The organism is Microbacterium pratiae (genome assembly GCF_047302165.1).
Lineage (GTDB): Bacteria > Actinomycetota > Actinomycetes > Actinomycetales > Microbacteriaceae > Microbacterium.
This window is the reverse complement of record NZ_CP154843.1, coordinates 3,223,880-3,337,572: the sequence shown is the minus strand read 5'-3', so window position 1 is coordinate 3,337,572 and position 113,693 is coordinate 3,223,880. Positions and strand designations below refer to the sequence as shown.

104 protein-coding genes, 1 pseudogene and 1 riboswitch (2 of these 106 running past the window's edge) are annotated in these 113,693 nt (G+C 70.6%); of the genes and pseudogenes, 52 read left to right on the top strand and 53 right to left on the bottom strand.

Annotation, left to right across the window (positions count from 1 at the left end; all coding sequences use genetic code 11):
* The 18 genes from AA0Y20_RS15875 to AA0Y20_RS15790 form a co-directional block, all read left to right on the top strand.
* Positions 1–1,125, top strand: the 3' portion of a protein-coding gene (locus AA0Y20_RS15875) for a DUF6350 family protein (protein ID WP_412936209.1). Its footprint begins 162 nt before the window's first position; only the last 1,125 of its 1,287 coding nucleotides appear in the window; the start codon falls outside the window, past its left edge; its stop codon occupies positions 1,123–1,125.
* A 4-nt stretch (positions 1,126–1,129) separates the two neighbouring features.
* A complete protein-coding gene (purN, locus tag AA0Y20_RS15870; RefSeq protein ID WP_412936207.1) occupies positions 1,130–1,744 on the top strand; it encodes a phosphoribosylglycinamide formyltransferase in 615 nt (204 codons plus the stop codon).
* Positions 1,745–1,783: 39 nt separating this feature from the next.
* On the top strand, positions 1,784–3,388 hold the full coding sequence (gene purH, locus AA0Y20_RS15865) for a bifunctional phosphoribosylaminoimidazolecarboxamide formyltransferase/IMP cyclohydrolase (protein ID WP_412936204.1): 1,605 nt from the start codon (positions 1,784–1,786) through the stop codon (positions 3,386–3,388).
* A 115-nt stretch (positions 3,389–3,503) separates the two neighbouring features.
* Positions 3,504–4,955, top strand: coding sequence for an RDD family protein (locus AA0Y20_RS15860; protein ID WP_412936202.1), 1,452 nt, complete (start codon positions 3,504–3,506; stop codon positions 4,953–4,955).
* Positions 4,956–4,997: 42 nt separating this feature from the next.
* Complete coding sequence (locus AA0Y20_RS15855) at positions 4,998–9,575, top strand: FtsK/SpoIIIE domain-containing protein (protein WP_412936200.1); 4,578 nt, start codon at positions 4,998–5,000, stop codon at positions 9,573–9,575.
* Between the two features lie 80 nt (positions 9,576–9,655).
* Positions 9,656–10,006: a hypothetical protein gene (locus AA0Y20_RS15850; protein WP_412936198.1), complete on the top strand. Its 351-nt coding sequence runs from the start codon at positions 9,656–9,658 to the stop codon at positions 10,004–10,006.
* 354 nt (positions 10,007–10,360) lie between these two features.
* Positions 10,361–10,648 (top strand): WXG100 family type VII secretion target, encoded by a 288-nt coding sequence (locus tag AA0Y20_RS15845; RefSeq protein ID WP_112617469.1) that lies wholly within the window; start codon positions 10,361–10,363, stop codon positions 10,646–10,648.
* 64 nt (positions 10,649–10,712) lie between these two features.
* Positions 10,713–11,015 carry a hypothetical protein gene (locus tag AA0Y20_RS15840; protein WP_412936195.1) on the top strand — a complete coding sequence of 101 codons (303 nt, stop codon included), beginning with the start codon at positions 10,713–10,715 and terminating at the stop codon, positions 11,013–11,015.
* Positions 11,012–12,139 carry a hypothetical protein gene (locus AA0Y20_RS15835; RefSeq protein WP_412936192.1) on the top strand — a complete coding sequence of 376 codons (1,128 nt, stop codon included), beginning with the start codon at positions 11,012–11,014 and terminating at the stop codon, positions 12,137–12,139. The genes AA0Y20_RS15840 and AA0Y20_RS15835 overlap by 4 nt, the downstream gene beginning before the upstream one ends.
* A complete protein-coding gene (locus tag AA0Y20_RS15830; protein ID WP_412936190.1) occupies positions 12,139–12,780 on the top strand; it encodes a hypothetical protein in 642 nt (213 codons plus the stop codon). Before AA0Y20_RS15835 ends, AA0Y20_RS15830 begins: the two co-directional genes overlap by 1 nt.
* A gap of 10 nt (positions 12,781–12,790) precedes the next feature.
* Positions 12,791–13,465 carry a hypothetical protein gene (locus tag AA0Y20_RS15825; RefSeq protein ID WP_412936188.1) on the top strand — a complete coding sequence of 225 codons (675 nt, stop codon included), beginning with the start codon at positions 12,791–12,793 and terminating at the stop codon, positions 13,463–13,465.
* A 33-nt stretch (positions 13,466–13,498) separates the two neighbouring features.
* A complete protein-coding gene (locus AA0Y20_RS15820; RefSeq protein WP_412936186.1) occupies positions 13,499–13,984 on the top strand; it encodes a hypothetical protein in 486 nt (161 codons plus the stop codon).
* A 155-nt stretch (positions 13,985–14,139) separates the two neighbouring features.
* Entirely contained in the window at positions 14,140–14,427 is a 288-nt protein-coding gene (locus AA0Y20_RS15815; protein WP_274264290.1) for a WXG100 family type VII secretion target, read from the top strand.
* Between the two features lie 87 nt (positions 14,428–14,514).
* Entirely contained in the window at positions 14,515–14,853 is a 339-nt protein-coding gene (locus AA0Y20_RS15810) for a hypothetical protein (RefSeq protein ID WP_412936185.1), read from the top strand.
* A gap of 13 nt (positions 14,854–14,866) precedes the next feature.
* Complete coding sequence (locus AA0Y20_RS15805) at positions 14,867–16,123, top strand: hypothetical protein (RefSeq protein WP_412936183.1); 1,257 nt, start codon at positions 14,867–14,869, stop codon at positions 16,121–16,123.
* The gene (locus tag AA0Y20_RS15800; RefSeq protein ID WP_412936181.1) at positions 16,120–16,746 is read left to right on the top strand and encodes a hypothetical protein; all 627 of its coding nucleotides are present in this window, start codon (positions 16,120–16,122) and stop codon (positions 16,744–16,746) included. Before AA0Y20_RS15805 ends, AA0Y20_RS15800 begins: the two co-directional genes overlap by 4 nt.
* On the top strand, positions 16,743–17,552 hold the full coding sequence (locus AA0Y20_RS15795) for a hypothetical protein (protein ID WP_412936179.1): 810 nt from the start codon (positions 16,743–16,745) through the stop codon (positions 17,550–17,552). The genes AA0Y20_RS15800 and AA0Y20_RS15795 overlap by 4 nt, the downstream gene beginning before the upstream one ends.
* Before the next feature lie 13 nt (positions 17,553–17,565).
* Positions 17,566–18,231, top strand: coding sequence for a hypothetical protein (locus tag AA0Y20_RS15790; RefSeq protein WP_412936176.1), 666 nt, complete (start codon positions 17,566–17,568; stop codon positions 18,229–18,231).
* Positions 18,232–18,273: 42 nt separating this feature from the next.
* On the opposite strand, the gene AA0Y20_RS15785 is transcribed toward AA0Y20_RS15790, so the two are convergent.
* Positions 18,274–19,701 (bottom strand): dihydrolipoyl dehydrogenase family protein, encoded by a 1,428-nt coding sequence (locus AA0Y20_RS15785; RefSeq protein WP_412936174.1) that lies wholly within the window; start codon positions 19,699–19,701, stop codon positions 18,274–18,276.
* A 474-nt stretch (positions 19,702–20,175) separates the two neighbouring features.
* On the opposite strand from AA0Y20_RS15785, the gene AA0Y20_RS15780 reads away from it, so the two are divergent.
* The 7 genes from AA0Y20_RS15780 to AA0Y20_RS15750 all read left to right on the top strand — a co-directional run bounded on the left by AA0Y20_RS15780 (position 20,176) and on the right by AA0Y20_RS15750 (position 29,071).
* On the top strand, positions 20,176–20,469 hold the full coding sequence (locus tag AA0Y20_RS15780; RefSeq protein ID WP_112617461.1) for a hypothetical protein: 294 nt from the start codon (positions 20,176–20,178) through the stop codon (positions 20,467–20,469).
* The gene (locus tag AA0Y20_RS15775) at positions 20,466–22,169 is read left to right on the top strand and encodes an alpha/beta hydrolase (protein WP_412936172.1); all 1,704 of its coding nucleotides are present in this window, start codon (positions 20,466–20,468) and stop codon (positions 22,167–22,169) included. The genes AA0Y20_RS15780 and AA0Y20_RS15775 overlap by 4 nt, the downstream gene beginning before the upstream one ends.
* A 27-nt stretch (positions 22,170–22,196) precedes the next feature.
* Positions 22,197–22,871: a hypothetical protein gene (locus AA0Y20_RS15770; RefSeq protein WP_413331772.1), complete on the top strand. Its 675-nt coding sequence runs from the start codon at positions 22,197–22,199 to the stop codon at positions 22,869–22,871.
* Positions 22,872–23,056: 185 nt separating this feature from the next.
* Entirely contained in the window at positions 23,057–24,556 is a 1,500-nt protein-coding gene (locus AA0Y20_RS15765) for a DNA-3-methyladenine glycosylase 2 family protein (RefSeq protein WP_412936168.1), read from the top strand.
* Positions 24,553–25,107 (top strand): methylated-DNA--[protein]-cysteine S-methyltransferase, encoded by a 555-nt coding sequence (locus AA0Y20_RS15760; RefSeq protein ID WP_412936166.1) that lies wholly within the window; start codon positions 24,553–24,555, stop codon positions 25,105–25,107. Before AA0Y20_RS15765 ends, AA0Y20_RS15760 begins: the two co-directional genes overlap by 4 nt.
* Before the next feature lie 305 nt (positions 25,108–25,412).
* Positions 25,413–27,263 (top strand): ABC transporter ATP-binding protein, encoded by a 1,851-nt coding sequence (locus AA0Y20_RS15755; RefSeq protein WP_412936164.1) that lies wholly within the window; start codon positions 25,413–25,415, stop codon positions 27,261–27,263.
* On the top strand, positions 27,260–29,071 hold the full coding sequence (locus tag AA0Y20_RS15750) for an ABC transporter ATP-binding protein (protein WP_412936163.1): 1,812 nt from the start codon (positions 27,260–27,262) through the stop codon (positions 29,069–29,071). Before AA0Y20_RS15755 ends, AA0Y20_RS15750 begins: the two co-directional genes overlap by 4 nt.
* An 83-nt stretch (positions 29,072–29,154) precedes the next feature.
* On the opposite strand, the gene AA0Y20_RS15745 is transcribed toward AA0Y20_RS15750, so the two are convergent.
* Both AA0Y20_RS15745 and AA0Y20_RS15740 read right to left on the bottom strand, forming a co-directional pair.
* Positions 29,155–30,081: an N-acetylglucosamine kinase gene (locus AA0Y20_RS15745; protein ID WP_412936161.1), complete on the bottom strand. Its 927-nt coding sequence runs from the start codon at positions 30,079–30,081 to the stop codon at positions 29,155–29,157.
* The gene (locus AA0Y20_RS15740; protein ID WP_412936159.1) at positions 30,078–31,058 is read right to left on the bottom strand and encodes an acetylxylan esterase; all 981 of its coding nucleotides are present in this window, start codon (positions 31,056–31,058) and stop codon (positions 30,078–30,080) included. Before AA0Y20_RS15740 ends, AA0Y20_RS15745 begins: the two co-directional genes overlap by 4 nt.
* A gap of 115 nt (positions 31,059–31,173) precedes the next feature.
* Between AA0Y20_RS15740 and AA0Y20_RS15735 the strand changes: the two genes are divergently transcribed.
* Entirely contained in the window at positions 31,174–33,390 is a 2,217-nt protein-coding gene (locus AA0Y20_RS15735) for an NADP-dependent isocitrate dehydrogenase (RefSeq protein ID WP_412936156.1), read from the top strand.
* 75 nt (positions 33,391–33,465) lie between these two features.
* Here the strand turns inward: AA0Y20_RS15735 and AA0Y20_RS15730 are convergent, their stop codons facing one another.
* The 3 genes from AA0Y20_RS15730 to AA0Y20_RS15720 all read right to left on the bottom strand — a co-directional run bounded on the left by AA0Y20_RS15730 (position 33,466) and on the right by AA0Y20_RS15720 (position 35,997).
* The gene (locus AA0Y20_RS15730; protein ID WP_094260231.1) at positions 33,466–33,918 is read right to left on the bottom strand and encodes a GNAT family N-acetyltransferase; all 453 of its coding nucleotides are present in this window, start codon (positions 33,916–33,918) and stop codon (positions 33,466–33,468) included.
* A gap of 78 nt (positions 33,919–33,996) precedes the next feature.
* Positions 33,997–35,436 (bottom strand): L,D-transpeptidase family protein, encoded by a 1,440-nt coding sequence (locus tag AA0Y20_RS15725; protein ID WP_412936153.1) that lies wholly within the window; start codon positions 35,434–35,436, stop codon positions 33,997–33,999.
* A gap of 123 nt (positions 35,437–35,559) precedes the next feature.
* Positions 35,560–35,997 carry a hypothetical protein gene (locus AA0Y20_RS15720; RefSeq protein WP_412936152.1) on the bottom strand — a complete coding sequence of 146 codons (438 nt, stop codon included), beginning with the start codon at positions 35,995–35,997 and terminating at the stop codon, positions 35,560–35,562.
* Between the two features lie 172 nt (positions 35,998–36,169).
* Here AA0Y20_RS15720 and AA0Y20_RS15715 point away from each other — a divergent pair, with 172 nt between their 5' ends.
* From AA0Y20_RS15715 to AA0Y20_RS15695, 5 genes are all read left to right on the top strand, one after another.
* A complete protein-coding gene (locus AA0Y20_RS15715; protein WP_412936149.1) occupies positions 36,170–37,318 on the top strand; it encodes an ROK family transcriptional regulator in 1,149 nt (382 codons plus the stop codon).
* Between the two features lie 111 nt (positions 37,319–37,429).
* Positions 37,430–38,689: an extracellular solute-binding protein gene (locus AA0Y20_RS15710; protein WP_412936147.1), complete on the top strand. Its 1,260-nt coding sequence runs from the start codon at positions 37,430–37,432 to the stop codon at positions 38,687–38,689.
* Positions 38,690–38,753: 64 nt separating this feature from the next.
* Positions 38,754–39,734 (top strand): carbohydrate ABC transporter permease, encoded by a 981-nt coding sequence (locus AA0Y20_RS15705; protein ID WP_412936145.1) that lies wholly within the window; start codon positions 38,754–38,756, stop codon positions 39,732–39,734.
* Positions 39,731–40,696 carry a carbohydrate ABC transporter permease gene (locus AA0Y20_RS15700; protein ID WP_412936143.1) on the top strand — a complete coding sequence of 322 codons (966 nt, stop codon included), beginning with the start codon at positions 39,731–39,733 and terminating at the stop codon, positions 40,694–40,696. Before AA0Y20_RS15705 ends, AA0Y20_RS15700 begins: the two co-directional genes overlap by 4 nt.
* Positions 40,693–41,769, top strand: coding sequence for an ROK family protein (locus AA0Y20_RS15695; protein WP_412936141.1), 1,077 nt, complete (start codon positions 40,693–40,695; stop codon positions 41,767–41,769). The genes AA0Y20_RS15700 and AA0Y20_RS15695 overlap by 4 nt, the downstream gene beginning before the upstream one ends.
* On the opposite strand, the pseudogene AA0Y20_RS15690 reads toward AA0Y20_RS15695, so the two are convergent.
* The 5 genes and pseudogenes from AA0Y20_RS15690 to AA0Y20_RS15670 form a co-directional block, all read right to left on the bottom strand.
* Positions 41,667–41,930: pseudogene (locus AA0Y20_RS15690) on the bottom strand (NUDIX hydrolase); the annotation flags it as partial. The gene AA0Y20_RS15695 and the pseudogene AA0Y20_RS15690 sit on opposite strands and share 103 nt — an antisense overlap.
* A 44-nt stretch (positions 41,931–41,974) precedes the next feature.
* Entirely contained in the window at positions 41,975–43,342 is a 1,368-nt protein-coding gene (locus AA0Y20_RS15685; RefSeq protein ID WP_412936139.1) for an FAD-binding oxidoreductase, read from the bottom strand.
* Positions 43,339–43,737 carry a YrdB family protein gene (locus AA0Y20_RS15680; RefSeq protein WP_412936136.1) on the bottom strand — a complete coding sequence of 133 codons (399 nt, stop codon included), beginning with the start codon at positions 43,735–43,737 and terminating at the stop codon, positions 43,339–43,341. The genes AA0Y20_RS15685 and AA0Y20_RS15680 overlap by 4 nt, the downstream gene beginning before the upstream one ends.
* Positions 43,738–43,799: 62 nt before the next feature.
* Positions 43,800–44,960, bottom strand: a complete 1,161-nt coding sequence (nagA, locus tag AA0Y20_RS15675) for an N-acetylglucosamine-6-phosphate deacetylase (RefSeq protein ID WP_412936134.1) — start codon at positions 44,958–44,960, stop codon at positions 43,800–43,802.
* Positions 44,948–46,471: a family 20 glycosylhydrolase gene (locus AA0Y20_RS15670; RefSeq protein WP_412936132.1), complete on the bottom strand. Its 1,524-nt coding sequence runs from the start codon at positions 46,469–46,471 to the stop codon at positions 44,948–44,950. The genes nagA and AA0Y20_RS15670 overlap by 13 nt, the downstream gene beginning before the upstream one ends.
* Before the next feature lie 72 nt (positions 46,472–46,543).
* A riboswitch (ZMP/ZTP riboswitch) is annotated at positions 46,544–46,627 on the top strand.
* A gap of 40 nt (positions 46,628–46,667) precedes the next feature.
* Here AA0Y20_RS15670 and glyA point away from each other — a divergent pair.
* Together glyA and AA0Y20_RS15660 are read left to right on the top strand one after the other, a co-directional pair.
* Complete coding sequence (gene glyA / locus AA0Y20_RS15665) at positions 46,668–47,942, top strand: serine hydroxymethyltransferase (protein ID WP_412936130.1); 1,275 nt, start codon at positions 46,668–46,670, stop codon at positions 47,940–47,942.
* A gap of 116 nt (positions 47,943–48,058) precedes the next feature.
* Positions 48,059–48,940 (top strand): bifunctional methylenetetrahydrofolate dehydrogenase/methenyltetrahydrofolate cyclohydrolase, encoded by an 882-nt coding sequence (locus tag AA0Y20_RS15660; RefSeq protein ID WP_412936128.1) that lies wholly within the window; start codon positions 48,059–48,061, stop codon positions 48,938–48,940.
* Between the two features lie 87 nt (positions 48,941–49,027).
* On the opposite strand, the gene AA0Y20_RS15655 is transcribed toward AA0Y20_RS15660, so the two are convergent.
* Genes AA0Y20_RS15655 through AA0Y20_RS15645 form a run of 3 tightly spaced genes read right to left on the bottom strand, consistent with a single transcriptional unit; the run spans position 49,028 to position 51,509 of the window.
* Positions 49,028–49,783, bottom strand: coding sequence for an amino acid ABC transporter ATP-binding protein (locus AA0Y20_RS15655; RefSeq protein WP_412939667.1), 756 nt, complete (start codon positions 49,781–49,783; stop codon positions 49,028–49,030).
* Positions 49,784–49,788: 5 nt separating this feature from the next.
* A complete protein-coding gene (locus tag AA0Y20_RS15650) occupies positions 49,789–50,634 on the bottom strand; it encodes an amino acid ABC transporter permease (RefSeq protein WP_412936126.1) in 846 nt (281 codons plus the stop codon).
* Between the two features lie 20 nt (positions 50,635–50,654).
* The gene (locus tag AA0Y20_RS15645; RefSeq protein ID WP_412936124.1) at positions 50,655–51,509 is read right to left on the bottom strand and encodes an ABC transporter substrate-binding protein; all 855 of its coding nucleotides are present in this window, start codon (positions 51,507–51,509) and stop codon (positions 50,655–50,657) included.
* A 237-nt stretch (positions 51,510–51,746) separates the two neighbouring features.
* Here AA0Y20_RS15645 and AA0Y20_RS15640 point away from each other — a divergent pair, with 237 nt between their 5' ends.
* A complete protein-coding gene (locus AA0Y20_RS15640) occupies positions 51,747–52,874 on the top strand; it encodes a winged helix DNA-binding domain-containing protein (protein ID WP_412936121.1) in 1,128 nt (375 codons plus the stop codon).
* 136 nt (positions 52,875–53,010) lie between these two features.
* Here the strand turns inward: AA0Y20_RS15640 and AA0Y20_RS15635 are convergent, their stop codons facing one another.
* A complete protein-coding gene (locus AA0Y20_RS15635) occupies positions 53,011–54,453 on the bottom strand; it encodes a helix-turn-helix domain-containing protein (RefSeq protein ID WP_412936119.1) in 1,443 nt (480 codons plus the stop codon).
* Positions 54,454–54,571: 118 nt separating this feature from the next.
* Here AA0Y20_RS15635 and AA0Y20_RS15630 point away from each other — a divergent pair, with 118 nt between their 5' ends.
* Entirely contained in the window at positions 54,572–56,470 is a 1,899-nt protein-coding gene (locus AA0Y20_RS15630; protein ID WP_412936117.1) for a phosphoenolpyruvate carboxykinase (GTP), read from the top strand.
* 99 nt (positions 56,471–56,569) lie between these two features.
* Here AA0Y20_RS15630 and AA0Y20_RS15625 read toward each other — a convergent pair whose 3' ends face one another.
* Positions 56,570–58,495, bottom strand: coding sequence for an ABC transporter ATP-binding protein (locus AA0Y20_RS15625; protein WP_412936115.1), 1,926 nt, complete (start codon positions 58,493–58,495; stop codon positions 56,570–56,572).
* Positions 58,496–58,590: 95 nt separating this feature from the next.
* Here AA0Y20_RS15625 and AA0Y20_RS15620 point away from each other — a divergent pair, with 95 nt between their 5' ends.
* Positions 58,591–59,127 (top strand): hypothetical protein, encoded by a 537-nt coding sequence (locus tag AA0Y20_RS15620; protein ID WP_412936112.1) that lies wholly within the window; start codon positions 58,591–58,593, stop codon positions 59,125–59,127.
* Between the two features lie 4 nt (positions 59,128–59,131).
* On the opposite strand, the gene rraA is transcribed toward AA0Y20_RS15620, so the two are convergent.
* From rraA to AA0Y20_RS15595, 5 genes are read right to left on the bottom strand one after another with little or no spacing between them, the layout of a single operon-like run.
* Complete coding sequence (gene rraA / locus AA0Y20_RS15615) at positions 59,132–59,599, bottom strand: ribonuclease E activity regulator RraA (protein WP_412936110.1); 468 nt, start codon at positions 59,597–59,599, stop codon at positions 59,132–59,134.
* Between the two features lie 34 nt (positions 59,600–59,633).
* Positions 59,634–60,485 (bottom strand): sulfurtransferase, encoded by an 852-nt coding sequence (locus AA0Y20_RS15610; RefSeq protein ID WP_412936108.1) that lies wholly within the window; start codon positions 60,483–60,485, stop codon positions 59,634–59,636.
* Between the two features lie 59 nt (positions 60,486–60,544).
* The gene (locus AA0Y20_RS15605) at positions 60,545–60,928 is read right to left on the bottom strand and encodes a RidA family protein (RefSeq protein WP_412936105.1); all 384 of its coding nucleotides are present in this window, start codon (positions 60,926–60,928) and stop codon (positions 60,545–60,547) included.
* 49 nt (positions 60,929–60,977) lie between these two features.
* Positions 60,978–62,570 carry an N-acyl-D-amino-acid deacylase family protein gene (locus tag AA0Y20_RS15600; protein WP_412936103.1) on the bottom strand — a complete coding sequence of 531 codons (1,593 nt, stop codon included), beginning with the start codon at positions 62,568–62,570 and terminating at the stop codon, positions 60,978–60,980.
* Positions 62,567–63,946, bottom strand: coding sequence for an MFS transporter (locus AA0Y20_RS15595; RefSeq protein WP_412936101.1), 1,380 nt, complete (start codon positions 63,944–63,946; stop codon positions 62,567–62,569). The genes AA0Y20_RS15600 and AA0Y20_RS15595 overlap by 4 nt, the downstream gene beginning before the upstream one ends.
* 184 nt (positions 63,947–64,130) lie before the next feature.
* On the opposite strand from AA0Y20_RS15595, the gene AA0Y20_RS15590 reads away from it, so the two are divergent.
* Positions 64,131–64,814: a transcriptional regulator gene (locus AA0Y20_RS15590; protein WP_412936099.1), complete on the top strand. Its 684-nt coding sequence runs from the start codon at positions 64,131–64,133 to the stop codon at positions 64,812–64,814.
* 48 nt (positions 64,815–64,862) lie between these two features.
* Here the strand turns inward: AA0Y20_RS15590 and AA0Y20_RS15585 are convergent, their stop codons facing one another.
* Genes AA0Y20_RS15585 through AA0Y20_RS15575 form a run of 3 tightly spaced genes read right to left on the bottom strand, consistent with a single transcriptional unit; the run spans position 64,863 to position 67,635 of the window.
* On the bottom strand, positions 64,863–66,083 hold the full coding sequence (locus tag AA0Y20_RS15585; RefSeq protein ID WP_412936096.1) for an amino acid deaminase: 1,221 nt from the start codon (positions 66,081–66,083) through the stop codon (positions 64,863–64,865).
* Entirely contained in the window at positions 66,080–66,700 is a 621-nt protein-coding gene (locus tag AA0Y20_RS15580; protein WP_412936094.1) for a bifunctional 4-hydroxy-2-oxoglutarate aldolase/2-dehydro-3-deoxy-phosphogluconate aldolase, read from the bottom strand. The genes AA0Y20_RS15585 and AA0Y20_RS15580 overlap by 4 nt, the downstream gene beginning before the upstream one ends.
* On the bottom strand, positions 66,697–67,635 hold the full coding sequence (locus tag AA0Y20_RS15575) for a sugar kinase (protein ID WP_412936091.1): 939 nt from the start codon (positions 67,633–67,635) through the stop codon (positions 66,697–66,699). The genes AA0Y20_RS15580 and AA0Y20_RS15575 overlap by 4 nt, the downstream gene beginning before the upstream one ends.
* Positions 67,636–67,749: 114 nt before the next feature.
* Between AA0Y20_RS15575 and AA0Y20_RS15570 the strand changes: the two genes are divergently transcribed.
* The 3 genes from AA0Y20_RS15570 to AA0Y20_RS15560 are packed head-to-tail and all read left to right on the top strand — an operon-like array spanning position 67,750 to position 70,372.
* Positions 67,750–68,691, top strand: a complete 942-nt coding sequence (locus tag AA0Y20_RS15570) for an ABC transporter ATP-binding protein (RefSeq protein WP_412936089.1) — start codon at positions 67,750–67,752, stop codon at positions 68,689–68,691.
* The gene (locus tag AA0Y20_RS15565) at positions 68,688–69,548 is read left to right on the top strand and encodes an ABC transporter permease (protein ID WP_412936086.1); all 861 of its coding nucleotides are present in this window, start codon (positions 68,688–68,690) and stop codon (positions 69,546–69,548) included. Before AA0Y20_RS15570 ends, AA0Y20_RS15565 begins: the two co-directional genes overlap by 4 nt.
* Complete coding sequence (locus AA0Y20_RS15560) at positions 69,545–70,372, top strand: ABC transporter permease (RefSeq protein ID WP_412936083.1); 828 nt, start codon at positions 69,545–69,547, stop codon at positions 70,370–70,372. Before AA0Y20_RS15565 ends, AA0Y20_RS15560 begins: the two co-directional genes overlap by 4 nt.
* Before the next feature lie 99 nt (positions 70,373–70,471).
* On the opposite strand, the gene AA0Y20_RS15555 is transcribed toward AA0Y20_RS15560, so the two are convergent.
* The 8 genes from AA0Y20_RS15555 to AA0Y20_RS15520 all read right to left on the bottom strand — a co-directional run bounded on the left by AA0Y20_RS15555 (position 70,472) and on the right by AA0Y20_RS15520 (position 77,820).
* Positions 70,472–71,914 (bottom strand): MFS transporter, encoded by a 1,443-nt coding sequence (locus tag AA0Y20_RS15555; RefSeq protein WP_412936081.1) that lies wholly within the window; start codon positions 71,912–71,914, stop codon positions 70,472–70,474.
* A 221-nt stretch (positions 71,915–72,135) separates the two neighbouring features.
* Positions 72,136–72,486, bottom strand: coding sequence for a Fe-S protein (locus tag AA0Y20_RS15550; protein WP_412936079.1), 351 nt, complete (start codon positions 72,484–72,486; stop codon positions 72,136–72,138).
* A 41-nt stretch (positions 72,487–72,527) separates the two neighbouring features.
* Positions 72,528–73,001: a 6,7-dimethyl-8-ribityllumazine synthase gene (gene ribH / locus AA0Y20_RS15545; protein WP_412936077.1), complete on the bottom strand. Its 474-nt coding sequence runs from the start codon at positions 72,999–73,001 to the stop codon at positions 72,528–72,530.
* Positions 72,998–74,323 (bottom strand): GTP cyclohydrolase II, encoded by a 1,326-nt coding sequence (gene ribA, locus AA0Y20_RS15540; protein WP_412936075.1) that lies wholly within the window; start codon positions 74,321–74,323, stop codon positions 72,998–73,000. Before ribA ends, ribH begins: the two co-directional genes overlap by 4 nt.
* Positions 74,320–74,952 carry a riboflavin synthase gene (locus tag AA0Y20_RS15535; RefSeq protein ID WP_412936072.1) on the bottom strand — a complete coding sequence of 211 codons (633 nt, stop codon included), beginning with the start codon at positions 74,950–74,952 and terminating at the stop codon, positions 74,320–74,322. The genes ribA and AA0Y20_RS15535 overlap by 4 nt, the downstream gene beginning before the upstream one ends.
* Positions 74,952–76,034, bottom strand: a complete 1,083-nt coding sequence (ribD, locus tag AA0Y20_RS15530) for a bifunctional diaminohydroxyphosphoribosylaminopyrimidine deaminase/5-amino-6-(5-phosphoribosylamino)uracil reductase RibD (RefSeq protein WP_412936070.1) — start codon at positions 76,032–76,034, stop codon at positions 74,952–74,954. Before ribD ends, AA0Y20_RS15535 begins: the two co-directional genes overlap by 1 nt.
* Before the next feature lie 296 nt (positions 76,035–76,330).
* Positions 76,331–77,194: an Fpg/Nei family DNA glycosylase gene (locus AA0Y20_RS15525; protein ID WP_412936067.1), complete on the bottom strand. Its 864-nt coding sequence runs from the start codon at positions 77,192–77,194 to the stop codon at positions 76,331–76,333.
* 62 nt (positions 77,195–77,256) lie between these two features.
* Entirely contained in the window at positions 77,257–77,820 is a 564-nt protein-coding gene (locus tag AA0Y20_RS15520; protein ID WP_412936066.1) for a GNAT family N-acetyltransferase, read from the bottom strand.
* A gap of 413 nt (positions 77,821–78,233) precedes the next feature.
* Between AA0Y20_RS15520 and AA0Y20_RS15515 the strand changes: the two genes are divergently transcribed.
* Positions 78,234–79,115 (top strand): endonuclease domain-containing protein, encoded by an 882-nt coding sequence (locus AA0Y20_RS15515; RefSeq protein WP_412936064.1) that lies wholly within the window; start codon positions 78,234–78,236, stop codon positions 79,113–79,115.
* Positions 79,116–79,552: 437 nt separating this feature from the next.
* Here the strand turns inward: AA0Y20_RS15515 and AA0Y20_RS15510 are convergent, their stop codons facing one another.
* From AA0Y20_RS15510 to sdhC, 8 genes are read right to left on the bottom strand one after another with little or no spacing between them, the layout of a single operon-like run.
* The gene (locus tag AA0Y20_RS15510) at positions 79,553–80,107 is read right to left on the bottom strand and encodes a hypothetical protein (RefSeq protein ID WP_412936062.1); all 555 of its coding nucleotides are present in this window, start codon (positions 80,105–80,107) and stop codon (positions 79,553–79,555) included.
* The gene (gene trpS, locus AA0Y20_RS15505; RefSeq protein ID WP_412936059.1) at positions 80,100–81,104 is read right to left on the bottom strand and encodes a tryptophan--tRNA ligase; all 1,005 of its coding nucleotides are present in this window, start codon (positions 81,102–81,104) and stop codon (positions 80,100–80,102) included. The genes AA0Y20_RS15510 and trpS overlap by 8 nt, the downstream gene beginning before the upstream one ends.
* 44 nt (positions 81,105–81,148) lie before the next feature.
* Positions 81,149–81,988, bottom strand: coding sequence for an exodeoxyribonuclease III (locus AA0Y20_RS15500; protein ID WP_412936057.1), 840 nt, complete (start codon positions 81,986–81,988; stop codon positions 81,149–81,151).
* Between the two features lie 33 nt (positions 81,989–82,021).
* Positions 82,022–83,182, bottom strand: a complete 1,161-nt coding sequence (locus AA0Y20_RS15495) for a YihY/virulence factor BrkB family protein (protein WP_412936054.1) — start codon at positions 83,180–83,182, stop codon at positions 82,022–82,024.
* 58 nt (positions 83,183–83,240) lie between these two features.
* Positions 83,241–84,011 carry a succinate dehydrogenase iron-sulfur subunit gene (locus tag AA0Y20_RS15490; RefSeq protein ID WP_412936051.1) on the bottom strand — a complete coding sequence of 257 codons (771 nt, stop codon included), beginning with the start codon at positions 84,009–84,011 and terminating at the stop codon, positions 83,241–83,243.
* Entirely contained in the window at positions 84,011–85,837 is a 1,827-nt protein-coding gene (gene sdhA / locus AA0Y20_RS15485) for a succinate dehydrogenase flavoprotein subunit (RefSeq protein ID WP_412936048.1), read from the bottom strand. Before sdhA ends, AA0Y20_RS15490 begins: the two co-directional genes overlap by 1 nt.
* Before the next feature lie 46 nt (positions 85,838–85,883).
* On the bottom strand, positions 85,884–86,327 hold the full coding sequence (locus AA0Y20_RS15480; protein WP_023955540.1) for a succinate dehydrogenase hydrophobic membrane anchor subunit: 444 nt from the start codon (positions 86,325–86,327) through the stop codon (positions 85,884–85,886).
* Positions 86,327–86,761 carry a succinate dehydrogenase, cytochrome b556 subunit gene (sdhC, locus tag AA0Y20_RS15475; protein ID WP_120264653.1) on the bottom strand — a complete coding sequence of 145 codons (435 nt, stop codon included), beginning with the start codon at positions 86,759–86,761 and terminating at the stop codon, positions 86,327–86,329. The genes AA0Y20_RS15480 and sdhC overlap by 1 nt, the downstream gene beginning before the upstream one ends.
* Positions 86,762–86,950: 189 nt before the next feature.
* Between sdhC and AA0Y20_RS15470 the strand changes: the two genes are divergently transcribed.
* From AA0Y20_RS15470 to AA0Y20_RS15430, 9 genes are all read left to right on the top strand, one after another.
* Complete coding sequence (locus AA0Y20_RS15470) at positions 86,951–88,066, top strand: mannose-1-phosphate guanylyltransferase (RefSeq protein WP_412936045.1); 1,116 nt, start codon at positions 86,951–86,953, stop codon at positions 88,064–88,066.
* 127 nt (positions 88,067–88,193) lie between these two features.
* Entirely contained in the window at positions 88,194–89,306 is a 1,113-nt protein-coding gene (locus AA0Y20_RS15465; RefSeq protein WP_412936043.1) for a BMP family lipoprotein, read from the top strand.
* Positions 89,307–89,391: 85 nt separating this feature from the next.
* Complete coding sequence (locus tag AA0Y20_RS15460) at positions 89,392–90,906, top strand: ABC transporter ATP-binding protein (RefSeq protein WP_412936041.1); 1,515 nt, start codon at positions 89,392–89,394, stop codon at positions 90,904–90,906.
* The gene (locus AA0Y20_RS15455; protein WP_412936038.1) at positions 90,903–92,243 is read left to right on the top strand and encodes an ABC transporter permease; all 1,341 of its coding nucleotides are present in this window, start codon (positions 90,903–90,905) and stop codon (positions 92,241–92,243) included. Before AA0Y20_RS15460 ends, AA0Y20_RS15455 begins: the two co-directional genes overlap by 4 nt.
* On the top strand, positions 92,243–93,520 hold the full coding sequence (locus AA0Y20_RS15450; protein WP_412936036.1) for an ABC transporter permease: 1,278 nt from the start codon (positions 92,243–92,245) through the stop codon (positions 93,518–93,520). The genes AA0Y20_RS15455 and AA0Y20_RS15450 overlap by 1 nt, the downstream gene beginning before the upstream one ends.
* 8 nt (positions 93,521–93,528) lie before the next feature.
* Positions 93,529–93,930, top strand: a complete 402-nt coding sequence (locus tag AA0Y20_RS15445) for a cytidine deaminase (protein ID WP_023955526.1) — start codon at positions 93,529–93,531, stop codon at positions 93,928–93,930.
* On the top strand, positions 93,927–95,237 hold the full coding sequence (locus AA0Y20_RS15440) for a thymidine phosphorylase (RefSeq protein WP_412936033.1): 1,311 nt from the start codon (positions 93,927–93,929) through the stop codon (positions 95,235–95,237). Before AA0Y20_RS15445 ends, AA0Y20_RS15440 begins: the two co-directional genes overlap by 4 nt.
* Positions 95,238–95,324: 87 nt before the next feature.
* The gene (locus AA0Y20_RS15435) at positions 95,325–96,440 is read left to right on the top strand and encodes an adenosine deaminase (RefSeq protein ID WP_412936030.1); all 1,116 of its coding nucleotides are present in this window, start codon (positions 95,325–95,327) and stop codon (positions 96,438–96,440) included.
* A gap of 167 nt (positions 96,441–96,607) precedes the next feature.
* On the top strand, positions 96,608–97,516 hold the full coding sequence (locus AA0Y20_RS15430) for a hypothetical protein (RefSeq protein ID WP_412936029.1): 909 nt from the start codon (positions 96,608–96,610) through the stop codon (positions 97,514–97,516).
* 85 nt (positions 97,517–97,601) lie between these two features.
* Here AA0Y20_RS15430 and AA0Y20_RS15425 read toward each other — a convergent pair whose 3' ends face one another.
* From AA0Y20_RS15425 to AA0Y20_RS15395, 7 genes are all read right to left on the bottom strand, one after another.
* Positions 97,602–98,405, bottom strand: coding sequence for an alpha/beta hydrolase (locus AA0Y20_RS15425; protein ID WP_412936027.1), 804 nt, complete (start codon positions 98,403–98,405; stop codon positions 97,602–97,604).
* On the bottom strand, positions 98,402–99,580 hold the full coding sequence (locus AA0Y20_RS15420) for a mannitol-1-phosphate 5-dehydrogenase (protein ID WP_412936025.1): 1,179 nt from the start codon (positions 99,578–99,580) through the stop codon (positions 98,402–98,404). Before AA0Y20_RS15420 ends, AA0Y20_RS15425 begins: the two co-directional genes overlap by 4 nt.
* The gene (locus AA0Y20_RS15415) at positions 99,577–100,014 is read right to left on the bottom strand and encodes a PTS sugar transporter subunit IIA (protein WP_412936023.1); all 438 of its coding nucleotides are present in this window, start codon (positions 100,012–100,014) and stop codon (positions 99,577–99,579) included. The genes AA0Y20_RS15420 and AA0Y20_RS15415 overlap by 4 nt, the downstream gene beginning before the upstream one ends.
* Before the next feature lie 86 nt (positions 100,015–100,100).
* Positions 100,101–101,750 (bottom strand): PTS mannitol transporter subunit IICB, encoded by a 1,650-nt coding sequence (locus AA0Y20_RS15410; RefSeq protein WP_412936021.1) that lies wholly within the window; start codon positions 101,748–101,750, stop codon positions 100,101–100,103.
* 40 nt (positions 101,751–101,790) lie between these two features.
* Positions 101,791–103,446, bottom strand: a complete 1,656-nt coding sequence (gene ptsP / locus AA0Y20_RS15405; RefSeq protein ID WP_412936018.1) for a phosphoenolpyruvate--protein phosphotransferase — start codon at positions 103,444–103,446, stop codon at positions 101,791–101,793.
* Between the two features lie 50 nt (positions 103,447–103,496).
* Positions 103,497–103,769: an HPr family phosphocarrier protein gene (locus AA0Y20_RS15400; protein ID WP_412936015.1), complete on the bottom strand. Its 273-nt coding sequence runs from the start codon at positions 103,767–103,769 to the stop codon at positions 103,497–103,499.
* A complete protein-coding gene (locus AA0Y20_RS15395; protein ID WP_412936013.1) occupies positions 103,766–104,119 on the bottom strand; it encodes a PTS sugar transporter subunit IIB in 354 nt (117 codons plus the stop codon). The genes AA0Y20_RS15400 and AA0Y20_RS15395 overlap by 4 nt, the downstream gene beginning before the upstream one ends.
* 107 nt (positions 104,120–104,226) lie before the next feature.
* On the opposite strand from AA0Y20_RS15395, the gene AA0Y20_RS15390 reads away from it, so the two are divergent.
* A complete protein-coding gene (locus tag AA0Y20_RS15390) occupies positions 104,227–106,146 on the top strand; it encodes a BglG family transcription antiterminator (protein WP_412936011.1) in 1,920 nt (639 codons plus the stop codon).
* A gap of 10 nt (positions 106,147–106,156) precedes the next feature.
* On the opposite strand, the gene AA0Y20_RS15385 is transcribed toward AA0Y20_RS15390, so the two are convergent.
* The 3 genes from AA0Y20_RS15385 to AA0Y20_RS15375 form a co-directional block, all read right to left on the bottom strand.
* Positions 106,157–106,726, bottom strand: coding sequence for a GNAT family N-acetyltransferase (locus tag AA0Y20_RS15385; protein WP_412936009.1), 570 nt, complete (start codon positions 106,724–106,726; stop codon positions 106,157–106,159).
* A 138-nt stretch (positions 106,727–106,864) separates the two neighbouring features.
* Positions 106,865–108,538 carry a phospho-sugar mutase gene (locus tag AA0Y20_RS15380; protein WP_412939665.1) on the bottom strand — a complete coding sequence of 558 codons (1,674 nt, stop codon included), beginning with the start codon at positions 108,536–108,538 and terminating at the stop codon, positions 106,865–106,867.
* A gap of 53 nt (positions 108,539–108,591) precedes the next feature.
* A complete protein-coding gene (locus AA0Y20_RS15375; protein ID WP_412936007.1) occupies positions 108,592–109,425 on the bottom strand; it encodes a purine-nucleoside phosphorylase in 834 nt (277 codons plus the stop codon).
* Between the two features lie 68 nt (positions 109,426–109,493).
* Here AA0Y20_RS15375 and AA0Y20_RS15370 point away from each other — a divergent pair, with 68 nt between their 5' ends.
* A complete protein-coding gene (locus AA0Y20_RS15370; RefSeq protein WP_412936004.1) occupies positions 109,494–110,957 on the top strand; it encodes an NAD(P)H-quinone dehydrogenase in 1,464 nt (487 codons plus the stop codon).
* Between the two features lie 109 nt (positions 110,958–111,066).
* Here AA0Y20_RS15370 and AA0Y20_RS15365 read toward each other — a convergent pair whose 3' ends face one another.
* The 3 genes from AA0Y20_RS15365 to AA0Y20_RS15355 form a co-directional block, all read right to left on the bottom strand.
* Positions 111,067–111,519 carry a hypothetical protein gene (locus AA0Y20_RS15365; RefSeq protein WP_412936003.1) on the bottom strand — a complete coding sequence of 151 codons (453 nt, stop codon included), beginning with the start codon at positions 111,517–111,519 and terminating at the stop codon, positions 111,067–111,069.
* Between the two features lie 16 nt (positions 111,520–111,535).
* Positions 111,536–113,302 (bottom strand): acetyl/propionyl/methylcrotonyl-CoA carboxylase subunit alpha, encoded by a 1,767-nt coding sequence (locus tag AA0Y20_RS15360; protein ID WP_412936001.1) that lies wholly within the window; start codon positions 113,300–113,302, stop codon positions 111,536–111,538.
* A gap of 98 nt (positions 113,303–113,400) precedes the next feature.
* On the bottom strand, positions 113,401–113,693 hold the end of the coding sequence (locus AA0Y20_RS15355) for a Maf family protein (protein WP_412936000.1). It continues 364 nt past the right edge of the window; only the last 293 of its 657 coding nucleotides appear in the window; the start codon falls outside the window, past its right edge; its stop codon occupies positions 113,401–113,403.

The window sequence follows — 113,693 nt, the reverse complement described above, 5'->3', positions numbered from 1 at the left end:
CAGTTCGGCAACCTCGTGCCGCTGCAGGTGACGCTGCCCCAGGAGTACACGGTGGGAACCGGGATCGGTGCCGATGCCGTGTCGTTCTCGCTTTCGCTCGCGCCGCTCGCGGTCGCACTGCTCATCGCTCTGTTCGCCGCCCGCTCGGGTGCTCGCGCCGCCGGTGCCGGTGCCGGGTTCACGGGAGTGCTCGCCGGGACGGCGACCGTCGCCGTCGCCTCGGCGGTCGTCGCCGTGACCGCTTCGACTCCGTACGCGGCGGTCGAGACCTGGCAGGCCGTCCTGCTGCCCACGCTGGTGTTCGGCGTCCCCGCCCTCATCGGCTCGGTCGCCCGCGCATGGCGCGACGGCGACGACGGGCCCGTGGACTCGCTGTTCGTGCGGCTCGACCGGAGCGGCTATGCAGCGGCCGTGTCCGCCGGCGCGCGCGGGCTGGCGACCGCCGTCGTCGGTTTCGTCGGCGTCGGCGCACTCCTGGTCGGGGTCGCCGTGCTCGCACGCGGCGGAGAGGTCGTCTCGCTCTTCCAGGCGGCCAACGTCGATGCGCTCGGCGCGACAGTCATGACGCTCGGTCAGGCGGCGTATCTGCCGACCCTCTTCGTCTGGGGTGGCGCGTTCGCCGCGGGCCCCGGGTTCTCGCTCGGCGCCGGCTCGACGGTCGCGGCATCGGGGACACAGCTGGGCGTCGTTCCCGGCATCCCCGTGCTCGGAGCGGTCCCGCCGGCGTCGCCGCCCGTGCTGCTGCTCGTCGCGCTGCTCTTCGTCGCGGTCGGCTTCGTGGCGGGTGCGGCGGCGCGGCGGCGTCTTCCCGCGCCGGCATCCGCTCTCGCCGCCGATCCCGTTCTTCCCCGCCTCGCCGCCGCGGCGATCGTGGCCGTCGGAGGCGGGCTCGCGGTCGCCGTGCTCTCGCTCCTGGCATCGGGCGCCTTCGGCCCGGGCCGGCTCGATCAGATCGGCCCGTCCGCGGGCGCCGTCGGGCTCGCTTTCGCCGTCGAGATCGGCATCGGTGCGACGATCGCGCTGCTCGGCCCACGCCCGTCGCAGCGCCCGGACCCGGACGACGAGTACGCCGCGTCGGGCGATGACGACGAGGCACGGCTGGCCGGAACGGCGCGGGTAGAGTGAGACGGTGCTGACGGTCGCGGTCCTCATCTCCGGTGGCGGGTCGAACCTGCGGGCCCTCCTGGAAGCCGCCGTCGAACCCGGCTTCCCGGCCCGAGTGGTGGTCGTCGGGGCCGACCGTCCCGCCGACGGCCTCGCTCATGCCGACGCCTTCAACATCCCGACCTTCGCGGTCCCGTTCCGCGAGTACGAGACGCGGGAGGAATGGGGCGACGAGCTGCTGCGCCAGCTCGAGGCCTGGGCTCCGGACCTCATCGTCCTCAGCGGTCTGATGCGGCTGCTGCCCGTCGCCGTCGTCGACGCGTGGGCGCCCCGCATCATCAACACCCACCCGGCCTACCTGCCCGAGTTCCCCGGCGCGCACGGCGTGCGTGACGCGCTCGCCGCAGGCGCCGGTCAGACCGGCGCGAGCGTCATCGTCGTCGACGCCGGCGTCGACACCGGGCCGATCCTGGCGCAGGAGCGGGTTCCCGTGCTGCCCGGCGACGACGAGACGACCCTGCACGAGCGCATCAAGCCCGTCGAACGCCGCCTGCTGATCGATGTCGTGCGGCGCATCGCGACCGGCGAGATCGACCTCGTCGAACCCGCCACCCCGAACCCGACCGCTCCGACGGCCTGACGCACCGCAGGCCCCACACCGCACCCGAGGAGAACCGCCATGGCCGGACCGAGCCACGACCCCGCCCTCTACCGCGCACGCGACCTCGTCGCCGTCCGCCGCGCGCTCATCTCGGTGAGCGACAAGACCGACCTCCTTCCTCTCGCGCAGGCTCTCGCCGACGCCGGGGTCGAGATCGTCTCGACCGGCGGATCGGCCGCGCTCCTGCGCGAGGCGGGTCTCACGGTGACGGATGTCGCCGAGGTCACCGGGTTCCCGGAGTCGCTCGACGGGCGTGTGAAGACGCTGCACCCCGGCGTCCACGCCGGACTCCTCGCCGACCTGCGGCTCGAGAGCCACGAGGCCCAGCTCGGGGAGCTCGGCATCTCGGCGTTCGACCTGGTGGTCGTCAACCTGTATCCCTTCGTCGAGACCGTCGCCTCGGGTGCCGCCCCCGACGACGTCGTCGAGCAGATCGACATCGGCGGGCCGGCGATGGTGCGCGCGTCGGCGAAGAACTTCGCCAACGTCGCGATCGTCGTCTCGCCCTCGTCGTACCCGGCCATCATCGAGTCGGTCTCCGCGGGCGGCACGAGCCTCGCGCAGCGCCGCGACCTGGCCGCTCGTGCGTTCGCGCACACGGCGGAGTACGACCGTGCCGTCGCCACGTGGTTCGCCGAGTCGACGCTCGAGGGCGACGAGCTGCCGCAGCACCTCACGATTCGTGCGGAGCGCCTCGCCACCCTCCGCTACGGCGAGAACTCGCACCAGCGCGCCGCGATCTACACCCGCGCGGGCGGCCACGGCATCGCCCAGGCCGAGCAGCTGCAGGGCAAGGAGATGTCGTACAACAACTACGTCGACGCCGACGCCGCCCTGCGCGCCGCGTTCGACATGGTCAAGCCGGCGGTCGCGATCATCAAGCACGCGAACCCCTGCGGCATCGCCGTCACCGCCCCGCAGGCACTCGACCCCATCGCCTCGGCGCACCTGCGTGCACACGAGTGCGACCCCGTCTCGGCCTTCGGCGGGGTGATCGCCGCCAACCGCACGGTCACGCTGAAGATGGCCGAGAACCTGCGCGACATCTTCACCGAGGTGATCGTCGCCCCCGACTTCGAGCCGGAGGCGCTCGAGGTGTTCAAGCTGAAGAAGAACCTCCGGGTGCTCCGTCTCCCCGCCGACTGGCGCCAGGAGCGCATGGACGTCCGCCTGGTCTCCGGCGGGCTCCTGCTGCAGGACGCCGATCGCTTCCCCGACGACATCGAGTCGGTCGCGAAGGACTGGCAGCTCGTCTCCGGTGAGCGACCCGACCCCTCCGAGCTCGAGGGCATGATCTTCGCGTGGAAGGCCTGCCGTGCCGTCAAGTCGAACGCGATCGTGCTCGCGCAGGGCTCCGCGACGGTCGGGATCGGCATGGGTCAGGTCAACCGCGTCGACTCGTGCCGGCTCGCCGTCGAGCGGGCCGGCGACCGTGCGGCCGGCTCGGTCGCGGCATCCGACGCCTTCTTCCCCTTCGCCGACGGCCCGCAGGTCCTCATCGACGCCGGCATCAAGACGATCATCCAGCCCGGCGGCTCGGTGCGCGACCAGGAGGTCGTCGACGCCGCCCGAGCCGCGGGCGTGACGATGTTCTTCACGGGCGAGCGGCACTTCTTCCACTGACACTCCGGTGGTCTCCACCGCCACCCGGCCGGGCCCGTCGAGTCAATAGTCGATCGTCGGGCCCGCCGCGGACGATAGGGTCGCTTCGGGTGTGAACCGTTTCGGGGAGGAACGAGTGATCTGGGAGATCGATGATCGCGCTCGGACGATCGAGGGGCTCGATGCCGACGGTCGACCGAGGCCGGAGTACGCCGCGTCACTCGGGCTGCGTCCTGCGCCGTTCGGCCGACGCGTCCTGGCGACGGTCATCGAGGCCGTCGTCCTGCTGCTGCTCCAGGCGCCGATGCTCATCGTCGTCGTCCCGGCGCTGAATGCGGCGATCCTCGCGGCCGATCCCGTCGGAACGCTCACGTCTCGCGACGATCTGCTGCTGCTCGCCATCCTCGCCGCCGTGAGCTCGGGGCTGTCGACAGCTTTCCTCCTGGTCCAGCTCATCCTGCTCGGACGCCGGGGCGTCACTCTCGGCAAGGCGTGCACCGGTCTGCGAGCCGTGAACGTGCGGACCCTGGAACGCCCCGGCTTCTGGCGCGGGGCGGTCGTGCGCTACCTCGTCCTCTGCGCGAGCATGCTCGTCCCGCTTCTGGGCCCGCTGCTCGTCATCGCGCTCTCGCCCCTGTTCGATCCCGCCCGGCGGGGGCGTGGCTGGCCGGACCTGGCTGCCGCCGTCTGGCTCGTCGACGTCAAGCACGGACTCAACCCCTACGACGACAAGCGCATGCGCATCGCCCGCAAGACGGTCGCGACCGATCTGCTCGACGTGAAGACCGAGCTCCCCTCGCTCGCGACGCCGGTGGCCGCCGGCGGAGCGGGCGCCTATGTGCCCCTCGCCCGCAACAAGGGCGGTGTCCTCGGCGCCGTCCGCTCCGCTCCGGGCACCGGGATCATCGGCGACACGGATGCCGCCGAGGACGAGGTCGGTCCCGGCATCCCCACGACCGTTGCGCCTGCGCCCTTCGTCGCGCCTGCGCCCGGGATGCCCGCGGCGACCCCACCCGTCGCACCGGGGGCGACCGCCGCCGGGGGGAGCCTGGCATCGCCCACGGCGAGCTCCGCTCCGCCCGTATCCGCCCCGACGCCGGCCGCCGTCGCCCCCGGGGCGATCGTCGCCCCCGCCGCCGGGGCATCCTCCTGGACGCCGCCCTCACTTCTCGAAGCCCCGGCACCCGCGGCCGCGGCGACGCCGCCGGCGGCTCCCGCCGTGCCCGATGAGGCCGGCGCAGCGGCATCCGCGTCGTCCGGCGTCGTCGAGCTGACTCTCGACTCGGGCGACACCATCTCGGTTCCCGGTGGCGGCGTCGTGCTCGGGCGGGCTCCCGCGACCGGCCCGGACGATGCCGACGTGCTGCCGGTTCCCGTGATCGACCACACCCGGTCGATCTCCAAGACCCACTGGGCTGTGCTGCGCGTCGACGGCCGGGTCCAGGCGGTCGAACGCGGCTCGACCAACGGCAGCGTGCTCGTGCGGGGAACCCGCGAGCAGGCCCTCGTGCCCGGGCATCCCGTCGACCTCCGCGACGGCGACACCATCCGCTTCGGCGACCGCTCCGCGGTCGTCGCCATCCGCTGACCTCCCCGCCGACCGACGTCGCACGGCTGACAGGAATCCTCGATGAGACTCAAGCTGACTCTCCAGCGCCGTGATCACACCGGCACCGACATCGTCGTGACGGCGGACTCGACGGCAACCGTGCACGACGTCGCGCGCCGCATCGTCGACAGCGATCCGCGGCGCGAGGTGGCGGCGGGCGAGGCCGATGTGCTGACGCTCACGGTCGCGCCCCCCACCTCGCCCGACTTCGTCATGCTCGACCCCCACATGCTCGTCAGCGACGCGCCGATCGGCTCGGGGTTCGTCGCATCCGTGACGAACCTCGGGTCGGATTACGTCGCGACCCGCGGAGCGGGCGGTCCCGTCGCCGCGATCCTCCACGTCGTCGGCGGGCCGCTCGCGGGGCGTGAATTCTCGTTGCCGCAGGGTCATTTCACGATCGGCCGCTCGCAGGGCAACGACATCGTGCTCGATGACCGGCTCGTCTCCAAGCGCCACGCGCGCATCGAGATCGGGGCCTCCGTCGAGCTGGTCGACCTGAACTCGGCCAACGGCATCGTGATCGACGGCGGTCTGGTGCAGCGACTGCGGGTCATCCCCGGCCAGCGGTTCCAGCTCGGCGACACCGAGCTCGTCGTGTCGATGGCCGAGACCTTCGCCCCGGTCGAGCAGGACCCGGTTCTCGAGCGCGGCGGCAGTCTGCTGTTCAACCGCAGTCCCCGGGTCGAGGCGCGCTACGTCGGCGAGGAGCTCGAAGAGCCGCGGCTTCCGAAGGACCCGGTCTCGCGTCTCTTCCCGTGGCCGATGCTCATTGCGCCGCTCATCCTCGGCATCGCGATGTTCTCCATCACGAATCAGCCGCGCACGCTGCTGATCGTCTTCATGACGCCGATGATGCTGCTCGGCAACTTCGTCTCGCAGCGCACGCAGCTCGGTCAGCGTCAGCGCAAAGAGGTCGAGATCTTCGAGCGCACCTTCGAGGAGCTCGAAGAGAAGCTGTACCGGCTGCGGCCACGTGAGCGCGAGGTGCGCAACGCCGAGGTGCCGCCGGTGGCGGTCGTCTTCGAGCAGTCGATGCAGCTCGGCCCCATGCTCTGGACCCGCCGGCCCGAGCACTGGAACTTCCTGTCGGTGCGGATGGGCACCTCCGAGGCGCCGTCGCGCACGAGCGTCAAGCGGGCGGAGAACCCCGATGCGCTCCAGGAGTACGTCGAGCGCGTCGACCGGTTGCGGGAACGCTACCGTCTGATCGACGGCGTCCCCGTGCTCGAGTCGCTGCAGAGCGTCGGCGTCCTCGGTGTCGCCGGCGGCGCGCGTGAAGCCGCCGACGCGCTCCGCGGTCTCGCCGTGCAGCTTTTCGGCCTGCACTCCCCGAACGATCTCGCCGCCGTCGCGCTGACCGAGCCGGAGTGGGCGAAGGAGCTCGAGTGGCTCAAGTGGCTGCCGCACACCTCGAGCGAGCGCAGCCCGTTCCGTGACATGCCGCTGTCGGACTCGGCGTCCACCGGCGCCGCGCTGCTGTCGGGACTCGAGGAGCTCGTGATGCGGCGTTCGAAGGCGGCGGCCGCTCCGCGCCTGCCGTTCGACGACGACTGGGACCCGATGCACTACGGCACGGATGTCCGTCGCGCCGCCGAAGAGGCGACCTTCCCGGGGCAGACGGCCGTGCTCGTCATCGTCACCTCCGATGCACCGGTCGACCGCGCGCGCCTGACACAGGTGCTCGAACGCGGCGCCGATGTCGGCGTCTACGGCATCTTCGTCGCCCCCGTCGTCGACGCGCTGCCCGCCGTCTGCCGGACGTTCGTCGACGTGTCGGCCGGGCTCGGCGCGGCACGTGTCGGCACGGTGCGCAGCGGTGTCGAGTACCCCGTCACCGAGGTCGAGGGCGTCTCGAACGAGCTCATGACGGTGCTCGCGAAGCGTCTCGCGCCGGTCACCGACGCGAGCACGATCATCGAGGACTCCTCCGACATCCCGAACTCCGTGATGTTCCTCTCGCTCGTGGGCTCGGAGCTCGCGACCGACCCCACGTTCGCCGTCGAGCGCTGGCGCGAGAACAACACGATCCTCGACCGATCGGGCGCTGCGATGCCCCGCCTCAAGAAGGCCGGCAACCTCCGCGCGATCGTGGGCCAGGGCGCCACCGACGCCATGACGCTCGATCTCCGTACCCAGGGGCCGCACGCCCTCGTCGGCGGTACCACGGGTGCCGGTAAGTCGGAGTTCCTGCAGGCCTGGGTGCTCGGCATGGCCGCTGCCCACAGCCCCGACCGCGTCACGTTCCTCTTCGTCGACTACAAGGGCGGTTCGGCCTTCGCCGACTGCGTCGAGCTGCCGCACACGGTCGGCCTCGTCACCGACCTGAGCCCTCACCTCGTGCGCCGCGCCCTGACGAGCCTCCGAGCCGAGCTGCACCACCGCGAGCACCTGTTCAACCGCAAGAAGGCGAAGGATCTGCTCGAGCTCGAGAAGCGCCGGGACCCCGAGACCCCGCCCGCGCTCGTGCTCGTGATCGACGAGTTCGCCGCGCTCGCCGGCGAAGTGCCCGAGTTCGTCGACGGTGTCGTCGACATCGCTCAGCGCGGTCGATCGCTCGGCATCCACCTCATCATGGCGACGCAGCGTCCCGCGGGCGTCATCAAAGACAACCTCCGCGCCAACACGAACCTGCGCGTCGCCCTCCGCATGGCCGACGAGTCCGACTCGAAGGATGTCGTCGACGATCCCGTGGCGGCACGGTTCGACCCCAGCATCCCCGGTCGCGGTATCGCGAAGACCGGTCCCGGCCGTCTCGTTCCCTTCCAGTCCGCCTATGCCGGTGGCTGGAGCACGGACGAGGTCGTCGCCGCCGATGTGACCGTCGCCGAGCTCCGCTTCGGATCGGTGCAGCGCTGGGAGGTCGACGAGAAGCCCGAGGACCCGGCCGCGGAGGTGGATCCGGGGCCCAACGACCAGAAGCGCATCGTCGCCACGCTCGTCGCCGCGGCGAACCGCGCAGCCATTCCCGCGCCCCGGCGACCGTGGCTCGACGACCTGGAGACGACCGTCGACATCCGCTCGCTCCCCGCGGGCCGCGCCGGATCGATCCTCATCGGCAAGAGCGACATCCCCGAACGCCAGCTGCAGGAGGCGGTGTACTTCGATCCCGACCGCGACGGCTCGATGCTCGTGTACGGCACCAGCGGCTCGGGCAAGTCGACGGTCCTCCGCACGATCGCCATCGCCGCCGCGACGACGGGCCGCCGTGCCGAGAACATCGAGGTCTACGGTCTCGACTTCGGCTCGGGGTCGCTCAAGAGCCTCGAGATCCTGCCCCATGTCGGGTCGGTTATCCCCGGCGACGACGCCGAGCGTGTGCAGCGCATCATGCGCTCGCTCGGGAAGGTGCTCGACGATCGCGGCAAGCGGTTCAGCGCCGCCAACGCGTCGACGATCGCCGAGTACCGCGAGCTCACCGGCCGTGACGAGGCGCGCATCGTGCTGCTTCTCGACGGTCTGCCGCAGTTCCGGGCCGAGTGGGAGTCGACGACGGCGCGGATGCCGTTCTACCAGGCGTTCATGCGGATCCTCGGCGAGGGCCGCCCGCTCGGCGTGCACGTCGTGGCGACCGCCGACCGTTCGGGATCGGTGCCGACCGCCGTCAGCTCCAACATCTCGCGCCGCGTGGTGCTGCGCCTCTCGGACGAGAACGCCTATGCGCTGCTGAACGCGCCGAAGGACGTCCTCGACGAGCGGTCCGCCCCCGGGCGCGCGATCGTCGATGGATTCGAGACGCAGATCGCGGTGCTCGGCGGCACGCCGAACGTGGCGGAGCAGACCAAGCTGCTCGGTCAGCTCGCCGACGAGCTGCGTTCGCGCGGCGTGCGGGAGGTCGCCGAGATCGGGTCGCTCCCGACGCGTCTCGCGCTGGCCGATCTTCCCGACCGGATCGGGGAGTTCCCGGTGCTCGGCGTCTCGGAGGACACGCTGGCGCCGCGCGACTTCGACCCGGTCGGCACCTTCGTCGTCGCGGGGCCGCCGCTGGCGGGCAAGACCACGGCGATGAAGGCGCTCGTCACCTCGATGACGCGTCTCGACCCCGAGGTGACGCTGTTCCACTTCGGCGGGCGCCGGTCGCAGCTGCGCGACTTCGCGCCCTGGGTGCGCAGCGCCACGACGCCCGACGATGCGAAGGAGCTCGCGACCGAGCTCGCCGAGCTCGTCGCCGACGAGACACTCGGCCGCCGCATCCTGATCGTCGTCGAAGACGTGCCGCAGTTCGCCGACTCGCCCGCCGAGCGCCCGATGAAAGCGCTGTTCCAGGCGGTGAACCGCAGCGATCACCTGCTCATCGGCGACGCCGACGTCACTCAGGTCACGAGCGGATTCGGTCTCGTCGGCGACTTCAAGGGCGGCCGCAAGGGCATCATCCTCAAACCGGATGCCTTCGACGGCGACGCCGTGTTCAAGGTGCCGTTCCCGAAGGTCAAGCGCAGCGACTTCCCCGAGGGCCGCGGGATCTTCGTGCAGGCCGGTCGTGCCGTGACGGTTCAGATGCCGCTGGTGGAGTCCGAGACCGTCGCGGTGTCTCGTCCTGTCGCAGCGGGCGCGGGGGAGTCCGTGTCGACCGACACCGTCACCGAGACCATTCGCTGAGCGAGATGTCGTCGGGGTGGGGCCGCGGGTCTCCTGCCACTGCGGGCGGGCGGTGGTGGGCGTGGATCGCGGGCGCCGGGATGACGTCCGCGGTCGTCTCGGCTGCCGTGATGTATCCACCGCTCCGGCGTATCCGGCTCGACCCCGGCCTAGCCCTTCCGATCATGGTGACGGCATCCGTCGTCGCGGTTCTCGCTCTCGGCGCGGCGGCTGTCGTCCGGCCCGCGGCGCGGCGAACGGATGCCGCGATCATCGCCGCGATCGTCGCGGTGGCAATGGTCGCGGCGATCGGATATCGCGCTGTGGTGGGAACGGCTGCCGGCACGTCGTTCTCGGAGGCGCAACTGTGGCTGTGGTTCGCGCTCGCCGTGGCGCAGGTCGTGCTCCTCGTCATCATCGTGGTTCGATCGCCCCGCACCCGGCGCCGATGAGGTGCGGCGATGAGGATGCGGAGAAGTCTCTTCGGTGCGACGGCGGCCGCGTTCGCGGTCACCGTTCTGACGGGATGTGGGGCGACGGTGGCAGTATGGATCGCGTCCGGGACGGTGTCGTCGGGTGATGTGATCGTGCGCAAGCAAGGGGTGTACTCGCCCGCAGACTGAGCGGGCCCCGAGGCCCGCGGCACCCGTCTGTGTTCGCCCTGGCCGTCGTTCTGACGAGAAGCGATTGCCTGGCAGATCGCGGGGTGGGGAGTTCTCCCCATCGACCTGGGCCGACGGGTGCCGATAGGTTTTGGGTGTCGGCTCCGGAGGGGGGCCGGGACATCTACTTTCAGGAGGGCCGTCATGGCTGATTTCGGTGCGTCTTATGGCGAGATGGAGCAGGTTGCGAGCTCGCTGGCGCAGGCTCGGGATGACATTCAGGGTCAGCTGGACACCCTGAAGTCGCAGGTCGACACGCTGCTGGGTGATGACTTCAAGACGCAGCACGCGTCGGGCAAGTTCGGTGAGGGTTACTCGGAGCTGACGACGGGTCTGAAGAACGCTGTCGATGGCATCAACGACATGTCCGAGTCGCTGCTGGGCATGATGCGCGCGATCCAGGACCTCGACCAGCAGCTCGCCGGCAGCTGATCCCGTCTTTTCGGGGCCGAGGCGTCCTGGGCGCCTCGGCTCCGCTCGATTCTTGGAGGTGACCATGGTCGACGTGCGGATCGACTACGGCGCGATGCGCGCCAGCCGCGACGCTTACGCGAACATGCGGGATGTTCTCGACGGGGCGACACGGGCGATGTCGAACGTCTCGGGCGCGGCCGTGCCCCAAGACGTGCTGCGGCGGCGCCTCGAGGACCTCCACGATTCGTGGGGTGGCGGTATCGACAAGCTCGCCCGCTATGCGGAAGACGCGGGCACGGGGCTCGAGGGCATTCTCGAGGCCTTTCAGCAGCTCGACACCGAGCTCGGCAACAGCATGGTTCCGCAGGAAGGATCGGCGTCGTGACCGACTTCTCCGCTCTCGGCTTCGACCCGGCCCCCGGTGACGTCGCGACGCTCTCCGGATATGTGGATGCGCTCACCACCAGCTGCGACGGTGTCGATGACGCTCTGTCGATGATGGACGGCTCCGACGACGCCGCGTGGGTCGGAAAGTCGGCGACGGCGTTCCGCGCCGCGCTGAGCGAGGACTTCCGCCCGCACCTCAGCGACACGGGTGAGGCGTTGCGCACATCCCGGACCGCCCTGGCGACCTGGACCGATCAGCTCGCCAATCATCAGCGGCGTGCCGCAGCGCTCGCGGAAGAAGCCTCCGCGGCATCCGCAAGCGTCGCCTCGTCGGAATCAGCCCATGCGCAGGCCCAGGCGAACAAGGATGCCGAGGACGCCGACCCCGATGCCGTGTCGAACGCGTCGACGGCGCTGGCGAACGCGCAGGGCGAGCTGGATGCGATCCGCGCGCGTGCTCGTCAGCTCAAGGACGAGGTCGACGCCGACGCCGCCGCCGCGGCCGGAGCGCTTCTGTCTGCGAGCGACACGTTGAACTCCTACGCCGGCAACCCGGTCATGAACTTCCTGGGCTCGGCCGGTGATTGGCTCGCCGATGCGGGCAACTGGCTCATGGACAACGTGGTGCCGATCCTGGAGGACATCCTCCGGGCGGCGCTGCCGATCATCGCGATCCTCTCGCTCTTCATCCCCGTGCTCGGCACGGTCGCGCTCATCATGTCGATCGCACTCGTCGCGATCGACGGTCTGCAGTGGGCGACCGGCCGAGGAACGTTCGCCGAGTTCGCCGCCGGAGCCCTCGGACTGCTGGCGGGCGGTGCACTCGGGCAGGCTGCAAAGGCGCTGATCGGCCCCGGCGGCCAGGTGCTCATCCCGTCGATCCAGGGAATGACGCCGGCGATCGCCGGCGGTGGGGCCGCGGCGGGAAGCGTCGCCGTGGCGCTCAACGTCAATCTGCCCAACATGGTCGCGAACACGTACTGGACCGTGAACAGCGCGATGGACGCCCACAGCAAGGGGACGGACTTCGTCGACAGTCTGACCGGGCCGTGGCAGAACCTCTCCGAACGGTTCAACAACACCCTGCGCGGCAACGGCCCGCGCACCGATGAGGAGGTTTGATGACCGAGCAGGAGGCGACGCTCGACCCGGTCGCGGCTGATGATGCGCCGCTGCGGGTCTGGCAGCGCGTGCCCCAGGGCTGGATCGAGTTCCGCTCGTTCGGCGACCGTTCGCCGCAGGAGTGGCTCGATTGGTACCTCGTGAGTGCCGAGGGCTGGCTGCCGGATGCTGCGCGCGACGCGATCGTCGACGGCTTCCGTGCCGGCGTCGAGCTGTTCGCCGACACAGCTTTCGCGTTCGCCGGTGTCTCGCTGACGTTGGGCGAGCGCCCGGCGGCATTCTTCCTCTGCACGAACGTGGTGCCCGCGGCGGCCGAGACCGACGCCGCCGCGACGGCGTTCCACCGGCTGCTCCCGCTGGCGCGCTTCGGCGATGGCGGGCGCAGTGAGAGCTTCACCACCCCGGACGGCCGCGTCGGCACGATCACCCTTGGCGCGTCGACGGATGGCGGGATGCCGCACCTCACCGCGGTCGGCGAGATCCGCCTTGGCGGCGGCGCGGGCACGGCGGTCGTCATGGGGTTGTGCTCCGACCCGCAGCAGTCGGCCGAATTGGCGCTGCACGTCGCGTTCGCGCTCACGACGACGCAGGCTCTGCCCGAGGGCGTCGAGCCCGCGGAGCCCGAGCCCGTCGGCACGTAGCATTCTGTCCATGGCGTTCGCTTTCATCCAGGCAGCATCCCGCCCGCTCCTCGCAGCAGGCGAGGCGGGCGAGCCTGCGGCATCTGCGGGGCCAGCCGGGGCCGATCGTGCTGTCGCCGTCCTGCGTGCCGACTACGAGCGATGGTCGCGCTGGGCGCTCGGAATCGTCGGATTCATCGCCGTCGCGGGCGGCGTGTTCTTCGCGGGCGGGCTGGTCGCGACCGTGGTGGCGATGGGCGTCGTGACGCCGGATACCGTGATCGTCATCGCGATCTCAGCCGGGGTCGCCCTCGCCGGGGCAGCGCTGCTCGTGGCGCTGTGGCGCAGCGGCCGTGCACTGACTCGTGCAGCCTCGTACTGGCTGCACGCCCCGTACCTCGCGGGCCAGCGCGCGCCGCGCGCAGCCGGCTGGGTGCAGGCGCGTACCGTCAATCTCGAGCCCCGCATCCTGGTCCGCCTGATCACGGCCACCCTCGCCCTGCTCGTCGCTGTCGGCGGGATCGCCGTCTTCGTGCGCGACCTCGGGGCCGGCGTCTCGATCTTCACGGTGCCGGTCCTGCTCGTCGGCGTGTGCGGCGCGCTGAGCGGCATCGGTCAGATCGGCGGCGTCTTGCGGATCGTCAACGGCCTGAGTGCGGGCGACCCGCTGTGTTCGTGGCTGACGCGCTCGGTGCGCGCTCGCTGACGCGGCACCTCGACTGCCGCGTACGCTGACCGCGTGGCCCCCTCACCGTCGACGACCCGCGCGCACGTTATCGTCGCGCGTGCTACCGCCGTCGTCGCCATCGTTCCCCCCGCCGCGCTGGTCGTGTACCTCGTGGGCTCTCTGATCCTCTCCGGTGGGCAGGTCAGCGAGACCACGGGCGTGAAGTGGTCCGTTGCGGTGCCATACCCGCTCTTCGTGATGCCGGCCATCGTGCTGATCGCGTTGGCCTCCGCATCCGTCGCCCTCGCGGTCGTCACGGTCGCGACGGCCCGTCGCGGCGACGTGTCCGGTTTGCGTGGCCTCATCGGGCCGACCGTCGCCGCCGCGATCGCCGCGGTCCTGTTCGCAGGGATGGCGCCGGAGCGCGGCGTGCGAGTCGGCGACGCCGTGTGGGGTGCGCAATGGAATGCTGCACCGATCAGCGCCCTCGCCGTCATGATCCTGGTCGTGGGCATCGCGGTGGTCTCGCGACGTTCTCCGGCCGCGGGCTCGCGTTGACGGAGATCACCGGTTTCAGCTGCCATCGGAAAGCGATTGCATAGCAGATCGCGGGGTGGGGAGTTCTCCCCATCGACCTGGGCCGACGGGTGCCGATAGGTTTTGGGTGTCGGCTCCGGTGGGGGGTCGGGACATCTACTTTCAGGAGGGCCGTGATGGCTGATTTCGGTGCGTCTTATGGCGAGATGGAGCAGGTTGCGAGTTCGCTGGCGCAGGCTCGTGATGACATTCAGGGTCAGCTGGACACTCTGAAGTCGCAGGTGGACACGCTGCTGGGTGATGACTTCAAGACGCAGCACGCGTCGGGCAAGTTCGGTGAGGGTTACTCGGAGCTGACGACGGGTCTGAAGAACGCTGTCGATGGCATCAACGACATGTCCGAGTCGCTGCTGGGCATGATGCGCGCGATCCAGGACCTCGACCAGCAGCTCGCCGGCGGCTGATCGATGCGAGCGGGTTTCGCTTTCTGCGGGCCGGGGCCATGAGGCTCTCGGCCCGCAGGTCGGCCGGGGTGCAGGGGAGGAGTCGTCATGGCTGACGTGGTATGGATCAACTATTCGACGCTCGAGCGCACGAGCGGGCAGCTCGAGCGCATTCTGAGCGAGCTCGAGGATGCCGCGAGTCTCAGCGGCGACCTTCAGGGCGCGATCGGCCGGCCCTACGGTCGCGGCGATCTGCGCGACCGGGTCGATTCGTTCGAGACGGGGTGGGATAACCGTCGCGGCGACCTCGTGCGCGACATCACGAAGATCCGCGAGCACGTCGTCGGCGTACTCGACGGCTTCCGGGACTGGGATGACGAGACGGCATCGCAGATGGACATCGACGCGTCGGGGCTGAGCTCCGCGTCGCGTCCGTCGCCGATGTGATGGAGGAGATGACGTGAGCATATTCATGGAGGGGTCGCCGCGGGGTCGCAGCATCACGACTCTGGAGGGCGATGGCGGCACGATCACGACCCGCGGATACCGCATCGAGTCGATCGGCCGGCAGATGGTCCAGAGCGCCGAGGTGCTGCGCGATCTCGTCGAGGGCGAGGACGGTCAGCAGGGTAAGGCGATCGAGAAGGTCCGCGAGATCGTCGGCGACACGCACGCCGAGCTGCGCCGCGCCGGCGAGATGTACGAGCCCACGGGCCCGATCCTGGTCGAGTACGGTCGCGCCGTCTCGTCGGTCCAGCCGCTGATCGCCGCCGCCGTGTCGGCTGCCGATGCCGCCTGGAACGCGTACAACAGTGCGCCGGGAACGCTGGGCGACCGATTCACGCTCGCCGTCGACCCCGAGCCGGGCTCTCCCGAGGCGCTGCAGCAGGCGCAGGATGCGAAGGACGACGCCCGCAAGCAAGAGCTGTACGACCAGTTCCGCGACGAGGGTGCCGTCTTCGACCGCCACTACGACACGTGGGAGGAAGCGTTCGACCGCGCGGCATCCTCGATCGGCGACGTCCTCGAGGGAGCGATCCGAGACGACTTCTGGGACGACCTCGACGGAGTCATCGCCGTCGTCATCGAAGTCCTGGGCTACATCGGCATCGCCGTGGCGATCCTGGGCATCATCATCGGCGGCCCGATCTTCGCCCTCATCGGCTCGATCATCGGAGTCATCACGCTGCTGCTGACCATCTATCAGGTCTTCCGAGGGGATGCCGGGCCCGAGAAGCTCGTCATCGCGATCATCAGCGTCCTGCCGATCGGCAAGGTCGGCAAACTGTTCCAGGGCAAGACGGGCATGCTCGACTTCGGTGCCGACATGGCGTTCGGACTGCGGCCCGCCAACTGGTCGGCGGCTGCCGGGCAGCTGCGGTCGCTCCGCACCATCTCGGGATTCAGCGGGGGCTTCTTCTCGAGCATCGGCAACGGGGCACGCGGCCTGTGGCAGATGAACAACCCGGCCGGCGTGGGCGACATCATGTGCCGCTTCATGTTCGGGCAGAACTCGACCGGTGTGACGAACCTCGCCGAGGCGGTCGCCGGTTCGGCGCGCGGGTGGTGCAACTCCACGGTCATCTCCGGCGCGTGGCAGGGCGCTTACACGATGGCCTCCGGCAGCTGGGCCGCGCTCGACAAGATCGCCCTGTGGACCGGCAACGCCGACCGTAAGCCGAGCTCGGTCTTCCCGTGGGTGGGGGCGGTCCTGTGACCGACCGAATGCCCGACGGGTGGGGTGCGGGGCAGTGGCGTCTCGACGCGACCTCCGAGCAGGGCGGCTGGCTCCTGCTGCCCGCGGATGTCGCCGACGTCGACATCTGGGTGGGTGACTCTCTCGCGCAGCTCCGTGACGGGTGGGCCGAGCGCTGGGACGCCTCCCACGATCAGCCGGCGGCCGACCTGCTGCGGGCAGGTCTGGTCGCGCGCCCGGAGGAGGCGGCGCTGGCGTTCCAGCTCTGGCCCGCCCCGGCCCCGCTCGTCGGACACGCGTTCGTGGCCTTCGGCACCGCGCCAGAAGGCTTCGTGCTCGATCCCGCGGCTGGGCTCGTCTACGAGGCCGAACGGATGGGTGTCGGCATCCAGCGCCCCACGACGGTGGATGCCGGCGACGTCGATCTCGTCGGCCTCGACTTCCTCTTCATCGCGGGTGATGTCGTCGTGCACGCGAGCCTCCAGCCCACCATCCCCGAGCTGTTCGCTCTTCTGGTCGGCTCGTTCCACGACTTCGTGCAGACGCTCGCCCTCCTGGGCCCGGACGGCGAACCGGTCGTCGCATCGCTGCCGAGCGGCTTCTCCGCAGACGAACGCTGGCCTGATACCGTGCCGACATCATGAGCTTCCTGTACCCGTCCGCCCGAGCCTGGGCGGAGGACCATTCGCTGTCGTCCGAGGTGCGTCTCGCGCAGTTGGAGGTGATGGCCTACCAGCGGCATCCCGAGATCTTCGAACACTTCGGAGCCGACGGCGCGGCGATCGCGCAGCGAGAGCGGAAGACACGGTCGAGGTCCCCGCTTCGCGGCATCGGGTTCATCGCGGTCGCCGCGATCTGGATCGCCGCCGCCATCGTGCCGGTGCTGGGGCTCGCCGTCCTCATGGGCGACCGGTTCGAGTTCTACCGGATCGAGGCGGAGCGCTCGATCCCGATCGCCGCGGTGATGTTCACGATCACGGCCATCGGGCAGGCGGTGTTCCTAGTCGCCTGGCTCGTCCGCGGTGCACGATTCTCGTGGCCCGAGTTCTCCGTCCCCCTGGTCGCGGCCGCGATGGCCGTGCTGACCCTCGGGACGATGCCCGGTATCGCCGAGCTCGACGGCTACGCCGACTGGGAGTGGGGGCGCACGCCCGTGTTCATCGCACTCGGCGTCTCAGCGGTCGCCGCGATCGCGATGCTCGTGCGCTTCCGGGTCCGCGAGCCCGAGGGTGACGGCGAAGCCGTCGCCGCGACCGGGCTCGGAGCCGGCGACATCCGCGCCCGCATCGCCTCGCTCCCGTGGGACGAGCGCCAGGCCATGGTCGACGACCGCAACGCGGCCCTGGCCGTCCTGCACGAGCGCGGACTGATCGACGCCGAGACCCTCGAACTCGCGCTGTCGCGCGACCCCGGAACCCTGCACCTGATCGATGCCGAACGGCGTCGGTGACGAGAGGACGATCGTGACCGACACGACCGAGACCCAGCCCCCGTCCGAAATGTCGCCCGCCCCCGCGCGGGTCTCGCTGCGCGCCGCGATGGGGCTCCCCGAGAGGCCCGACTTCGTCCTCGCGCTTCCGACGGGATGGGTGCGACGCGGAGTCGACGCCGCCACGCTCGACCAGCTGCGTTCCGACGCGCGCCGTCGTCTGCTGGAGGCCCATCGCCCCGACCTGTACGCCCGGCTGCAGCCCATGCTCGCGCAGGCCTTCGGCGCGATGGCGTCGGCCGACGTGATCGCGCTGTTCACCCCTACCGCGGAGGACGACGCCGCACTGGTGCTGCCGGCGTCGATGGTCGCGTCCACGCGCACCGCTACCGCCGAGAACCTCGACCCGCTCGTGGGGGCGCTGATCCGCGAGGGCGGCGCGACGCCGCTGCTCGGCGACAAGCGCTTCCTGCGCTTCGAGCGTGAGACGCGGCGCACCCTCGACGGGCAGGACTACCTCGCGACGGAGATCGGCTACCTCACCCCGATTCCCGGGACGCGGCGGCGCCAGGCGCTCCAGCTGACCGTCTCGATCGCGCGGCCGGTCGCCGCCCCCGCCGACGACGAGCCGCTCGTTCTCATGAAGACGCTCTTCGACCTGTCGGCGTCGAGCCTGCGCTGGGAGACGCCGGGAGCCTGACCGGGGCCGCGGCGCCCCGGTCGTCGGTCTCGCCGCTGCGACTCAGGTGGTCGGGCGACCGTAGGTCTCGAGGAAGCGCAGCCACACCTCGCTGAGCGTCGGGTACGCCGGCACCGCGTGCCACAGGCGCGCGAGCGGAACCTCGCCGACGACCGCGATCGTCGCGGCTTGGAGCAGCTCACCGACATCCGCCCCCACGAACGTCGCGCCGATGAGCACGCCGCGGTCCTCGTCGACGATCGCGCGTGCCTGACCGGTGTAGGCATCCGAACGCGTCGACGCGCCGGCGATCCACGAGAGGTCGTAGTCGAGCACGCGGATGTTGCGCCCCGCAGCACGCGCGGACGCCTCGGTCTCACCGATCGAGGCGACCTCGGGATCGGTGAAGGTCACTTGCGGCACGGCTCCGTGGTCGGCGGTCGCGACGTGCGCGCCCCACGGTGCGTCGTCGACGGTGCCGCCGGTCGCGCGGGCGACGATGACGTCGCCGGCGGCCCGGGCCTGGTACTTGCCCTGGTGGGTGAGAAGGGCCCGGTGGTTGACGTCGCCGACCGCGTAGAGCCAATCGGATCCGCGGACGAGCATCGTGTCGTCGACATCCAGCCACGCTCCCGCCTCGAGCCCGACGGCATCCAGCCCCAGATCCTCCGTGCGGGGCACGCGTCCGGTCGCGATGAGCACCTCGTCGGCGCGGACGCGCGTGCCGTTCGACAGCTCGAGCTCGACCTGACCGTCATCGACGCGCTGGGCGGACACGAGATCGGTGTGCAGCAGCACCCGCGCGCCCCGATCGGTGAGGGACTGCGCGACGAGGTCGCCGGCGAAGGGCTCCATCGGTCCGAGCAGGCGGCTGCGCGCGATGAGCGTCACCTCGCTGCCGAGGTCGACGAATGCCGTGGCCATCTCCGCCGCGACGACACCGCCGCCCACGATCGCGAGCGAGCCCGGCACCTCCTGCACGGCGGTCGCTTCACGGCTCGTCCACGGCGACACGTCGGCGAGGCCCGGGACATCGGGCAGGAGCGCCGCCGAACCCGTGCACACCGCGACAGCGTGGCGAGCGACGAGCGTGGTGACGGAACCGTCGGATCCGGTGACCTCGACGCGCTTCTCGCCGGCGAGGCGGCCGTGCCCGCGGACGAGGTCGACGCCGGCCCCCTGGAGCCACTCGACCTGCGAGGAATCGTTCCAGTCGGACGTGAGCGAGTCGCGGCGCCGAAGCACCCCTGCGACATCGATCTCGCCCGTCACCGCCTGCTTCGCGCCGTCGACCGCGCGGGCCGCGCGGAGGGCGGCGCCGGCTCGCAGCAGACCCTTCGACGGCATGCACGCCCAGTACGAGCACTCGCCGCCGACGAGCTCGCTCTCGACGATAGCGACGCTCAAGCCGCCTTGCACGGCACGGTCGGCGACGTTCTCTCCGACGGGACCGGCTCCGATGACGACGAGGTCGTAGGTGCGTTCGCTCATGTCGCGACGCTAACCCCGTCGCGGGCTGCGCGCCAGCGGTTGCGCTCGGCCGCTTCGCGGGAATCACGTCGCCAGACGGGAGCGGACGCGCGCCGGGTGGGGGTGTTCGCGTGCGCCGTCGACAGGCTGAGCGGTGCCATCCGGCCGGTGGAGGGCGATCGGCCGGGGTTGAGCCTGCGCACGGGTCACTCAGCGCGCCGCGCGCCGGCGCGCAGCGCGGCCCGCCCCGTCCGCCGCTGCTCGCCGTGGCGTGTGCCGTCGACAGGCTGAGCCGGCCCATCCCGCGCGTGCGAGGGAGCTGGGGGCGAGTGAGCCTGTTCGCGGCACGGCGAGCCGGTCGCGACGCGGGTGGACCGGTGGACACCGCGGCAGCGACGGGCGGGGCACGGCAGGGGAGTTCTCCCCATCGACGCGGCATCGGGCCTGTCGATAGCGTGTGAGCGTCGGCCGGACCGAGCCGGCGGAGGGGGCCCGATGTCAGACGTCGAGATCTACTACCACGCGCTCACGAGCGCCGCGGATGCGATCCAGACGCGGGTCTCGAGCGCGGTGATGGACAACGCCGACATCCAAGGCGACGACACCGGTGTCGAGAACCCCGCGCACCGGGTCGCGCTCCGTCTCGAGATGAACCGGCGGCTCAGCGGGCTGAATCGCGCCGTACTCGAGCGCACCACAGCGGCATCCGAGGTCGGCGCGTTGCTGACCGCGATCGCGACGCGCTACTCCGACCTCGACGTCGAGCTCACCGGGCAGGAGCAGCCGTGACACTCACCTCGCCGAACCGCGGCTACCCGCTCGAACGCCTCGAGGGCAATCCCGGGTCGATGAGCTGGTGGAGCGGCGCTTTCAGCCGTGTGGCCGGCTCGCTCGGTGACCTCCGTACGACCGTCCAGTCCGCGACCGATCTCGACGGCGTCGGCGCATCGATCCGGTCGGCTCGCTCCAAAGCACAAGAGGTCGCCAGCGGCCTGGCCGCGGAGATCGCCGAGGCGGAGCTTCTTGCGGGGGTGCTGCAGCGGTACGCGGACGCGTTCTCGTCGTCGGCGGAGGCGGCGAACCGGCTCATCGACGACATCGAATCCGCCCACGCGTCGTTGTCGTCGGCATCAGCCGCGGCCGATGAAGCGGGGCTCAACGCGCTGTGGACCTCGCGCTCCGGCGAGCCGTCCGACGTCCGGCGCGCGAACGATGCGGCGCAGGATGCCGTCGCCGCCCGGGACGCCGCAGCGCGCGATCTCGCCGATCTGTGGGAGCAGTTCGAGAGCCACTACTCCGCGTGGGACGCAGCCTACGACGCGGCGCTCGCCGAGCTCGCCGGCGGTGCGGGGCCGGCCATGACGTCGCAGGCGCAGAACCTCCTCGACCAGCTGCTCGCGGCGGACACCCCGCAGGCGGTGCTCGAGCTGTGGCTGACGAACTCCGAGCTGCACGAGGAGCTCATCGACGAGATCATCGGGGCGCATCCCGACATCATCGGCAACCTCGACGGCATCCCCTACGACGTCCGCGGGCGGGTCAACCGGGAGCGCCTGAAAGCGCTGCTGGCCACGCATCCGGACGGCGCCCTCGGCGACGACGTCGCGGCGCTGTGGGAAGAGCTGACGGATGGTCCTCCCTTCCCTCTCCTGATCTCGTTCGATCCCGACGGCTCGGCGCAGACCACCGCGGCACTGGCTTACGGGGATCTCGCTTCCGCAACGGACATCAACGTGCTGGTCCCCGGTATGAACTCGTCGGTGGCGGGCATCGGTGAATGGGGAGACTCGGCTCGCGCGCTCAACAACGCCGGACCGGGCCTCGCGACGATCGCGTGGTTCGGCTACGACTCTCCCAACGAGATCGAAGAGCCCGGCATGGAGCGGGCGCGCGACGGCGCGGCAGCGCTCCGCTCGTTCCTGCTGGGAATCGACGCGGTGCATCCGACGGCTGAGAAGGCCGTCATCGCGCACTCCTACGGCAGCACGACCGCTGCCCTCGCGATCGGTTCGCGCCCCGACGCGCTCGGCGTCGACCAGTTCATCGCCGTGGGCTCGGCCGGCTTCCCGAGCGATCCGCAGGTGCTGTCGAACCTCCAGAACGCCGACGGCCTGCGCATGTACGCGACGCTGTCGGAGAACGACGCATGGGCTCGCATCGGCCGTGACACGAGTTGGGGAGGCGCGCACGGCACGGTGCCCGAGACACTCCCCGGCGTGACCGAGTTCGGCAGTGACGGCGGTTACGCGGGCGATGAGCACCTCGCACCTACCCCGGGGCACGGTGCCCACGAGGGCGGCAACGGCCCGCTTCCGTCGGGCGATGGCGAGGGGTACCTCGTGCAAGGATCGGAATCGTTCTACAACATCCAGCAGATCGTCCTGACCGGTGAGCCCGGGACGGAGATGGACGGCGAAGGCAGCGAGCGCGGTTTCTGGGATCTGCCCGATTGGCTGCGATGGCTGCCCGTTGACCCCTACCGGACGTGACTGATGAGATCGACCTCGCGGATGACGATGACGGCTTTCACCGTCGGATTGGTGTTGATGATGAGTTCGTGTGCGGCGACGCCGAGTGACGAACAGCCGGCCACGGACGTGTACACGCAGGCGCGCGAGCAGTTCACGGCGATGGCCGATGAGCTGCACACGGTGATCATGGCGATCGAGCCGACCGACTGGCGGGTCGACCAGGGACAGTACGGAGCCCGCCCGAGCGGATGTCAGTTGGGCGTCAGCTCGGACACGGGGTACTCGTTCACGGCGGTGCGCGCGCTCGAGCTGCCGCATCGGGATGCCGCGGAGATCGCGGCTGCGGCATCCGAAGGGTTCACCGAGCTCGGCGTCGACGCGGAGACCGTCGAGCGCGGTTCGGGGGATGCCCGAGAGGTGACGGTCGTGGGTGAGAGCGACGCTGCGCGTACCGTGGTCGTGATCCGGCCCCTCGACGGCCGCGTGCTCGTCTCCAGCGAGACCGCCTGCACGGCCGGGTCGAGCTCGGACATCCTCACCACGATGTTCGGCGAGGAGCTGTACCCCGACGACGTCTGGCGTCGGCTCCCCGCGACCGAAGGCCCGTCGTCGGTGCCGCAGTTCTACTTCCCGCCCGACGGCCCCGTCTACTACGACGAAGACGGCACGCCGGTCCAGCCGCAGCCGCTCGTGACGGACGCTCCGATCCCGCCGCGGTGATGCCGTCGTTCTCGTTTCCGCCTCGCTGACCTCACCGTCGACTCGCCAGAAAGCGCGGATCCGTCGGGGGCGGCATCCGCATTCTGTGGCGAGTCGACGGAGAGGGAGCCGGGAACAGCCGTGTCCGATTTCCGCGAGCCGGTGTCGGCGGGGCGTGTCAGGCTGGGGGCATGCACAGTGACGGGATGACGTTCGACGAGCGGTACCGCGCAATCGACGCGCGCGACCGCCGCTTCGACGGACAGTTCGTCACGGCCGTCCGCTCGACGGGCATCTACTGCCGGCCCAGCTGCCCCGCCCGCACGCCCCAGCCCGCCAACGTGACCTTCTATCCGACGAGCGCCGCCGCCCACGAGGCCGGATACCGCGCCTGCAAGCGCTGCCTGCCCGAGGCCACCCCCGGGTCGCCGCAGTGGAACCTCCGCGGTGATCTCGCCGCGCGTGCGATGCGCCTCATCGCCGACGGCGTCGTCGACCGCGAGGGCGTCCCGGGGCTGGCATCCCGTCTCGGCTATTCATCGCGGCACCTCACCCGGCTGCTCGCGGCCGAGCTCGGCGCCGGGCCTCTCGCGCTCGCCCGCGCGCACCGCGCCCATACGGCGCGCACGCTGCTGGTCGACACCGACCTGCCCATCGCCGACGTCGCCTTCGCCGCGGGCTTCTCGAGCGTCCGGCAGTTCAACGAGACGGTCGGCGAGGTCTTCGCGATGCCTCCCGGCCAGCTGCGGGCACGCCGGCAGGCGGGGGAGCGGACGCCGGGCCGCATCGACCTCGTCCTGCCGGTGCGCGAGCCGTTCGACGCGGTGGGCCTGTTCGGGTGGATGCGCGCGCACGCGATCCCCGGGGTCGAGTCGGGCGACGAGCGCTCGTTCGCCCGCGTGATCCGGCTGGCGGGCGGTCCGGCGTGGTTCGAGGTGCGCCAGGATGACGCGGGCCGCGTGCGTCTGCGCGCCGAACTCGCCTCGCTCGCCGACCTGTCCACCCTCATCGCGCGCGTGCGCCGGCTGTTCGATCTCGACGCCGATCCGACCGCCGTCGACGAAGCGCTCGCGCGGCACCCCGAGCTGGCTCCTCTCGTGGCGCGGATCCCGGGCGTGCGCCTGCCGGCGGCGATCGACCCCGACGAGATGCTCATCCGCGCGATGATCGGCCAGCAGATCAGCGTCGCCTCGGCCCGGACCGTGCAGGGCCGACTGACCGCCGAGCTCGGCGAACCGGTCGAGACCGCGGTCGGCCCCGCGATCCTCTTCCCGACGATGTCGGCGATCGCCGAGCATGGGGCCGACGTACTGCGGGGGCCCGGCGCCCGCATCCGCGCGATCGTCGGCGCTGCCGCGGCGCTCGCCGACGGGTCGCTGCGACTGTCTCCCGGCGACGACACGCACGAACAGCGCGCCGCTCTGCTCGCCCTCCCGGGTATCGGGCCCTGGACCGCCGACTACGTGCGGATGCGGGTGCTCGGAGATCCCGACATCCTCCTGCCCGGCGACGTCGCGGCTCGGGCGGGGGCTGCCGCAGCCGGCATCCCGGCCGGTCCGTCCGAGCTCGTCGCGTGGGCCGAACGCGCCGCGCCCTGGCGCAGCTACCTCATGGCGCATCTCTGGTACGCCGCCCCCGTCACGCAGGCCTGGCGCGCGAGCACGACCGAGCCGACCCTCCCACCGTCCCGAAAGGCCCGATCATGACCGTCGCATCCGCCACCCCCGCTCCGATCGAGACCGTGCAGGTCGAGGCCGCTTCGATCCAGACGGTCGAGACGCCCGACGGCCCCTTCACGATCCTCGAGGTGGGTGGCGAGGTGCTCGCGTCCGGGTGGACGGCCGACCCCGTCGCGATCCTCGACCGGCTCCGGCCGGCCGCCCGCCCCACGCGGGTCATCGAGGCCCCCACGGATGCCGCCGCCGCGGTCGCCGCCTACTACGCGGGCGACCTCGTGGCGATCGATGCGGTGCCGGTGCGCCAGTCGGGAACGGCGATGCAGAGCGCCGGCTGGCAGGCGCTCCGCCGCATCGTCCCCGCGGAACCCCTGACCTACGCCGGCTTCGCGGCGGCGCTCGGCTCGCCCGGAGCGGTGCGCGCGGCGGCATCCGTCTGCGCGCGCAACGCGGCGGCCCTCTTCGTACCGTGTCACCGCGTGCTCCGCACCGGCGGAGCGCTCGGCGGCTTCGCGTGGGGCGTCGAGGTCAAGGAGCGGCTGCTGGCGCGAGAGGCGCGGGAGGCGCGGCGCGACGGCTGAGTGCGGATTCGTCCTTGCACTCAGCGAATACACAGGTATAGCCTGGAGGGCTCCCGTGTGTGCAGCGGGCGCTCCGTCCGCTTGACCCCAGGAGGAAGCCATGTCACCGGCCATCGTCATCACGAAGTCCGTCGCTCTCCTCGTCACGGTCGACGGGCGCTCCGCACGCGGAGGAATCGTCCGGTAGTTCCGGGAAGCGCTTCACCGCTTCCGACGTTCCCTCCTTCGGGGCCCACGCCCCGCCTGGTCGCGCCTGTGCGCGCCCCCTCGCCGTTCTCGGCATCCGTTCGACACTCTTCAGGATCATGACCTCCTCGACGCCCCCTCGTCTGTCCACGCCGCGCGCGCTCGCGCGTCTGCTCCCCTTCGCCAAACCGGTGCTGCCGCGACTGAGTCTCGGCTTCGCCAGCGCGCTCGTCGCGAGCCTGCTGGCTCTCGGCATCCCGCTCGTCCTCGAGGTGATCGTCGGTCCCGATGGGCCGATCTCTTCGGGTGACCCGTGGCTCATCGTCCTCGGCGCCGGTGCCGTGCTCGCCCTCGGCCTGCTCGAAGCACTCATGGTCTGGGCGCGCCGCTGGTTCGTGCTCGCGCCCGCGACGAAGGTCGAGTACGAGCTGCGCACCGACTTCTTCGCGCGCCTGCAGCGCCTGCCGGTCGCCTTCCACGATCGCTGGCAGTCGGGTCAGCTGCTGAGCCGGATGATGCAGGACATCAGCCTCATCCGCCGTTGGCTGGCCTTCGGGATCGTGTTGCTCGTTGTCAACATGGTGACGATCGTCGTCGGCTCGATCATCCTGTTCCGGTGGCACTGGCTGCTGGGCACGATCTTCGTGGTCGTCTCCGCGCCGCTGTGGATCGCCGGGTTCGTCTTCGAGAACCGCTACGGTCTGCTCTCGCGGCAGAGCCAGGACCAGGCCGGAGACCTCGCGACGGCTGTCGAGGAGTCGGTCCACGGCATCCGCGTCCTCAAGGCGTTCGGCCGCGGCGGACACGCCCTGCAGAAGTTCACGCGCCAGGCCGAGACCCTGCGCGAGACCGAGGTGAAGAAGGCCAAGGCGGTCGGCTGGATCTGGTTCTGGCTCGTGCTGCTGCCCGACATCGCCTTCGCACTGTGCCTCGGCGCGGGCATCTACCTCGTCCAGGCGGGCGAGTTGGGCGTCGACTCGCTGATCGCCTTCTTTGCGATGGCGACGATCTTGCGCTGGCCCGTCGAGTCGATCGGCTTCCTCTTCTCGTTCCTCGTCGACGCGCGCACGGCGACCGACCGCATCTTCGAGGTGTTCGACGAGCAGAACTCGATCGTCGACCCCGAGAACCCGACGACCATCGCGCAGCCGCGGGGCGAGCTCGTCTTCGAGGGCGCTCACTTCCGGTACCAGGACGCCCCCGACAGCGAGCGCGATCTGCTCGACGGCATCGACCTCGCCCTGCGTCCCGGCGAGACGATGGCCCTCGTCGGGCTGACCGGGTCGGGAAAGACGACGCTCACGACGCTGCCCGGGCGGCTGTACGACGTCACGGGAGGCCGCGTGCTGCTCGACGGGATCGACGTGCGGGATCTGCGGCTCGACGAGCTGCGCCGTCACGTCGGCATGGCCTTCGAGGACGCGACGCTGTTCTCGCAGACCGTCCGCGAGAACGTGCTGCTCGGTCGCGAGGACCTCGAACGCGGAAGTGCGGAGGCCGAGCGGGTCATGCGCGAGGCGCTCTCGGTCGCGCAGGCGAACTTCGTCGACGCGCTGCCCGACGGGGTCGACACGGTCATCGGAGAAGAGGGGCTCAGCCTCTCGGGCGGTCAGCGGCAGCGTCTGGCGCTCGCCCGCGCTGTCGCTGCCCGCCCGGCCGTGCTGGTGCTCGACGACCCGCTGTCCGCGCTCGACGTCGACACCGAGGCGCTCGTCGAGGACGCGCTCCGCGAGGTGCTCGCCGACACGACGGCCCTCATCGTCGCGCACCGCCCCTCGACGGTGACGCTCGCCGACCGTGTGGCGCTGCTCGAAGAGGGGCGGGTGACCGCCGTCGGCACCCACTCCGAGCTGCTGCGCACGAGCGAGCACTACCGGCACGTCATCTCGAGCCTCGAGGACGACCAGGAACGACACGACCATGACCGACACGACCATGACCGACGCGACGAAACGGAGGTGACCCTGTGAGCACCGTCACCGGGACGAGCGGCGAGGACCGCTCCGACTACACCCGCGAGGAGAGCCGGGAGATCCGGCGCCGCTCGCTGCGCCTGCTCGGGTCGCTGGTCTCACCGCTGCGCATGCAGCTCGTGCTGGCGGCGGTCGTGCTCGTCGTCTCGACGGCGCTGCGCGTCGCCGGCCCCGCCCTCGTCGGCTGGGGGATCGCGAACGCCCTGCCTGCCGTCCAGGAGGAAGCCGACTGGATGCCGACCATCGCGGTCGTCGTCGTCTTCCTCGTCACCGCTGTCGGCGGTGCCGCGCTCATCGGCTGGTACGCCGTGGTCGCGGCTCGCCTGACCCAGGCGGTCATGATCGACCTGCGCAAGCGGATCTTCCGCCACACGCAGCGGCTGAGCCTCGAGTTCCACGAGTCGTACACGTCGGGCCGCATCATCTCGCGGCAGACGAGCGACCTCGACACTATCCGCGAGCTGCTCGACGGCGGCCTGAACGAGCTCGTCTCGGGTCTGCTCTACGGCGGGTTCACGATGATCGCGCTGTTGCTGCTCGACTGGCAGTCGGGCGTCATCCTCGCGGTCATGGGCATCCCGCTGTTCCTGCTCATGCGCTGGTTCTACCTGCGCTCGCAGGTCGTGTACCGCGAGTCGCGCGTGATCAGCGCGAAGGTGATCGTGAAGTTCGTCGAGTCGATGACCGGCATCCGCGCGGTCAAGGCGTTCCGTAAGGAGCCCGCGAACGACGCCGAGTTCGGGGGGCTCTCGAGCGACTACCGCGATGTCAACATGCGCTCGATCCGCCTGTTCGGAACGTTCGAGCCGGCACTCATGGCCGTGGCATCCGTCTCGCTCGCCCTCGTGCTGGCGTGGGGAGGGTTCCGGGTCGTCGACGACACGCTGAGCCTCGGTTTCCTGTTGTCGGCCGTGCTGTACGTGCGCAACTTCTTCGCGCCGATGCAGGAGGTCGCCTTCTTCCTCAACTCGTACCAGTCGGCGACGGCGGCGCTCGAGAAGGTGTCGGGCGTGCTCGAGGAGGACCCGACGGTTCCCGATCCCACCGAGCCGGTCGATCTGCGGCAGGCCCGCGGCCACCTGCGGTTCGAGGACGTCACGTTCGGATACTCGGATGCCGTCACGATCCTGCCCGACTTCGCGCTCGACATGCCCGCGGGTCAGACGATCGCGCTGGTCGGCACGACCGGTGCCGGCAAGTCGACGCTCGCCAAGCTCGTCGCGCGGTTCTACGACCCGACGAAGGGACGCGTCACCCTCGACGGTGTGGATCTGCGTCAGCTTCATCCGAAGGATCTGCGCCGCGCGATCGTCATGGTCACGCAGGAGGCGTACCTCTTCAGCGGCACGGTGGCCGACAACATCGCGCTCGGCAAGCCGGACGCGACGATGGACGAGATCCAGGCGGCGGCGCGTGCGGTCGGCGCGCACGAGTTCATCGAGCGGCTGCCCGACGGCTATGCCACCGATGTCAACAAGCGCGGCGGCCGCGTCTCAGCGGGGCAGCGTCAGCTCATCTCGTTCGCGCGCGCGTTCCTCGCCGACCCTGCGGTGCTGATCCTCGACGAGGCGACGGCGTCGCTCGACATCCCGAGCGAACGGCAGATCCAGGAGGCCCTGGGCACGCTGCTCGCCGACCGGACGGCGATCATCATCGCGCACCGCCTGTCGACGGTCGCGATCGCCGACCGGGTGCTCGTGATGGAGCACGGCCGCATCATCGAGGACGACACCCCCGCCGCGCTGATCGCCGGCACCGGCAAGTTCGCCCAGCTGCACAGCGCCTGGCGCGAGTCGCTCGTCTGAGTCCGCGCCGAGGACGCACCGTCGCCGCGAGAACGTACCCGCGAGGGTGCGTTCTCGCGGGCGGGGTGCGTTCTCGGCGGGGCTCAGTGGATGACGCCGGCGTGGTGGGTGACGGCGGCGAGAGGGTGCGAGTCGTCGAGGTCGGCGAGAGCGACCACGCCGTCGATGCCGATGCCGACAGGGGGCACCAGGCGCACCGACGCGTCGCCCGCGTGCAGGTCGGCGGTGAATGCCTCCGTCAGCGCGGCCGACCCGAACACGCCGCCGATCGCGCAGACCGGGAAGGTCTCCTCGTCGGTGCGGACCTGGGCGATCGCCGCGCGCACGCTCTGCGCGAGCTCGTGCGCGGCGCGCACCGAGATGTCCCGCGCGACAGCGTCGCCGGAGTCGGCCGCGCGCGCGACGACGGCGGCGAAGCTCGCGACGACGCGGACCCGATCGGGGTCGGCCTGCAGGCTCATGTACGCCTGGGGCAGATCGGGCCACCGGTCCGACACCGCCGCCGTCAGTTCGGTGGTCGGTCCGCGACCGTCGTAGGCGCGCATGACGGCATCCAGCGCCTCGCGGCCTATCCAGTACCCGCTTCCGGCGTCGCCCATGATCCAGCCCCAGCCGTCGACGCGCGCGGTGGTCTCGGCGCCGACGGCCAGCGTGACGACTCCGGTCCCGGCGGCGACGACGGCCCCGCGTCGGTCACCGAGCGCGCCGAGGAACGAGGTCGTCGAGTCGTGCGCGAGCACGACCCCGCGCACGCCCTGGCCCGCCGTCAGGGCGAGCAGAGCGTCTGCGTCGGCGTTCGCGTCGGTCAGTCCCGAGATGCCTGCGACCACCACGTCGGCCGGCGAGCCCGTGCGCGCGGCGGTCTCGGTGACGACCGCGGCGAGCTGGGGGAGCAGCGGCTCGCCGGTGCGGATGCCGGGGAAGAGCAGGTCTCCACCGGATGCCGCAGTCGCGCGCACCTTGATCCCGCTCTGCCCCGCGTCGATGGCGAGCACCCTGCGTGCGCTCATGCGACGCCTCCGAGCACGCGACGCAGGAATGCGGCCTGGGCCTCCCACTGATGGCCCTGACCTCCCTCGTGCTCGTTGAAGGGGAAGACCGACATCTCCTTGTGGGCGCCGCGGTAGGCGTTGAACGCGGCGTACACCGTCGAGGGCGGGCACACCGGGTCGAGCAGCCCGACCGAGAACAGGGTGGCGGCGTCGGCGCGACGGGCGAAGTTCACGCCGTCGAAGTACGACAGCGTCTCGAAGACCCGGGCCTCGTCGCCGCGGTGGACGGCGAGCCAGCGCACGACCTCCTGATAGGGGTCGCTGCCGGTGAGACCGACGGCGCGCTCGAAGTGGCAGAGGAACGGCACGTCGGGCATCGCCGCGACGAGCCCCTCGCTCAGGCCCGCGGCTGCGATGGCGATGCCGCCGCCCTGGCTGCCGCCCGTGACCGACACGCGCGAGGCGTCGACCTCCGGCAGCGACCGCACCGCGTCGACCGCGCGCACGGCATCCGTGAACACGCGCCGGTAGTAGTAGGTCTCGGGCGACTCGATGCCGCGCGTCATGAAGCCGGGCACGGCTGGACCTGATCCGTGCGGGTCGGGCGTCTCGCCGCCGCTGCCCCACACGCTGCCCTGCCCGCGGGTGTCCATGACGAACGAGGCGTATCCGGCCGTCGCCCAGGCGAGCCGCTCGGTGGGCAGGCCCCGCCCGCCGCCGTAGCCGACGAACTCCACGACCGCGGGCAGCGGTCCCTCGCGATGCGCGGGGAGGATGAGCCATGCCTTCACGGGGTCTCCGCCGTAACCGGGGAAAGTCACGTCGTGCACGTCGACGGTCGTGTACAGCTCGGATGCCGCAGACACGGTCACCTCGCCGCCGGCCTCCCGTGAGCCCGCGAGCGTGGCCGACCAGAAGTCGTCGAAATCACTGGGCTCGCTCACCTCCGGGCGATAGTCCTGCAGGTCGGCGAGCGAGAGATCGAAGCGCGGCACGCGCTCACCCTAGCGCGAAGCCCGGAGCCACGAGAGATATCTCGACATCGAGAGAACCACCCCCGTGCGATACGCTGAGGAACGACCCTCGACGCGCTTTTTGGAGAGACGACACGTGCCCGACTCGACCATCATCTACACGTACACCGACGAGGCGCCGGCACTGGCCACCGCCTCCTTCCTGCCCATCGTCGAGGCCTTCGCCGGTGCGGCCGGCGTGGCCATCGAAACCCGCGACATCTCGCTCGCGGGCCGCATCCTCGCCGCCTTCCCGCAGAACCTCACCCCCGAGCAGCAGGTGGGCGACGCGCTCGCCGAGCTCGGCGGACTGGCGACGCTACCCGAGGCCAACATCATCAAGCTGCCGAACATCTCGGCTTCGATCCCGCAGCTGAAGGCCGCGATCGCCGAGCTGCAGGCCGCGGGATACGACATCCCGAACTACCCGGACGAGCCGCAGAACGTCGATGAGAAGGACGTCCGCGCCCGTTACGACCGCATCAAGGGCTCCGCCGTGAACCCCGTGCTGCGCGAGGGCAACAGCGACCGCCGCGCCCCGCTGTCGGTGAAGAACTACGCACGCAAGCACCCGCACCGCAACAAGCCGTTCGCCGACGGGTCGAAGACCCGTGTCGCGACGCTGGGCCACGACGACTTCAAGTCGAACGAGACCTCCACGGTCATCGAGGGCGACGACGTCCTCACCATCCGTTTCACGGCTCAGGACGGCGCCGTCACCGAGCTGAAGTCGGGTCTGAAGGTCCTGCCGGGTGAGGTCGTCGACGCGACCTTCCTGTCGGCCGCGGCCCTCGACGCCTTCCTCGCCGACACGGTCGCGCAGGCGGCCGCCGAAGACGTGCTGTACTCGGTGCACCTCAAGGCCACGATGATGAAGGTCAGCGACCCGATCATCTTCGGTCACGTCGTGCGCGCCTTCTTCGCCGACGTGTTCGCCCGCTACGGCGACGACCTCGCGGCCGCGGGCCTCACCCCCAACGACGGTCTCGGCGCCATCCTCGCGGGTCTGTCGCAGCTCGCGAACGGCGACGAGATCCGTGCCGCATTCGAGGCCGCGATCGCCGCCGGCCCCCGCCTGTCGTACGTCAACTCCGACAAGGGCATCACCAACCTGCACGTGCCGTCCGACGTCATCGTCGACGCCTCGATGCCGGCTCTCATCCGCAACGGCGGAAAGCTGTGGGGCGCCGACGGCGGCGAGGACGACACGATCGCCGTCATCCCCGACTCGTCGTACGCCGGTGTCTACCAGGCGACGATCGAGGACGTCATCGAGCACGGCCCGCTCGACCCCGCCACGATCGGCTCGGTGCCCAACGTCGGTCTGATGGCTCAGGCGGCCGAGGAGTACGGCTCGCACGACAAGACCTTCGAGATCCCCGCCGCGGGCACCGTCGAGGTCGTCGACTCGTCGGGCAGCGTCCTGCTGTCGCACGACGTCCAGGCCGGTGACATCTGGCGGGCGACGCAGACCAAGGATGTCGCGGTGCGCGACTGGGTCAAGCTCGCGGTCACCCGCGCGCGTGCGACGGGCGTGCCCGCCGTGTTCTGGCTCGACGAGAACCGGGCGCACGACGCGAACCTCATCGCGAAGGTGCAGACCTACCTCGCCGAGCACGACACCGACGGTCTCACGATCGAGATCCTGGCGCCCGCCGACGCGACGCGCTACTCGCTCGAGCGCATCCGCCGTGGCGAGGACACGATCTCCGTCACCGGAAACGTCCTGCGCGACTACCTGACCGACCTGTTCCCGATCCTCGAGGTGGGTACGAGCGCCAAGATGCTCTCGATCGTCCCGCTGCTGGCCGGCGGCGGCCTGTTCGAGACCGGTGCCGGCGGTTCGGCTCCGAAGCACGTGCAGCAGCTGGTCGCCGAGAACTACCTCCGCTGGGACTCGCTGGGCGAGTTCTTCGCCCTGGCCGCCTCGTTCGAGCACCTCGCGGAGTACACCGGCAACGCCCACGCCAAGGTGCTGGCCGACACGCTGGATGCCGCGACCGGCACGTTCCTCGAACAGGACAAGTCGCCGGGTCGCGCACTCGGCACCATCGACAACCGTGGCAGCCACTTCTACCTCGCGCTGTACTGGGCTCAGGAGCTCGCGGCTCAGACGGTCGACGCCGAGCTCGCCGCCGCTTTCGCGCCGGTCGCCGAAGCGCTCGCCGCGAACGAGACCACGATCGTCGATGAGCTGATCGCAGTCCAGGGCTCGCCGGCGGAGATCGGCGGCTACTACCGTCCCGACGCCGAGCTGGTCACGGCCGTCATGCGGCCCTCGGCGACGCTGAACGGCATCATCGACGGGCTGTGACTCCGCGCTGACGCAGCAGAACGCCCCGGTCGCTTCGGCGTCCGGGGCGTTCTGCTGCGTGTGCGGGGGAGTCCGTCAGAAGCGGATCTCGGCGACGACCTCGCCGTACTCGGTCTCGTCGACGGGCGTGAAGCCGACGCGGGTGAAGAACGCCTCGGGCCCGCCCTCGCCCGCTTCGTAGATGACGTTGAGGCAGTCGAACCCGCGCTTGCGCGCCTCGTCGACCAGTTGCTCGACCGCGAAGCGCCCCACGCCGCGGCCCTGGTCGTCGGCGTCGACGTTGATGCGCCACAGCACGGAACGGAAATGCTCGTGCGGCGCATCGGGGTCGAAGCCCGCGCTGACGAAGCCGACGACCTCGTCGCCGTCGAGGATGACGCGCTGCCACGAGGTCGCGGGATCGACCACGGTCGCGGCGATGGCGTAGCTCTCGGGCACGACGAAGCGCTCCTGCCCGGGCTTCAGCGACAGGTTGTTGACCGCGACGATCGTCGACGCCGACAGTTCTTCCACTCGGAGGTCAGCCATGGTCACAGGCTAACGGTGATCGATCCGTCGCGCATCGGCCGATTGGATGAGGCGACAGGAACAGCCGGTCTGCGCCGATCAGGCGTGGACGTAGACGTCGGTTCCGGCGACGGCCCACTGGTAGATCTGGGCGGCACGCGAGTCGGGCATCCCGACGCAGCCGGCGCTCATCCGGTTGCCCCAGTTGCTGTGCCAGTAGACGCCATGGAATGCCTGATCGCCGTTGAAGTACATGGCCCACTTGACGTCGGGCTGAACGTAGCTGACGCCCGAGTCGGCAGCGGTGCCCCGCATGTCCTGGCGCGGCGTCTTCCAGCCGATCGTGTAGTAGCCGGTCTGGGTGTCGGCGCCGGGGCGGCCGGTCGAGACGAGCCACGAGTCGACGACGACGCCGTTCTCCTTGAGGTAGAGGCGCTGTTCACCGAGGTCGACCTCGAGCAGGCGTGTGATCGTCTCCGTCGTGACCGGAACGACCTCGACCGGCAGGCGGTAGGCGGCGTCGCCGGTGGCGAGCTGCTCGGCGAAGCCGGCGGCGATGCCGTCGGTCGACGTCAGCGTCCGGCCGTCGAGGCCGGCATCGGAGTCGTCGATGATCTCGCCCGCGGCGTTGGCGAACACGACGCCGTTCACGGGGGCGCGATCGACGAGCCCCGGGAGGGTGTCGACGACGGGCTGGATCACGGCGGGGTCCGCCGTGATCTCGAACGAGCCGTCGTCCGTCGTGCCGACGGTGAGCCAGCTCGCCGCCGTCGCGCGGTCGACGGGCACCGTGCGCTCATCGCCGACGTAGAAGCCGACGCCGTCGAGCATGCCGTTCAGCGAGGCGGCCGTCTCTTCGGCGGCGGACGTGGTCGTCAGTGCCGAGACGGGGGTGAGGTCGGGATCGATGACGGTCTCGGTCGAGCCCGAGTCGAGGGCGCTCTGCAGTCCGGCGCGAGCCGCCTCGGGATCGACTCCCGCACCGGGGACGTCGGGGCTGACGACGTACGACGAACCGTCGAACGAGATGGATGCGGGGGTGGGCTCGACGTAGAGGTCGCCCGCGGCGCTCTGCAGGGCGATGCTGGCGCTCGCTTCGTCTAGGGACACGGTGGCGGCGATGGGCTCGCCGAACCACTGCGTCACGTTCCACGCGGGTCGCGCGTCGAAGGCCGTGGCTGCGAGCGCGGTGCCGTCGACCTGTGCTCCGAGGTCGGCGCCCGAGACGCTGGCCCCGCCGTCACCGAGCGTGACGGTGGTCTGGTCGAGGCGGTCCTGCACGGCGGCTGCGGCGGCGCCGGGCGTCATGAATCCCACCGGGACTCCCGAGATGGTCGTCCCGGGGGCGATCAGGAAGAACGAAGCGGTTGCGGCACCGAGGGCGACGACACCGACGGGCACACCGATCCACAGGCCGAGGTGACGCTTCTTGCGCGACGGCTCGGCGGGTGCCCATTCGACGCGCTGCCCGGACTCGCTCGAAGGCACGTCCGACTCGGCCGTGTTCTCGTGATCGTGCTTCGACGCGACATCCGTCACCGCTGTACCCCCGTCTGCGCGTGAACGCGCACTCGGGACTCATGGTACGCGACAGCAGTCCGAGAGCGGCCTGAGTGAAACCAGAGCGTTATCGAGAGGCCCGATCCGGCTCGCGCGTCGCGGTCAGCTGGCGCCGCAGAGCTCGGTGTAGGTGTCGATGCTGCCCTGCACGTCGCTCAGCGCCGTGGTCAGCTCCGTCGCCCGATCGGTGTCGCCCGCGGCGACGGCCTCCATCGAATCGGCCGCCGACGAGAACGCCGTCTGCAGATCGGGCAGGATGCCGGACACCTCTTCGTTCGTCACCTGGGCGGCGGCATCCCCCATGCCGTCCGAGATCGTGCGCAGTGCGCCGGCCGCGGCGGCGGGGTCGGACGGATCGATCTCCTGGATGCCCTGGGTCGCCTCGGTCATGACGTCGTTGACCTGGGTGCACGCGTCCTCGACGGACTGGCTGCTCGCGGGGGTCGAGCCGCCGGAGGCGGAGTCATCGCCTCCGGTGCATCCGGTCAGGGCGACGAGGGCGAGCGCGGTGACGGTGACGGCGGTCAGACGACGGTTCATGGGGTTCTCCTCGGGGCGGCGATTCCTCCACCCTACGGAGGAGCGGCGCTCCGACGTTCCCCTTGACATCGGCGGCGGACGTGCGGCGCTGATGTAACGGGTTTGTAAACATCGCTAGCAAACCTGTCCGGAAAGCTTGTGCGCGGACCATTCGTAAGGTCTACTAACAAACATGACGAGCTCCGACACCCAGGCCCCGAGGCGCACGACGCGCACTCGGCGCCCGGGCGCGAAGATCCTGCCCGAGCACGCTCGGGCCCACAATCGCGCGCTCGTCCTCGAACGGCTCTTCCACGGGGGAGCGATGAGTCGTGCCGACCTCGCCCGCGAGACCGGATTGACCCGCGTCACGATCTCCGACCTCGTCGCCGAGCTCATCGGCGACGGCTTCGTCGCCGAACAGGGCGTGCGCGAGGCCGCGGGGCCGGGGAAGCCCGCCATCCTCATCGACCTCGCTCGTGACGGGCACCGCATCGTGGGCCTCGACCTGTCGGGGAACGATCTGTTCGTGGGGGCCGTGATGACCCTCGACGGCGAGATCGTCGCGCGTCACGAGGCTGCCGTCCCGCACGACCGTGCCGACATCCTGGCGGTGGTCGTGGAGCTGGCGCGCACCCTCGTGCGCGACGCCCACGCGCCCGTGCTCGGGGTGGGGGTCGGCACCCCGGGTGTCGTCGACGGGTCCGGGGTCGTGCTTGCCGCGCCGGGCCTCGGCTGGGACGGCGTCGACCTCACCGGCATCCTGAGCGAAGCCGTGGGAGTGCCCGTACTCGTCGCGAACGACGCGAACGCCGCCGTGCTCGCGGAGCACACGTTCGGCGGAGCCGGTGACGACATCATCCTCGTCAAGGTCGGCCGCGGTGTCGGTGCAGGGCTGCTCACCGGCGGCGACCCACTGCGCGGCGCGCGATCGGCCGCGGGTGAGATCGGTCACGTCACGGTGGGCACCGACGGCGGGCCCGACTGCGCCTGCGGCAAGGTGGGATGCCTCGAGGCCTGGATATCTGTCCCGTCGCTCTCCGCGCGCATCGCCGCCGGCCCCGCGAGCGACCGCGAGGGTCTCCTCCGCGACGCGGGAGAGCGCCTCGGCATCGCGCTCGCGCCGATCGTCGGCGCGCTCGACCTGTCGGAGGTCGTCCTCTCCGGCCCCGCAGAACTTCTCGACGGCGCGCTCGCACGGGCCGCCGCCGAGACGGTGCGCACCCGCACGCTCGCCACGTTCCACGACGAGCTGCAGGTGCGGATGACGGAGCAGGGCCAGGACATCGTCCTGCGCGGCGCTGCCGTCATGGTCCTGTCAGGACGCCTCGGCGTCTCCTGACCTCGCTCCACAGCTCCACAGCTCCACAGCTCCATAGGCCCCACCCGCACCATCCGCTCCACACCCGGACGAGCCATCCGACTCGTCGACACCAGAGAAGAAGGAATCACCATGAAGAAGAGCCTCGGAGCACTGTCGCTCCTCGGTGTCTCCGCCCTGCTGCTCGCCGGTTGCGCGAGTGGCGACGCGGGACAGAGCGCCGAGACCGGAGACCTGACCGTGTGGCTGGTCGGCACCGACACGCCGCAGGACGCCCGCGACTACCTCAAGAAGACGTTCGAAGCCGAGAACGAGGGCTGGACGCTGACCATCGAGGAGAAGACCTGGGCCGACACCGCGGACAACTACGTCGCCGCACTGTCGTCGAACGACGCACCCGACCTGGTCGAGGTCGGCAACACGCAATCGCCCGGTTTCATCGACCAGGGTCTGTTCCTCGACATCTCCGACCTCGAGGCCGACCTCGGCGGCGACGAGCTGCTGCAGAGCTTCGTCGAGCTCGGTTCGGCGGACGGCAGCCTCTATGCCGCCCCGTACTACGCGGGATCGCGCATCGTCTTCTACTCGCCCTCCTCCTTCAGCGGCGAGGTGCCCACGACACTCGAGGAATACGTCGCCGACGGCATCGCCGCGACGACGGCCACGAAGTCGGGCATCTACGCGCCCGGCAAGGACTGGTACAACGCCCTGCCTTACATCTGGGCGAACGGCGGCGAGATCGCGACGCAGGACGGCGACACCTGGAAGGGCGGGTTCTCCAGCTCGGGCGGCATCGCCGGTCTCGAGATGCTCCAGGACGTGTACGAGAACGCCACCATCGCGCCGGCCGACGCCGATGAGACCGATCCGCAGGTGCCGTTCTGCGCCGGTGAGGTCGGTTTCCTCTCCGCTCCCGCGTGGGTGAAGTGGTCGATCCTCGCGCCCGCTGACGACGCGAAGGCCCCCGGCTGCCCCGAGGCCGCCGGTGCCGACCTGAAGGCGTTCGCCCTCCCGGGCATGACCGCAGGCGAGGTCGCTCCGGTCTTCGCGGGCGGGTCGAACATCGCGATCGCGGCGAAGTCGGACGCCCCCGACAAGGCCGAGGCCGCGCTGAAGATCATCCTCTCGGAGGGCTACCAGAAGATCCTCGCCGAGAACGGGCTCATCCCCGCGCTCACCTCATTCGCCGAGTTCCTCCCCGACGATGAGATCACGGCCGAGGCCGCCAAGGCCGTCGCGTCGTCCAAGGCCGTGCCGGCGAGCCCGAACTGGTCCGAGGTCGAATCGTCGGGCGTCATCAAGGACGCTCTCGTCAAGATCGCGCAGGGCGGCGACGTCACGGCGATCGCGACCGAGCTCGACGGTCAGATCGAAGCGATCCTCAACAAGTAGTCGGGCGTCGTGGGATGCGGGGCCGGGCTCCGCATCCCACGACGATCGCAGAGAGGACAGGACGATGACAGACGTCCTCACCCGCCCGCCCCGCCGATCCCGCCGTGCCAAGCGTCCGGCGCCGACGGCGCCGACGGCTCGGGAACGGTCGCGCCGACGCCGCGACAACGTCGGGGCACTCACGCTCCTCGGCCCCTCGCTCGTCATCCTCGGGGTGATGGTCGGCTATCCGGCGGTGCTGATGCTCGTGCAGTCGTTCACCGACTACGCCATCCGCAACAAGGTCCAGGGCACGCTGCCCGACTTCATCGGTCTCGAGAACTACATCGAGGTTTTCACGCAGTCGGACTTCCCGGCCGTGCTCGTCCGCAGCCTCGGGCTGATGGTCGCCATGACCGTGCTGATCGTCGGGCTCGGCGCGCTGATCGCGGTGCTGATGACGCGTCTCCGGCGCGGCTGGCGTGTGCTCGTGTCGCTCGGTCTGCTGCTGGCGTGGGCGATGCCGCCGCTGGCGGCGACCACCGTCTGGGGATGGATCTTCGACTCGCAGTACGGCATCGTCAACTGGGCACTCAACACCATGACGGGCTCGACGGACTGGACCAACCACTCCTGGCTGGCGAACCCGTGGTCGTTCTTCTTCGTCCTGACCGTGATCGTGGTGTGGCAGGGTGTGCCGTTCGCCGCCTTCACCCTCTACGCGGGGCTCGGGCAGGTCCCCGCCGAGGTGCTCGAGGCGGCCTCGCTCGACGGAGCGGTCGGCTGGCAGCGCTTCCGCCTCGTCGTGTTCCCGTACCTCCGCAACGTCGTCACGGTCGTCGTCGTCCTCCAGGTCATCTGGAACCTCCGCATCTTCACGCAGGTTTACGCGCTGCAGCAGCGGGGCGGCCTCATCTCCGAGACGAACGTTCTCGGCACCTACATCTTCCGGCAGGGCCCGGGGGAGTTCGGGGTCACGAGCGCGATCGGCGTGCTCATGGTCGTGCTTCTCCTCACCCTGTCGTGGGGATACATCCGCACCACGCTCAAGGAGGAGGAGCTGTGAGCACTCAGGTCACCCCCGCGACCCAGCTCGGCACGGTCGGGGTCGACGAGGTCGTCGGCGAGGTCGGCCGCGCGAAGCGTCCCCGGCCGCGCTCGCTGGCCGTGCGACGCCCGCCGCGTCGCCGCGTCCTCTCGCGGGCCGGGTTGAACCTCGCCGCGCTCGTCGTGTTCGTGTGCTCGGTGTTCCCGGTGTACTGGATGCTGAACATGTCGTTCACGCGCGGCGAGAGCATCATCAGCCGCACCCCGAGCTTCCTGCCCTTCGACTTCACGCTGGGCAACTACGCCACCGCATGGACGCGCGAGGCCGCGCCGGGGCAGACCGACTTCGTGCACGGGCTGCTCTCGTCGACTCTCGTGACCGTCGGCGTGCTCGTCGTCACGCTGATCCTGGCGTTCCTCGCCTCGATCGCCGTCGCCCGCATCCGCTTCCGCGGCCGCCGTTCCTTCATCGTCGCCGTCCTCATCGTGCAGATGATCCCCGGTGAGGCGATGATGTTCACGATCTACGGCATGATCGACGACTGGCGTTTGATGAACACCCTCATCGGCCTCGGCATCGTGTACGTCGCCGCCGTCATCCCGTTCACGATCTGGACCCTCCGCGGTTTCGTCGCGGGCGTTCCCGCCGACCTCGAAGAGGCCGCCATGATCGACGGATGCACCCGCACCCAGGCGTTCTGGAAGGTCACGTTCCCCCTGCTGGCCCCGGGGCTCGTCGCGACCGGCATCTTCGCCTTCATCCAGTCGTGGAACGAGTTCACGATGGCCCTGCTGCTCATGAAGGGCTACAACCTGACCCTCCCGCCGTGGCTGCTGTCGTTCCAATCGGCGACGGCGGCGACCAACTGGGGCGCGGTGATGGCGGCGTCGACCCTCATCTCGATCCCGGTCGTGATCTTCTTCCTCATCGTGCAGGGGCGCATGTCGGGCGGGCTCGTGTCGGGAGCCGTGAAGGGATGACCCTGCGCATCGGTGTCGACGTGGGCGGCACGAAGATCCTCGCCGTGTCCGTCGACGACGACGGCGGCGAGATCGCCCGCCTCCGTCGGCCGACCGGATGGGGCGGGGATGCCGTGGCCGACGGCGTCGCGGCCGTCGTCGCCGACCTCGCGGGCGCCGAGCGGGATGCCGCCGTCGGCGTCGGCGTACCCGGGCAGATCCTCCCGGGCAGCGGCATCGTCGAGCACGCGCTGAACCTGGGGATCGAGCGGTACGACCTCGCCGGGGCCGTCGCCGCTCGACTCGGCATCAGGCCGTCGATCGACAACGATGTGCGCTACGCGGCGGTCGGCGCGCACGCGCTGCGTCCCTCGGGGGGATCGCTCGCCTACCTCAACCTCGGCACCGGCATCGCGGCGGGCATCGTCGACGAGTCGGGGCCACGCCGAGGCTCGCGCGGCGCCGCCGGTGAGATCGGGCACATCCCCATCGACCCGGGCGGTCCCCGCTGTCGCTGCGGCCAGCGTGGATGCATCGAGGCTTTCTCGGGTGGGGGAGCCGTCGCGGAGCGCTGGGGCGGATCCGAGGCGCTGCCCGTGCTCGCGGTCTTCGACGCGGCGGATGCGGGTGACGAGCGCGCCGCCGGCATCCGAGCGGGCGTCGTGCGCGGCGTCGAGGCCGCGGTCCGGCTGCTCGTGCTCACGACCGACGTCGACGTCGTCGTCCTCGGTGGCGGTGTCGCCGCGCTCGCCGATCGGCTGCTCGTTCCGGTGCGGACCGCGCTCGTCGACTCGGCGGCAGCTTCGCCGTTCCTGCGTTCGCTGCGGCTCGACGAGCGGGTCGAGCTCGTGCCCCGCGACGCGCCGGTGGGGGCGCTGGGGGCCGCCGTTCAGGCCCAGGCGAGCGGAAGCAGGTGCTCGGTGCTGAGCGGCGCCAGTGGCAGCACGGCGGCCTCGGCCGCCGTGAGCCAGCGTGCCTCGGCGATCTCGGCGGCGGCGCTGACCGATGCGGGATCGAGCGTGATCGCGAAGGCTTCGGCGACCACGCGGAACCCCGGTTCGTTCGCGGCATCCGACTCGAACCGGCCGAGGTAGACCAGATCGGGTTCGGCCACGACGACGCCGAGCTCCTCGTGCAGCTCTCGGACGAGGGCCGCGCCGGCGGACTCGCCCGGCTCGGGCTTGCCGCCGGGCGCCATGAACCGCTGGGTGCCGCGCTTGCGGACCAGGAGCGTGCGCCCGGCGCCGTCGGTCACGACCGCCGCGCTGACGTGCACTTCGCGGGCCGGAACGGACGCGCTCACCGCGCGAACACCTTTCCCGGGTTCAGGATGCCGGCGGGGTCGAAGACCTGCGCGATGCGGCGCTGCAGCTCCCACTGGTCGTCGCCGAGCTCGTCGGCGAGCCAGCGCCGCTTGAGGACGCCCACGCCGTGCTCGCCGGTGAGCGTTCCGCCCAGGCGCAGAGCCGACTGGAAGAGGTCTTCCGCCGCCTCCCAGATCACCTCGGGAACCTCGTCGCCGTCGAAGATGAAGTTCGGGTGCAGGTTGCCGTCGCCCGCGTGGCAGACGGTGGGGATCGTCAGGCCGAAGCGCTGCTCGATGCGGGCGATCTCGTCGAACATCGCGGGCAGCGCGCTGCGCGGCACCGACACGTCCTCGATGAGCGCGGTCCCCAGCGTCTCCATGGCGGGATGCATCGACCGGCGTACCGTCCACAGCTGCTGCGCTTCGGCGTCGTCGGCGGCGAGGTGCACGGTCCCGCCGGCGGCAGCGAGCACCGCGACGACGGCCTCCGCCTCCGTCGTCGCCCCGGGGCCGTCGGTCTGGACCGTCAGCTGCGAGGCGCCGTGCGTGGGCGCGGGAAGGTCGAGGAGGCGGTGCGAGGCAGCGAGCGAGGTCGCGTCCATCAGCTCCATGATCGCGGGCTGGATGCCGGCGGCGGTGACCGCCGACGCCGCCACCGCCGCGGAGCGGACATCCCCGAAGGTCGCGGCGATCGTCCGCGCCTCGCCGGGAACGAGTCGGCGGAGCTTCAGCGTCGCGGCGACGACAACGCCCAGGATGCCTTCCGAGCCGATGACGAGCGAGGTCAGATCGAGGCCGGTGACGCCCTTCACCGTCCGGTGGCCCAGGCGCATCAGGCGGCCGTCGGCGAGCACGAGCTCGAGCCCGAGGACGGCGTCTCGGACCACACCGTATTTCGCGCAGAGCAGGCCGCCCGCGCCGGTGGCGATGTTGCCGCCGACGGTGGAGATGTCGCGGCTCGCGGGATCGGGTGCCCACCACAGGCCGTGCTCCGCGAGTGCCGCGTTCAGCTGTCCGTTCAGGATGCCGGGCTCGACGACTGCGATGAGGTCGTCGGGGTGCACCTCGAGGATGCGGTCCATCGAACGCAGCGAGAGACCGATCTCGCCCGCACCTGTGTTGGCGCCGCCGGCCAGACCCGTGCCGGCGCCACGCGGCACGACCGGGGTGCCGGTGGCCGAGGCGATCCGCAACGTCGCCTGGACATCATCGACGGTGCGGGCGTTGACGACGGCGAGGGGGGATCCCGACGCCGCCTGGCCCGACTTGTCCGCCCGGGCGGCGGTGCGGCCGGCATCCGTGACATCCACGCGGTCGCCGAGCTCGGCGATGAGGCGGGCGACGACGTCGGTGGCGGTCATGACAGGCGGCGGCGCCCGGCGATCACGCCGCTAGTCACCGCGATGACTCCGAAGACCAGACCGATCCAGGCCTGGTCCATGCTCCACCAGGCGATGGTGGCCGAGGCGTAGACGAACAGCTCGACGAGCGCGCGCACGAACGGGTGCACGACGAGCACGGCGCGCGGGGAGACGAAGAGGGCCCACAGGAGGATCGCTGCGACGGGAGCTCCGATGCCGAAGACCAGGTTGAGGGGGAAGTCCCACGCGGCGAAGCCCCAGATCGCGAACGTCGCGAAGGCGAACAGCTGGCAGGCGAAGGCGAGGAGTTCGATCGCCGAGAGCGCCCGCCGCGTACCGGCCGCCTGCTGCGGCGCCTCGGGGTTGGCAGGACGGACGTTCGGCAGTTCGGACATGCCTCCGATTCTAGGCGCCGGCCTCATGCCGCCGACCCGGGGCGGGGCCTCTCGCCGGAGGCTCATGCGCGGCCGTTCCACACGCGGCGGACGTGCAGATCGGCGTCGAGGAGGACAGCGTCGGCCGGACTTCCGACCGAGAGCGAACCGAGGTCGGGGCGTCCGATGGCGCGGGCCGGGGCGGCCGTCAGCGCGGTCACGGCTGCGGGGAGACTCACGCCCGCGGCGACGGCCGTCCGCAGCGCGGCATCCTGGGTGAGGGTCGATCCCGCGATCGTGCCGTCGAGGAGCCGCGCGACCGTGTTCTCCACGCGGACCGCGAGCGCCCCGAGCACGTAGTCGCCGTCGGCCGACCCGGCGGCCGCCATCGCGTCGGTGACCAGTGCGATGCGCCCGGGGGCCGCGGCGAAGGCGATCCGCACCACCTCGGGCGCGAGATGCACACCGTCGGCGATGACCTCGAGCGTGATGCGGGGATCGGCGGTGGCCGCGCCGATCGGGCCGGGCTCGCGGTGATGGAGTCCGGGCATGGCGTTGAAGGCGTGCGTGAGGATCGTCGCGCCCGCGTCGAACGCCGCGCGCGCGGTCTCGGCGTCGGCATCGGTGTGCCCGACGGCGGCCGCGGCGCCCGCTGCGACGATGCGCTCGATGGCGGCGAGGGCGCCGGGCAGCTCGGGAGCGATCGTGATCTGACGGACGGTGCCGCGGCCGGCATCCAGCAGCCGGGCCACGGCGTCGTCCGCGGGTCCGATGAGCAGCCCGGGATCGTGCGCGCCGTGATGTCCGGGGTCGAGGAAGGGGCCCTCCAGGTGCGAGCCCAGCACGGTGTCGTCCGCCTCGACGAGATCGGCGATCGCCGACACCCGGCGAGCCAGGTCGTCGACGGAGGCGGTGACGAGAGAGATGACGGCCCGGGTCGTGCCGTGCGCGCGGTGCAGCTCACGCGCGGCGCGGATCGCGTCGACGCCGTCGTCGTACGCCGCGCCGCCGCCGCCGTGACCGTGGATGTCGATGAAGCCGGGGGTGAGTGTCGCGCCGGGGCCGGCTGCCTCGGCGGCATCGACGATCTCGTCGACCGGCGCGTCGGCCACGGCGCTCCGCCACCCGTCGCCGGTTCCCCGCGCCGCGACCCGGCCGTCGCGCACGACGAGCCACGCGTCGGGAATCTCGTGTCCGTCGTCGACGAGGGACGCGGAATGGATGACGCGGTTCAGGGCGTCCATGTCACCTCCGGGGACGCAGGGAATCGGATGCCGAAAGTCGTCCACAGCGGCCCGAGTCCGCCCACGCGGGCGCGGAACGACTCCCACGTGCGATCGTCGACGGCGCCGGCGGGAACCGACCAGGCGGCCTCGGCGGCCGCCGCGATACGGGGAAAGGCGAGCGCGTCGATGTCGTCGAGGTCGCGTACGGTCTCCGTCCACAACGGCGCCTCCACGCCCAGGATGCCGTCTTCCGAGATGCCCGACACGACCTCGCCGGGCTCCCACGAGTAGGCCCGTTCGAGGCTCGTCGGACCGTTCGCCCACGTGAGTCCGAGGGGAGCGTCGGCGGTCGGCTTCATGTCGAGGTACACGGCGTCGGCGGGGGACAGGATGACCCGGCCGCCGCGTGCGACGAAGGCCCGCGCCCGATCGTCGGCGCCGTCGGTCGGCGTGACGAAGCCCCAGTACTGGCCGATCGTGCCGGGGGCGAGATCACCGGCGGCACCGGCCTCGTGCCACGCGATCGGGGTCTTGCCGAGGCCTGCGATGACCCGCGACGTGCGTGCGACGAACTCCGCGAAGTCCGCCGCCGGGGTGCCGTGCGCCTCGTCGCCGCCGAAGTGCAGGTAGGGGCCGGGCGTCAGCTCCGCCAGCTCCGTCAGGATGTCGTCGACGAATGCGTCGGTCGCTGCTGCGCCGATGCGCAGCGACGAGAAGCCGACGCCGATGCCCGTGTACGTCTCGCCGGCGACGGGCGTCGGGCCGCCCGCGGCATCCCACCTGTCCAGCGCCGGTGCCGCGGCGACCTCGGGGTAGGCCAGGCCGACCGCGTGCGTGTGCCCCGGCATGTCGAACTCCGGGACGACGGTCATGTGGTTCGCGGCCGCGTGCGCGACGATCGCGCGGTAGTCGTCGGCGGTGTAGAACCCGCCGTCGCCACCGCCCACCGCGCTCGACGACGCGCGGGCGGTGAGCTCGGGGCGGCGGGACAGCGCCAGGCGCCATCCCTGGTCGTCGGAGAGGTGCAGATGCAGCACGTTGAACTTCAGGCTCGCCGCCCGCTCCAGGTAGGCGGTCACCGTCGCGACGTCGTGGAAGTGACGGGCGACGTCGAGCATGACGCCGCGATACTCGTAGCGGGGCTGATCGGCGATGTCGACGGCGGGGACGACCCAGCCGTCGGGCGAGCGGGCGATGAGCTGTCCGAGGGTCTGCACGCCGTAGAAGACGCCCGCGGCGTCGGCGCCCCGGATCGAGACGCGGTGTTCGTCGACCGCGAGCCGATACGACTCGGGCGGCCCGTCACCGTCGACGGTGACGTCGATGGCGGCGCGACCCGCGTGCGCGGGCTCGGCGCGTTCGGACGCGGCGTCGGTGGCGAGGTGGAGGCCCGTTCGGGTCAGGACGAGGCGGTGCAGCACGCCCGCGGCATCCGCGTCCCCGGTCACGGCGACGTCGTCGGTGAGCAGGAACGGCGCGCCGGGGGAGGGCGTGACCGAGGCGGGCAACGGGACCAGCGGCAGCGACATCAGCGCGCCCCTATCTGTAAGGGTGCCTAACAAACTTTCGAGCCAGCGTATCAGCGCGGCATCCGTTATGCTCGGACGCGTCGCGACTGGCGTTGAGGTGGGCCACCACCGGGGAGCGACCGACACGGCATTCGACCGCACGCCTGGGCCGATGTGGAACTTCTCTGCTCGTGAAAGCCGTCGTCAGGAGATCGTCATGACCGATTCGTATTTCAACGCCCCGCTCGCCGAGGTCGACCCCGAGATCGCACAGGTTCTCGAGCGTGAGCTCGACCGCCAGCGCGGCTACCTCGAGATGATCGCCTCGGAGAACTTCGTTCCCGTCTCGGTCCTGCAGTCGCAGGGGTCGGTGCTCACCAACAAGTACGCCGAGGGCTACCCGGGTCGCCGTTACTACGGCGGCTGCGAAGAGGTGGACGTCGCGGAGGAGCTCGCGATCGAGCGCGCCAAGTCGCTCTTCGGCGCCGAGTTCGCCAACGTCCAGCCCCACTCGGGCGCGACGGCCAACGCCGCCGTGCTCCACGCGATCGCTCGCCCCGGCGACACGCTGCTCGGGCTCTCGCTCGACCACGGTGGTCACCTCACCCACGGCATGAAGATCAACTTCTCGGGCCGGCTGTACGACATCGTCGCCTACGGCGTGAATCCCGAGACGTCGCTGATCGACATGGACGAGGTCCGCCGTCTCGCGATCGAGCACAAGCCGAAGGTGATCATCGCCGGATGGTCGGCGTACCCGCGCCAGCTCGACTTCGCGGCGTTCCGTGCGATCGCCGACGAGGTCGGCGCGTACCTCTGGGTCGACATGGCGCACTTCGCCGGACTCGTGGCCGCGGGTGTGCACCCGTCGCCCGTGCCGCACGCCCACGTCGTCTCGTCGACGGTGCACAAGACCATCGGCGGCCCCCGCTCGGGCATCATCCTCACCAACGACGCCGACCTGGCGAAGAAGATCAACACCGCGGTCTTCCCGGGCCAGCAGGGCGGACCGCTCATGCACGTCATCGCGGCAAAGGCGACGGCGTTCAAGCTGGCGGCGACGCCCGAGTTCAAGGAGCGCCAGGAGCGCACCGTTCGCGGCGCCGCGATCATCGCCGACCGGCTGACGCAGCAGGATGTCGCGGATGCCGGCGTCGCCGTCCGCTCGGGCGGCACCGACGTGCACCTCGTGCTCGTCGACCTGCGCGACGCCGAGATCGACGGCAAGCAGGCCGAAGACCTGCTGCACGAGATCCGCATCACGGTGAACCGCAACGCGGTGCCGAACGACCCGCGTCCGCCCATGGTCACCTCGGGCCTGCGCGTCGGCACGCCCGCGCTCGCGACCCGCGGCTTCGGCGACGCCGAGTTCACCGAGGTCGCCGACATCATCGCGCTCGCGCTGCAGCCCGGCGCCGACCTCGAGGCGCTCCGCGCTCGCGTGGCGACGCTCGCCGAGGCCTTCCCGCTGTACCCCGGCCTGCAGCAGTAACCCGGCCTCGCCGCTCGCCGAGAACGCACCCGCTCCGCGAGAACGCACCCTGCACGGTGCGTTCTCGCGGAGGCCGAGCGTTCTCGGCGAAGCGGCCCCCTCGAACGGAGAACGATATGACCGCGCAGAAGCTCGACGGGCGGGCCACCGCCGCTGCCATCAAGTCCGAACTCACCGAGCGTGTCGCCGCGCTGCGCGCGCGGGGCGTCACCCCGGGCATCGCGACGGTGCTGGTCGGCGCCGACCCGGCATCCCAGCTGTACGTCGGCATGAAGCACCGCGAGTCCGAGGCGATCGGCATGAACTCGATCCAGGTCGAGCTGCCCGCGGAGTCGACGCAGGCCGAGGTCGAGGAGGTCATCGACCGCCTCAACGCCGATCCGTCGTGCCACGGCTACATCGTGCAGCTGCCGCTGCCGAAGCACCTCGACACCGACCGGATCCTCGAGCGCATCGATCCCGCGAAGGATGCCGACGGCCTGCACCCCGTCAACCTCGGGCGTCTCGTGCTCAATGTCAACGACCCCATCACCACGCCGCTGCCCTGCACACCGCGTGCCGTCATCGAGCTGCTCCAGCGCAACGGATACGACCTCGCGGGCAAGAACGTCGTCGTGGTCGGCCGCGGTGTCACGATCGGTCGTTCGATCGGCCTGCTGCTCACGCGCCGCGAGATCAACGCCACGGTCACCCTCACCCACACCGGAACCACCGACCTCGGTGCGCACCTGCGTGAGGCCGACGTGATCGTGGGCGCCGCGGGAGTGAAGCATCTCGTCACGGCCGCCGACGTCAAGCCCGGCGCCGCTGTGCTCGACGTGGGCGTCACCCGCGAGAGCGACCCCGAGACCGGCAAGTCGAAGGTCTACGGCGACATCGCGCCGGATGTCGCCGAGGTCGCAGGCTTCCTGTCGCCGAACCCCGGCGGCGTCGGCCCGATGACCGTCGCCCTGCTGATGACCAACGTCGTCGAGGCCGCCGAGCGCGCGAGCGCCTGACCCTGCTTCCCCCGCCTCCGTCGACTCGCCACGAACTGCGGATGCCGGCCGGTCCGGATCCGCGTTCTCTGGCGAGTCGACGGGGCGTCAGAGGAGGAAACGGGACAGGAAGGCACGCGTGCGCGGTTCGCGCGGAGCACCGAAGACGTCGGACGGGGCGCCCTCCTCGACGATGACGCCCTGGTCGAGGAAGACGACGCGGTCGGCGACATCCCTCGCGAACGCCATCTCGTGCGTCGCCATCAGGATCGTCGACCCGGCCACGGCGAGATCGCGCACGAGTTCGAGGACCTCGCCGACGAGCTCGGGGTCGAGCGCCGACGTGATCTCGTCGAGCAGCAGCACCTCGGGGTCCGTTGCGATCGCACGGATGATCGCCGCCCGCTGCTGCTGACCGCCCGAGAGCCGATCCGGGTGCTCGCCCGCCTTGTCGGCCAGCCCGATGCGTGCGAGCAGCTCGCGCGCACGCGCCTCCGCCTCGCGCCGCGGCACACGGTGCACGACGCGCGACGCGAGGGTCACGTTGTCGAGCACCGACAGGTGCGGGAAGAGGTTGTAGCTCTGGAACACCGCGCCCAGCCGCGCCCGCACCGCGTTCGCGTCGACGCGGGGGTCGGAGATGTCGTCGCCGGCCAGCAGGATCTGCCCGTCGTCGATCGGCTCGAGCAGGCCGAGGCAGCGCAGCAGCGTCGACTTGCCCGAACCGCTCGCGCCGATCAGGGCGACGACCTCATGCCGGGCCAGCGACACGTCGACGCCGCGAAGCACCTCTTTGTCGCCGAACGACTTGCGGATGCCGTGGGCGCGCAGCACGTCGACGCCGGTGCCGGTTTCCGTCGGGATCTCGCTCACAGCACCGATCCCGTCTGCTCGCGGCGTCGAAGCCTCGCGGTGTACCAGTCGGTCAGCCGGATCGTCGGGATCGCGAGCAGGACGAACAGCACGCCCGCCACGACGTACGGCGTGAAGTTGTAGGTCGTCGCGACCACTCCGCGCGCCTCGGCGATCGCGTCGAACGCGGCGAGGATCGAGATCAGCCCGACATCCTTCTGCATCGAGATGAAGTCGTTCATGAGCGGCGGCGTCATCTTGCGCAGCGCCTGCGGCAGCACGACCCGCAGCAGAGTCTGCGGGTAGCTGAGCCCGAGCGCGCGAGCGGCGAGACGCTGCGACGGATGCACCGACTCGATGCCCGCACGCACGACCTCGGCCACGTACGCCGAGTACGTCAGCGTGATGGCGAGCACGCCGAGCAGCACCGGATCGATGCGGGTGTTCAGGATCGTCGGCAGACCGAATCCGATGAGGTACAGCACGATGACGAAGGGCAGGCCGCGGAAGAGGTCCGTGTATGCGGCGGCGATGAGCCGGAGGGGGAAGAAGACCGGCCCCCGCAGGGTGCGCAGCAGCGCGAGCACGAGTGCCGCCCCGGCGACCGTGAACACCGAGATCGCGAGCACCTTCAGGTTGACGAGGAAACCCTGCCACACCTCGGGAAGCGCCTGCAGCGCGACGGCGGGGTCGAAGAAGCTCCGCTGGACGGTCGCCCAGCCCTCCGTGTTGAGCACCGTCACCCAGACAACGGCGGCGAAGGCGAGTGTCGAGGCGACGGCGATGAGCACCGACCGCCGCTCGCGGCCGCGCCGGTACGCTCGGCGCTCGAGTTCGAGCGCGCTCGGGACGGAGGTGGTCACGGATAGACGCTAGCGCGCCCTCACTGGAGGAGCGTCACGCCCTCCGTCAGACCCGACAGCCACTTCTGCTCGAGGTCGGCGAGGGTGCCGTCTTCGCGCAGCTCGTCGACCGCGGCCGTCACGGCCGGAGTGAGCGGGGAGTCCTTCGCGAGGAGCAGACCCCATTCGTCCGAGATGCCCGCCTTCGGCAGCTCGCCGACGAAGAACGAGTTCTCGATGTAGAAGTTGACCGCCAGGTACGCGGTGGGGGTGTCGAGGACGATCGCGTCGATCTGTCCCGCGCCGAGGGCCGCGACGGCATCCTCGTTGGAGTTGTAGAGGCGTGCCTCCGCGTCGGGGGCGACCTCTGCGAGCGTCTGAGCACTCGTGGAGTTGGCCATCGCGCCGATCGTGAGGTCGGTCAGGCCCGCGATGTCGGAGACGCCGTCGGCCGCACCACCGGCGATCGCGACGATCGACTGGCTGGCCGAGTAATAGGGCGACGAGAAGTCGACGCCCTGCTTGCGCTCGTCGGTGATCGTGTACTGCTGGACGTTGATGTCGAAGCTCTTCGGGCCCGGCGCGATCGCGGCCTCGAAGCTCGTGCGCACCCACACGACGTCTTCCCGCGCGAAGCCGAGCTTGTCGGCGACGGCGTACGCGACGGCGCCTTCGAAGCCTTCGCCCGATTCGGGGTCGTCGTCGACGAAGTACGGCTCGTAGGCCGTCTCACCGGTGGCGAACGTGAGCTTTCCGGGGTTGACGTAGTCTTCGGCGGCGGGTCCGGAGGCGGCGTCGCCGGAGGCGGCGGGCGCGGGTGAGGACGAGCAGCCGGCGAGGACGATCGCGAGGGCGGCGACGCCGATCGAGGCGGCGCGGACGAGGGAGCGGGACATCGGGGAACCTCCGGGTGCGGATGCCGCGCATCGGTGTGCTGTCACCGGCGGCAGGATCCATTCTCACCCGGCCCGGATGCCGCGGGGCGCGCGGGTCTTCGTGTTACGCCCCGCCCGGCCTCGGGTTCGAACCCTGCGAGGTCCCACGGGATCGGGTATCGCGGGCCCGTTCCCGGCCCACGTGGGACCTCGCGGGGGAGTGGACCCCCGGGGGCTGGGTGGGGCAGGATCGGCGGCATGGGCGGTGGGGGTGGCGGTGGGGGATGCTGCGGAGAAGCGGCGGCGATCCCGTTGCAGCGGCTTCGCTCGCATCTGCTCAGCGAACCCGCGTCGTCACTCGGCGCGGCCGCGGCCCACATGGTGGCAGTGCAGGCGCAGGAGTTCTGGTCCGGTCGATGGGCGCTGGCGGTCCGCACCGACGGTGAGCCTGCGCTGCGCGACGTGGATGCCGCCTTCGAGGAGGGCACGCTCGTGCGCTCGTGGACCCAGCGCGGCACCCTGCACATCGTGCGCTCGGCCGACCTCGCCGGGATGCTCGCGGTGACCGCCGAGCGGCAGCAGCGCGCAGCATCCGGCATCCTGCGCGGACTCGCGGTGGACGACGCGGTGCTGGCGACGGCCGAGCGCGCCGCCCGGCACGCGCTGCGCGGCGGCAATCGGCTCACGAGGGACGAGTTCGCCGACCTCCTACGCGGTGCCGGCATCGCGACCGAGCGCTCGCGCGGCAACCACATCCTCGCGGCGCTCGCCGTCCGCGGGGTACTCGCGTTCGGTCCGGTCGTGCCGCGCGAGGGCGGTCCCACCCGTGACCAGTTCCTCGTCGCTGCGGACGAGCTGCCGTCGGGGCGGATGCCCGACGACCCGCTCGCCGAGATGTTCGCCGGCTACATCCGCTCGCACGGACCGGCCCGCGTCGAGGACTTCCGCTGGTGGGCGGGTCTGCCGATCGGGATGTCGCGACGCGCGGCCGAGGCGGCCGGACACCGCGTGGTCGAGATCGAGGCCGGCCTGTTCGCCGCGCCGGGGATCGGGCCCGGCGCACCGGCATCCGCTGCTGCGGCCGGACCCGAGGGCAACAGCGGGGATGTCGTCGCCCTCCCCGCCTTCGACGAGTACTACCTGTCGTATGCCGATCGGACGACCATCTGCGACCCCGAGCTCGCGTCGCGGATCGGGCCCACCCTGAACGGCCAGGTCGCGCCGATCCTGGTCTCGTGCGGGCGGGTCATCGGCACCTGGCGCCACTCCGTCGCCGCCGGGCGGCACCATCTGCCACCTGACCCCACGCTCGTGATCGCCTCGTCGGTCGCGGCATCTGCAATCGAGGCCTCGCTCGCCCGGGTTTCCCGCTTCCTGGCCGGGTGAGCCCCGGACGGCGCGCGCTAACTCCTCACAAACCACCGCGGCCCCCGTCTGCACCCGCGCGACCTCGTGTGCCTGGCGCGCCAGCGCCGTGAATCTGAGGAGTTATGGCGCGGCGCGGATGGCGCGGCGCCGCGGGTCAACCGGCGGCGTGACGGTCGAGGAAGGCGTAGACCTCGCCGTCGTCGACGCCGGGGAAGTTCCCGCGCGGCAGCGGCGAGAACATCTGCATGTGCACGCGCGCGCTCGGCCAGGCCTTGCCCTCCCACCGCGTGGTGAGGTCGGGGTCGGGCCGCCGGCAGCATGACTCGTCGGGGCAGGTGGATGTCGCGCGCTTCTGCGTCTCGCGGCCACGGAACCACCGGGCATCGTCGAACGGCACGCCGACCGTGATCGAGAACTCGCCCTCGGCCGTCGTCCCGGTCTGGCTGGAGCACCAGAACGTGCCGCCCGGGGTGTCGGTGTACTGGTAGTGCTCGACCGTGCGGTTCTGCTCCTCGAAGGCAGACCGTGCCGAGAACGCCCGGCACACGACCTGTCCCTCGACGCTGCCGGTGACGTCCATTGGCAGGGGCAGGCCGTCGTTCTCATAGACGCGCGTGATGGCGCCCGCGCCGTCCACGCGCAGGAAGTGCAACGGGATGCCGAGATGCGTGGTCATGAGGTTTGTCATCCGCATCCCGGCGGCTTCGTGCGTCACTCCGAACGCGTCGCGGAAGTCCTCGACCGCGAGATTGCGGTCCTTCTTGGCCTGGGAGAGGAACGCGACCGAGGCCGTCTCGGGCATGAGGCAGCACGCGGCGTAGTAGTTGATCTCGAGGCGCTGCTGCAGGAAGTCGGCGTAGTCGCTCGGGGGAGTGTGGCCGAGCAAGCGGTGCGCCATCGCCTGCAGCGCCATTGACCGCAGACCGTGGCCGCCCGGGATCGATGCCGGCGGGAGATAAATGCGCCCGTTCTCGAGGTCGGTGACGGAGCGGGCCGAGTGCGGGAGGTCGGCGACGTAGAGCAGCTCGAATCCCAACTGCTCGGCCATGATGCTCACGGTGCGGTGCGTCAGCGCGCCCGAGGTGTGCCCGGCCGCCTTCAGCTGCTTCTCGGCGAGGCGCTCGATGTCGGGGAGGTAGTTCGCGACCTCGCGCATCCGCAGGCGCAGCTCCGTGTTCGCCCGCCGAGCCTCTTCGGGGGTCGCGATCGCCTCGCGCTCACGGCGCTGCAGCTCGCGGTGGAGCCCGAGGATCGACTCGAGCGTCTCGTCGCTCATCGTCTTGCCCGCGCGCACCGGCGCGATCCCGAGCCGCCGGAAGACCGAGCTGGCCTGCGCCCGCTCGAGCTCGAGCTCGAGGGCGGCACGCTGGTTCGGCGGTTCGGGGGAGAGGAGATCGGCCACGTCGGTGCCGGTAGCCGACGCGATCGCCTGCAGCAGCGAGAGCTTAGGCTCGCGTCGGCCGTTCTCGATCAGACTCAGCTGGCTGCCCGCGACGCCGACCTGTGCGCCGAGCTCGTCGAGCGTCAGCCCGCGAGCGACACGGTGGTGGCGGATGCGGTGCCCGAGGGTCGCGAGTTCGATTCCGGATGCGGCCATTCCTTGATCATAGGGAAAGAATCGTGCTTCTTGAAGGTGCTTGCGGAGGTAAGAGGCAGTATTCGTGCGTTGGAATCGTCACGTATCCCCGATCTCGCCGCCGACGTAGGAGACCGACATGGCCATCGCCGACCTCTTCACCCGCCCCGCCGCCACCGGTTCGTCCGCCGCCGCCACCGCTCAACGCCGTGGCCGCACCGACCTGGGTGCTCGGCCTGCGCCGGCATCCGGACCGCTCGCCGACCTCGTCGCGTGGGTCGACGAGATCGCGGCGCTCACGCGACCCGATCGCGTGCACTGGGTCGACGGCTCGGCGGCCGAGAACGACGCGCTGCTGCGCGAGATGGTCGACGAGGGCAAGCTGATCAAGCTCAACCCCGAATGGCGACCCGGGTCGTACCTGGCCCGCTCGCACCCGAGCGACGTCGCTCGCACCGAGGCGCGGACCTTCATCGCGTCCGAGCGCGAGGAGGACGCCGGTCCCACCAACAACTGGGCCGCCCCCGACGACATCCGGGCGACCATCACCCCCCTGTTCGCCGGATCGATGCGCGGACGCACCATGTACGTCGTGCCGTTCTCGATGGGGGCGGTCGGCGGCCCGCTCTCGCACATCGGCGTGCAGGTGACCGACAGCGCGTACGCCGTGGCATCCATCGGCATCATGACCCGCGTCGGCGCGGCGGTGCTCGACGAGATCGCGGCGGGCAAGCCCTGGGTCAAGACCGTGCACTCGGTCGGTGCGCCGCTGGCGGCGGGCGAGACGGATGTCGCGTGGCCGTGCAACGACGAGAAGTACATCGTCCACTTCACCGACACCCTCGAGGTGTGGTCGTTCGGCTCGGGCTACGGCGGCAACGCCATCCTGGCGAAGAAGTGCTTCGCCCTGCGCATCGCGTCGGTGATCGGCCGCGACGAAGGCTGGCTCGCCGAGCACATGCTGCTCATCCGGGTCATCGATCCGGCGGGCAAGGCGTACCACGTGGCCGCTGCGTTCCCCTCGGCCTGCGGCAAGACGAACCTCGCGATGCTGCGTCCCACCATCCCGGGGTGGCGGGTCGAGACGCTCGGCGACGACATCGCCTGGCTGCGCCCGGGGTCCGACGGTCGGCTGTGGGCGATCAACCCTGAAGCCGGCTTCTTCGGCGTCGCACCGGGAACCGGTGAATCGACCAACGTCACGGCGGTCGAGACGCTCTGGGGCAACACGATCTTCACGAACGTGGCCCTGCGCCCCGACGGCGACGTCTGGTGGGAGGGCCTCACCGACGAGGCGCCCGCCGAGCTCATCGACTGGGAGGGCAAGCCCTGGACGCCCGACTCGGGCCGGCCGGCGGCGCACCCCAACTCGCGTTTCACCGTGAGCGCCGCCCAGTGCCCGCAGATCGCGTCGGATTGGGATGCCGCCGAGGGCGTGCCGCTCGACGCCATCCTCTTCGGCGGTCGGCGCGCGACGAACGTGCCGCTCGTCGTCGAGGCGACCGACTGGACGCACGGCGTGTTCATTGGCTCGAACATCTCGTCGGAGCGCACCGCGGCGGCCGAGGGGACGCTCGGCGAGCTCCGCCGCGACCCCTTCGCGATGCTGCCCTTCTGCGGATACAACATGGGCGACTACTTCGCCCACTGGCTCAGAGTCGGGCAGAAGCTGCGGTTCGACCGGGCGCCGCGGGTGTTCCAGGTGAACTGGTTCCGGAAGGGGTCGGACGGGCGCTTCCTGTGGCCTGGATTCGGCGACAACTCGCGTGTGATCGACTGGATCGTGCGGCGTCTGAACGGCGAGGTCGACGCGGTCGACAGCCCCATCGGGCGCCTGCCGCGCACCGAGGACCTCAACCTCGACGGCATCCGGGTGCCGCAGCGCGATCTCGACGAGCTGTTCGCGGTCGACACGGCGTCGTGGCTGCGCGAGGCCGACCTCACCGAGGAGTTCTACGACACCTTCGGCGACCGGTTGCCGGCGGCGCTGCGGTCCGAGCTCGAGGCCCTGCGCTACCGCCTCGGCCACCGCGCCTGACCCGGCCCGGCCGCGACAACGCACCGTCGCCGCGAGAACGCACCGCAGAGGGTGCGCGTTCGCGGCGACGGTGCGTTCTCGCGAGACCGCGGGACCGCGTCAGACCAGGAGTTGGTGCTTCGCGAGATCGCGGTACAGCGGCACCGTCGCGACGAGCTCGGAGTGCGTGCCCTGGCCGACCACCCGGCCGTGGTCGAGCACCACGATGACGTCACTGTCGACGACGGTCGAGAGGCGGTGGGCGATGACCACGAGAGTGCGGCCCGTCGCGACTGCGTCGATCGCCTCGCGCATCCGCTGCTCGTTGAGCCCGTCGAGCGACGACGTGGACTCGTCGAGCAGCAGGATCGGGGGAGCGGCCAGCAGGGCGCGGGCGATCGCGAGACGCTGACGCTCGCCGCCAGAGAGCATGACGCCCGCCTCGCCGACGGGCGCCTCGAGACCGAGCTCGCTCCGTCCGAGCACCTCGCCGAGGTTGACGGCGCGCAGCACGCGCTCGCAGTCGGCGTCGGTGGCCTCGGGAGAGGCGAGTCGCAGATTGTCGGCGATCGTCCCCGCGAGGGTCGGCGCGTCCTGCTCGACATAGCCGAGCTGTGCGCGCAGCTCGGCGCGGGGCATCGACCGGATGTCGGCGCCCCCGACGAGCACCGCGCCGCCGGTGACGTCGTAGAACCGCTCGATCAGGGCGAGGGTCGTCGACTTGCCTGCGCCGGACGGGCCGACGAGGGCCACCCGCGATCCGCGGGGGACGCGGAAGCTCACGCCCCGGAGCACGTCTCCGTCGCCGCCGGTCGCCGCCGCGGCTTCCGAGGCGAAGGCCGCCATGGCGTCAGCGCCGTCAGCGCCGACCGCTGACGTGTCGACCCGTGCGTCAGCGAGAGTGCGCAGCGCCTCGTCCGACGCCGACCGTCGGGCGGCGACGACGGCCTCCGGGTAGCGGAACCGCACGTCGCGGAACTCGATCGCGACGTCGCTGTCGCCCGCGGCGGTGACGGCGGCCGCGGCATCCGGATCGGCCGAGTCCTCCGTGGGCAGGTCGAGCACCTCCTGGATGCGGCCGAGCGCGCCGAGGGCCTGGTTGACCGAGGTGATCGCCCCGAGGAACGACGCGAGCGGCTGCACGAGGAAGAACAGGAACATGACGAACGTCACGAGGCTCGCGATCGAGATGGCGCCCGAGGCCACGCGGTACCCGCCGACGCCGAGCACGACGAGCAGCGAGAGCTGGAGCGCGACGCCCGCGACCGGCACGACGAGGGCCGATGCCTTCGCGACCCGCACGCCCGCGTCGTACGCCTGCCGGGCGGCTCCCGCGACGGCGACCTCCTCGCGCTCGGTCGCGCCCGCAGCGCGGATGGTGCGGATCGAGCCGATCGCGCGTTCGACGCCCGAGGCCAGTTCGCCGACGCGCTCCTGCTGCTCGCGCGTGGCGCGACGGATGCGGGTGCTCAAACCCACGACGACAGCGACGGAGGCTCCGATGACGATGACGATGAGGAGCAGCAGCAGTGGGTCGATGAAGAGCATCGCGACGATCGCTCCGACGAAGATCAGCGCGTTGCCGACGGAGTCGGCGAGCCCCTGCGTGAGCACGGCGTAGAGCAGCGTCGTGTCGGTGCCGACCCGCGACACGAGGTCGCCGGTGCGGCGGGCGTCGAACTCGGAGATCGGCAGGCGCAGCAGACGCGCGATGAGTCGCCGACGGCTCGAGAACACGACGGCGGTTCCGGTGCGCTGCAGAAGATAGTGCTGGAATGCCCCGATCGCCGACGAGACGACGACGAGGATCACGAGGGCCCAGACGAGGATGCCGAGGGTGTCGCCCACCTGCACGCGCTCGATGACCTGGCCGACGATGAGGGGTTGACCGAGGGTGGCGACTGCTTCGATGACGCTGAGGACCGCGACGACGACGAGCACGCCCTTGTGCTCGAACAGGTAGGGGAGCAGCTGCGAGAGACGGGCGCGGGGACCCTCGTCGGTGCGGCGGCGTCCACCGCGCATGCGGCTGCGGGTGTCGGACATGCGGTCCCCTCGGTTCGGCGAAGCTCTCACCTTCGACCGTACTTCTTTCATCGAGGGTGGTTGTCCGTTCGCAGCATCGATGGCAGAGTGCCCGGATGCGTTCGTCCATGAAACGTCAGGCGGCATCGCTCACGGCGACCGCGTTCGTCGTGCTGTCGCTCACCGGCTGCACCGGCTCGGTGACGGACGGAGACGCGGCAGACCCGACGGCATCCGTCGGCTCCACAGCGTCGCCCGCGCCGACCTCCGATGCGCGCACCGACGAAGAACAGCTCCCCCTGCCCGTCGATGAGATCGCGGCATGGGCCGAGACCGCGGTGCCCCGGCCTTCGGACGCGAATCGCAGTGGGGCGCTGTCGGGGTGGCTGAGTCAGAACACCTCCGCTCAGCAGACGTCGGAGTTCTCGTCGCTCCCCGCCGGCACCTATCAGGCGCAGGTCGCGTGTCGCGGCGACGGCATCATCACCGTGGCAGCGAGCGCGATCGACAGCGCATCGCCGGGCGATCCCGTGACCTGCGACAACAGCACGATCGCTTTCGACGTCGCGATCGACCAGCCGGGCATGACCGTCACCCTGGACCTCACGGGCGCCCCCACCATCTACGCGCTCTCGCTCGAGCTGCAGTCCTAGCCCGTCAACGCTCGACCAGAACCCCGTCGGCATCGGCCCAGACGTGGCGGCGCGGCGTGAAGACGACGCCGCCGACGGTGACCGGAACATCGACGTCGCCGACGCCGTCCTTCGAGCTCTTGCGGGGGTTCGAGCCGAGCGCCTTGACCCCGAGGTCGAGCGACGCGATAGCCGCGCGGTCGCGGATCGCCCCGTTCACGATGATGCCCGCCCACCCGTTCTCGACCGCCGATGCGGCGATCAGGTCTCCCACGAGCGCCGATTCGAGCGACCCGCCGCCGTCGACGACGAGGACGGCCCCGTCTCCCGGCGTCGCCAGCACGTGCTTCACGAGCGCGTTGTCGCGATGGCAGCGAACCGTGCGGATCGGGCCTTCGAAGGCGGTCCGGCCGCCGAGGTCGAGAAGCTGCACGCCGAGCGAATCGAGCTCGTCGCCGCGTTCGTCGTAGAGATCGGCGGTGGCGGTCGTCATGTCGACAGGGTAGCGGCGACCTCCCGTGTGCGTCTCAGGCGCCGGTGGCGATCGGTCGGTCGGGATGCTGCGACCATTGGCTCCACGAGCCGGGGTAGAGCACGGGCCGGTAGCCGGCGAGGCTCAGGGCGATGGCCTCGTGCGCGGCGCTGACCCCCGAGCCGCAGTAGACGCCGACCGTCGACCCCGGCTCCGCGCCGAGCGCGGCGAAACGTTCGCGCAGCTCGTCCGGGCTCCGGAACCGTCCCGTCTCGTCGTTGTTCTGCGTCGTCGGGGCGGACACGGCGCCGGGAATGTGTCCGGCGCGCGGGTCCAGCGGCTCGACCTCGCCGCGGAACCGTTCGCCGGCGCGGGCGTCGAGCAGCAGCCCGGTGCGGGCGTGATCGAGGACGTCGTCGATGCCGAGCGTCGGCAGCGTGCCGGGGGAGACGATCGCCGTACCCGGACGTATGGCCGCGGCGTCGCCATCCTCGAGGTCGAACCCGGCGTCGATCCAGGCGGCGAGGGCGCCGTCGAGCACGCGGACGTCGGCGATGCCGGCATCCTGCAGCACCCACCACGCTCGGCCGCTGGCGAGGTTGGCGACGTCGTCGTAGACCACGACGGTGTCGCCGTCGTCGATGCCCCACTCGCGTACGGCGGCCTGCAGGGTCTCGCGCGAGGGCAGCGGATGCCGCCCCGCACGCGGCTCTGCGTGCTCGGCCAGTTGCGTGTCGAGGTCGGCGTAGCGAGCACCGGGGATGTGACCCGCGCGGAACGCCGGGCGTCCGTGGGGGCGGTCGAGCCACCATCTGACGTCGAGGATCCGAACGGGGCCGCCGTCGGGGTATCGTCCCGCCACGATGGCGGTTCGGAGTTCAGCGGCAGTGGTGAGGATCGACGGCATCCCCCGATTCTGCCGTGCGGGCCCGGACCGTGGGGAGGCCCGGGCCCGCACCGGTCGGATCAACCGGCGATGCGCGCGACGAGATCGATCTCGACGAGGATGTCGGCCAGCTGCGAGCCGACGGTCGTCCGCACCGGGAACGGCTCGGAGAAGAACTCGCGGTAGGCGACATTGAACTCGGCGAAGTCGGCGAGGTCGGCGAGGTGCACCGTCACCTTGAGCGCGTCGTCGAGGGTCGCGCCGTGCTCGGCGAGGACCGCCTGCAGGTTGCGCAGCACCTGACGGGTCTGATCGCCGACCGACTCCGGCTTCTCACCCGTCACCGGGTCCTGCGGGCCGAAGCCCGCGGTGAACAGCAGGTCGCCGCTGACGATGCCCTGGCTGTACGGGCCGGCGGGCTGAGGCGCGTCGGCGGTGCGGATGGCCTTCTTGGTGGTGGTCATGGGATCCCTTTCGTTTCTTGGGCGGGTTTCAGGCGGGTGGAGCCGGCGATCACGTCGCCGCGGCGGATGCGTGGCGCAGTCCACCCCCGGGCGTGGCGCCCGTGAGCTCGCCGTTCCGGAGCACGATGCGCCCCGAGACGACGACGTCGTCGATGCCCTCGGCAAGCCGGAGCGGCTCATCGTACGTTGCGGCATCACGGACGCGCTCGGGGGCGATGACGGCGATGTCGGCGATCGCGCCGGGGCGCAGCCGACCCCGGTCGCCGAGGCGGAACCTGTCGACCGGGTTGGTCGAGAGATGGCGGACCGCCGTCGGCCAGTCGAGGAACCCGTGGTCGCGCACGTAGGTCGCGAGATACGACGCGAACGTGCCGCGTGCGCGGGGGTGCGGGTGCTTGCCGATGAAGATGCCGTCGGATCCGCCGATGTGGCCGGGGTGGGCGATCAATCGTCCGAGATCGGACACCGGGCGCTGATCACGGACGGCCATGATCACGTTCGCCTCGAGGTGCGACGCCGCCAGCAGGTCGAGCGCGGCGTCGACGGCATCCGTGCCGCGCGCCTCGGCGATCTGCGCGAGCGTGCGCCCGTGCGCCCAGTCGAACTCCGCGGCGGGCGTGTGGGCGACGGTGATCATCTCGGGCCACTCGGGGCCGAGGCTCGGGTTGCGCGCCACGCGGGGGAACCACTCGCGTCGCAGCCGGTCGCGCTCGGCCGGCTCGGCGAGCGCGGCGACCGCGTCGGCCGGCTCGGCTGCGTTCAGCGACGGCGGCAGCATCGTCATGGCGAGCAGCGAACAGCCGCGCGTGTAGGGGTAGGCGTCGAAGGATGCCTCGACGCCCCGGTCCTGCAGCAACGCCATCAGCCGCCACGCCTCGTCGGCCGGCGTGTGGAAGTGCGAGACGTGGATCGGCACCCCGGCCGTGAGCCCGATGCGCGCCGCCTCGTCGATGCCGGCCTCGGAGTTGAGCTCGTAGCCGCCCCTCATATGGGTCACGTACGGGAGGCGGTGCTCGGACAGCGGCGCGCACAGGGCGGCGATCTCATCGGTGCTCGCGAACAGTCCGGGCACGTAGTCCAGGCCGGTGGAGAGCCCGACCGCCCCGTCGGCGATGCCCTCGGCGACGAGCGCCACCATCCGTGCCCGTTCTTCGGGCGACGCGGGACGGTCGCTGTCGCCCATGATCTCGTGGCGCACGGTGCCCGCGGGCACGAGGTAGGCGACCCGTAGCGGGATCGCCCCGTCGTACGAGGCGAGGAGTTCCGCGACCCCACCGCCCCGGTAATGCGGGTGGGGGCCGTTGATCGCCGCGAAGTAGCGGCTAGCGTGGCGCCCGTCGCCCGGAGCGAACGAGATGCCGTCCTGGCCGCCGATCACCGTCGTCACACCCTGGCGGAGCAGCGCGAGCTGGACGTCGCGGTCGAACACCGCGCCTTCGGCGTGCGAGTGCGCGTCGACGAAGCCGGGCACCACGAGGCGGCCGCCCGCATCGATCACCTCGAGGTCATCGCGCGCTGCGAGGCCCTCGCCCGGAGCGGTGATCGACCGGATGCGCTCGCCGTCGACGAGGACGTCGGCGCGGACGGGCGCTGAGCCCGACCCGTCGACGACGACCCCGCCGGTGATGAGCAGACCGGTCATGCCGCGGCGCCGCGGGGTGCGTGGATCCGCCCCGCGTCGGCGGTGTCGGGGCGGATGGTCGCCGTCATGGTGGCGACGGCGCCGATGACGCAGATGACGGCGGCGTAGATCACGACCGGCCAGATGGCGCCGCTGGCCCACCCGACGAGCGCGGTGGCGATCAGCGGTGCCAGTCCGCCGCCGAGCGTGTTGGAGAGCTGGTATCCGATGTTGACGCCGGTCGTGCGCTGCTCGACGTCGAACATCTCGGTGAGCATCGTCGACAGCGTGGCCTGCATCGCGACGCCGGGGATGACGAAGCCGATGATCATGCCCAGCCAGATGAGCCACGGGACGTGGGTGCCGTAGAGCATGAACGTCGGCCAGATGAGCAGGGCGAAGCCGAGGCAGCCGGCGACGTAGACCTTGCGCCGACCGATCCGGTCCGAGAGCGCTCCGTAGGCGGGGGCGACGAAGATCTGCAGGAGTCCGACGATCATCGTTCCGATGAAGCCGACCTGCGCCGCCGTGCCCGACGAGACCATGAACGACAGGCCGTAGGTCAGCACGATGTAGCCGGCGATGGACTGCGGGAGCCCGATCAGGATGCCGAGGAGGGTGTTCTTCGGGTGACGGAAGACCTCGATCAGGGGCGAACGGGGCTTGCCGCCCTGGGCGCGCACGGCGCGGGTGTGCTCGGCGAACTCGTCGGATTCCTCGAGCTTGCGACGCAGCAGGATCGCGATGACGGCGAGGACGAGGGCGAACACGAACGGGATGCGCCATCCCCACGTCATGAAGAACGAGTCCGGCGTCAGCCCGAGGGCTGCCATCGCGCCGGCGGACGCGACATTGGCGATTCCGGCGCCGGTGATGAGGAAGGCGCCGAAGAAGCCGCGCCGACCCACCGGCGCGTGCTCGACCACCATCGTGGCCGCGCCGCCCATCTCACCGCCGACGAAGAGCCCCTGCAGCGATCGCATCGTGATCAGCAGAATGGGGGCTGCGGCCCCGATCATGGCGTCCGGCGGGATCAGGCCGATCGCGGCCGTCGTGAGCCCCATGCCGATGACCGTGATGAGGAGGGTGATCTTGCGTCCCATGCGGTCGCCGATGTACCCGAAGACGATGCCGCCGAGCGGGCGGAACAGGAAGCCGACCGCGAACGTCGCGAACGACGACAGCTGGGCGATGAACGGATCGTTGGCCGAGAAGAAGACCGCGGGGAAGACGGCGGCCGCCGCGAGCCCGTACAGGTAGTAGTCGAAGTACTCCATCAGCGTGCCGATGGAACCTCCGGCGATCGCTCGTCGCTGCGTCTTGGTCAGGGGCTGCCCGGCGGTGCGGGTGCGGGTCGCGCCGCTGCGGGGCGGGGCGGTCGGCGTGGTGTTCACCATGTTCTCCTCGGTACGACCGCAACGTTGCGGCTGGCCAGCATCAGGGTGGAGCTTCCCGGATACGAATCTCGGGCGTCGAAACGCTAACACGATGCTTACTGCGATTCTATGTGGTTAGCAGAAATTATTAATACACGTGTAACGACCGTGACACAATGGGCGCACGACAGACGGGAGATCCACCGTGAACAAGCTCCTCCCCGCGGAAGCGGCGGTCTTCGCCGACATCGAGGACGCGCATCGGACGCTCGCGCCCCTCATGACGGCCATCGCGGCGGCCGTGGGCGACCACTGCGAGGTCGTGCTCCACAACCTCAGCGCGGGCGATCTGGAGCACTCGATCTACGCGATCGTGAACGGGCATGTCAGCGGCCGGGGTGTCGGGGGCCCGTCGACGAACCTCGGACTCGAGGTGCTTCACGACGAGACCGCCGATCACAACGCATTCGGCTACCGAGCGCGCACCCACGACGGGCGAGACCTGTTGAGCTCGTCCGTGTACTACCGCAATCCCGAGGGGCGCATCATCGCGGCCTTCTGCATCAACATCGATCTCACGCCGATGCAGCGCGCCGCCGACCTCGTGGCGTCGCTGGTGCCCGCGTCACGCGTCTCCGCCGACTCGGCGCCCCAGGAGCTCGTGGGGCAGGACGTCTCGAGCGTCCTCGACGAGATGATCACCGACGCAATCACGATGGTGGGGAAGTCCCCGTCGTCGATGTCGAAGGCGGATCGCATCGAGGTGCTGCGCCTGCTCGAGGCACGGGGCGCGTTCCACATCAAGCGTGCGGCAGACAAAGTGTCGTCGCGCCTCGGCGTCTCGCGGGTCACGGTATACGGCTACCTCGACGAGGTCCGTCGCGGCTGAGCCGGCCGCCGCGGCTGAGACTGCAGCAGCGGCGCAGGCGTCTCAGGTTCAGAAGAAGGTCTCCACGGCCTCCGTCACCGTCGTCGCGCCGTCCGTGATGGGAACGAGCCGCCACTTGTCGAACGCGGTGCAGGGATGCGATAGCCCGAGCCGTACGACATCGCCGACCTCGATGCGCTGCTCGCCCGTCCAGCGGAGGAACGCGTGCTGATCGTTCATGGCGCTGATCTCGGCTCGCAGCGGCCGTTCCGAGGCTCCCAGCTCCCCGGCGATGCCGAGGGGTACCGGCAGGCCCTCGTCGAACGGAAGATCGCGCTTTCCGCCGTCGAGGAGGGCGAGGCCGGGCTCGGGCTGCGACACCACGCGCGCGTAGGCGAACATCGCGGTGCGCAGCGCGATGTCGTCGTCGCGGACCCGGTCGGGGTCGAGCGGTGAGATCGACCGGTAGAACCCGCTGTCGTGCGCGAGGTACGCGCCGGAGCGCAGGATGGCGCGGGTGTGTGGGATGCCGCCGATCCCCTCGGCGACGAGGTCGAAGAACGCGCTGCCGCCCGCCGTCACCCACGGCAGATCCGACACGAGCGGTCGTACGCGCTCAACGAGGTCGCGCATCCGCGAGCAGAACGCACGCACGGCCGCGATCGCGGCCTCGGATCGGTCGTGAGCGAGGGCGCCCTCGTAGCCCGCGACGCCGCGCAGCGACAGCCGGTCCGACGCCGCGATCGCCTCGGCCGTCGACAGTGCGGCGGTGTCGTCACGGGCGCCGGTGCGCCCCGGGGATGCCCCGATCTCGGTGAGGACACCCCACCGCGAGCCCGACGGCAGCTCGGCGGTCATCCGTTCGACCACCTCGCGGGAGTCTGCCCAGCTGACCACCTCCTGATCGGGGTGCTCGTCGAGCCAGACCGCCACCCGGCGCAGCAGAGCCCCGTCGGTGCAGGCGTTCGCGATCTGCACGGTGCGCACGCCCGCACGCAACGCCACCTCGGCCTGCCAGCCGGTGGCGACGGTGATGCCGGTCGCCCCTGCCGCGAGCTGGCGCCGCCACAGCTCCGGCGCCATCGTGGTCTTGCCGTGCGGCATGAGCTCGAGGCCTCGGCGCCGCGCCCAGGCGGCCATCGTGTCGATGTTGTGCGTCAGGGCGGGCCCGTCGAGCACGAAGAGCGGGGTCGAGAACGAGCCGAGCGGCGCGTCGATCGCGTCGATCGGGCGGCCGTCGAGGCTCGCGGGGAACGACTTGTCGCGCCACGAGACCGAACGGGCGCTCACTTCTTCATCACCTCGGCGAGGCGGGCCAGTTCGGCCGCGTCGGCGAGGGCCGAGCCCACCGCGACGACCCGCGCGCCCCCGTCGAGGAACGCCGGCGCGTTTCGGGCATCCATCCCACCCGTCGCGACGAAGGAGACATCGGGGAAGGGGCCGCGCATCATGGTGAACCACGCGGGCCCGAGAGCGGCGGCGGGGAATGCCTTCAGCCAGCGCAACCCGGCGCGCCGCGCCTGATGGATCTCCGACGCGGTCGCGACGCCGGGGATCGACGGCATCCCCGCGTTCTCGCTCGCGCGCACCACGTCGAGGTCCCAGCCGGGGCTCACCGTGAACGTCGCGCCGGCCGTCGCGGCCTCTCGCACGGTCTGCGCGTCGACGATGGTACCCGCCCCCACTTGCTTGCCGCGGGCGCGACCGGCGTCGACGACGGCAGCCAGTGCCTCGAGGTCGAGAGCGGTCTGGATCGGCACCTCGACCACGTCGATACCGAGGTCCCATGCGGTCTCGGCGAGCTGCAGGCTGCGCTCGACGCCCATGCCGCGGAGGATCGCCATGACGGGTGAGCCGGCGAACGCGTGGTCGAACCACGAGCCGGCGGTGTCTGCGGGGGTCTTCATTCTCGTCCTCTCGACGACGGTGACGGGTCGGGCTGGGGTACGTCGGATGTTCCCGCGAGGGCGCGGGCGGCGGAGGCGTGACCGGTGTCGAGGCGGCGCCGGGCGTCGCCGCCTCGGATCAGCTCGCCGAGCCAGCCTGCCGCGAATGCGTCCCCGGCGCCGACGGCTTCGACCACCTCGACGCGGCGGGCGGGAACGGAGACGGTGCCGGCGGGGCCGAACTCGGTGGCCTCGATGTCGGCGTCTTTGACGACGAGGTGCGGCACGTCGGGCAGGAGGGAGCGGACATCGGCCGCCGTCTGCGTCCCCCACAGTCGCTCGGCCTCGTCGCGGCCGACGAACACCGCATCGGATCGCGCCGCGGCCTCGGCGATGGCTCGCGCAGCCGTCGCGTCGTCGGCCCACAGGGCGGGACGGTGGTTGACGTCGAAGCTGACCCGGACGTCGTGCTCCCGCGCGGCATCGATTGCGGCGTGCACCAGGTCGCGGCACGTGGGCGAGAGCGCGAGGGTGATGCCGGTCAGGTGGACGGTGTCGACGGATGTCCAGTCGATACCATCGAGCGCTGCGGGCGACAGACGGGATGCCGCCGAGCCGGCGCGGTAGTACTGGACTCCGTGACCGGGGTCTTTGACGTAGAGGCCGGTCGGCGCGTCGCGGTCGATGATCAGCCCGTCCGTGCTGACGCCGTGGCTCTCGATCCGACGGCGGATGCGACGTCCCAGTGCGTCGTCGCCGAGGGCGCTGAACCATCGTGCCCGCAGCCCGGCGGCGGCCAGGTGGCACGCGAGGTTCGACTCCGCGCCGCCCGCCTCCAGGCGGAAGTCGTCGGCGGACTCCAGGGTCTCGGCGCGTGCGGGCACGACCAGCGCCATGGTCTCGCCGATGCTGAGAACGTCGATCGGCCGAGGCCGTGCGTGTGCCGGCTCGCTCACGAGAACCTCACTTCCATGGTTTAACTCGAATTATGGGGGGTTGACGAAAATCTTGCAAGAGCGGGGCGGGCATCGCCGGCGGACCGTGTCGGACGGCGTCGCTAGTGTTGTCGCGTGCCAGAATCCGTCATCTCCGCCCGAGGGCTGCGCAAGACCTATGCCGTGAAGGGCAAGCCCGACTTCGTCGCCGTTGACGACCTGTCGTTCGAGGTGGCGCCCGGAGAGTCCTTCGGGCTGCTCGGCCCGAACGGCGCGGGAAAGTCGACCACGATGAAGATGATCGGCGCGGTGTCGACGCGCAGCGGAGGCGATCTGCAGATCCTCGGGCTCGACCCCGATCGCTACGGTCCCGAGATCCGGTCGAGACTCGGGGTCGTGCCGCAGCAGGACAACCTCGACGGCGAGCTCAACGCCCGCGAGAACCTGTACATCTACGGGCGGTACTTCGGCCTGCCCGGCAAGGTCTGCCATCAGAAGGCCGATGAGCTGCTCGCGTTCGCGCAGCTGGAGGACAAGGCCAAGAACAAGGTCGATCAGCTGTCGGGCGGAATGAAGCGACGCCTCACGATCGCGCGCGGCCTCATCAACGACCCGCGCATCCTGCTGCTGGACGAGCCGACGACGGGCCTCGACCCGCAGGCCCGTCACGTGCTGTGGGACCGGCTGTTCCGTCTGAAGGAGCGCGGCACGACGCTCGTCCTCACGACCCACTACATGGACGAGGCCGAGCAGCTGTGCGACCGACTCATCGTCGTCGACAAGGGGCGGATCATGGCCGAGGGCACGCCGGCCTCGCTCATCCGCGAGCACTCGAGCCGTGAAGTCCTCGAGGTGCGCTTCGGGTCCGACCGCAACGAGTCCGCGGCCGCTCAGCTGCGGGGCATCGGCGACCGCGTCGAGGTGCTGCCCGACCGCATCCTCGTCTACGCGCACGACGGCGAGGCGGCTCTCGAGCGTGTCTCGGCGGTGGGGCTCACGCCGTTGACGAGCCTCGTGCGCCGATCGAGCCTCGAAGACGTCTTCCTGCGCCTGACCGGACGGTCGCTGATCGAATGAGCACCCAGACCGCGCACCCCACGCTCGACGAGCTCCGGGCTGAGGCGATGGCCGGTGGGCGCAAGCCCCGGCGCTACGGCACCTGGTACGTCGCCGAGCACATGGTCCGTGCGATGCGCGCCTACGGCTGGACGATCGTCGTCGGCGCGGTCGGGCAGCCGATCATGTACCTGCTCGGCCTCGCCGTCGGCCTCGCCGCCCTCATCACCATGCCGATCTCCTCGCACGGGCAGGAGGTCGCCTACCTGCCGTTCGTCGCCCCGGCGCTCCTGGTGACCGCAGCGATCGCGGTCGCGTCCGAAGAGATGACGTATCCGGTCATGGCGGGCTTCAAATGGCGCCGCTACTTCTACGGCTTCAACGCCTCGGCCCTGTCGAGCCCGCAGATCGCGAACGGTGTCATCATCGGCGCGACGGCGCGGATGATCGTCGCCGTCGGTGCTTACTACCTCTTCATCTGGCTGCTGCCGTTCGGCGCTGTCCCGAACCCCGCGACGGGCTGGCTGTCGATCCTGGCGGGCGTCGCGGCCGGTATCGCCTTCGGCATCCCGCTCATGGCGTATGCGGGCTCCATCCACGACGACAAGGGGCAGTTCGCCCTCGTGCAGCGCTTCATCTTCATGCCGATGTTCCTCTTCTCGGGCACCTTCTACCCCGTGGAGACACTTCCGATCGGCCTGCAGTGGATCGCCTGGATCTCGCCCCTCTGGCACGGCGCCGAGTTGGGGCGCGCGGCCACCTACGGAGCGGATATCGGATCCGGCATGATCGCCGTGCACGTCCTCTACCTGCTCGCGCTCGCCACCGTCGGCTACCTCTGGGGTCGTCGCGTGTTCACCGAGAGGCTCGCCCGATGACCGCCGTGATCGAGCGCGGGGCGCCGACCGGGCGCCGCGGTGGCGTGCGCGCGCTGTGGGCGGGCAATCCGGGCGCAGTCGTCCAGCGCGGTCTCATCGCGGCTCGCTCGTCGAGCTGGATCGTCGTGCTGTCGGGGTTCTTCGAGCCGGTGTTCTACCTCGCCTCGCTCGGCATCGGGCTCGGTGCCCTCATCGGCGAGGTCGAGACCTCGTCGGGCGCCGCGGTTCCGTACGCCGCGTACATCGCCCCCGCGCTGCTCGCGGTGTCGGCGATGAACGGGGCCGTGTACGACTCGACGTGGAACGTCTTCTTCAAGCTGAACTACGGCAAGCTCTACGAGGGCATGCTGTCCACGTCTCTCGGGCCCCTCGACGTCGCGCTCGGCGAGATCCTGTACGCCCTGCTGCGCGGTCTCGTCTACGCCACCGGCTTCATGATCATCATGCAGGTGCTGGGGTTGAACCTCGCATGGACGGCCGTGCTCGCCCTTCCGGCGGTGCTGCTCATCGCGTTCGGTTTCGCGAGCGTCGGGATGGCGGTCACGAGCTACATGAAGACCTTCCAGCACATGGACTGGATCAACTTCGTGCTCCTGCCGATGTTCCTGTTCTCCGCGACGTTCTACCCGATCACGGTCTACCCCGAGTGGGTGCAGGTGATCGTGCAGGCGCTGCCGCTGTGGCACGGCGTCGAGCTGATCCGCGGATTGACGACCGGCATCGTCTCGCTCGGGATGCTGTGGCACGTGCTCTACTTCGTCGTGATGATCGCGCTCGGTCTCGTGTTCACCACCAAAAGGCTGCGCGCCCTGTTCCTCGACTGAGCCGACGCCGACCGAGGCGTGCCGCAGAGCGCTCCGCGCAGAAAACGACGGATGCCGCGAGCCCGAAGGCCCGCGGCATCCGTCCGTTCGGAGCGAAGATCAGCGCGTGGCCGCCGCGTCGCCGATGTTGGTGTCGTACTCGGAGTCCTTGGTCTCCTTCGACAGCCACAGGGCGATGAAGGTGAGCACGGCGGAGGCCGTCAGGTACACGCCGACGAGCCAGGTCGAGCCGCCCGCGAGCGCCCACAGGGTCGTCGCGATGCTGGGTGCGACGGCGGCGCCGAGGATCGAAGCGACGTTGTACGAGATGGCCGAGCCGGTGTACCGCACGTTGGTCGGGAACAGCTCGGGGAGCAGCGCGCCCATCGGACCGAACGTCGCCCCCATGAGCATGAAGCCGAGCACGAGGAAGGCCTGCACGAGGGCGCCGGTGAACTTCGGGTCGAGCTGCGGCGCGAGGAAGACCGCGAACAGCAGACCGAACACCGCGATGACGCCGGTGACCCACAGCAGCAGCTTGCGGCGGCCGATGGAGTCGGCGACGGGGCCCGACAGCAGCGTGAAGATGCCGAAGAAGATGACGCCGACGATCTGCATGATGACGAAGTCGGTGAAGCCGAACCCGAGGCCCGGGACGTAGGCCGCGGCATCGAACGCCGCGCCGGATGCCTCGGCGGTCGCCTGTGCGGTCTCGAGAGTCGGCTTGGTGCCGTACGCGAGGGTGAAGCTCGTCATCAGGTAGAAGAGCACATAGGTCGCGAGCATGATGAACGTGCCCAGGATCAGCGCACGCCAGTGGCCGCGGATGACCGACCCGAGCGGGAACTTGCGGATCGCGCCGGTCTTCTCCGCCTTCGAGAACGTCGCGCTCTCGACGAGCTTCAGGCGCACCCAGAGGCCGACGATGACCATGACGGCCGAGAACAGGAACGGCACACGCCAGCCCCAGGCGAGGAACTCCTCGGATCGCTGGGCCGGGCCGTCGGGGTGCGGCAGCGCGAAGTAGATGACGAGGAAGACCGAGTTCGCGATGATGAAGCCGATCGGGGCGCCCAGCTGGGGGAAGGTGCCGTACCAGGCGCGCTTGCCCTTCGGGGCGTTCTCGGTGGCGACGAGCGCCGCTCCCGACCATTCGCCGCCGAGGGCGAAGCCCTGAGCCAGGCGCAGCACGAGGAGCAGAAGTGCCGCCCACCAGCCGATGTCGTTGAAGGTGGGGAGGCATCCGATGAGGATCGTCGCGATGCCCATCGTCAGGAGCGATGCGACGAGGGTCGCCTTGCGACCGAATTTGTCGCCGAAGTGGCCGAAGACGACGGCGCCGATCGGACGCGCGATCATCGCGGCGCCGAAGACCGCGAACGACGCGAGGAGCGACGCGGTGTCGTCGTCGCTCGGGAAGAAGAGGATCGGGAAGACCAGGACGGCCGCGGTCGCGTAGACGTAGAAGTCGTAGAACTCGATCGTGGTGCCGACGAGGCTGGCGGTGATGACGCGGGAACGGGGGTTCGCGGGCGCGGCGGGGGCCGCGGTGGCGGATGACATGTGCGGTGTGATGCCTGTCTGGGAGAACGGGTGAGCGCCCTCGTGGGAGCGTGCCGGTGGGCGGCCGTCCGAGGCGGGGTGGTGCGGCGGACGTTCGACGCGGGGATCACCGGCGGCGTCGACGGTGTCGGCGACGCACGATCGTCCATTCTACGGCTGATGCCGCGACCCGGGGTTCCGAGCCGCGGCATCCGCGTGTGTGGTGGGCGTGGCCCGGGGCGTCAGCGCCAGAGCACGGCGATCGCGACGTTGGCCACCGTGCCGAGCCCGATCAGCCAGAAGATCGCGGCGGGCACCGACTGGGTGCGCTTCTGCCGAGCCGAGCCGATGCCCAGGAGCGCGCCGATCAGGAGGAGGATGACGAGCTTGACGGCGATCTTGACGTAGTTGAACTCGTGATCGGTGCCCCACGGCGCAGCCAGGGCGAGCCCGGCGACACCGGCGACGAGCAGGCCGTAGCTCATGACGCGGGTGATGCGACGGGCGCCGAGGGCTTCGACGAGCCATGCGCCGAAGAGCGTGGCGAAACCGATGAGGTGGACGACGAGGACGATTCCGCGAAGCGTTTCCATACCCTCAGCCTAGCTGAAGGTATGGAAACGCCCGATCGATGTCAGCCGCGGAACGAACGCAGCGTCAGCGCCGTGCGCAGCGCGGCATCCGCGGCCTCGGCGCCCTTATCCTCCTTCGAACCGGGCAGGCCCGCCCGATCGATGCCCTGCTGCTCGTCGTCGAGGGTGAGAACGCCGAAGCCGACCGGCTTGCCGGTGTCGATCGCGACGCGCGTCAGCCCGTCGGTGGCCGCCGACGACACGAAGTCGAAGTGCGGCGTTCCGCCGCGGATGATGACGCCCAGGGCGACGACCGCATCGGCGCCCGCGTCGAGCGCCGCCTTCGCCACGACCGGCAGCTCGAACGAGCCCGGCACGCGCACCAGACGCCAGGCTGCGCCCGACTCCTCGAGCACGCGCTCGGCGCCGGCGATGAGACCGTCGGTGATGACGTCGTGCCACTCTCCGGCGACGACGACGACCTTCAGGTCGGTTGCGTCGATCCGCTGGCGTTCGGGGGCGCCGTGTCCGCTCATGCGATGTTCTCCGGGTTCTGTCGGGGGTCGGTGGTCTCGCCGGTGGAGGCGGCTGCGACGGTGCCGCGCGCGAGCGCCGCGCTCAGCTCGGCGTCGTCGATGATGTGGCCCATGCGGTCGCGCTTCGTGGCGAGGTACTGGTGGTTGTTCGCGCCGACGCCGACGAGGAGCGGCACCTGCTCGGCGATGTCGAGTCCCAGCGCCCGCAGCTGCGAGACCTTGTCGGAGTTGTTCGTCAGCAGGCGGATGCTGCCCACGCCGAGATCGGCGAGGATGCCGGCCGCTGCCGCGTAGTCGCGGGCGTCGGCAGGCAGGCCGAGCGCGAGGTTCGCGTCGAGCGTGTCGAGCCCGCGCTCCTGCAGCTGGTAGGCCCGGAGCTTGTTGATCAGGCCGATGCCGCGGCCCTCGTGGCCGCGCATGTAGATGACGATCCCGCCGTCGCGGTCGATCGCGTCGAGGGCGGCATCCAGCTGCGGGCCGCACTCGCACTTGAGCGAGCCGAACGCCTCGCCCGTCAGGCACTCCGAGTGCACGCGCACGAGGGGAGCCGCATCGGTCAGGTCGCCCGAGACGACGGCGATGTGGTCGGTCCCGGTGACGCGGTCCTTGTACGCGAGGAAGCGGAACGTGCCGTGCGACGTCGGCACCTGCGCCTCGGCACGCAGGCTCACGCGGCGCCGGTTCGAAGCGGCACCTCCGGCGGCGGGACGCGGGTCGGTCTCGTCGAGGTGGGCGATCAGCTGCTCGATCGTGATGACGGGGATGCCGTCGCGTTCGCCGAGTTCGAGCAGACCCAGCATCCGCATCATCGAACCGTCGTCGGCGACGATCTCGGCGATCGCGCCGACCGGCTCGAGACCGGCGAGCTGCATGAGCTCGACGGCGGCCTCGGTGTGGCCGCTCCGCTCGCGCACACCGCCCTCGACGGCGCGCAGGGGCAGGATGTGGCCCGGGCGGATGACGCTTCCCGGCGTCGACGCGGGGTCGGCCAGCACCGTCAGGGTGCGGGCGCGGTCCGCCGCGCTGATGCCAGTCGTCACGCCCTCGGCCGCGTCGACCGAGACGGTGTAGGCGGTGCCTCGGGCATCCTCGTTCGTCTCGACCATCGGGGGGAGATCGAGGCGGTCGGCCCACTCGGCGGGCATGGGCGCGCAGATGAAACCGCTCGAGTGGCGGACCGTCCACGCGATCCACTCCGGCGTGGCGAGCGCGGCCGACAGGATGACGTCGCCTTCGTTCTCGCGGTTCTCATCGTCGGCGACGATGATCGGCTTTCCGGCCCGCAGCGCGTCGAGCGCCTCGGAGAGGGGAGAAAGGCTCATCGGGAGCCTCCTTCGTTCGAGAGGGTGGTGAATGCCAGCAACCGCTGGACGTGTCGGGCGAGGATGTCGGTCTCGAGGTTGACCGCGTCGCCGGCGATCCGGTCGCCGAGGGTCGTCGCGGCGAGCGTCTCGGGGATGAGCGAGACCTCGAGCCAGGCCTGCGGGGCGGACGCTGCGCTCACATCGCTCACCGTCAGCGAGACGCCGTCGACCGTGATCGACCCCTTGTCGACGACGAGGGGGGCGAGGTCAGCGGGCACCGAGATGCGGAGCACGCGCCACTGCTCGCCGGGACGCACCTCCAGGACGCGACCGAGACCGTCGACGTGCCCCTGCACGATGTGCCCGCCCAGGCGGGTGTGCGCGGCGAGGGCGCGCTCGAGGTTCACGGCCCGGCCGGGCTCGATGCCCGTCAGGCTCGACACGTCGAGGGTCTGGCGCATCACGTCGGCCGTGAACCAGTCGTCGCCCTGGTCGACCACCGTGAGGCAGACGCCGCTGACGGCGATCGAGTCGCCGTGCCCGGCATCCGACACCGCCTTCGGCGCGCGCACGGTGATCCGGACGCCGTCGCCCGACGGGTCGACGGCGACGACCTCGCCGATCTCTTCGATGATTCCGGTGAACATCAGGCGTCTCCTTCGGAGGGGGATGACGGGGGCACGGGGGAGGCGATGATCAGCAGGTCGTCGCCCAGGGGCTCGACCGAGCGCACGCGCAGGCGCCGCTGGTCGGAGATGGTCTCGACGCCGAGCGAGCGCAGCGCCGGGCGGTCGTCGCCGGCCGAGCCGGAGCCGATGAGAGTCGGGGCGACGTAGGCGAGGATCTCGTCGGCGAGTCCGGCGCGCACGAAGGCGCTCGCGATGGTCGGGCCGCCCTCGACGAACACGCGCTGCACCCCCAGCGCGAGCAGCTCGTCCATGAGCGAGGGTGCGTTCGGGCTCTCGCCGCCGAGGTTCTCGCCATCGCGGTGCAGAAGGGGCAGCGGATGACGGTGCACCAGGGCGTCGTCGGGCACAGCGCGCTGGCCCAGGACGACGGGCCTCGGCTGCCGGTCGTGAAGGGTGCCGTCGGGACGACGCGCGGTCAGGGCGGGATCGTCCGAGAGGAGCGTGCCGGTGCCCACGACGATCGCGTCGGCTTCGCTGCGGCGGCGATGCACGTCGGCTCGGGCCGCGGGGCCGGTGATCCACTGGCTGGTGCCGTCCGGAGCCGCCGCGCGCCCGTCGAGCGACTGCGCCCACTTCACCGTGACGTGCGGGCGACCGAGGCGCTGCACCGTGAGCCAATCGTGGATCAGTGCCTGGCCGTCGTCGACCAGCAGTCCGCCCTCGACATCGACGCCGGCATCGCGCAGGCGCTGCGCTCCGCCCGCCGATGCGTCACCCGGGTCGGACACCGAGTAGACCACGCGCGCCACGCCGGCCCCGATGAGGGCGAGCGCGCACGGGCCGGTGCGGCCGGTGTGGTTGCAGGGCTCGAGGCTCACGACGGCTGTCGCGCCGCGGGCCGCGCCCTCGGGAAGCTGCGACAGGGCGTCGACCTCGGCGTGGGGGGTGCCGGCGCCGCGATGCCAACCCTCCGCGAGCACGGATCCGTCGGCAGCGAGCAGCACGGCACCGACCTGCGGGTTCAGTCCGCGCGGACCGTTGCCGGCGAGCTCGAAGGCGCGACGCATCGCGGCGATCTCGCGGTCGGTGGTGCCCGGCATCCTTCGTCCTTCGGTCAGTCTCCGGGGACGCGGGTGGGCGCGCGCAGCGCGAACGCTGCCGTGCTTCCTCTCATCCGGACTAGCGACTCGCGTCGCATCACCGTCGGTCCCGGAATTCCACCGGATCAACCTCTCGGCCCGAAGGCCTCGAGGGTCGCGGACTCTCACCGCCGGTTCGGATTCTCACCGACCCCGGAGCACGTTCAATACTCCGATCGTACTCAACGCGGGCGCGCTCGCGGCATTCCCGACTCGCGCCGTCATGTGCGCGGGGCTCGTGGTCTGTCGGGCGGGTGCTACTTGAGCAGTCGGGAGAGACGCCGATCGGCGAGCAGCTTCCCCCCGGTCTGGCACGTCGGGCAGTACTCGAGGCTGTTGTCGGCGAAGAACACGCTGCGCACCTCGTCGCCGCAGACGGGACACGCCTCACCGCGGCGTCCGTGCACCCGCATCCCGCGACGCTTCGCGTCTTTCAGATCGGCCGGCGGCTTGCCGGATGCCGCGGCGACCGCCTCGGCGAGCGTCGCGCTGAGCGCGGTGAAGAGCCGGTCGATCTCGGCGTCGTCGAGGTTCGCCGCCAGCGCGTACGGTGACATCTTCGCCGCGTGGAGGATCTCGTCGGAATAGGCGTTGCCGATACCGGCGACGATGGACTGGTCGCGCAGCACGCCCTTGATCTGCGTGCGACGTCCGGCCAGCAGGCCCGCGAGGGTGGCGCGGTCGAACGCGGGATCGAGCGGGTCGGGACCGAGCCGCGCGATGCCCGGCACCTCGGCCGGGTCGCGCACGACGTAGACCGCCAACGACTTCTTCGTGCCGGCTTCCGTCAGGTCGAAGCCGGACTCGTCGTCGAACCCGATGCGCAGTGCGATCGGGGACTTGCCGGGGCGGATGACCGTCGACGGCAGAGCGTCGTACCACCGGAGCCATCCCGCCTTGGCGAGATGGAAGATCAGGTGGGTGCCGCCGTCGGTGAAGAGGTCGACGAACTTGCCGTGACGAGCTGCGCCGGTCACCGTCGTGCCTTCGAGCGACTCGATGGGCGGGTCGTAGGTCTTCAGTGCCGAGATCGCGCTCACCCGGGCCTTCGTGATGCGGCGCCCCGCGAGGCGGTCGCCGAGGTAGTCGACGAGTCCCTGCACTTCCGGCATCTCGGGCATGGCGTCATCCTGGCACGCCCCACCCTCATCCGGCACGGGGTTGCGTGTCCGCTCCGTGTGGTTCAGCCGGCGAGCACGGGCCAGGGCTGCGGGGCGCGGTCGTCCGTGGGCAGTATGCCGGCGATCCAGCCGTCGTGGCGGCCGCGGAGGTCGGAGAGCCCTTGGCGCAGCATCCCCTCGTACCGGAAGCCGAGGCGGCGCGCCGTGCGCGCCGAGGCGACGTTGCCCGCGATCGCCCGCCACTCGATCCGCGCGAGCGCCAGCGGCTCACCGAATCCGAAGTCGATGACCGCACGTGCGGCCTCGCTCAGATAACCGTGACCGCGCGCCGCCGCGCTCATCCAGAACCCGATCTCCGCCGCACCTCCGGCCGCCACCCGGTGCAGGCCGATCATGCCGATCCACTCGCCGTCACGACGGATGCCCCACGTGAGCTCGGACTGCTCGTCCCACCACGCCGCCGCCTTCGCGATGAACTCTTCGGCGTGCTCGCGCGTGTAGGGAGACGGCAGGGTCGTCCAGCGCGGGACCTCGGGATCCTGAGCGGCAGCGGTGATCGCGTCGACATCCTCGAGAGTGGGGATCGACAGCTCGAGCCGTGCGGTTCGGAGGGTCACCGGTTCCATGCCCCCGACCCTACCGAGGTCCCGGGTCCCGGGTCCCGTCCCGGTCGCGGAACCCGGCTCCGTGGCTGTGCCGCGAACAGGCTCATCGCGGTGTCGCCCTGCCGAGTGGCCGCAGGCCTCGTCCTCAGCCTGCTGACGGCACGCGCTCCAGCTGATGCGGGTGCCGGGGCCGATCAGCCGGCACATCCCGGGCCGCGATGGAGGAGGCGTCGCCGGGTGCGTGCCGACGGGAGCCGAGCCGTGCCGTCAACAGGCTGGCGGCGCCAGGGTGCCTCTCATCGCGCGGTGTGCGGCGCCTGAGCCTGTCGGCGGTACGGATCAGTGACTTCCCCACAGGCGGCGGGCGAGTCGAATTGTTCACAGTTTCCTCCCGCGCCGGTCCTGCACGGGACTACGGACGACACCGTGTCGGCATGGAACCTCACGCCTCGTCAGCCTGGCTTCCCGCAAAGATCATGGAGTTGCGTTGCTGGTCGACATCCGATCTGCGCGCAGGCGGTCTCCGCAAGCGCGACATCGCGGATGCCGTCTCCTCCGGGCGACTCGTGAGGCCCCTGCGGGGCTCGTACCTCGTCGCGGATGCGCCACCATCCGCCGTCGTCGCGGTGTCGCTCGGCGGTCGTCTGACCTGTGTGAGCCTGTTGCGACTCCTCGGAGTGTTCGTCCTCGAGCAGAGCGGGCCGCACGTGCAGCTGCCGCGCACGGCCTCGCGGGTGCCGACGCCTGAGGCGGGCGCGGGATCGAGGCCGGTGCTGCACTGGACGCCTCCCGTCGCGCCGCGCCCGAGATGGTTCGCGTGCTCGAGCGTCATCGATGCGCTGGTCCGCGCGGTGCGGTGCCAGTCACCCCGAGCTGCCGTCGCGACGCTCGACAGCGCCCTTCATCTCGGACTGATCCGTGGCGCGGATCTCGACACGGTCTTCGCCGAGCTGCCCCTGCGGTACCGCACGCTGCGGCGCCTGATCGACGGGCGGGCGGAGTCCGGGCCGGAGACGCTCATGCGGCTGCTCCTGCGTGGAGTCGCCAAGACGGTCGAGCTGCAGGTGCGGATACCCGGCGTGGGGCGAGTCGATCTGCTCGTCGATGGCTGGCTGATCGTGGAGTGCGACAGCGATGCTCATCACTCCGGCCTCGACGCGCGGCGACGAGACGGCGCGCGCGATCTCGCGGCTGCGGCCCTCGGGTACCTGACACTGCGCCCGATGGCGTCGGACATCATGTGGCGCCCCGATCGCGTCCTCGAAGCCGTGCGCGGCGCCCTCAGCCGCGGGATCCGGCCGGTTCGCGCTCGCTGACGCTCGACCGGGCGGACACCCGCTGTTCCGCGTGCCGTGCGCAGGCTCTGACGGCTTGCGGCGGGACGTGGGGGCGTGGGTGCGGCACTGAGCCTGTCGACGGAACAGGGATGATGCGAAGCGGTGGACGTAGGCCCGCGGCCCAGACGCGCGCGGCCCTCGGACCCCGACCGTCCTCGGGGCTGGTGCGCGGGGGCCTCAGGGGTGGTCGACCGGCGGATGTCCGCTGTTTCGCGTGCCGTGGGCAGGCTGAGGTGGCTCGCCGCGCGGTCTGAGGGCGTCGATGGTGCGCTGAGCCTGTTGACGGAACGGGGATGACGCGAACACGGCGCCATCGGTCTACCGGCAGTCGCGGCCCGCTGGCGGGCGCGGTCTACCGGCAGTCGCGGTCCGCTGCCGGCACCTCGCCCGACCCGGACGGCGGGGCCGGTGCGGGCTCAGGCGGAGGGGTTCTGCGAGATGTAGACAGCCATGGCGGCGAGGTTCGAGAGCGGGGCCATGGCACCGTTGCCCGGCGCATCGAAGACCATCGCCTCGACACCCGCCTCGGCGTACGACGCGACCCAGGCCGCCGCTGACGGAAGCGGCACGGCGAGCAGTCGCGACGCCTCCTCTTCCGGCAGGCCGAAGCCGAGAGCAGCCTCGTGAGCCCGGTCGGCCGTCGAGAACGCGAAGATGACGGCGCCCTCGTCCGACCGCAGCGCGAAGGGAGTGGGCTCGTCGTCGGAGCCCCGCGCGATGAAGAGCCATCGGTCGATCGCGAAGGCGGCTCGCCAGAGCCGCTCCTGCACGGCAGCGTCTCCGGGCGAGGCCTTCGATGCGGCCGCGGCCTCGTCGAGCGCCGTGATGAGCTCCGGCGCGGGCTCTACCGGCGTCTCGACCGGCGTCTCGGCGTGCAGCTCCGCGGGCGTGCGCGACTCCGCGGCATCCTGGCCGCCGTCGGCCCCCGCGGTCAGCCCGCCGTCGGGTGCGGTCGATTCGTTGTCAGACACGACGCAGAAGTCCCAACTTGTCGTAGACGTCAGCGAGCGTGCGGTCGGCGACCTCGTCGGCGCGCGCCGCGTTCGATGCCAGCACACGGTCGAGCTCGGCGGGGTCGTCGAGCAGCTCGAGGGCTCGCTCGCGGACCGGTCCGAACTCCGAGACGACGACCTCGGCCAGCCCCTTCTTGAAGTCGCCGTAGCCGCGACCGGCGTACTCGTCCTCGATGGCGGGGATCTGGCGGCCCGTCAGCGCGGCGTAGATGACGAGCAGGTTCGAGACGCCGGGCTTGTTCTCCCGGTCGTAGCGAACCGAGCCCTCGGAGTCGGTGACGGCCCGCATGACCTTCTTCGCCGAAACCTTCGGGTCGTCCAGCAGCCACAGCACGCCGGCATCCGACTCGGCCGACTTCGACATCTTCGCGGTCGGGTTCTGCAGGTCGTAGATGCGCGCGGTGTCCTGCTGGATGACCGGCATCGGCACGCGGAACGTCTCGCCGTAGCGCGAGTTGAACCGCTCGGCCAGGGTGCGCGTCAGCTCGACGTGCTGCTTCTGATCGTCACCGACCGGCACGATGTCGGTCTGATAGAGCAGGATGTCGGCGGCCATGAGCACCGGGTAGGTGAAGAGACCCACGTTGGTGGCGTCGGCGCCGTAGCGCTGCGACTTGTCCTTGAACTGGGTCATCCGGCCGGCTTCACCGAACCCGGTGATGGTCGAGAGCACCCAGGCGAGCTCGGCGTGCGCGCGGACGTGGGACTGCACGTACAGCGTCGACCGCGACGGCTCGATGCCCGCCGCGATGTATTGGGCAGCGGTGCGCCGGGTCTTCGCGCGCAGTTCGGCGGGGTCGTTCGGCTGGGTGAGGGCGTGCAGGTCGACGACGGAGAAGAACGCGTCGTAGGTGTCCTGCAGGTCGCGCCACTGCATGAGAGCCCCGATGTAGTTGCCGATCTGGAGCGAATCGGCGGACGGCTGCATTCCGGAGTACAGGCGGGGCTTGGTCACCAGAAGAGTCTACGGGCGTCGTCGCGCGCCTCGCCGCTCGCGCCTCAGCCCGGGAAGACGTAGTCCGCGACGACGGGTGCGTGGTCGCTCCACCGGGTGTCCCACGACGGCGCGCGCACGACGTGGTAGTCGGCGACTCGCTCCGCGAGCTGCGGTGTGGCGAGGTGGTAGTCGATGCGCCATCCGGTGTCGGTGTCGAACGCCTTTCCGCGGTTGGACCACCACGTGTATGGCCCGTCGACCTCGCCGGCGAACCGTCGCCCGACGTCGACCCACCCGAGGCCGGTGCCCCGCTCACCGTCGACGGTGTCGACCTCGACGCCAGCGGGAGCGGTGAAACGGTCGAAGTAGGCGCGCTCGCGCGGCAGGAACCCCGCCTTCTTGCGGTTGCCACGCCAGTTGCGGATGTCGAACTCGCGGTGGCCGACGTTCAGGTCGCCGGTGATGACGGCAAGCTCGCCGAGTTGCGGCATCCGCTTCTCCATCGCGTCGAGGAAGGCGTACTTCGCGACCTGCTTCTCGGTGTCGGCCTCGCCCGTGAAGACGTACGCGCTGACGACGGTGAGGTGCTCGCCCGCGACCTCGATGTCGGCCTCGACCCAGCGTCCCTTCGAATCGAGGTCGTCGTCGCCGAGCTCGATGCGCCACACGTCGAGCGGTTCACGGGCGGCGATCGCGACGCCCGCGCGTCCCTTCGCGAGCGCCTCGTCGGACACGAAGTGCCAACCCGGCAACGCCGTGGCGAGGTCGGAGGCCTGCGCCCGGACCTCCTGAAGAGTCAGGATGTCGACGTCGGCGTTCTCGAGCCATTCATGCATGCCCTTTCGGGCGGCGGCGCGGATGCCGTTGACGTTGACGGAGGCGATGCGAAGGCGGTGTGACACGTCTGCCAGCGTAACCGCGACCTCCGACAGGGCTCACTGCGCGGCGCGCTGCTCCGCGTCGAGGCGTCGCAGCAGCTCGCGCGCCCGCTTCACATCCCGGCGGGCGGGAACTCGCCGCCACCAGCCGGCCTCGGCGAGGGCGTGTTCGGCGTCGCGCAGCTGTGCCTCGGCGACGACACGCAGCGCGCGTCGTTCATCGGCGCGTCTCTCCTCCTCGGTCCGGACCTCGAGCGGGATGTCGTCATCCGCCGCCGACACGGCCACCCACGACGCCGCGACGAGGATGACGATGCCGGCGAGGCGCAGCCACAGCAGGAAGCCGATGAGCACCGAGAACGTCGCGAGGAGCGGGTTGCTGGGGGAGTAGACCGCGAGGAAACCGGCCCCGAGCTGCAGCACGCTCAGCGCGACCCCGCCGAACATCGATCCGGGGATGATCTTGCGCCAGGGGAGCGCTGTGCCGGTCAGGAAGCGGATGAGCGCGGTGAGGGCGGCGGTGTTGACGACGATCGCGACCAGCACCGACGCGAGCCGGCTGAGCACGTCGATCGTGGTCGACTCGTACGGGATCTCGAAGAGGTCGAACAGCTGCCGAACCACGCCGCCCGCCACCAGACCCAGTGCGGCGCCGAGCACGAGTGCGAGTCCGAACAGCAGAGCCGCACCGAAGTCGCGCAGCTTCAGGAGCACGTAGTTGCGCGTGTCGAAGGGGAGGCCGAAGATGTCGCGCACCGCGCGGCGCGTGAACGTCACGAACCCGATCGCCGTCCAGATCGCCACCGCCAGGGCAGCGGTACCGGTGACGGCGAGCAGGCTTCCGCTGTCACGCGCGATGCCGGCGACGTCGTCGGGTGAGACGGGACCGCCGTCGGAGATCAGCCCCGGGATGTAGCTGTTGACGACCCCGATGAGGGCGTCGATCGCCATACGGGATCCGCCGAGCCACAGCCCCACGACGGCGAACGCCGTGTAGATCGTGGCGAAGAGGGCGAAGAGCGACTGGTAGCTGATGCTCGCCGCGAGCAGGAAGCCGTTGTGGCGCAGAAAGTGGCGCCAGACGCGGATCGGAAACCAGCCGAGCGTGCGACGAGTGATGGTCGTCGCACGCTCGATGGGCTGATCGAGCCGTTCACGCAGTCGCGACGTATCCCACCGCTCGCGCAGCGCATCTGTCGCCGAGGGGTCGGGTTCCACGTCGTCGAATGTACCGGCAGCGTCGGCGTGAGCTGATCGGGCACGAGGCCCGCTCGACTCAACGGCCGCGCAGAACCGCCTGCTTGACCTCGGCGATCGCCTTCGTGACCTCGATGCCGCGCGGGCAGGCCTCGGTGCAGTTGAAGGTCGTGCGGCAGCGCCACACGCCCTCCTTGTCGTTGAGGATGTCGAGGCGGACATCGCCGGCGTCGTCGCGCGAGTCGAAGATGAAGCGGTGCGCGTTGACGATCGCGGCCGGGCCGAAGTACTGGCCGTCGGTCCAGAACACGGGGCACGACGACGTGCACGCGGCGCACAGGATGCACTTCGTGGTGTCGTCGAAGATCTCGCGGTCGGCGATGGACTGGATGCGCTCCTTGCCGGCCTCGGGCTTCGAGTTGGCGATGAGGAACGGCTGCACCTCGCGGTACGACGCGAAGAACGGCTCCATGTCGACGACGAGGTCCTTCTCCAGCGGCAGGCCCTTGATGGCCTCGACGTAGATCGGCTGCGAGATGTCGAGGTCCTTGATGAGCGTCTTGCAGGCCAGGCGGTTGCGGCCGTTGATGCGCATCGCGTCGGACCCGCAGATGCCGTGGGCACACGAGCGACGGAAGGTCAGCGACCCGTCGACGTCCCACTTGATCTTGTGCAGGGCGTCGAGGACGCGGTCCGTCGAATACAGCTCGACGTCGTAGTCGACCCACTTCGGCTCGCTGTCGACCTCGGGGTCGAAGCGCCGAATGATGAAGGTGACCAGGAACGATTGGATGCCGGTGTCGTTCGCCGCCTCGGCAGGGGCCGTGGCATCCGTCTCGACGATCGTCATCAGTACTTCCTCTCCAGCGGCGGGTAACGCAGTTCCCCGGCCTCGTTCTTGGTGAACACGACGGGCTTCCAGTCGAGCCGGATGTGGTCCTCGGCGTGCGACGAGTGGGGGTCGCCCGACAGGTAGGCCATCGTGTGCTTCATGTAGTTCTCGTCGTCGCGCGTCGGGAAGTCGTCGCGCATGTGCCCGCCGCGGCTCTCCTTGCGGTTGCGTGCGGCGACCACGACGACCTCGGCGATGTCGAGCAGGAAGCCCAGCTCGACCGCTTCGAGCAGATCGGTGTTGAACCGCTTGCCCTTGTCGTCGACGTGGATGTTCTTGAACCGCTCGCGCAGGTCGGCGATGACGTCCATGACGTGCAGGAGCGACTCCTCGGTGCGGAACACCTGAGCGCCCTTGTCCATCTCGTCCTGGAGCGTCTTGCGCAGGACGGCGATGCGCTCGGTGCCGGGGTTGTTGCGGACGCCCTCGATGAGGTCGCGGACGTCCTTGGCGGGGTTCTCCGGCAGCGGCACGAAGTCGGCGGTCTTGACGTACTCGACGGCGTTGCGGCCGGCGCGCTTTCCGAAGACGTTGATGTCGAGCAGCGAGTTGGTGCCGAGGCGGTTCGACCCGTGCACCGAGACGCACGCGCACTCGCCGGCGGCGTAGAGGCCCGGGACGACGGTGGTGTTGTCGGCGAGGACCTCGGCCTTGACGTTGGTGGGGATGCCGCCCATCGCGTAGTGCGCGGTGGGCATGACGGGCACGGGCTCCACGACCGGGTCGACACCGAGGTAGGTGCGTGCGAACTCGGTGATGTCGGGGAGCTTGGTCTCGAGGACCTCGGCGCCCAGGTGCGTGCAGTCGAGCAGCACGTAGTCGCGGTGCGGGCCGGCACCGCGGCCCTCGGCGACCTCCTGCTGCATGCATCGCGAGACGATGTCGCGGGGAGCGAGGTCCTTGATCGTGGGGGCGTAGCGCTCCATGAACCGCTCACCCGACGCGTTGCGGAGGATCGCTCCCTCGCCGCGCGCGCCCTCCGTGAGAAGGATGCCGAGACCGGCGAGGCCGGTCGGGTGGAACTGGAAGAACTCCATGTCCTCGAGCGGCAGACCCTTGCGCCACACGATGCCGACGCCGTCACCCGTGAGGGTGTGCGCGTTCGAGGTGGTCTTGTAGATCTTGCCGAAGCCGCCGGTGGCGAAGATGACGGCCTTCGAGTGGAAGACGTGCAGGTCGCCGGTCGCCAGGTCGTAGGCGACCACGCCGGCGGTCTGGGTCGAGCCGTCGGGCGCCGTCACCGTGATCAGGTCGAGCACGTAGTACTCGTTGAAGAAGTTGATGCCGAGCTTGACGCAGTTCTGGAACAGCGTCTGCAGGATCATGTGGCCCGTGCGGTCGGCCGCGTAGCAGGCGCGGCGCACCGGCGACTTGCCGTGGTCGGCGGTGTGGCCGCCGAAGCGTCGCTGGTCGATCTTGCCCTCGGGGGTGCGGTTGAAGGGCAGGCCCATGTTCTCGAGGTCGATGACCGCGTCGATGGCCTCCTTCGCGAGGATCTCCGCCGCGTCCTGATCGACGAGGTAGTCGCCGCCCTTGACGGTGTCGAAGGTGTGCCACTCCCACGAGTCCTCTTCGACGTTGGCGAGCGCCGCAGCCATGCCGCCCTGAGCCGCACCGGTGTGCGAGCGGGTCGGGTACAGCTTCGAGATCACCGCGGTCCGAGCGCCCGGACCGGCCTCGATCGCCGCCCGCATCCCGGCGCCGCCGGCGCCGACGATGACGATGTCGAACTGGTGATAGTGGATGCCGTCCTTGACGACGACATCTTCGGTCTGGGTGCTCACTCGGCGAGCCTTTCGTTGCTGTGATTCACGTCGTCGGAGCGCAGGGTCAGCCCTGGCAGGTCTCCCAGAGCATGCTGTCCGCCGTCACTCCGAGGCAGGGGTCGAAGGTGAACACGACCAGGGTGCCGAGCAGGATCAGCAGGCCGGCGGAGAGCCAGATCGCCCACACGAGGACCTTGCGGGCGGTCGCGCCGGTGACGTAGTCGTTCACGATCGTGCGCATGCCGTTGGCGCCGTGGATCAGTGCGAGCCACAGCATGAGGACGTCCCACCACTGCCAGAACGGGCTGGCGAACTTGCCGGCCACGAAGGCGAAGTCGATGCCCTTGATGCCCTCGCCGAGCATCAGGTTGACGAAGAGGTGGCCGAAGATCAGGACGACCAGCAGCACGCCGGAGGCGCGCATGTAGACCCAGCCCCACTTCTCGAGGTTGGCGCCCTTCTTGCGAACCTGCGGGCTGCGGGGAGCGGCAAGGGTGTCGGCGGTCATCAGTGACCCCCTCCAATCTCGGAGAGAACGATGGGGACGTGACGGGCTGCGAAGCCGACGATCGTGACGGCCCAGACCGCCAGGACGCCCCACCACAGCTGACGCTGGTGGCGCGTGGCCCACGGCCAGAGATCGACCGCGATGATGCGCAGGCCGTTGAACGCGTGGTAGACGATCGCGGCGACGAGGGCGACCTCGCCGAGGCCCATGATCGGGTTCTTGTAGGTGCCGATGACGGCGTCGTAGGCCTCGGGCGACACGCGGATCAGCGCGGTGTCGAGCACGTGGACCAAGAGGAAGAAGAAGATGGCCACGCCGGTGATGCGGTGGAGCACCCACGACCACATGCCCTCATTGCCGCGGTACAGCGTGCCGCGCGGGGTCTTGGATGTGGTCTGGGCCACCGACGGTGTGACGCGTGCTGGTGCAGACACGGTCGTCCTCCCTGGATCGAACACGGTTCGTGGGGGCGATCGATGCCCCGGTGGGGTGGTTCACCCCCGGCGTCACATGGGCGCTCCTCGATTCTAGGCCGGGAAAATGACGCGGGGCGACGAAGGGCACCCTAAAGAAAGCGGGTTCTTGCGCCGGGGGCGCCGCGGATGCGCGGGTACGCTCGGAGCATGGTCGACGAGATCCCGGACTTCTACGCCGTCATCCCCGCGGGAGGGGTGGGAAGCAGGCTGTGGCCGCTGTCGCGCGCCGACGCCCCCAAGTTCCTGCACGACCTCACCGGGTCCGGGCACTCGCTGCTGCGCGACACGTGGGATCGGCTCGCGCCGCTCTCGGGTCCCGATCGCATCGCGGTGGTCACCGGGCGCGCGCATCGCGCCGCGGTCGAGGCTCAGCTTCCCGGCATCCCCGACAAGAACGTCTTCCTCGAGTCGGAGCCGCGCGACTCCGCTGCGGCGATCGGTCTCGCCGCGGCGATCCTGCACCGCCGGCACCCCGACGTCATCATCGGCTCGTTCGCGGCCGATCACGTGATCCGCGGCAGCCGGGTGTTCGAGTTCGCGGTGCGCGACGCGGTCGAGGTCGCCCGCGAGGGCTACATCTGCACGATCGGCATCACCCCGTCCGAGCCGGCTGTCGGATTCGGCTACATCAAGCGCGGCGGCGAGCTGATCGTCGAGGGCGCGCGCGACGCGTCCCTCGTGGAGCGGTTCGTCGAGAAGCCCGACCTCGATACCGCGCGGGCCTACGTCGCAGACCGCTCGTACCTCTGGAACGCGGGCATGTTCATCTCGCGTGCCGACGTCCTGCTCGCCGAGATCGAGGCGAACAGCCCCGAACTGCACGCGGGTCTGCTCGAGCTCGCCGAGGCCTGGGACGACCGCGACCGACGCGGTCCCGCCGTCGACCGCATCTGGCCGCGGCTGAAGAAGATCGCGATCGACTACGTCGTCGCGGAGCCCGCCGCCGAGAAGGGCAAGCTCGCCGTGGTGCCGGGGCATTTCGACTGGGACGACGTGGGCGACTTCGCGAGCCTCGCCAAGCTGAACTCCAACGGGCGCAAGAACGACCTCGCGATCCTGGGAGAGAACGCCCGTATCCTCTCCGACGCCGCCAGCGGCATCGTCGTGAGTCACACGTCGCGCGTCATCAGCCTCATCGGCGTCAAGGACATCGTCGTGGTCGACACTCCCGACGCGCTCCTGGTGACCACGAGCGAGAACGCCCAGCGCGTCAAGCACGTCGTCGACGCCCTCAAGCTGACGGGCCGCGGCGACGTTCTGTGACGCGCACATTGCGTCTTTGTAACCATTCGCGAGGCGGGGTGCGTCCGAGGTGCAACCCGGACGAAACAGTAGGTAACTTCATTCCAGCCGCCGCGAAGTCCGCGGCGCCTTCAATGTGGAGGCTGCATTGACACTCTCGACCCCTCAGAAGCTCGTCGGCATCACAGCTGCCGCGGGCCTTCTCGTCGCCCTCGCCGGCTGCGGAGCCGCACCCGATGAGGCCAGCGGATCCGCCGCACCCGAGGCGGGCTCGGACTTCACCCCCTGCCTCGTCTCCGACGAGGGCGGCTGGAACGACCGTTCGTTCAACCAGTCGGCCAAGGAAGGCATGGACCGCGCGGCCAAGGAGCTCGGCGTGGAATCGATCGAGGTCGAGTCCACGACCGAGAACGACTACGCGCCCAACCTCGAGACGCTCGTCTCGGAGGGCTGCAACCTGATCGTCGCCGTCGGCTACAAGCTCGCACCGGCAACCGTCGCGTCGGCCACCGCGAACCCCGACATCGACTACGCGATCATCGACGACTACGCCGACACCGACTTCGACGGCAAGACCGACGCCCCCAACATCAAGCCGCTGGTGTTCAACACCGCAGAGGCCGCCTACCTCGGCGGCTACGCGGCGGCCTCCTGGTCGGCCGAGGCAGGCGTGAACAAGGTCGGCACCTTCGGTGGCGACAAGTTCAACTCGGTCACCGTCTTCATGGACGGCTTCCAGCTGGGTGTCGAGAAGTACAACGAGGACAAGGGCGCGAACGTCGGCGTCGTCGGCTGGGACATCACCGCTCAGGACGGCAACTTCACGGGCGGCTTCACCGCCAACGACACGGCCAAGCAGGTCGCGCAGGGCATCCTCGACCAGGGTGTCGACGTGATCCTGCCCGTCGGCGGTCCGATCTACCAGAGCGCCGCGCAGGCCATCCGCGAGGGCAACAGCGACGTCGTCATGCTCGGCGTCGACAGCGACCTCGCCGTCTCCGACGACACGGTCGCCGACCTGACGCTCGTGTCGATCCAGAAGGCGATCGACGTCGCCGTCTACGACGCCACCGTCGCGGCTCAGAGCGGTGACTTCACGACCGACCCGTACGTCGGAACGCTGAAGAACGAGGGCGTCAAGCTCTCGAGCTTCCACGACTTCGAGTCGCGTCTGCCGGCCGGTCTCGCCGACGAGCTGACCGCCCTGCAGGAGGCGATCGTCGCCGGTGACATCACCGTGGACTCGCCGAACTCTCCGTGAGCTCGTGAGTCGTCGGGGCCGGGGGACGAAAGTTCCCCGGCCCCGACCGCTGTCCACCCACCATCCGTCGCATAGATTGGCCGACATGAAGCTCGAACTCCGGGGCATCACCAAGCGCTTCGGCACCCTGGTCGCCAACGATCACATCGACCTCGTCGTCCGGCCGGGCGAGATCCACGCTCTCCTCGGAGAGAACGGTGCCGGCAAGTCGACTCTCATGAACGTCCTCTACGGCCTCTATCAGGCCGACGAGGGACACATCCTCCTCGACGACGTCGTCCAGGACTTCCGCGGACCCGGTGACGCCATGGGTGCGGGCATCGGCATGGTGCACCAGCACTTCATGCTCGTGCCGGTCTTCACCGTCGCCGAGAACGTCATGCTCGGTCACGAGAACACCAAGGGCCTCGGCGTGCTCGACCTCGCCGCGGCCCGTGCCCACGTGCGCGCCGTGGCCGACCGCTTCGGCTTCCAGATCGACCCCGACGCCGTCGTCGGAGATCTGCCCGTCGGCGTGCAGCAGCGCGTCGAGATCATCAAGGCGCTCTCGCGCGAGGCGAAGGTCCTCGTGTTCGACGAGCCCACCGCCGTGCTCACTCCGCAGGAGACCGACGAGCTCATGGCGATCATGCGCCAGCTGCGCGACGAGGGCACCTCGATCGTCTTCATCACCCACAAGCTGCGCGAGGTCCGCGAAGTCGCGGACCGCATCACCGTCATCCGGCTGGGCAAGGTCGTCGGCGAGGCCTCGCCGACGGCGAGCAACGCCGAGCTGGCGGCGCTCATGGTCGGCCGGCCCGTCGAGATGGTCGTCGCCAAGGGCGCTCCGAACGTGGGGGAGGGCGGCCTCGTCCTCGACGGCATCCGCGTCGTCACGCCCTCGGGGATCGTCGTCGTGGACGACGTCGACCTGCAGGTGCGCTCGGGCGAGGTCGTGGCCGTCGCCGGCGTGCAGGGCAACGGCCAGACCGAGATCGTCGAGGCGATCCTCGGCCTCCTGCCGATCGACCACGGCTCGATCCGCCTCGACGGCGACGAGCTGGGTGGACGCAGTGTGCGCGGCATCCTCGATCGCGGCGTCGGGTTCGTGCCCGAGGACCGCAAGGAGGACGGGCTCGTCGGGGCGTTCTCCGTGCAGGAGAACCTCATCCTCGACCGCTCGGGCGACCGCGCCTTCACTCGCGCAGGCACGATCGACCGCCGCGCCCTCGAGGCGTTCGCGCGCGAGCGCATCGCCGAATACGACATCCGCACGCAGGGCCCCGACACCCCGGTCGGCACGCTGTCGGGCGGCAACCAGCAGAAGGTCGTCATCGCACGCGAGATGGCCCGCCCGCTGCGTCTGCTCGTCGCAGCGCAGCCGACGCGCGGCGTCGACGTCGGCAGCATCGAATTCATCCACAAGCGCATCATCGAGGCCCGTGACTCCGGCGTCGCCGTCCTCGTCGTCTCGACCGAGCTCGACGAGGTGGTCGCCCTGGCCGACCGCATCGCGGTGATGTACCGCGGGCGCATCGTCGGCGTGGTGCCGGCGACGACGCCGCGCGACGTGCTCGGCCTGATGATGGCCGGCGAGGTTCCCGAGGAGTCAGCAGCATGACCACCCCCACGCCCGGTGCCGGTCCCGGTTCCGACCTGCCCGCCGAGCCCGCGGACTCGCAGCTGCCCCCTGTCAGCGGCCCGCTGACGGGCACCCCCGAGGTGGCACCGCCGCCGACGTCGAACCGCATCATCACCGAGGTGATGCGCAGCAGCGCCGTCATCACCGTGCTCGCCATCGTGCTGGCGCTCATCGTCGGCGGCATCATGATGGCCGTCACGGATGAGCGGGTGGCCGCGGCATCCGGATACTTCTTCGCTCGCCCGGGCGACACCCTCGCCGCGATCTGGCAATCGGTGTCGGGCGGCTACGACGCGCTGTTCCGCGGCGCCGTCTTCAACACCCGGGTCGATGACTTCGCGACGCAGATCCGTCCGCTGACGAACACTCTCGGCTTCGCGGCGCCCCTGATCGCCGCCGGACTCGGCGTCGCGCTGGCGTTCCGCGCCGGTCTGTTCAACATCGGCGGCCGCGGTCAGATCCTCATCGGGGCTGCTTTCGCCGCTCTCGTGACGTTCAACCTCGATCTGCCGATGTTCATCCACCTGCCGCTGACGCTGATCGCCGGCATCCTGGGCGGCGCGCTGTGGGGCGGGCTCGTCGGTCTGCTGAAGGCGCGCACCGGCGCGCACGAGGTGATCCTCACGATCATGCTCAACTACATCGCCTACTACCTCGTCAGCTGGATGGTGCGGACCCCCTCGCTGCTGCAGCAGGCCGGCACGACGCAGTCGATCTCGTTGCGCACCCCGGAGTCGGCGCAGTTCCCCGAGCTGCTCGGCCCGCAGTACCCCCTGCTGGACTGGGGCTTCATCGTCGTCATCATCGCGACGATCGTCGTGTGGTGGGTCATCGAGCGCTCGAGCCTCGGCCTGCGTCTGCGTGCCGTGGGTGAGAACCCGCACGCCGCACGCGCGGCAGGCATCTCGGTCGAGCGCATGTACATCTACGCGATGCTCTTCGCCGGGGGGCTCGCAGGTCTCGCCGCCATGAACCAGGTGCAGGGCCAGGTCACCACCGGCTTCACCGGGTCGATCGACGCGGGCATCGGCTTCGACGCCATCACCGTCGCCCTGCTCGGGCGGTCGCGTCCGTGGGGCGTGTTCGCGGCCGGCATCCTGCTCGGCGCGCTCAAGGCGGGCAGCTTCACGATGCAGGGCTCGGAGGGCATCCCCGTCGAGATCGTGCTCGTGGTGCAGGCGCTCATCGTCCTGTTCATCGCGGCCCCGCCGCTCGTGCGGACGATCTTCTTCCTCCCCAAGACCGAAGCTGAGAAGCGCGCGTCGGGCCGCACGAAGAACTCGTCGCGTCGCGCCGCTGTGAAGGCGGGTGCCTGATGGCAACGACCGATCTGACCTCCGCCGCCGCAGCTCCCGCCGCGGTGAAGGTTCGCCACCTCAAGCCGGCGATCGCCCTCGGCGTCGCCACGCTGCTGCTGGCCCTGCTGTTCGCCCTGGTGCCGCGCGGCGGCACGAGCACGTTCCGCCTCGCCGACGGCGGCTCGACGATCCCGATCCCGGACGTCGCGCTCCCGACGGGGCCGACCAGCTGGACGCTGCTCGCGCTCATGGCCGTCATCACGGCGGTCGCGGCGTGGGACGCTCTCGCCTATCGCCGCCCCCGCACGTGGCTCGTCGCGGTGGCCGGTTTCGTCGGCGTGTTCGCCTTCCTCGTCTGGGCGGCGGCTGAAGGGCTCGTTCCCGTCATCGGCCTCCTGTTCGGCGCGGTGTCGCTGTCGGTCCCGCTCATCTTCGGCGCCCTCGGCGGCGTCATCGGCGAACGGGTCGGCGTCGTGAACGTCGCCATCGAGGGGCAGTTCCTGCTCGGTGCGTTCGGCGCGGTGCTCGTGGGCAGCATCACCGGCAACCCGTTCATCGGACTGATCGCCGCCATGGTCGGAGGCGTCCTGGTGAGCCTCGTGCTCGCGGTCTTCTCGATCCGCTACCTCGTCGATCAGGTGATCGTCGGCGTCGTGCTCAACGTGCTGGTGACCGGCCTCACCGGCTTCCTCTTCGGAGCGCTCCTCGCACCCAACGAGGCGACGCTCAACCGCGCGACGACGTTCCAGCGCCTGCCGATCCCGCTGCTCAGCGACATCCCGGTGATCGGGCCCGTGCTGTTCAACCAGACGTTCATCGTCTACCTGATGTACGTCACGGTCGGGCTCGTCGCGTGGGGTCTGTACCGCACGCGCTGGGGTCTGCGGCTGCGTGCCGTCGGCGAGCACCCGCAGGCGGCGGACACCGTCGGCATCAAGGTCAACCCGACCCGATTCTGGAACGTCAGCCTCGCCGGTGCGATCGCCGGTGCCGGCGGCGCGTACTTCACGCTGGTGTCGGTGCCGACGTTCACCAAGGAGATGACCGCGGGCCTCGGCTTCATCGCCCTCGCCGCCGTCATCTTCGGACGCTGGGATCCGATCCGCGCCACCCTCGCGGCGCTGTTGTTCGGGTTCGCGACGAACCTGCAGAACCTGCTGACGGTGCTGCGGACGCCGATCCCCAGCGAGTTCATGCTCATGCTGCCGTACCTTGTGACGATCCTCGCGGTCGCCGGGTTCGCGGGGCACATCCGTGGGCCGGCAGCCGCCGGCAAGCCGTACATCAAGGGGTGACCTCTGCTGTGACAGACATCGATTGGGACGAGCTGCGCGCCGTCGCGACGGAAGCCATGACGCGCGCCTACGCGCCGTACTCGCGCTACCGGGTGGGCGCGGCCGCGCTCGTCAGCGACGGACGCATCGTCTCGGGATGCAACGTCGAGAACGCGTCGTACGGCGTCGGGCTGTGCGCCGAGTGCGCCCTCGTCGGCGACCTGCACATGTCGGGCGGCGGACAGCTCGTCGCCTTCGTGTGCGTCAACAACGACGGGCAGACGATCATGCCGTGCGGTCGGTGCCGCCAGCTGCTGAACGAATTCGCCCTGCCCGGAATGCTGCTCGAGACCGTCTCGGGCATCCGCACGATCGACGAGGTGCTGCCCGATGCGTTCGGGCCCCGCGACCTCGAGGAGGCCGCCCGATGAGCGCCGAGTCCACCGCATCCGCTGTCGAGGCGTTCGACGCCGTCGACGTCATCCGCACCAAGCGCGACGGAGGAGCCGTTCCCGAGGACGCGCTCCGCTGGATGATCGACGCGTACACGCGCGAGTACGTGGCCGACTCGCAGATGGCGGCGTTCGCCATGGCGGTGCTGCTCAACGGCATGGAGCGCGACGAGATCCGCGTCATGACCGACGCGATGATCGCCTCGGGTGAGCGGATGAGCTTCGCCGGTCTCGGCAAGCGCACGGTCGACAAGCACTCCACCGGCGGTGTCGGCGACAAGATCACGCTGCCTCTCGCTCCGCTCGTCGCGGCGTTCGGCGTCGCCGTGCCGCAGCTGTCGGGTCGTGGTCTCGGCCACACCGGGGGCACGCTCGACAAGCTCGAGTCGATCCCCGGCTGGCGTGCCGCGCTGTCGAACGACGAGATGTTCGCGCAGCTGCGCGACGTCGGCGCCGTGATCTGCGCCGCGGGCTCGGGCCTCGCGCCCGCGGACAAGCGGCTCTACGCGCTCCGCGACGTCACCGGCACGGTCGAGGCCATCCCGCTCATCGCGTCGAGCATCATGTCGAAGAAGATCGCCGAGGGCACGGAATCGCTCGTGCTCGATGTGAAGTTCGGTTCCGGCGCCTTCATGAAGGACGTCGACAAGGCACGCGAGCTCGCCCGCACGATGGTCGCGCTCGGCGCCGACTCGGGCGTTGCGACGACCGCGCTCCTCACCGACATGAACGCACCGCTGGGCCTCGCGATCGGTAACGCGAACGAGGTCCGCGAATCGGTGGAGGTTCTCGCCGGAGGCGGCCCCGCCGACGTCGTCGAGCTGACCGTCGCCCTGGCACGCGAGATGCTCGCGCTGGCCGGACAGCCCGATGCCGACGTCGAAGCGGCCCTCGCCGACGGCCGGGCCATGGACGTCTGGCGTCGCATGATCCAGGCGCAGGGCGGCGACCCGGATGCCGCACTCCCCACGCCCCGCGAGACGCATACGATCACCGCGCCGACCGCCGGCGTGATCTCCCGACTCGAGGCCCTGCCCTTCGGTATCGCGGCCTGGCGCCTCGGCGCCGGTCGCGCCCGTGCGCAGGACCCGGTCATCCACGCGGCGGGCATCGACCTGCACGTGAAGCCGGGCGATGAAGTCGCCGCCGGTCAGCCGTTGTTCACCCTGCTGGCCGATGATGGTGCGCGGTTCGACCGTGCTCTCGACGCGCTGCACGGCGCGTGGGAGATCGACGACGATGCTCCGCCCGCGGGGCCGCTCGTCCTCGAGCGCATCACAGCCTGACCCGGGCGGCATCCGTCGCTCGGATGCCGCCGAAGAGTACGTCCGTCCCGACCGTCCCACCCGCTCGTTCACCCCAGGGAGCCCGCCATGCCGATCGAACAGCACGCCGACGCCACACTGCAGGGCGCCTCGGTGCGGTCGTTGCCGAAGGTGTCGCTGCACGACCATCTCGACGGCGGCGTACGTCCCGCGACGATCGTCGAGCTGGCGGACGAGCTCGGCACCGACCTGCCCGAGACCGACGCCGACGACCTCGCCGACTGGTTCGAGGAGCAGAGCGACTCCGGGTCGCTCGTCGACTACATCAAGACCTTCGACGTGACCCTCTCAGTCATGCAGACCCGTGAAGGCCTGCGCCGCATCGCCCGGGAGTTCGTCACCGACCTCGCCGGCGACGGCGTGGTCTACGGCGAGGTGCGCTGGGCGCCCGAGCAGCACCTGCGCGGCGGGCTCTCGCTCCAGGAAGCCGTCGACGCGGTGCAGCAGGGCATCGAGGAGGGTGAGGATGCGGCCGAGGGCCAGGGCCACGACATCCGTGTCGGTCAGATCCTCTCGGCCATGCGTCAGGCCGACCGCTCGCTCGAGATCGCACGTCTGGCCGTCGACAACCGCGGGCGCGGCGTCGCGGGGTTCGACATCGCCGGCCCCGAGGACGGCTTCCTCCCGGCACAGCACCGCGAGGCCTTCGACTACCTCGCCTCGGAGTTCTTCCCCGTGACCGTGCACGCGGGCGAGGCCGCCGGGCTCGACTCGATCCGTTCGGCGCTCATCGACGGACGTGCGCAGCGGCTCGGCCACGGCGTGCGCATCGCGTCCGACCTCAACGTCGTCTCGCGTGAGGGCGAAGAGGTGCTCGTCCAGTTCGGCGACCTGGCACGGTGGGTGCGCGACCGCGAGATCCCGCTCGAGCTGTCGCCGTCGTCGAACCTGCAGACCGGCGCCATCGCCGGATGGGGCACGCAGTGGGAGGATCACCCTTTCGATCTGCTGTACCAGCTGGGCTTCTCGGTCACGGTGAACGTCGACAACCGCACGCAGAGCCGCACGTCGCTCACGCGCGAGCTCGCGACCCTGGCTCAGACCTTCGACTACGACCTCGACGATCTGCAGGCCTTCCAGCTCAACGCCGCCGCCGGCGCGTTCCTCTCGGTCGAGGAGCGCGAGGAGCTCATCGAGGTCATCGCCGAGGGCTTCGGAGCCTGACCCCGCTCCGACTCTCCCTCGAGGTCCCAGTTGGGCCGGGTTTCGACGTCTGATTCCCGGCCGAACTGGGACCTCGCGGTTTCTGCCCAGGGGGCGGTGAGCGCCGGGATGCTCACAGACACGGGCGCCCGAGCCGCGAGGGCGGTAAGGAGGCAGAGGCTGTCGGAATGCGTCGATCCGAGCCCCTGCCCGAACCGCTGCGCGGAGTCCCGTTCTCGGTCGGAGCCGCCCGAGCGATGGGCGTGACGGCCGGACGACTCGACGCAAGCGACCTCGAGATCCCGTTTCGCGGCGTCCGGATACCGCGTGGCGATGTCGCGCGGGATGTCGCCGAGCGGTGCGCGCAGTACGCGGCGCGGCTGCGGCCCTGGCAGTTCTTCAGCCACGACACGGCACTGGCGCGATTCGGAGCGCCGCTCCCGTTCGGGAGCGATCCGCTCATCCTGCACGTGGCGGCGCACCGGCCGAAGCGCGAGCCGCGAGTCGACGGCGTCATCGGGCATCGCTTGGGCGAACGTGCTCCGGCGGTGTGGACGGTCGGCGGCATCCCGTTCGAGCATCCTGCCCGCGCGTGGCGGCACGTCGGTGCGGTGTGGCAGCACGACGACCTCGTCGCGGCGGGCGACTACCTCATCGGTCGCGGCGGGCTCGTGACCCTCGATCAGCTGGCGGAAGAGGTCAAGCTGCACGCAGCCCGTGGGCGCAGCCGGCTCATCCGTGCGCTGGCCGACATCCGGCCGGGTTCGGAGTCGTCGGAGGAGACGCGCCTGCGTCTGGTCCTTCAGCGGGCAGGGCTTCCCGAGCCGGAGCTGAATCCGGAGCTGCGACAGACATCGGGTGTCTTCATCGCACGGCTCGACCTCGCGTATCGGCGATGGCGGGTGGCTGTGGAGTACGACGGGCGCCAGCATGCCTTCGACGACGCGCAGTTCGCGCGCGACGCCGACCGCTGGCACGCAATCCGAGCGAGCGGCTGGGAGCATGTGCGGATCCTGCGCCACCACCTTCGCGGCACCGGGCGTCCGGCGGTCGACATGGTCCGGTCCGCCCTCCTCCGCGCGGGCTGGCGTCCCTGACCTCGGGAGGCCTCACCGAGGTCCCACATCAGCCGGGTATAGCCGCCGAGTTCCCGGCCGAACTGGGACCTCGCGAAGGCCGGAGTCAGCGGGGGAGGGACGCCAGCAGGTCGGACACGGCCGCGGTAACCTCGGCCCGCATCTCGGGATCGGGGATGCTGGGGGTGCCGTCGCCCGCCTGGGGACCGTAGTCGCCGAAGGAGGCGTGGCTCGCGCCGGCGAGCTCCACGAACGTCGCGTCGGCGGGCAGGAGGTGGCGGTTGTCGTCCACCTTCTGCGGGGTGGTCAGGCCGTCCTCCGAGCCGGACAGGCTGAGCACGGGCAATCCCGACGCCGACAGGTCCGTCGCGCAGTACGACCCGAAGAGAACGAGACCGTCGGCATCTGCGGCGAGCTGGCAGGCGCGCACGCCGCCGAGCGAGTGTCCGCCCACCAGCCAGGTGTCCACACCGGGCGCGAGTTCCGTGAACGACGAGAGCGGGCGGGGGTCGAAGAAGGCGAGGTTCAGCCAGGGCCGTGTGATCACCACGGTGACGTCGTCGTCGGCCACGACGTTGGCGAGGATCGCGGCGTACGCCTCGGCTTGCACCTTGGCGCCGGGGACGAACACGAGTCCGACCTCGGCAGGCCCCGCGGCGGGCTCGAGGACGAGGCTGCCGCCGACCTCCGACATGACGACGCGCTCGTCAGCACGGACAGCGTCGAGCGGCCCGGCCTCGGCATCCATGACTCCGACCTGGCTCCAGATCAGGATGCCGACGACCCCGGCCACGACGATTCCGATGATCGACAGGACGATGACGAGCGCGATCCGCCGTGCCCGTGACCGCCGGCGCGGGCGCCCGGGCTCGTCGCCCGTCGCCCGCGCCGCCGCGGCGTCTCGGATCATCGAGCGTCGGAGCCGACAGCGGAGCCGATCGCCGACTGGCGCTCGGAGACCGCGCGCTCGACGCGAGTGAACAGCGGGTGCGCGGGCTCGAGTCCCGTCACCGAGGCGGTGAAGGATGCCGCATCCTCCGCGCGCAGGCGCTGCTGCAGCTCGACGGACTGAGGGTCTTCGGGGTCGTCGAACGCGAGGGCGGCGCCGACCGCCGCGACCAGCGCATCCACCGACAGCCCGGCCTCGGCCGCTTCGGCGGCGGGGCCGATGAAGCGCTCGTGCCGCGAGAGCTTGCGGAGGGGCTGGCGGCCCACCCGGCCGACGGTGTCGGGCAGCTCGGGGTTCGCGAACCGGCGGAGGATCGTGGCGCGATACTCCGCGAGCTCGCCGGCGTCGAGACCGTGCTTGTGCACGAGCAGGGCCGACGTCTCCTCGAGGGCGGCCGAGACGCTCGCGGCGATCTCCGGGACGGCGAGGGCTTCGGCGACCGTCGGGGTGCCGGCCTGTGCGCCGAAGTAGGCCGTCGTCGCGTGGCCGGTGTTGACGGTGAAGAGCTTGCGCTCGATGTAGGGCTCGAGGTCCTCGACGAAGTGCGCGCCGGGGATGCTCGGCCGTGCGTCGCCGAACGGGCCCGCCTCGATCGCCCACTCGTAGAAGGGCTCGACCGTGACGTCGACACCGGCGCCGGCAGGCTGCGCGGGCACGATGCGGTCGACGGCGGTGTTGGCGAAGACCGCGCGGCCCGAGACGGCCTCCCACGCGTCGCCGGCCTGGGCGCGGATCTCGTCGCGCAGCAGGTCCGTGGCACCGATCGCGTTCTCGCACGCCATGACGGCCAGCGGGGCTGCGGCGGGGTCGCGCAGCGCGAGGCCGGCGAGGATATGGGGTGCGATGAACTTCAGCACCGTCGGGCCCACCGCCGTCGTGACGACGTCGGCGGCGGCGACGGCATCCGCGACCGCCTGCGGGTCCTCGGCGCTGTTGAGGGCGCGGAATCCGGTCACCGTCCGATCGACGCCGCCCTCGCCGACCTCGTGCACCGTGTACTCGGAGGCGGCGTTGATAGCGTCGACCAGGGGAGCGGCGACGTCGGAGAAGACGAGGTCGTAGCCGCCTTCGTTCAGAAGCAGGCCGACGAAGCCGCGGCCGATGTTGCCGGCTCCGAAGTGGACCGCGGTGCTCACTGGTTCACCGATGCGAGCAGCGCGTACAGCTCGTCGGGAGTCTGCGCGGCCTTCAGGCGAGCGACGTCATCCTCCTCGGAGAAGAGCAGGGCGATCTGGGAGAGGATGTCGAGGTGCTCGTCGCCCTTGCCGGCGATGCCGACCACGAACGACACGGGCTCCCCGCCCCAGTCGACGCCGCCGTCGTAGCGGACGAACGACAGCGCCGAGTCGAGGATCGCATCCTTGGTCTCGTTGGTGCCGTGGGGGATGGCGAGCTCGTTGCCCATGTAGGTCGACACGGTCTGCTCGCGCTGCTGCATGGCGTCGAAGTACGCGGAGGTCACGGCGCCGGCCGACTCGAGCAGGTCAGCGGCCTCCTTCATCGCCTCTTCGCGGGTCGCGCCTCCGGAGTGGATGCGGATCTGACCGATGTTCAGGACCTCACGTGCCATGTCTGTCTCCTTCGAGTGGTGTTGCTGGGGGATGACGCGGGGCCGAGGCGGATGGACCGCCCCGGCCCCGGGTCTGGGTTTCGAGCCTACGCGTCGGCGTCGTGCTGCTTGCGGACCATGTCCACGACCTCGTCGTACTTCGGCGAGTTCATGAAGTTGTCGACCGACACATGCATCGCCTCGGGCGTGCGCTGGCGCGCGCGGTCCGTGAGCTGGTTCTGCGTGATGACGAGGTCGGCGCTTCCGTCCAGGTTCGCGATCGCCTTGTTGACGACCGTGACACCCTCGACGCCCGCCTTCTTGAACTTGTTGCGCAGGACGCTCGCGCCCATCGCCGAGGAGCCCATGCCCGCGTCGCATGCGAACACGATCGACTGGATCGGCTTGGTCGCCGTCGCGGTTCCGGCTCCGGCCGCGGCGTCCTCGGCGGCGGTGGCCACCTCGGCATCACGTCCGCCGGCGCGGCGCAGCGAGTCCATCGCGGACGAGGACTTGCCCTTGTTGGCCTCGGTCTGCGCGATCGCGGCCTCGAAGTCCGAGCCGTCCGCGGCGAGGTCGCGCTTACGGGTGGCGCGCAGGATGACCGCCGACACGATGAACGTGACGGTCGCGGCCAGGACGACCGACAGCAGCACCACGATCAGGTTGCCGACACCGCCCGGCAGAGCGGCCGCGACGACCGCGATGATGCTTCCGGGCGCGGCCGGGAAGGCCAGACCGCCGCCGAGCAGCATGTTGGTGGTCACACCGGTCGCACCGCCGGCGATGAGGGCGAGGATGAGCATCGGCTTGCTCAGCGCGTACGGGAAGTAGATCTCGTGGATACCACCGACGAACTGGATCACCGCCGCACCCGGAGCGGAAGCCTTGGCCGCGCCGACACCGAAGAAGGTGAAGGCCAGCAGCAGACCGATTCCGGGGCCGGGGTTGGCCTCGATGAGGAAGAGGATCGACCGACCGAACTCCTCGCTCTGCTGAACACCCAGCGGCGTGAAGACACCGTGGTTGATCGCGTTGTTCAGGAAGAGCACCTTGGCCGGCTCGACGATGATCGAGACGAACGGCAGGAGGTTCAGGCTCACGAGCCAGTCGACGGCCGCGCCGAGGCCCTGGCTGACGATCCGGAAGAACGGTCCGAAGGCGAAGAAGCCCACGACCGCGAGGATCATCGACAGGATGCCGGCGGAGAAGTTGTTGACGAGCATCTCGAAGCCCGGCTTGATCTTGCCGTCCCAGATGCGGTCCATGTACTTCACCGCGACAGCGGCGAGGGGCCCCATGATCATCGCGCCGAGGAACATCGGGATGTTCGTGCCCGCGATGACGCCGACCGTGGCGATCGTCGCCACGACGCCGCCGCGCTCTCCGTAGACCATGCGGCCCGCGGTGTTCGCGATAAGCAGGGGCAGCAGGTAGGTGATCATCGGGCTGACGAGACCGACGTACGCCGCGACGTTGGTGCCGTCGCTCTCGGCGAGCGTCGTCATGGCGCCCTGCCAGCCGATCGCCTCCAGGTTGCCGGAGCCGCCGATGATGTCGGCGACCGGGTACCAGTGGATGCCGAACGGGCTGTCGGCGCCGAGGAACCCGGCGGGGATGAACAGCATGGTGATGAATCCCCATGCGATGAAGGCAGCGATGTTGGGCATGATCATGCCCGACAGGAAGGTCCCGAATCGCTGGACGGCGACGCGGGCTCCTCCCGTCTTCCTATCGACGGCTGACGTCGTTGTCATTTCTGGTTCTCCTTCTGGTGCGGTGCAGTGCAGGTGCTGATCAGATGCCGGCGGCCGTCTGGGCGGCGGCACGTGCCGAGGCCGCGTCCGTCGCGGTCAGGGCGGCTTCGGCGATGCGGCGTGCGTCGTCGAGGGTGTGGTGGAGCAGGGTGGCGCGGACGTCGGCGAGCGCGGTGGGCGCCATCGACAGGCTCGTGGCACCGAGGCCCACGAGCACGACGGCCAGCAGCGGGTCGGCTGCGGCCTCGCCGCAGATGCCCACGGGCTTGCCGTTGGCCTGGCCCGCCTTGCCGGTCTCGTGGATGAGGCGCAGCACGGCCGGGTGCCAGGGGTCCTGGAACGACGACACCGAACCGAGCAGGCGGTCGGCGGCGAGCGTGTACTGGGTGAGGTCGTTGGTGCCGATGGAGGCGAAGTCAGCGATCTTGAGGACGTGGTCGGCCAGCAGCGCGGACGACGGCACCTCGACCATGACTCCGGCGGTCTTGATGCCGTACTCGCGCGCGATCTCGACGAAGTACTGCGTCTCCTCGACGGTCGAGACCATCGGGGCCATGACCCACAGGTCGGCCTCGGTCGCGGCGTCCGCCTCGGCGAGCGCGGTGAGCTGCTCGCGCAGGATGTCCTCGCTCGCGCGGAGGGCGCGCAGGCCGCGGAGCCCCAGCGCGGGGTTCTCCTCGTGCGCGTCGTTGAGGAACGCGAGCGGCTTGTCGGCGCCGGCATCCAGTGCGCGGACGACGACCTTCTGGCCGGGGAACGCCTGCAGCAGCTTCGTGTAGGCCTCGCGCTGCTGCGCGACGGTGGGCGCCTGTGCCGAGCTGAGGAAAAGGAACTCGGTGCGGAACAGGCCGACGCCTTCGGCGCCGAGCTCGACGGCCTGCGCCGCGCCCTCGGGCTTGCCGAGGTTGGCCAGCAGCGGCACGGCGGTGCCGTCGGCGAGCGCGCCGGGGGTGATGGGGGCGGATGCCGCCGACTTGCGCTCGTCGGCGCGGTTCTGCGCCTGAGCGAGCTCGTCCTGGCTCGGGTCGGTCGTGACGACGCCCTTCGCCGCGTCGACGATGACGGTCTCGCCCTCGGAGAGGCTCGCTGCCTCCGTGACTCCGACGACCGCCACGATGGACTTCTCGCGGGCGAGGATCGCGGTGTGCGAGGTCGGGCCGCCTTCGGAGGTCACCAGCGCCAGGACCATGTCGAGGTCGAGCAGTGCGGTGTCGGCGGGGGCGAGGTCCTTCGCGACCAGCACGAAGGGGTGGCCGGGCTCGGGAACGCCCGGGGCGGGGACGCCGCGGAGGTGTGCGATGACGCGCTGCGCGACGTCGTCGAGGTCCGCGGCGCGCTCGCCGAGATAGCCGCCCATCGCGGACAGCTGGTCGCGGAACGAGGCGAAGGCGTCGTAGACGGCGAACTCGCCGGTCTTGCCGGCCTGCAGGCGGGTCGCCACCTCGGCCTCGAGGCTCGGGTCCTCGGCCATCATGGCCTGCGCTTCGAGCACGTCGCGGGCTGCGCCGCCCGCCTGAGCGCCGCGCTGTTCGAGCTCGCGCGCGACAGCGGCGACGGCGTCCTTGACGCGCGCCGTCTCCTCGTCGAGGGACAGTGCGGACTTCTCGTCCTTCGGTGCGGGAAGCGGCTCCGCCATCCGTGCGATCGGTCCCTGCGCGACTCCCAGGCCGATGCCCACTCCGCGAAGCTCACTCATTGCTCGATCTCCTTCGTATCGTCCGTGTTCGTATCGATGGTCGTTCGTGGTCACTCGTCGTGGTCGGTGGCGAGCAGGTCGGCGAGTTCGTCCAGGACGCTCTCCGCACTCTCGCCGTCGGCCGTGAGGGTGACGTAATCGCCGTACTCGACGCCGAGCGCGATGACTCCGAGGATGCTCGCGGCGTTCACGGGCGAGCCCGATCCCTTCGCGATCGTGACGTTGGCGCCCGACTGCTTCACCGCCTGAGCGAACAGCTTCGCGGGACGGGCGTGAAGCCCGTTGGACGATCCGATGCGGACGGTGCGCGATGCCTCGCTCATGAGGTGGTCCTCTCCGTTGAAGGGATGTCGGTGCTGGAACGTGTGTCGGAGGCGGCCGGAGCGGTGATCAGCGCGAGCGTCCGGCTGCCGTCGAGATCTCGGAAGATGTCGGCGGGCATCAGGATGACGCGCGTCCCGCGGGCAGCCGCGGCCTCGGTGATCCGGTCCAGCTTCGGGATGAGCTGGGGGCCGACGAGGACGATGTCCGCCGCATCGAGATCGATCGGCAGTGACTGCTCGGTTCCGGCGGTGGCGGTGATGTCCAGACCGCGCGCTTGCGCCGCGTGGCGCACTCGCTGTGCGACGAAAGTACTCGACGCACCCGCGCCGCATACGACCAGGATCCTCATCGACCCGCCTCCTCCTCTCCCCATTGTTGTGAGTGCCCTGAGAGGCGACAAGGCCTTCCTGCTTCCGCAGGGGCGGAAGGTCACCCGGGCCATGATGGAATGGGAGCGTGACCAGGAGCCGGCAGGACCGCGTCCTCGCGATTCTCGCGCGCGACGGCGACTGGGTGACGGCAGCCGAGCTCGCCGATGCGATCGGGGTCACCCCTCGCTCGATCCGGAGCTATGTGACGGCGCTGAACGCCCGGGTTCCCGACGGTGTCGTGGTCGAGTCCGGCCCGCAGGGATATCGGTCGGGCCCGGACAGCGCCGCTGCCGTGCACGTGGGCGACGCGGGAACGCCGCGCGACCGGCTGCACCGTCTCGTGCGCGCGCTGCTGGACTCTCCCGAGGGCATCGACGTGTTCGAGACGGCCGAAGCCTTCTTCGTGAGCCCCGCCACGATCGACGCCGACCTCGGCCGGGTGCGCGGACTGCTCGGAGGTACCGAGCTCAGCCTCGAACGCACCTCCTCGCGCGCGAGGCTGCGCGGCACCGAGATGGCGCAGCGACGTCTCCTCAGCCGGCTCGCCCACGAGGAGACCGACGACGGATCCTTCGACCTCGACAGCCTCCGCCGCACTCTCGGCGAGCGGTCCGTCGGCGCGGTGGCCTTCGGCCCGTTCAAAGACGACCTGGTCACGGAGCTGACCGAGCTCGGCTACTTCGTCAACGAGTTCGGCATCGGGGATGTCGTCATGCACATCGCCATCGCCGCGGATCGCATCACGCGGGGTCGGGCGCTCGAGGTGGCGGAGGCCGACGACGCCGCGTTCCGCGCCGAGGTCGGCGACATCCTCGACCGCCTCACACGGCGGCACCTGGGTGTCGTCCTGGGCTCGGGCGATCGCCAGCATCTCGCGGCGCTCGTGCTCACACGCGTCGTGGCACCCGGTGCGACTGAGCCGGCGGCGCTCATCCGCGAGCGCATCGATCCGGATGTCGCGACAGCGGTGCGCGACGTCGTGCGGCGGGCGGCGGCCGAGTTCCTCGTCGACATCGACCAGGAGGACTTCGTGCTGCGCCTGTCGCTGCACGTGCAGAACCTCAAACACCGGGCGCGCGAGCAGGCGTGGTCGCGGAACCCGCTCACGCGATCGCTCAAGACGACGTATCCGATGATCTTCGAGGTCGCCGTGTACATCGCGGACGCACTGCGGGGCCTCCTCGGCATCCCGCTCCTCGACGACGAGATCGCCTACATCGCGATGCACGTCGGCGGCCGCCTCGAACGCAGCCGCTTGTCGGCGCAGGCCCTGACGGCGACGATCGTGTGCCCCGGGTACTACGAGCTGCACGAGCTGCTTCGCTCCAGTGTCGACCGATCGCTCGGGCAGGCGCTCGACGTGGTGGGGGTCGAGACGCGGGTGGACCCCGACTGGGCCTCGATCGACACCGACCTCATCCTCTCGACCATCGCGCCGCCGGTCATGAGCGACCGGATCGTCCACATCCAGCCCTTCCTGACCGACGCGGACATCGATCGCGTGCAGACCGCCGCCGCACGCCTGCGCCGAGCCCGGCGCCTGGCCCGCCTGCGCGCCGAGCTGGAGCGCTACTTCGACCCGACCGCCTTCACCCGCGGGCTCGACGGCGATGGGGGAGAAGAGGGCGTGATCCGGCAGCTGGGCTCGTTGCTCGTCGATCAGGGCGTCATCGACGACGACTACATCGAGCGCACGATCGAGCGGGAGCGGCTGTCGTCCACGGCCTTCACCGACGCGCTCGCCGTGCCCCACGCGATCGGGATGACTGCCACGCGCACGGCAATCTCGCTCGGGATCGCCGATCCCTCGATCGCATGGGGCGACGGCCGCGTGCAGGTCGTTGCGATGGTGGCGTTCTCCGAGTCGGACCGAGCCGCGTTCCAGACCGTCTTCGAGCAGCTGGTCGAGGTGTTCAGCGAGCGCGAGAGCGTGCAGCGGATCGTGCGGCGCGGCACGACGTTCGGCGCCTTCCTCGACGAGCTCGTGGCCGTCGTCGACGGCTGATTCCGCGCGTTCAGCGGGCGAGTCGCGCTTCGAGCCCGAGCTTCACCGCGGGCCACTCGTGGGGGAGGACGGAGTACACGACGGTGTCGCGCAGCGTCCCCTGCGGCCCCAGTCGGTGGTTGCGGAGCACACCGTCCTGCTTCGCACCGAGCCGCTCGATCGCCGCGCGCGACTGACGGTTGTGCCATGACGTGCGGAACTCCACCGCGATGGCGTCGCAGCGCTCGAAGGCGTGGCCGAGCAGCAGGCGCTTCGCGGCGGTGTTGACGGCCGTCCGCTGCACGGCCGGCGAGAGCCAGGTGTGCCCGATCTCGACCCGGCGGTGGGGCTGGTCGATGTTGCAGAAGGTCGTCATCCCCACGGCCACGCCGTCGCGCAGCACGGCGAACGGGTTCATGTGGCCCTCGTCGCGCCAGGCGAGTCGCTGCGCGATGTCGGCCGGTACCGAATCGGGGACCGAGGTGTACCAGGCGTACTCGAGACCGATCGTCGCGCTCGCGAGCTCGTCGGCATGCTCGTTTCCGAGCGGCACGAGCCGCACGTGCTCATCGGCGAGCTCCACAGGTTCCGTCAGCAGCACTCCCGAAGCCTATCGGCGCGGGGCGCGATACAGACGTCGGACCGGCGGTGCTGGTGTCGTGCCGGGTGCCGCCTGAGGCGACACCAGCACCACGCGTCCAACGAATGTATCGGGGTGTTGTGGGGTGGGGCGGCGGGATCAGCCGATGCTCGCGAGCAGCTCGCGCACGCCGGCCTCGAGCGCGGCGAGCCGGGATGCCGCGTCGGCGGCCGACTCTCCCCGGACATCGAGGTACAGCTTGAGCTTGGGCTCGGTCCCGCTCGGGCGCACGAGGATGCGGGCGTCGCCCTCGAGCCACAGGCGCAGGATGTCGCCGAGCGGCGGACCCGACACCGGCGCGGCGAGATCCTCGAACGACATGACCGCGGCGTCGCCGATCCGGGTGGGCGGCGCCGCGCGGAGTGCGGTCGTGATGCGTCCGATGACGGCGAGGTCGTCGACGCGGACCGACACCTGTCCGCTGGCGAAGCTGCCGAACTCGGCGTCGAACTCCGCGAGCAGATCGCCCAGGGTCCGACCCTGTTCGCGGGCCTCGGCGGCGAGACCGAGGATGGCGACGGCGGCGGAGATGCCGTCCTTGTCCTTCACGGTCTCGGGGTTGACCAGGTAGCCCAACGCCTCCTCGAAACCGAAGACGAGCCCGGGGGCGCGCGAGATCCACTTGAAGCCGGTCAGGGTGGCGTGGAAGTCGAGGCCATAGCGCTCGGCGACGACCTGAAGGGCGGGCGAGGACACGAGGGAGCAGGCGAGCGACGCGCCGTCGGCGACCCCGCCCACCGCTGCTCGCCGGGCCGCGCGCCAGCCGAGCAGCAGACCGATCTGATTGCCGGTCAGCCGTCGCCAGCCGCCCTCGGCTGCCGCATCCGGGATCGCGACGGCGAGGCGGTCGGCGTCGGGGTCGTTGGCGAGGATGAACTCCGCGTCGTTCGAGCGTGCGGTGTCGAGCGCGAGATCCATCGCGCCGGGCTCCTCGGGGTTGGGGAACGCAACGGTGGGGAACCGGCCGTCCGGCTCGGCCTGCTCGGCCACCGGCACGGGGTGGGGATAGCCGGCGGCGTCGAGGATGCGCAGCATCGTCTCGGTCCCGACGCCGTGCATGGCGGTGTAGACCCAGCGCATCCCGTTCGCCCCCGCGGGGGCCGGGGCGACGGTGGCCGTCGCCGCGACGTAGGCCTCGACAACCGCGTCGTCGGCGGTCTCGTACGACTCGGAGCGGGGGAGGAGGGAGATGTCGCCGGCATCCGCCACCTTCTGGATGTGCGCGGCGATCTCGCCGTCGGCGGGCGGGACGATCTGCGAGCCGTCGTCGGCGCCGCCGAGGTACACCTTGTACCCGTTGTCGTCGGGCGGGTTGTGGCTCGCGGTGACCATGACGCCCGCGTCGGCGCCGAGGTGCCGCACCGCGAAGGCCAGAACCGGCGTCGGAAGGAGTCGGGGCAGGAGGATGGCGCGCAGCCCGGCGCCCGCGAAGATCTCGGCGGAGTCCTGCGCGAAACGCGCCGAGCCCCGGCGTCCGTCGTAGCCGATGACGACGACGGGCGGAGCATCCGGGCCTGCCTTCTCGAGCAGGTACGCCGCGAGGCCGGCGGCCGCCTGCGTCACGAGCACGCGGTTCATGCGGTTGCTTCCGGCGCCGAGCCGCCCGCGGAGTCCCGCGGTGCCGAAAGCCAGACGTCCGCTGAATCGGTCGACGAGGTCGGCCGCGGCTGCGGCATCCCCCGCCTCGGCGGCTGCGATGACGGCCGTCAGCTCGTCTCGGGTCTCCGGGTCGGGATCCTGAGCGAGCCACGCCCGCGCCGCATCCCACGGCACCGCCGGGGCGGTGGTGTCGACCGCGACGCCCGTGACGGGCTCGTCCGCGGCGGTCACAGCGCCTCGATCACACGGGCGAGGAGTGCCGAGATCACCGGTTCGGCTTCGCGTCCGGCCTCGATCACCTCGGCGTGGCTGAGAGGAGTCTCCTGAATGCCGGCGGCGAGGTTGGTGATGAGCGAGAACCCGAGGATCTCCATTCCGGCCTCGCGCGCGGCGATGGCCTCGAGCGCTGTCGACATACCCACGATGTCACCGCCCAGCGTGCGAGCCATCCGGACCTCCGCAGGCGTCTCGTAGTGCGGGCCGCGGAACTGCGTGTAGACGCCCTCGTCGAGCGTGGGGTCGATCGATCGGGCGACGTCGCGTAGCCGGGAGGAGTACAGGTCGGTCAGATCGACGAAGGTCGCACCCTCGAGCGGCGAATCGGCGGTGAGGTTCAGGTGGTCGCTGATGAGCACCGGCTGTCCGGGGTGCCACGTCGGCTTGATGCCGCCCGCTCCGTTGGTCAGCACCATGATCTTGGCGCCCGTGGCGGCGGCGGTGCGCACGCTGTGCACGACTCGGCGCACGCCGTGCCCCTCGTAGTAGTGGGTGCGAGCGCCGATGACGAGGATGCGCTTGCCCTCGGGGGTGAGGATGCTGCGGAGCGTTCCCACGTGTCCCGCGAGCGCGGGCTTGCTGAACCCGGTGACATCGGTGGCCGGGATCGTCGCGGTGGTCTCGCCGATGAGCTCGGCCGCGCGGCCCCAGCCGCTGCCGAGGGTGAGCGCGATGTCGTGGCGCTCGACGCCGCTGATGCGGGCGATGTCGGCCGCCGCCTCGCGGGCCACATCGAGCGGGTCGACAGCGGGATCGTCGAGCGGGTGCGCGGAGGAGTCAAGCATCTTCCCACTCTAAGACGCGCGACCGCTCGGACGCAGGTGTGCGCGACCGTCTCCGCGGCTGAGGAAGAATGGAGACCATGTCGCCTCTCAGCTTCGAGCGCACCCAAAGCGTCGCCGTCCTCGGCGGCGGCCCCGGCGGATACGAGGCGGCCCTGGCCGCCGCCCAGCAGGGTGCGGAGGTGACCCTGGTCGAACGCGCCGGCGTCGGCGGCTCGGCCGTCATCACCGACGTCGTCCCTTCGAAGTCCCTGATCGCCACGGCTGACGCGGCCGTCGCCATCAGCGAGGCCTCCGATCTCGGGGTGCAGCTGTTCGCGCGGTCCGACTCCGGTACGCCGCTCAAGCCCGAGGTCGCCATCAATCTCGCGGCGGTCAACCGCCGGCTGCTCTCGCTGGCTCGCCAGCAGTCCGACGACATGCGTGCGCAGCTCATCGAGGCGGGGGTGCGCATCATCTCCGGTCATGGCCGTCTCGACGGCACGCATGCCCTCATCGCCGCCACGGGCCCCGGTGGCACCGACTTCGATCGTGTCGAGGCCGACACCCTGGTCGTCTCGGTGGGTGCATCGCCGCGCGAGCTGCCGAGCGCGAAGCCCGACGGCGAACGCATCCTCACGTGGACGCAGCTCTACGACATGAAATCGCTGCCCGAGCACCTCATCGTCGTGGGGTCGGGAGTGACGGGGGCCGAGTTCGCCTCGGCGTACATGAACCTCGGTGCGAAGGTCACGCTCATCTCGAGCCGCGACCAGGTGCTCCCGGGTGAGGACGTCGACGCCGCCGCCGTCATCGAGAAGGTCTTCAAGCGCGGCGGAATGACGGTGCTGTCGAAGTCCCGCGCCGAGAAGGTCGAGCGAACCGAGAACGGCGTCGTGGCGACGCTCTCGGATGGGCGCACTGTCGAGGGGAGCCATTGCCTCCTGGCGGTGGGGTCGATCCCCAACACCGCGGGCATCGGCCTCGAGGAGGCGGGCGTCCAGCTCACCGACTCCGGCCACATCCAGGTCAACCGTGTCGCGCGCACCTCCGTGCCCAACATCTACGCAGCGGGTGACTGCACCACCTTCGTGCCGCTCGCCTCGGTCGCCGCGATGCAGGGGCGCCAGGCCGTCTTCCACGCGCTCGGCGACACCGTCATCCCGCTCGACCGCCGCCGCATCACCGCGAACATCTTCACCGCTCCCGAGATCGCGACGGTCGGGCAGCAGCAGAAGGACATCGAGTCGGGTCTGGTCAACGGCTACGTCCACAAGCTCCCGCTCGCGGCGAACCCGCGCGCGAAGATGATGGGCGTCAAGGACGGTTTCGTGAAGATCATCGCGCGCGAGGGCTCGGGCACCGTGATCGGCGGCGTTATCGTGGCGCCCCGCGCGTCGGAGCTCATCTACCCGATCGCGATCGCTGTCGAGCGGCGCCTCACGGTCGACCAGCTCTCGCGCGTCTTCGCTGTATACCCGTCGTTGACCGGGAGCATCACGGATGCCGCCCGCGCGATGCACCTCGTGCAGCGCGACGAGGACCCGCTGTCCTGAGCCGAGCGCACGAGCGTCGGAGAATCGCGCGAACGTCAGAGTGATTCCGGCGACCGCTCCGAGGTACGCGTCACTCTCCGATGCTCGTGCGCGACGATGCGTCGCCGTGTCACCTCACATCGGCGTAGTAGCGCGTCTCCGGCTCGGCGCGTACGGCAATCCTGACGGCTGTGGTGCGGGTGACATCGACGAGTTCGAGAGCGTGCGGCTCCTCGTCGCAATCGATGCTCGTCTCCACGCCGCGCGAGCCGGACGCCGTTGAAGCCTCGACGAACACCGTCGCGGTGTGACCGCCGAAGCACCGCACCTCGACCGCACTCGCCGGCGCCGGCTCGGCGAGCGTCAGGATGACACCGTCGCTCCGGTCGCCGGAGTTCTCGAGCGGCATCGTATGGCCGCTCGCCGTGCCGATGCCGACATCCGCTCCGGCTTGTTCGGCCGCGACCGAGGCGAGCCACGCGTCCGCCGCCGCGAGGTCGACCGTGTCCGAAGCGCAGGCGCTCAGCCCGAGAGCGAGCCCCAGCAGGCAGACGACGGGAATGACACGTGCAGGGCGGCGCATGCCCCCACCCTACGGCTCAGGAGATCGTCAGCAGGGGGTGACCAGCGCCGACCGTCGTGCCCGGGGTCGCGTCGATGGCGCCCACGACGCCGTCCTTGTGCGCCTGGATGGGCTGCTCCATCTTCATCGCCTCGAGCACGACCACGAGGTCGCCCTTGACGACCTGCTGACCGGCTTCGACAGCGACCTTGACGACGGTCGCCTGCATGGGCGACTTCACGGCGTCTCCCGATGCGGCGGCGCTGGCGCTCGCCGCGTGCGAGCGGCGAGACGGCGGCACCTGCGCGGGGCGGCCGACCGCGACCGGCGGCGATGCGACCCGGTCGGGGAGGCTCACCTCGAGGCGCTTGCCCGAGACTTCCACGACCACGGTGTGCCGGCCGCTCGGCTGCGCCGGCGTCTCGAGCTCGCCGTCCCACGCGGGGATGTCGTTGACGAACTCGGTCTCGATCCAGCGGGTGAACACGCCGAACGTGCCGTCCTCCGCCGTGAAGGCGGGCTCGCGCACGACGCGCCGGTGGAACGGCAGGACGGTGGGCATGCCGGCGACCTCGAACTCGTCGAGTGCGCGGCGCGAGCGCTCGAGCGCTTCCTCGCGGGTGCGGCCTGTGACGATGATCTTGCCGAGCATCGAGTCGAACGCGCCCGAGACGGAGTCGCCCGCCGTGACGCCGGAGTCGAGGCGGATGCCGGGGCCGCCGAAGGTCTTGAAGACGTGGATGCGGCCGGGCTGCGGCAGGAAGTTGCGGCCGGGGTCCTCGCCGTTGATCCGGAACTCGATCGAGTGTCCGACGGGGGCCGGGTCGTCGTAGTCGAGCGTGCCGCCCTCGGCGATGCGGAACTGCTCGCGGACGAGGTCAATGCCGGTGACCTCTTCGGACACGGGGTGCTCGACCTGCAGGCGGGTGTTGACCTCGAGGAACGAGATCGTGCCGTCGGCGCCGATGAGGAACTCGCACGTCCCCGCGCCGACGTAGCCGACCTCGCGCAGGATCGCCTTCGAGGCGGTGTAGAGGATGTCGTTCTGCTCGGCGCTGAGGAAGGGGGCCGGTGCCTCCTCGACGAGCTTCTGGTGGCGTCGCTGCAGCGAGCAGTCACGCGTGGAGACGATGACGACGTTGCCTGCTGCGTCGGCGAGGCACTGCGTCTCGACGTGGCGCGGCTTGTCGAGGTACTTCTCGACGAAGCACTCGCCGCGGCCGAAGGCGGCGATCGCCTCACGAGTCGCGGACTCGAAGAGCTCGGCGATCTCGTCGAGCTCACGCGCGACCTTCAGGCCACGCCCGCCGCCGCCGTATGCGGCCTTGATGGCGATCGGCAGCCCGTGCTCATTCGCGAAGGCGATGACCTCGTCGGCCCCGTCGACCGGCCCCGGGGTGCCGGGGGCGAGGGGAGCGCCGACCTTCTCGGCGACGTGCCGCGCGGTGACCTTGTCGCCGAGGGCCTCGATGGCCTCGGGGGAGGGGCCGATCCAGACGAGCCCTGCGGCGATGACGGCGCGGGCGAACTCGGCGTTCTCGGCGAGGAAGCCGTACCCGGGGTGCACGGCGTCGGCGCCGGAGCGGCGTGCGACGGAGAGGATCTTCTCGATCGAGAGGTAGGTCTCGGCGCTCGTGGCGCCTTCGAGCGCGTAGGCCTCGTCGGCGAGGCGGGCGTGGAGCGCGTCGCGGTCCTGGTCGGCGTAGACGGCGACGGACGCCTTCCCGCTGTCTCGGGCGGCGCGCACGATTCGGACGGCGATCTCGCCGCGGTTCGCGATCAGGACCTTGGCGATCTCAGGCATGAATGCCAGCCTAGCGAGCGCAGGCGCTCGTCTTTTGGATCACTCGCACAAAGTGATCGACTGAACGTGGGCGGATGCCTACGAAGCGGGCGCCGTACTCACGACGCGCCGGCCGAGGTCCACAGGTCGGTCCAGGCCACGTCGAGCTCGCGGACGAGACGACGCAACGTCGACAGCGACATCCCGACGACGGTCGAGGGATCGCCCTCGACCCGCGTGATGAAGGCGCCGCCGAGGCTGTCGACGGTGAACGCGCCCGCCACCTGCAAGGGCTCGCCGGTGGCGACGTACGCCGCGATCTCGTCGGCGGAGATATCGTCGGCGAACGTCACCGCGGCCTCGGCGACGGCGTGAGCCTCGCGGGGCGAGGCGCCGGGGCGAACGCGGAAGA

Coding starts and splice junctions, on each gene's coding strand:
- AA0Y20_RS15605 (WP_412936105.1), bottom strand. CDS start 60,928: ATGACCACCACCAAGAAGGCCATCCGCACCGCCGACGCGCCTCAGCCC.
- AA0Y20_RS15660 (WP_412936128.1), top strand. CDS start 48,059: ATGACCGCGCAGAAGCTCGACGGGCGGGCCACCGCCGCTGCCATCAAG.
- AA0Y20_RS15745 (WP_412936161.1), bottom strand. CDS start 30,081: ATGAGCGCACGCAGGGTGCTCGCCATCGACGCGGGGCAGAGCGGGATC.
- AA0Y20_RS15490 (WP_412936051.1), bottom strand. CDS start 84,011: ATGACGATCGTCGAGACGGATGCCACGGCCCCTGCCGAGGCGGCGAAC.
- AA0Y20_RS15410 (WP_412936021.1), bottom strand. CDS start 101,750: ATGACAACGACGTCAGCCGTCGATAGGAAGACGGGAGGAGCCCGCGTC.
- glyA (WP_412936130.1), top strand. CDS start 46,668: ATGACCGATTCGTATTTCAACGCCCCGCTCGCCGAGGTCGACCCCGAG.
- ribH (WP_412936077.1), bottom strand. CDS start 73,001: ATGAGCGGACACGGCGCCCCCGAACGCCAGCGGATCGACGCAACCGAC.
- AA0Y20_RS15565 (WP_412936086.1), top strand. CDS start 68,688: ATGAGCACCCAGACCGCGCACCCCACGCTCGACGAGCTCCGGGCTGAG.
- AA0Y20_RS15440 (WP_412936033.1), top strand. CDS start 93,927: ATGAGCGCCGAGTCCACCGCATCCGCTGTCGAGGCGTTCGACGCCGTC.
- AA0Y20_RS15365 (WP_412936003.1), bottom strand. CDS start 111,519: ATGCGCCGCCCTGCACGTGTCATTCCCGTCGTCTGCCTGCTGGGGCTC.
- AA0Y20_RS15600 (WP_412936103.1), bottom strand. CDS start 62,570: ATGACCGGTCTGCTCATCACCGGCGGGGTCGTCGTCGACGGGTCGGGC.
- AA0Y20_RS15705 (WP_412936145.1), top strand. CDS start 38,754: ATGACAGACGTCCTCACCCGCCCGCCCCGCCGATCCCGCCGTGCCAAG.
- AA0Y20_RS15810 (WP_412936185.1), top strand. CDS start 14,515: ATGGCTGACGTGGTATGGATCAACTATTCGACGCTCGAGCGCACGAGC.
- AA0Y20_RS15480 (WP_023955540.1), bottom strand. CDS start 86,327: ATGACCGCCGACACCCTTGCCGCTCCCCGCAGCCCGCAGGTTCGCAAG.
- AA0Y20_RS15640 (WP_412936121.1), top strand. CDS start 51,747: ATGGGCGGTGGGGGTGGCGGTGGGGGATGCTGCGGAGAAGCGGCGGCG.
- AA0Y20_RS15850 (WP_412936198.1), top strand. CDS start 9,656: ATGACGTCCGCGGTCGTCTCGGCTGCCGTGATGTATCCACCGCTCCGG.
- purH (WP_412936204.1), top strand. CDS start 1,784: ATGGCCGGACCGAGCCACGACCCCGCCCTCTACCGCGCACGCGACCTC.
- AA0Y20_RS15765 (WP_412936168.1), top strand. CDS start 23,057: ATGACGTTCGACGAGCGGTACCGCGCAATCGACGCGCGCGACCGCCGC.
- AA0Y20_RS15635 (WP_412936119.1), bottom strand. CDS start 54,453: ATGGCCGCATCCGGAATCGAACTCGCGACCCTCGGGCACCGCATCCGC.
- AA0Y20_RS15645 (WP_412936124.1), bottom strand. CDS start 51,509: ATGTCCCGCTCCCTCGTCCGCGCCGCCTCGATCGGCGTCGCCGCCCTC.
- AA0Y20_RS15815 (WP_274264290.1), top strand. CDS start 14,140: ATGGCTGATTTCGGTGCGTCTTATGGCGAGATGGAGCAGGTTGCGAGT.
- AA0Y20_RS15370 (WP_412936004.1), top strand. CDS start 109,494: ATGGAGACCATGTCGCCTCTCAGCTTCGAGCGCACCCAAAGCGTCGCC.
- AA0Y20_RS15415 (WP_412936023.1), bottom strand. CDS start 100,014: ATGGCACGTGAGGTCCTGAACATCGGTCAGATCCGCATCCACTCCGGA.
- AA0Y20_RS15425 (WP_412936027.1), bottom strand. CDS start 98,405: ATGATCCGAGACGCCGCGGCGGCGCGGGCGACGGGCGACGAGCCCGGG.
- AA0Y20_RS15435 (WP_412936030.1), top strand. CDS start 95,325: ATGCCGATCGAACAGCACGCCGACGCCACACTGCAGGGCGCCTCGGTG.
- AA0Y20_RS15630 (WP_412936117.1), top strand. CDS start 54,572: ATGGCCATCGCCGACCTCTTCACCCGCCCCGCCGCCACCGGTTCGTCC.
- AA0Y20_RS15710 (WP_412936147.1), top strand. CDS start 37,430: ATGAAGAAGAGCCTCGGAGCACTGTCGCTCCTCGGTGTCTCCGCCCTG.
- AA0Y20_RS15855 (WP_412936200.1), top strand. CDS start 4,998: ATGAGACTCAAGCTGACTCTCCAGCGCCGTGATCACACCGGCACCGAC.
- AA0Y20_RS15610 (WP_412936108.1), bottom strand. CDS start 60,485: ATGCCGTCGATCCTCACCACTGCCGCTGAACTCCGAACCGCCATCGTG.
- AA0Y20_RS15625 (WP_412936115.1), bottom strand. CDS start 58,495: ATGTCCGACACCCGCAGCCGCATGCGCGGTGGACGCCGCCGCACCGAC.
- AA0Y20_RS15550 (WP_412936079.1), bottom strand. CDS start 72,486: ATGGAAACGCTTCGCGGAATCGTCCTCGTCGTCCACCTCATCGGTTTC.
- AA0Y20_RS15525 (WP_412936067.1), bottom strand. CDS start 77,194: ATGCCCGAGATGCCGGAAGTGCAGGGACTCGTCGACTACCTCGGCGAC.
- AA0Y20_RS15535 (WP_412936072.1), bottom strand. CDS start 74,952: ATGTTCACCGGAATCATCGAAGAGATCGGCGAGGTCGTCGCCGTCGAC.
- ribA (WP_412936075.1), bottom strand. CDS start 74,323: ATGAGCCTTTCTCCCCTCTCCGAGGCGCTCGACGCGCTGCGGGCCGGA.
- AA0Y20_RS15580 (WP_412936094.1), bottom strand. CDS start 66,700: ATGAAGACCCCCGCAGACACCGCCGGCTCGTGGTTCGACCACGCGTTC.
- nagA (WP_412936134.1), bottom strand. CDS start 44,960: ATGGACGCCCTGAACCGCGTCATCCATTCCGCGTCCCTCGTCGACGAC.
- AA0Y20_RS15515 (WP_412936064.1), top strand. CDS start 78,234: ATGGAACCTCACGCCTCGTCAGCCTGGCTTCCCGCAAAGATCATGGAG.
- AA0Y20_RS15450 (WP_412936036.1), top strand. CDS start 92,243: ATGGCAACGACCGATCTGACCTCCGCCGCCGCAGCTCCCGCCGCGGTG.
- AA0Y20_RS15670 (WP_412936132.1), bottom strand. CDS start 46,471: ATGTCGCTGCCGCTGGTCCCGTTGCCCGCCTCGGTCACGCCCTCCCCC.
- AA0Y20_RS15760 (WP_412936166.1), top strand. CDS start 24,553: ATGACCGTCGCATCCGCCACCCCCGCTCCGATCGAGACCGTGCAGGTC.
- rraA (WP_412936110.1), bottom strand. CDS start 59,599: ATGACGACCGCCACCGCCGATCTCTACGACGAACGCGGCGACGAGCTC.
- AA0Y20_RS15430 (WP_412936029.1), top strand. CDS start 96,608: ATGCGTCGATCCGAGCCCCTGCCCGAACCGCTGCGCGGAGTCCCGTTC.
- AA0Y20_RS15755 (WP_412936164.1), top strand. CDS start 25,413: ATGACCTCCTCGACGCCCCCTCGTCTGTCCACGCCGCGCGCGCTCGCG.
- AA0Y20_RS15840 (WP_412936195.1), top strand. CDS start 10,713: ATGGTCGACGTGCGGATCGACTACGGCGCGATGCGCGCCAGCCGCGAC.
- AA0Y20_RS15825 (WP_412936188.1), top strand. CDS start 12,791: ATGGCGTTCGCTTTCATCCAGGCAGCATCCCGCCCGCTCCTCGCAGCA.
- AA0Y20_RS15595 (WP_412936101.1), bottom strand. CDS start 63,946: ATGGTGAACACCACGCCGACCGCCCCGCCCCGCAGCGGCGCGACCCGC.
- AA0Y20_RS15830 (WP_412936190.1), top strand. CDS start 12,139: ATGACCGAGCAGGAGGCGACGCTCGACCCGGTCGCGGCTGATGATGCG.
- AA0Y20_RS15780 (WP_112617461.1), top strand. CDS start 20,176: ATGTCAGACGTCGAGATCTACTACCACGCGCTCACGAGCGCCGCGGAT.
- AA0Y20_RS15520 (WP_412936066.1), bottom strand. CDS start 77,820: ATGGAACCGGTGACCCTCCGAACCGCACGGCTCGAGCTGTCGATCCCC.
- AA0Y20_RS15785 (WP_412936174.1), bottom strand. CDS start 19,701: ATGAGCGAACGCACCTACGACCTCGTCGTCATCGGAGCCGGTCCCGTC.
- AA0Y20_RS15470 (WP_412936045.1), top strand. CDS start 86,951: ATGGTCGACGAGATCCCGGACTTCTACGCCGTCATCCCCGCGGGAGGG.
- AA0Y20_RS15460 (WP_412936041.1), top strand. CDS start 89,392: ATGAAGCTCGAACTCCGGGGCATCACCAAGCGCTTCGGCACCCTGGTC.
- AA0Y20_RS15730 (WP_094260231.1), bottom strand. CDS start 33,918: ATGGCTGACCTCCGAGTGGAAGAACTGTCGGCGTCGACGATCGTCGCG.
- AA0Y20_RS15770 (WP_413331772.1), top strand. CDS start 22,197: ATGACGGCTTTCACCGTCGGATTGGTGTTGATGATGAGTTCGTGTGCG.
- AA0Y20_RS15400 (WP_412936015.1), bottom strand. CDS start 103,769: ATGAGCGAGGCATCGCGCACCGTCCGCATCGGATCGTCCAACGGGCTT.
- ptsP (WP_412936018.1), bottom strand. CDS start 103,446: ATGAGTGAGCTTCGCGGAGTGGGCATCGGCCTGGGAGTCGCGCAGGGA.
- AA0Y20_RS15680 (WP_412936136.1), bottom strand. CDS start 43,737: ATGTCCGAACTGCCGAACGTCCGTCCTGCCAACCCCGAGGCGCCGCAG.
- AA0Y20_RS15795 (WP_412936179.1), top strand. CDS start 16,743: ATGAGCTTCCTGTACCCGTCCGCCCGAGCCTGGGCGGAGGACCATTCG.
- AA0Y20_RS15395 (WP_412936013.1), bottom strand. CDS start 104,119: ATGAGGATCCTGGTCGTATGCGGCGCGGGTGCGTCGAGTACTTTCGTC.
- AA0Y20_RS15695 (WP_412936141.1), top strand. CDS start 40,693: ATGACCCTGCGCATCGGTGTCGACGTGGGCGGCACGAAGATCCTCGCC.
- AA0Y20_RS15360 (WP_412936001.1), bottom strand. CDS start 113,302: ATGCCTGAGATCGCCAAGGTCCTGATCGCGAACCGCGGCGAGATCGCC.
- ribD (WP_412936070.1), bottom strand. CDS start 76,034: ATGCCGGGCACCACCGACCGCGAGATCGCCGCGATGCGTCGCGCCTTC.
- AA0Y20_RS15620 (WP_412936112.1), top strand. CDS start 58,591: ATGCGTTCGTCCATGAAACGTCAGGCGGCATCGCTCACGGCGACCGCG.
- AA0Y20_RS15685 (WP_412936139.1), bottom strand. CDS start 43,342: ATGACCGCCACCGACGTCGTCGCCCGCCTCATCGCCGAGCTCGGCGAC.
- AA0Y20_RS15455 (WP_412936038.1), top strand. CDS start 90,903: ATGACCACCCCCACGCCCGGTGCCGGTCCCGGTTCCGACCTGCCCGCC.
- AA0Y20_RS15375 (WP_412936007.1), bottom strand. CDS start 109,425: ATGCTTGACTCCTCCGCGCACCCGCTCGACGATCCCGCTGTCGACCCG.
- AA0Y20_RS15555 (WP_412936081.1), bottom strand. CDS start 71,914: ATGTCATCCGCCACCGCGGCCCCCGCCGCGCCCGCGAACCCCCGTTCC.
- AA0Y20_RS15845 (WP_112617469.1), top strand. CDS start 10,361: ATGGCTGATTTCGGTGCGTCTTATGGCGAGATGGAGCAGGTTGCGAGC.
- AA0Y20_RS15720 (WP_412936152.1), bottom strand. CDS start 35,997: ATGAACCGTCGTCTGACCGCCGTCACCGTCACCGCGCTCGCCCTCGTC.
- AA0Y20_RS15560 (WP_412936083.1), top strand. CDS start 69,545: ATGACCGCCGTGATCGAGCGCGGGGCGCCGACCGGGCGCCGCGGTGGC.
- AA0Y20_RS15715 (WP_412936149.1), top strand. CDS start 36,170: ATGACGAGCTCCGACACCCAGGCCCCGAGGCGCACGACGCGCACTCGG.